Source organism: Lachnotalea sp. AF33-28 (assembly GCF_003477885.1).
Classification (GTDB): Bacteria; Bacillota; Clostridia; order Lachnospirales; family Lachnospiraceae; genus AF33-28.
In genome coordinates this window covers 230,686-337,244 of record NZ_QUEE01000004.1, presented here as the reverse complement: position 1 = coordinate 337,244, position 106,559 = coordinate 230,686, and the positions used below count along the sequence as shown (strand labels likewise).

General features: G+C 49.8%; 106 protein-coding genes and 3 pseudogenes (1 of these 109 running past the window's edge). 27 read left to right on the top strand and 82 right to left on the bottom strand.

Annotated elements, in window-relative coordinates; all coding sequences use genetic code 11:
- Nucleotides 1-295 precede the first annotated feature (295 nt).
- The 13 genes from topA to DWZ56_RS08095 form a co-directional block, all read right to left on the bottom strand.
- On the bottom strand, nt 296-2,353 hold the full coding sequence (gene topA, locus DWZ56_RS08155) for a type I DNA topoisomerase (protein WP_118555851.1): 2,058 nt from the start codon (nt 2,351-2,353) through the stop codon (nt 296-298).
- Nucleotides 2,354-2,364: 11 nt separating this feature from the next.
- The gene (dprA, locus tag DWZ56_RS08150; protein ID WP_118555850.1) at nt 2,365-3,456 is read right to left on the bottom strand and encodes a DNA-processing protein DprA; all 1,092 of its coding nucleotides are present in this window, start codon (nt 3,454-3,456) and stop codon (nt 2,365-2,367) included.
- A 19-nt stretch (nt 3,457-3,475) separates the two neighbouring features.
- Entirely contained in the window at nt 3,476-5,017 is a 1,542-nt protein-coding gene (locus tag DWZ56_RS08145) for a YifB family Mg chelatase-like AAA ATPase (protein WP_118555849.1), read from the bottom strand.
- A 277-nt stretch (nt 5,018-5,294) separates the two neighbouring features.
- On the bottom strand, nt 5,295-6,266 hold the full coding sequence (locus tag DWZ56_RS08140) for a tRNA dihydrouridine synthase (protein ID WP_118555848.1): 972 nt from the start codon (nt 6,264-6,266) through the stop codon (nt 5,295-5,297).
- Between the two features lie 11 nt (nt 6,267-6,277).
- The gene (locus DWZ56_RS08135; RefSeq protein WP_118555847.1) at nt 6,278-7,885 is read right to left on the bottom strand and encodes a xylulokinase; all 1,608 of its coding nucleotides are present in this window, start codon (nt 7,883-7,885) and stop codon (nt 6,278-6,280) included.
- A 113-nt stretch (nt 7,886-7,998) separates the two neighbouring features.
- A complete protein-coding gene (locus DWZ56_RS08130; protein ID WP_118555846.1) occupies nt 7,999-8,490 on the bottom strand; it encodes a CarD family transcriptional regulator in 492 nt (163 codons plus the stop codon).
- Between the two features lie 146 nt (nt 8,491-8,636).
- Nucleotides 8,637-9,269, bottom strand: a complete 633-nt coding sequence (locus tag DWZ56_RS08125; RefSeq protein WP_147369398.1) for a sce7726 family protein — start codon at nt 9,267-9,269, stop codon at nt 8,637-8,639.
- A 19-nt stretch (nt 9,270-9,288) separates the two neighbouring features.
- Nucleotides 9,289-10,686: a response regulator gene (locus tag DWZ56_RS08120; protein ID WP_118555845.1), complete on the bottom strand. Its 1,398-nt coding sequence runs from the start codon at nt 10,684-10,686 to the stop codon at nt 9,289-9,291.
- Between the two features lie 40 nt (nt 10,687-10,726).
- Nucleotides 10,727-12,757 carry a glycosyl hydrolase 115 family protein gene (locus DWZ56_RS08115; protein ID WP_158584497.1) on the bottom strand — a complete coding sequence of 677 codons (2,031 nt, stop codon included), beginning with the start codon at nt 12,755-12,757 and terminating at the stop codon, nt 10,727-10,729.
- Nucleotides 12,758-12,801: 44 nt separating this feature from the next.
- Nucleotides 12,802-14,583: a sensor histidine kinase gene (locus DWZ56_RS08110; protein WP_118555843.1), complete on the bottom strand. Its 1,782-nt coding sequence runs from the start codon at nt 14,581-14,583 to the stop codon at nt 12,802-12,804.
- 19 nt (nt 14,584-14,602) lie between these two features.
- Complete coding sequence (locus tag DWZ56_RS08105; RefSeq protein ID WP_118555842.1) at nt 14,603-15,487, bottom strand: carbohydrate ABC transporter permease; 885 nt, start codon at nt 15,485-15,487, stop codon at nt 14,603-14,605.
- A 19-nt stretch (nt 15,488-15,506) separates the two neighbouring features.
- Nucleotides 15,507-16,412, bottom strand: a complete 906-nt coding sequence (locus DWZ56_RS08100; protein ID WP_118555841.1) for an ABC transporter permease — start codon at nt 16,410-16,412, stop codon at nt 15,507-15,509.
- A gap of 103 nt (nt 16,413-16,515) precedes the next feature.
- Nucleotides 16,516-18,255: an extracellular solute-binding protein gene (locus tag DWZ56_RS08095; RefSeq protein ID WP_118555840.1), complete on the bottom strand. Its 1,740-nt coding sequence runs from the start codon at nt 18,253-18,255 to the stop codon at nt 16,516-16,518.
- A 285-nt stretch (nt 18,256-18,540) separates the two neighbouring features.
- On the opposite strand from DWZ56_RS08095, the gene DWZ56_RS08090 reads away from it, so the two are divergent.
- Nucleotides 18,541-19,401 carry a helix-turn-helix domain-containing protein gene (locus DWZ56_RS08090; protein ID WP_118555839.1) on the top strand — a complete coding sequence of 287 codons (861 nt, stop codon included), beginning with the start codon at nt 18,541-18,543 and terminating at the stop codon, nt 19,399-19,401.
- Nucleotides 19,402-19,563: 162 nt separating this feature from the next.
- On the opposite strand, the gene DWZ56_RS08085 is transcribed toward DWZ56_RS08090, so the two are convergent.
- The 4 genes from DWZ56_RS08085 to DWZ56_RS08070 all read right to left on the bottom strand — a co-directional run bounded on the left by DWZ56_RS08085 (nt 19,564) and on the right by DWZ56_RS08070 (nt 23,880).
- Nucleotides 19,564-20,457 (bottom strand): family 43 glycosylhydrolase, encoded by an 894-nt coding sequence (locus DWZ56_RS08085; protein ID WP_118555838.1) that lies wholly within the window; start codon nt 20,455-20,457, stop codon nt 19,564-19,566.
- Nucleotides 20,458-20,482: 25 nt separating this feature from the next.
- Nucleotides 20,483-21,973, bottom strand: coding sequence for a glycoside hydrolase family 43 protein (locus tag DWZ56_RS08080; protein WP_118555837.1), 1,491 nt, complete (start codon nt 21,971-21,973; stop codon nt 20,483-20,485).
- 111 nt (nt 21,974-22,084) lie between these two features.
- The gene (locus DWZ56_RS08075; protein WP_118555836.1) at nt 22,085-22,858 is read right to left on the bottom strand and encodes a nucleotidyltransferase domain-containing protein; all 774 of its coding nucleotides are present in this window, start codon (nt 22,856-22,858) and stop codon (nt 22,085-22,087) included.
- Entirely contained in the window at nt 22,858-23,880 is a 1,023-nt protein-coding gene (locus DWZ56_RS08070) for a DNA polymerase beta superfamily protein (RefSeq protein WP_118555835.1), read from the bottom strand. Before DWZ56_RS08070 ends, DWZ56_RS08075 begins: the two co-directional genes overlap by 1 nt.
- A 618-nt stretch (nt 23,881-24,498) precedes the next feature.
- Between DWZ56_RS08070 and DWZ56_RS08065 the strand changes: the two genes are divergently transcribed.
- The gene (locus tag DWZ56_RS08065) at nt 24,499-24,735 is read left to right on the top strand and encodes a hypothetical protein (RefSeq protein WP_158584496.1); all 237 of its coding nucleotides are present in this window, start codon (nt 24,499-24,501) and stop codon (nt 24,733-24,735) included.
- Here the strand turns inward: DWZ56_RS08065 and DWZ56_RS08060 are convergent.
- The 17 genes from DWZ56_RS08060 to DWZ56_RS07980 all read right to left on the bottom strand — a co-directional run bounded on the left by DWZ56_RS08060 (nt 24,732) and on the right by DWZ56_RS07980 (nt 38,797).
- Complete coding sequence (locus DWZ56_RS08060; RefSeq protein WP_118555833.1) at nt 24,732-25,247, bottom strand: metallophosphoesterase family protein; 516 nt, start codon at nt 25,245-25,247, stop codon at nt 24,732-24,734. The two genes, DWZ56_RS08065 and DWZ56_RS08060, sit on opposite strands and share 4 nt — an antisense overlap.
- A gap of 15 nt (nt 25,248-25,262) precedes the next feature.
- Nucleotides 25,263-26,111, bottom strand: a complete 849-nt coding sequence (gene mutM, locus DWZ56_RS08055) for a bifunctional DNA-formamidopyrimidine glycosylase/DNA-(apurinic or apyrimidinic site) lyase (RefSeq protein WP_118555832.1) — start codon at nt 26,109-26,111, stop codon at nt 25,263-25,265.
- Nucleotides 26,104-27,003 (bottom strand): radical SAM mobile pair protein B, encoded by a 900-nt coding sequence (locus tag DWZ56_RS08050; protein WP_118555831.1) that lies wholly within the window; start codon nt 27,001-27,003, stop codon nt 26,104-26,106. The genes mutM and DWZ56_RS08050 overlap by 8 nt, the downstream gene beginning before the upstream one ends.
- 65 nt (nt 27,004-27,068) lie before the next feature.
- On the bottom strand, nt 27,069-27,668 hold the full coding sequence (locus tag DWZ56_RS08045) for a nitroreductase family protein (protein WP_118555830.1): 600 nt from the start codon (nt 27,666-27,668) through the stop codon (nt 27,069-27,071).
- 3 nt (nt 27,669-27,671) lie between these two features.
- Nucleotides 27,672-28,124 (bottom strand): MarR family winged helix-turn-helix transcriptional regulator, encoded by a 453-nt coding sequence (locus DWZ56_RS08040; protein ID WP_118555829.1) that lies wholly within the window; start codon nt 28,122-28,124, stop codon nt 27,672-27,674.
- 312 nt (nt 28,125-28,436) lie between these two features.
- On the bottom strand, nt 28,437-29,717 hold the full coding sequence (gene purD / locus DWZ56_RS08030; protein ID WP_118555827.1) for a phosphoribosylamine--glycine ligase: 1,281 nt from the start codon (nt 29,715-29,717) through the stop codon (nt 28,437-28,439).
- A gap of 13 nt (nt 29,718-29,730) precedes the next feature.
- Entirely contained in the window at nt 29,731-30,327 is a 597-nt protein-coding gene (gene purN, locus DWZ56_RS08025; RefSeq protein WP_118555826.1) for a phosphoribosylglycinamide formyltransferase, read from the bottom strand.
- The gene (purM, locus tag DWZ56_RS08020; protein ID WP_118555825.1) at nt 30,321-31,346 is read right to left on the bottom strand and encodes a phosphoribosylformylglycinamidine cyclo-ligase; all 1,026 of its coding nucleotides are present in this window, start codon (nt 31,344-31,346) and stop codon (nt 30,321-30,323) included. Before purM ends, purN begins: the two co-directional genes overlap by 7 nt.
- 105 nt (nt 31,347-31,451) lie before the next feature.
- Nucleotides 31,452-31,973, bottom strand: a complete 522-nt coding sequence (gene purE / locus DWZ56_RS08015) for a 5-(carboxyamino)imidazole ribonucleotide mutase (protein ID WP_118555824.1) — start codon at nt 31,971-31,973, stop codon at nt 31,452-31,454.
- A gap of 19 nt (nt 31,974-31,992) precedes the next feature.
- Nucleotides 31,993-34,062, bottom strand: a complete 2,070-nt coding sequence (locus DWZ56_RS08010; RefSeq protein WP_118555823.1) for an aminopeptidase — start codon at nt 34,060-34,062, stop codon at nt 31,993-31,995.
- Between the two features lie 19 nt (nt 34,063-34,081).
- The gene (locus DWZ56_RS08005; RefSeq protein ID WP_118555822.1) at nt 34,082-34,405 is read right to left on the bottom strand and encodes a DUF6142 family protein; all 324 of its coding nucleotides are present in this window, start codon (nt 34,403-34,405) and stop codon (nt 34,082-34,084) included.
- Nucleotides 34,406-34,447: 42 nt separating this feature from the next.
- A complete protein-coding gene (locus DWZ56_RS08000; RefSeq protein ID WP_243095130.1) occupies nt 34,448-34,888 on the bottom strand; it encodes a VanZ family protein in 441 nt (146 codons plus the stop codon).
- 13 nt (nt 34,889-34,901) lie between these two features.
- Nucleotides 34,902-35,054, bottom strand: coding sequence for a hypothetical protein (locus DWZ56_RS22900; protein WP_176928192.1), 153 nt, complete (start codon nt 35,052-35,054; stop codon nt 34,902-34,904).
- 30 nt (nt 35,055-35,084) lie between these two features.
- A complete protein-coding gene (pyrE, locus tag DWZ56_RS07995; RefSeq protein ID WP_118555820.1) occupies nt 35,085-35,759 on the bottom strand; it encodes an orotate phosphoribosyltransferase in 675 nt (224 codons plus the stop codon).
- A 45-nt stretch (nt 35,760-35,804) separates the two neighbouring features.
- Nucleotides 35,805-36,710 (bottom strand): dihydroorotate dehydrogenase, encoded by a 906-nt coding sequence (locus tag DWZ56_RS07990; RefSeq protein WP_199679567.1) that lies wholly within the window; start codon nt 36,708-36,710, stop codon nt 35,805-35,807.
- Nucleotides 36,710-37,474: a dihydroorotate dehydrogenase electron transfer subunit gene (locus tag DWZ56_RS07985; protein WP_118555818.1), complete on the bottom strand. Its 765-nt coding sequence runs from the start codon at nt 37,472-37,474 to the stop codon at nt 36,710-36,712. The genes DWZ56_RS07990 and DWZ56_RS07985 overlap by 1 nt, the downstream gene beginning before the upstream one ends.
- A gap of 30 nt (nt 37,475-37,504) precedes the next feature.
- Complete coding sequence (locus tag DWZ56_RS07980) at nt 37,505-38,797, bottom strand: dihydroorotase (protein ID WP_118555944.1); 1,293 nt, start codon at nt 38,795-38,797, stop codon at nt 37,505-37,507.
- A gap of 380 nt (nt 38,798-39,177) precedes the next feature.
- On the opposite strand from DWZ56_RS07980, the gene DWZ56_RS07975 reads away from it, so the two are divergent.
- Nucleotides 39,178-40,764 (top strand): DEAD/DEAH box helicase, encoded by a 1,587-nt coding sequence (locus DWZ56_RS07975; protein ID WP_118555942.1) that lies wholly within the window; start codon nt 39,178-39,180, stop codon nt 40,762-40,764.
- Between the two features lie 120 nt (nt 40,765-40,884).
- Here the strand turns inward: DWZ56_RS07975 and DWZ56_RS07970 are convergent, their stop codons facing one another.
- From DWZ56_RS07970 to DWZ56_RS07955, 4 genes are all read right to left on the bottom strand, one after another.
- Nucleotides 40,885-42,741 (bottom strand): elongation factor G, encoded by a 1,857-nt coding sequence (locus DWZ56_RS07970; RefSeq protein ID WP_158584495.1) that lies wholly within the window; start codon nt 42,739-42,741, stop codon nt 40,885-40,887.
- Between the two features lie 311 nt (nt 42,742-43,052).
- Nucleotides 43,053-43,490 carry a hypothetical protein gene (locus DWZ56_RS07965; RefSeq protein WP_118555816.1) on the bottom strand — a complete coding sequence of 146 codons (438 nt, stop codon included), beginning with the start codon at nt 43,488-43,490 and terminating at the stop codon, nt 43,053-43,055.
- 325 nt (nt 43,491-43,815) lie between these two features.
- Entirely contained in the window at nt 43,816-44,658 is an 843-nt protein-coding gene (locus DWZ56_RS07960) for a tyrosine-type recombinase/integrase (RefSeq protein WP_176927938.1), read from the bottom strand.
- A 198-nt stretch (nt 44,659-44,856) separates the two neighbouring features.
- Nucleotides 44,857-46,401 (bottom strand): alkaline phosphatase family protein, encoded by a 1,545-nt coding sequence (locus DWZ56_RS07955; RefSeq protein ID WP_158584494.1) that lies wholly within the window; start codon nt 46,399-46,401, stop codon nt 44,857-44,859.
- Nucleotides 46,402-46,631: 230 nt separating this feature from the next.
- Here DWZ56_RS07955 and DWZ56_RS07950 point away from each other — a divergent pair, with 230 nt between their 5' ends.
- Nucleotides 46,632-47,258 carry a lysoplasmalogenase family protein gene (locus tag DWZ56_RS07950; protein ID WP_118555813.1) on the top strand — a complete coding sequence of 209 codons (627 nt, stop codon included), beginning with the start codon at nt 46,632-46,634 and terminating at the stop codon, nt 47,256-47,258.
- A gap of 14 nt (nt 47,259-47,272) precedes the next feature.
- Here the strand turns inward: DWZ56_RS07950 and DWZ56_RS07945 are convergent, their stop codons facing one another.
- Together DWZ56_RS07945 and DWZ56_RS07940 are read right to left on the bottom strand one after the other, a co-directional pair.
- A complete protein-coding gene (locus DWZ56_RS07945) occupies nt 47,273-47,722 on the bottom strand; it encodes a hypothetical protein (RefSeq protein ID WP_118555812.1) in 450 nt (149 codons plus the stop codon).
- Complete coding sequence (locus DWZ56_RS07940; RefSeq protein ID WP_118555811.1) at nt 47,706-47,939, bottom strand: helix-turn-helix transcriptional regulator; 234 nt, start codon at nt 47,937-47,939, stop codon at nt 47,706-47,708. The genes DWZ56_RS07945 and DWZ56_RS07940 overlap by 17 nt, the downstream gene beginning before the upstream one ends.
- 545 nt (nt 47,940-48,484) lie before the next feature.
- Here DWZ56_RS07940 and DWZ56_RS07935 point away from each other — a divergent pair.
- Nucleotides 48,485-48,682: a helix-turn-helix transcriptional regulator gene (locus tag DWZ56_RS07935; RefSeq protein WP_118555940.1), complete on the top strand. Its 198-nt coding sequence runs from the start codon at nt 48,485-48,487 to the stop codon at nt 48,680-48,682.
- Nucleotides 48,683-48,685: 3 nt separating this feature from the next.
- Nucleotides 48,686-49,117 carry a hypothetical protein gene (locus tag DWZ56_RS07930; protein WP_118555810.1) on the top strand — a complete coding sequence of 144 codons (432 nt, stop codon included), beginning with the start codon at nt 48,686-48,688 and terminating at the stop codon, nt 49,115-49,117.
- A gap of 189 nt (nt 49,118-49,306) precedes the next feature.
- Here the strand turns inward: DWZ56_RS07930 and DWZ56_RS07925 are convergent, their stop codons facing one another.
- The 11 genes from DWZ56_RS07925 to DWZ56_RS07875 all read right to left on the bottom strand — a co-directional run bounded on the left by DWZ56_RS07925 (nt 49,307) and on the right by DWZ56_RS07875 (nt 60,870).
- Nucleotides 49,307-50,194 carry a GNAT family N-acetyltransferase gene (locus tag DWZ56_RS07925; RefSeq protein WP_118555809.1) on the bottom strand — a complete coding sequence of 296 codons (888 nt, stop codon included), beginning with the start codon at nt 50,192-50,194 and terminating at the stop codon, nt 49,307-49,309.
- Nucleotides 50,195-50,433: 239 nt separating this feature from the next.
- Nucleotides 50,434-51,168 carry a M48 family metallopeptidase gene (locus DWZ56_RS07920; RefSeq protein WP_118555808.1) on the bottom strand — a complete coding sequence of 245 codons (735 nt, stop codon included), beginning with the start codon at nt 51,166-51,168 and terminating at the stop codon, nt 50,434-50,436.
- 2 nt (nt 51,169-51,170) lie between these two features.
- Nucleotides 51,171-54,272: a type I restriction endonuclease subunit R gene (locus DWZ56_RS07915; protein ID WP_118555807.1), complete on the bottom strand. Its 3,102-nt coding sequence runs from the start codon at nt 54,270-54,272 to the stop codon at nt 51,171-51,173.
- A 13-nt stretch (nt 54,273-54,285) separates the two neighbouring features.
- Nucleotides 54,286-55,290: an HAD family hydrolase gene (locus DWZ56_RS07910; protein ID WP_118555806.1), complete on the bottom strand. Its 1,005-nt coding sequence runs from the start codon at nt 55,288-55,290 to the stop codon at nt 54,286-54,288.
- A 73-nt stretch (nt 55,291-55,363) separates the two neighbouring features.
- Nucleotides 55,364-55,543 carry a hypothetical protein gene (locus DWZ56_RS07905; RefSeq protein WP_118555805.1) on the bottom strand — a complete coding sequence of 60 codons (180 nt, stop codon included), beginning with the start codon at nt 55,541-55,543 and terminating at the stop codon, nt 55,364-55,366.
- 13 nt (nt 55,544-55,556) lie between these two features.
- Nucleotides 55,557-55,916 carry a hypothetical protein gene (locus tag DWZ56_RS07900; RefSeq protein WP_147369397.1) on the bottom strand — a complete coding sequence of 120 codons (360 nt, stop codon included), beginning with the start codon at nt 55,914-55,916 and terminating at the stop codon, nt 55,557-55,559.
- Nucleotides 55,917-56,086: 170 nt separating this feature from the next.
- A complete protein-coding gene (locus tag DWZ56_RS07895; RefSeq protein WP_118555803.1) occupies nt 56,087-57,295 on the bottom strand; it encodes a restriction endonuclease subunit S in 1,209 nt (402 codons plus the stop codon).
- Nucleotides 57,292-57,822, bottom strand: coding sequence for a hypothetical protein (locus DWZ56_RS07890; RefSeq protein ID WP_118555802.1), 531 nt, complete (start codon nt 57,820-57,822; stop codon nt 57,292-57,294). The genes DWZ56_RS07895 and DWZ56_RS07890 overlap by 4 nt, the downstream gene beginning before the upstream one ends.
- Nucleotides 57,822-58,724 carry a hypothetical protein gene (locus DWZ56_RS07885; RefSeq protein ID WP_118555801.1) on the bottom strand — a complete coding sequence of 301 codons (903 nt, stop codon included), beginning with the start codon at nt 58,722-58,724 and terminating at the stop codon, nt 57,822-57,824. The genes DWZ56_RS07890 and DWZ56_RS07885 overlap by 1 nt, the downstream gene beginning before the upstream one ends.
- Nucleotides 58,725-58,739: 15 nt before the next feature.
- Entirely contained in the window at nt 58,740-60,275 is a 1,536-nt protein-coding gene (locus tag DWZ56_RS07880; protein WP_118555800.1) for a type I restriction-modification system subunit M, read from the bottom strand.
- The gene (locus DWZ56_RS07875) at nt 60,265-60,870 is read right to left on the bottom strand and encodes a restriction endonuclease subunit S (protein ID WP_243095128.1); all 606 of its coding nucleotides are present in this window, start codon (nt 60,868-60,870) and stop codon (nt 60,265-60,267) included. Before DWZ56_RS07875 ends, DWZ56_RS07880 begins: the two co-directional genes overlap by 11 nt.
- A gap of 207 nt (nt 60,871-61,077) precedes the next feature.
- Here DWZ56_RS07875 and DWZ56_RS23770 point away from each other — a divergent pair, with 207 nt between their 5' ends.
- Nucleotides 61,078-61,377, top strand: a complete 300-nt coding sequence (locus tag DWZ56_RS23770; protein ID WP_442911438.1) for a helix-turn-helix domain-containing protein — start codon at nt 61,078-61,080, stop codon at nt 61,375-61,377.
- A gap of 184 nt (nt 61,378-61,561) precedes the next feature.
- Nucleotides 61,562-62,419 (top strand): IS30 family transposase, encoded by an 858-nt coding sequence (locus DWZ56_RS23090; RefSeq protein WP_243095126.1) that lies wholly within the window; start codon nt 61,562-61,564, stop codon nt 62,417-62,419.
- A gap of 287 nt (nt 62,420-62,706) precedes the next feature.
- Here the strand turns inward: DWZ56_RS23090 and DWZ56_RS22700 are convergent, their stop codons facing one another.
- The 3 genes and pseudogenes from DWZ56_RS22700 to DWZ56_RS23085 all read right to left on the bottom strand — a co-directional run.
- Nucleotides 62,707-62,862: a hypothetical protein gene (locus DWZ56_RS22700; protein ID WP_158584493.1), complete on the bottom strand. Its 156-nt coding sequence runs from the start codon at nt 62,860-62,862 to the stop codon at nt 62,707-62,709.
- Nucleotides 62,852-63,184: a plasmid mobilization protein gene (locus DWZ56_RS07865; RefSeq protein ID WP_118555799.1), complete on the bottom strand. Its 333-nt coding sequence runs from the start codon at nt 63,182-63,184 to the stop codon at nt 62,852-62,854. The genes DWZ56_RS22700 and DWZ56_RS07865 overlap by 11 nt, the downstream gene beginning before the upstream one ends.
- Before the next feature lie 2 nt (nt 63,185-63,186).
- Nucleotides 63,187-63,348: pseudogene (locus tag DWZ56_RS23085) on the bottom strand (site-specific integrase); the annotation flags it as partial.
- A gap of 80 nt (nt 63,349-63,428) precedes the next feature.
- Here DWZ56_RS23085 and DWZ56_RS23080 point away from each other — a divergent pair.
- Nucleotides 63,429-63,590, top strand: a pseudogene (locus DWZ56_RS23080) (site-specific integrase); the annotation flags it as partial.
- A gap of 77 nt (nt 63,591-63,667) precedes the next feature.
- On the opposite strand, the gene guaA reads toward DWZ56_RS23080, so the two are convergent.
- The 26 genes from guaA to DWZ56_RS07725 form a co-directional block, all read right to left on the bottom strand.
- A complete protein-coding gene (gene guaA / locus DWZ56_RS07850; protein WP_118555798.1) occupies nt 63,668-64,969 on the bottom strand; it encodes a glutamine-hydrolyzing GMP synthase in 1,302 nt (433 codons plus the stop codon).
- Between the two features lie 95 nt (nt 64,970-65,064).
- Entirely contained in the window at nt 65,065-66,426 is a 1,362-nt protein-coding gene (locus tag DWZ56_RS07845; RefSeq protein ID WP_118555797.1) for a DUF4097 family beta strand repeat-containing protein, read from the bottom strand.
- The gene (locus DWZ56_RS07840) at nt 66,423-66,740 is read right to left on the bottom strand and encodes a PadR family transcriptional regulator (protein WP_118555796.1); all 318 of its coding nucleotides are present in this window, start codon (nt 66,738-66,740) and stop codon (nt 66,423-66,425) included. Before DWZ56_RS07840 ends, DWZ56_RS07845 begins: the two co-directional genes overlap by 4 nt.
- Nucleotides 66,741-67,166: 426 nt before the next feature.
- Nucleotides 67,167-67,907 carry a hypothetical protein gene (locus DWZ56_RS07835; RefSeq protein WP_147369396.1) on the bottom strand — a complete coding sequence of 247 codons (741 nt, stop codon included), beginning with the start codon at nt 67,905-67,907 and terminating at the stop codon, nt 67,167-67,169.
- 11 nt (nt 67,908-67,918) lie between these two features.
- Nucleotides 67,919-69,289, bottom strand: coding sequence for an MATE family efflux transporter (locus tag DWZ56_RS07830; RefSeq protein ID WP_118555794.1), 1,371 nt, complete (start codon nt 69,287-69,289; stop codon nt 67,919-67,921).
- 300 nt (nt 69,290-69,589) lie between these two features.
- Entirely contained in the window at nt 69,590-70,360 is a 771-nt protein-coding gene (locus DWZ56_RS07825) for a putative ABC transporter permease (RefSeq protein ID WP_158584492.1), read from the bottom strand.
- A gap of 235 nt (nt 70,361-70,595) precedes the next feature.
- Nucleotides 70,596-71,375, bottom strand: coding sequence for a DeoR/GlpR family DNA-binding transcription regulator (locus tag DWZ56_RS07820; protein ID WP_118555792.1), 780 nt, complete (start codon nt 71,373-71,375; stop codon nt 70,596-70,598).
- 45 nt (nt 71,376-71,420) lie between these two features.
- Nucleotides 71,421-71,969 (bottom strand): BMC domain-containing protein, encoded by a 549-nt coding sequence (locus tag DWZ56_RS07815; protein ID WP_118555791.1) that lies wholly within the window; start codon nt 71,967-71,969, stop codon nt 71,421-71,423.
- The gene (locus DWZ56_RS07810) at nt 71,966-73,333 is read right to left on the bottom strand and encodes a 4Fe-4S dicluster domain-containing protein (protein ID WP_118555790.1); all 1,368 of its coding nucleotides are present in this window, start codon (nt 73,331-73,333) and stop codon (nt 71,966-71,968) included. Before DWZ56_RS07810 ends, DWZ56_RS07815 begins: the two co-directional genes overlap by 4 nt.
- Before the next feature lie 12 nt (nt 73,334-73,345).
- Nucleotides 73,346-73,609, bottom strand: a complete 264-nt coding sequence (locus DWZ56_RS07805; protein WP_118555789.1) for a EutN/CcmL family microcompartment protein — start codon at nt 73,607-73,609, stop codon at nt 73,346-73,348.
- 128 nt (nt 73,610-73,737) lie between these two features.
- On the bottom strand, nt 73,738-74,352 hold the full coding sequence (gene pduL, locus DWZ56_RS07800; protein ID WP_442911441.1) for a phosphate propanoyltransferase: 615 nt from the start codon (nt 74,350-74,352) through the stop codon (nt 73,738-73,740).
- Nucleotides 74,353-74,533: 181 nt separating this feature from the next.
- Nucleotides 74,534-74,812 (bottom strand): BMC domain-containing protein, encoded by a 279-nt coding sequence (locus tag DWZ56_RS07795; protein WP_118555936.1) that lies wholly within the window; start codon nt 74,810-74,812, stop codon nt 74,534-74,536.
- Between the two features lie 141 nt (nt 74,813-74,953).
- Nucleotides 74,954-75,295 carry a BMC domain-containing protein gene (locus DWZ56_RS07790; protein WP_118555787.1) on the bottom strand — a complete coding sequence of 114 codons (342 nt, stop codon included), beginning with the start codon at nt 75,293-75,295 and terminating at the stop codon, nt 74,954-74,956.
- A 16-nt stretch (nt 75,296-75,311) separates the two neighbouring features.
- Nucleotides 75,312-75,587, bottom strand: coding sequence for a BMC domain-containing protein (locus DWZ56_RS07785; RefSeq protein WP_118555786.1), 276 nt, complete (start codon nt 75,585-75,587; stop codon nt 75,312-75,314).
- Nucleotides 75,588-75,632: 45 nt separating this feature from the next.
- On the bottom strand, nt 75,633-75,947 hold the full coding sequence (locus tag DWZ56_RS07780) for a BMC domain-containing protein (protein WP_118555785.1): 315 nt from the start codon (nt 75,945-75,947) through the stop codon (nt 75,633-75,635).
- 14 nt (nt 75,948-75,961) lie between these two features.
- Nucleotides 75,962-77,176: a zinc-dependent alcohol dehydrogenase gene (locus DWZ56_RS07775; protein ID WP_118555784.1), complete on the bottom strand. Its 1,215-nt coding sequence runs from the start codon at nt 77,174-77,176 to the stop codon at nt 75,962-75,964.
- 33 nt (nt 77,177-77,209) lie between these two features.
- On the bottom strand, nt 77,210-78,598 hold the full coding sequence (locus tag DWZ56_RS07770; RefSeq protein WP_118555783.1) for an aldehyde dehydrogenase family protein: 1,389 nt from the start codon (nt 78,596-78,598) through the stop codon (nt 77,210-77,212).
- 27 nt (nt 78,599-78,625) lie between these two features.
- Nucleotides 78,626-79,426, bottom strand: coding sequence for a class II aldolase/adducin family protein (locus DWZ56_RS07765; protein WP_118555782.1), 801 nt, complete (start codon nt 79,424-79,426; stop codon nt 78,626-78,628).
- A gap of 133 nt (nt 79,427-79,559) precedes the next feature.
- Entirely contained in the window at nt 79,560-80,045 is a 486-nt protein-coding gene (locus DWZ56_RS07760) for a EutP/PduV family microcompartment system protein (RefSeq protein WP_118555781.1), read from the bottom strand.
- A 2-nt stretch (nt 80,046-80,047) separates the two neighbouring features.
- On the bottom strand, nt 80,048-80,425 hold the full coding sequence (locus tag DWZ56_RS07755; protein WP_118555780.1) for a BMC domain-containing protein: 378 nt from the start codon (nt 80,423-80,425) through the stop codon (nt 80,048-80,050).
- Between the two features lie 20 nt (nt 80,426-80,445).
- The gene (locus tag DWZ56_RS07750; RefSeq protein WP_243095124.1) at nt 80,446-80,931 is read right to left on the bottom strand and encodes a GlcG/HbpS family heme-binding protein; all 486 of its coding nucleotides are present in this window, start codon (nt 80,929-80,931) and stop codon (nt 80,446-80,448) included.
- A gap of 14 nt (nt 80,932-80,945) precedes the next feature.
- Nucleotides 80,946-81,737, bottom strand: coding sequence for a glycyl-radical enzyme activating protein (locus DWZ56_RS07745; RefSeq protein WP_118555778.1), 792 nt, complete (start codon nt 81,735-81,737; stop codon nt 80,946-80,948).
- Between the two features lie 35 nt (nt 81,738-81,772).
- Entirely contained in the window at nt 81,773-84,304 is a 2,532-nt protein-coding gene (locus tag DWZ56_RS07740) for a glycyl radical protein (protein WP_118555777.1), read from the bottom strand.
- 601 nt (nt 84,305-84,905) lie between these two features.
- Entirely contained in the window at nt 84,906-88,106 is a 3,201-nt protein-coding gene (locus tag DWZ56_RS07735) for a copper homeostasis protein CutC (protein WP_118555776.1), read from the bottom strand.
- 12 nt (nt 88,107-88,118) lie between these two features.
- Nucleotides 88,119-88,979 carry a polysaccharide deacetylase family protein gene (locus tag DWZ56_RS07730; RefSeq protein WP_118555775.1) on the bottom strand — a complete coding sequence of 287 codons (861 nt, stop codon included), beginning with the start codon at nt 88,977-88,979 and terminating at the stop codon, nt 88,119-88,121.
- A 701-nt stretch (nt 88,980-89,680) separates the two neighbouring features.
- Nucleotides 89,681-90,214, bottom strand: a complete 534-nt coding sequence (locus tag DWZ56_RS07725; protein WP_118555774.1) for a TetR/AcrR family transcriptional regulator — start codon at nt 90,212-90,214, stop codon at nt 89,681-89,683.
- Nucleotides 90,215-90,328: 114 nt separating this feature from the next.
- Here DWZ56_RS07725 and DWZ56_RS07720 point away from each other — a divergent pair, with 114 nt between their 5' ends.
- The 8 genes from DWZ56_RS07720 (at nt 90,329) to DWZ56_RS07690 (ending at nt 94,928) form a co-directional block, all read left to right on the top strand.
- Nucleotides 90,329-91,312 (top strand): poly(ethylene terephthalate) hydrolase family protein, encoded by a 984-nt coding sequence (locus DWZ56_RS07720; protein ID WP_118555773.1) that lies wholly within the window; start codon nt 90,329-90,331, stop codon nt 91,310-91,312.
- Nucleotides 91,313-91,324: 12 nt separating this feature from the next.
- Entirely contained in the window at nt 91,325-91,459 is a 135-nt protein-coding gene (locus tag DWZ56_RS23315; protein ID WP_279220280.1) for a hypothetical protein, read from the top strand.
- A 29-nt stretch (nt 91,460-91,488) separates the two neighbouring features.
- The gene (locus DWZ56_RS07715) at nt 91,489-92,439 is read left to right on the top strand and encodes an alpha/beta hydrolase (protein WP_118555934.1); all 951 of its coding nucleotides are present in this window, start codon (nt 91,489-91,491) and stop codon (nt 92,437-92,439) included.
- 199 nt (nt 92,440-92,638) lie between these two features.
- Nucleotides 92,639-92,827, top strand: a complete 189-nt coding sequence (locus DWZ56_RS07710; RefSeq protein WP_330424843.1) for a recombinase family protein — start codon at nt 92,639-92,641, stop codon at nt 92,825-92,827.
- Nucleotides 92,754-93,008: an N-6 DNA methylase gene (locus tag DWZ56_RS23765; protein ID WP_118555931.1), complete on the top strand. Its 255-nt coding sequence runs from the start codon at nt 92,754-92,756 to the stop codon at nt 93,006-93,008. The genes DWZ56_RS07710 and DWZ56_RS23765 overlap by 74 nt, the downstream gene beginning before the upstream one ends.
- Complete coding sequence (locus DWZ56_RS07700) at nt 92,984-93,493, top strand: restriction endonuclease subunit S (RefSeq protein ID WP_118555772.1); 510 nt, start codon at nt 92,984-92,986, stop codon at nt 93,491-93,493. The genes DWZ56_RS23765 and DWZ56_RS07700 overlap by 25 nt, the downstream gene beginning before the upstream one ends.
- 261 nt (nt 93,494-93,754) lie before the next feature.
- Complete coding sequence (gene yfcE, locus DWZ56_RS07695) at nt 93,755-94,318, top strand: phosphodiesterase (RefSeq protein WP_118555771.1); 564 nt, start codon at nt 93,755-93,757, stop codon at nt 94,316-94,318.
- Nucleotides 94,319-94,415: 97 nt separating this feature from the next.
- The gene (locus DWZ56_RS07690; RefSeq protein WP_118555770.1) at nt 94,416-94,928 is read left to right on the top strand and encodes a phosphohydrolase; all 513 of its coding nucleotides are present in this window, start codon (nt 94,416-94,418) and stop codon (nt 94,926-94,928) included.
- Nucleotides 94,929-95,067: 139 nt separating this feature from the next.
- On the opposite strand, the gene DWZ56_RS07685 is transcribed toward DWZ56_RS07690, so the two are convergent.
- Complete coding sequence (locus DWZ56_RS07685; protein ID WP_118555769.1) at nt 95,068-96,498, bottom strand: DUF2079 domain-containing protein; 1,431 nt, start codon at nt 96,496-96,498, stop codon at nt 95,068-95,070.
- 107 nt (nt 96,499-96,605) lie between these two features.
- Complete coding sequence (locus tag DWZ56_RS22880) at nt 96,606-96,947, bottom strand: hypothetical protein (protein WP_199679560.1); 342 nt, start codon at nt 96,945-96,947, stop codon at nt 96,606-96,608.
- Nucleotides 96,948-97,018: 71 nt separating this feature from the next.
- On the opposite strand from DWZ56_RS22880, the gene DWZ56_RS07675 reads away from it, so the two are divergent.
- From DWZ56_RS07675 to DWZ56_RS07625, 10 genes and pseudogenes are all read left to right on the top strand, one after another.
- Complete coding sequence (locus tag DWZ56_RS07675; protein ID WP_118555767.1) at nt 97,019-97,963, top strand: DUF6017 domain-containing protein; 945 nt, start codon at nt 97,019-97,021, stop codon at nt 97,961-97,963.
- Between the two features lie 36 nt (nt 97,964-97,999).
- On the top strand, nt 98,000-98,473 hold the full coding sequence (locus DWZ56_RS07670) for a PcfB family protein (RefSeq protein ID WP_118555766.1): 474 nt from the start codon (nt 98,000-98,002) through the stop codon (nt 98,471-98,473).
- Nucleotides 98,470-99,490, top strand: a pseudogene (locus DWZ56_RS23760) (recombinase family protein); the annotation flags it as partial. The gene DWZ56_RS07670 and the pseudogene DWZ56_RS23760, both read left to right, overlap by 4 nt.
- Before the next feature lie 21 nt (nt 99,491-99,511).
- On the top strand, nt 99,512-101,413 hold the full coding sequence (locus DWZ56_RS07660; RefSeq protein ID WP_442911440.1) for a recombinase family protein: 1,902 nt from the start codon (nt 99,512-99,514) through the stop codon (nt 101,411-101,413).
- A complete protein-coding gene (locus DWZ56_RS07655) occupies nt 101,410-101,736 on the top strand; it encodes a TnpV protein (RefSeq protein ID WP_087385888.1) in 327 nt (108 codons plus the stop codon). Before DWZ56_RS07660 ends, DWZ56_RS07655 begins: the two co-directional genes overlap by 4 nt.
- Before the next feature lie 171 nt (nt 101,737-101,907).
- Nucleotides 101,908-102,204 carry a hypothetical protein gene (locus tag DWZ56_RS07650; RefSeq protein WP_118077997.1) on the top strand — a complete coding sequence of 99 codons (297 nt, stop codon included), beginning with the start codon at nt 101,908-101,910 and terminating at the stop codon, nt 102,202-102,204.
- Between the two features lie 77 nt (nt 102,205-102,281).
- Nucleotides 102,282-102,851, top strand: coding sequence for a hypothetical protein (locus tag DWZ56_RS07645; RefSeq protein ID WP_118077999.1), 570 nt, complete (start codon nt 102,282-102,284; stop codon nt 102,849-102,851).
- An 83-nt stretch (nt 102,852-102,934) separates the two neighbouring features.
- A complete protein-coding gene (locus DWZ56_RS07640) occupies nt 102,935-103,231 on the top strand; it encodes a DUF3847 domain-containing protein (protein WP_118555764.1) in 297 nt (98 codons plus the stop codon).
- 131 nt (nt 103,232-103,362) lie between these two features.
- Complete coding sequence (gene mobQ / locus DWZ56_RS07635) at nt 103,363-104,970, top strand: MobQ family relaxase (RefSeq protein ID WP_270192025.1); 1,608 nt, start codon at nt 103,363-103,365, stop codon at nt 104,968-104,970.
- A gap of 246 nt (nt 104,971-105,216) precedes the next feature.
- Nucleotides 105,217-106,559 carry the 5' portion of an AAA family ATPase gene (locus tag DWZ56_RS07625; RefSeq protein WP_243095120.1) on the top strand. The gene runs 550 nt beyond the window's last position, so only the first 1,343 of its 1,893 coding nucleotides appear in the window; it begins with the start codon at nt 105,217-105,219; its stop codon lies off the right edge, out of view.

Sequence of the window (106,559 nt, the reverse complement as noted above, 5' to 3'; positions counted from 1 at the left end):
CTGCGGCGGGTCGCCTTGGCGACATAATACCTTCCCGCCGCAGTGCGTTCCTACGCGGAGCGTTTTTTGTTCAATAGGTCGTATTTTCCTATTGAACAAAAAAGAATCCCGCTCGCGGGATTCTCCGCCTGCGGCGGGTCGCTTCAGCGACATCATTCCATTCCGCCACAGTGCGTTCCTGCCCGGAGGGCTTTTAATTACATAGGAGAGTTCGGAGAACTTTCCTATGTAATTAAAAAGGGCTGCAGCAAATATGAATACACTCATATTTTACCGCAGCCCGTACACGAAACTATCAGGCTTCTTTTTTAATGCTGGCGCTGTACCCGCAATTTTCATTGGAGCAGGTCACTTTGTTGCCTCTCTCCACCATATAGCTTCCGCAGTTGGGGCATTTTTCTGCGGACGGCTTCTGCCAGGACATGAAGTCGCATTCCGGATTGTTGGCGCAGCCGTAGTAGCGCCTGCCCTTCTTGGTCTTCTTGATCAGCACATCCCCCCCGCATTTCGGGCAGGGAACATCGGTCTTTTCGAAGTATGGCTTTGTATTCTTGCAGTCAGGAAAGCCCGGGCAGGCCAGGAATTTACCGTGAGGGCCATATTTAAACACCATATTCCGGCCGCAGTTCTCGCAGATCACATCGGATACCTCGTCCGCGATCTTTACGCTTTCCAGATCCTTTTCCGCCTGTTTTACGGCTTCATCCAGGTCCGGATAGAAATTGCGCACTACCGTTTTCCACTGTACCAGCCCTTCCTCCACCATATCCAGCAGAGACTCCATATTGGCGGTAAATGTCACATCCACGATGCTGGGGAAGGATTTTTTCATCATATCGTTCACCACTTCGCCCAACTCGGTCACATACAGATTTTTATTTTCCTTAACCACATATCTTCTGGCCAGAATCGTGGTGATCGTCGGCGCATAGGTGCTGGGACGCCCGATCCCGTCCTCCTCCAGCGTCTTTACGAGCGCAGCCTCGGTAAAATGCGCGGGGGGCTGGGTAAAATGCTGTTTGCTTTCGTACTCGATCAAAGAGAGAACCGTATCCTTATCCAGACTGCGGACCAGAACATTATTTTCTTTTTTCTCTTCATCTTCTATATATACGGAAAGGAATCCTTCAAAGCTTAATTTGGAAGTGCTGGCGCCGAAAATATGCTTCTCTCCCGCATTTATTCTGACAGTCGTGGTCTCATATACAGCCGGCTGCATCCTGCTGGCCGTAAAGCGTCTCCAGATCAGCTGATATAAACGGAACTGATCCCGGCTCAAAGACTCCTTCAGAACCACCGGCGTCAGGCTGATATCCGTAGGACGGATCGCTTCATGGGCGTCCTGTATCTTCCCGCCGCTCTTTTTGGATTCTTCTCCGGAAGCCACATATTTCTCTCCGTACTGCTTGTGAATGTACTCTCTGGCGGCCTTATCCGCCTCTTCGGAGATGCGGACGGAATCCGTACGCAGGTAGGTGATCACACCGATGCTGCCCTGTCCCTTTACATCCACACCTTCATACAGCTGCTGTGCCAGCCGCATGGTTTTCTGCGTGGAGAAGTTCAGCTGTTTGGAAGCTTCCTGCTGCAGCGTGCTGGTGGTAAAGGGCAGGGGCGCCTTTTTGGTCCGCTCACCCTTCTTGATATCCTTTATTACAAACTTCGCGCCCTCAAGATCCTTGAGGATCACATCCAATTCCTCTTTACTGGCGATATCCCCCTGATATTTCACCTCCAGCGGCTTTTTCTCACCTTTCACATCCAGCAGCGCTTCCAGGGACCAATACTCCTCCGGCACAAAGGCGTTGATCTCCTCCTCCCTGTCACAGATCAGACGGAGAGCGGCGGACTGCACGCGCCCAGCGCTTAATCCGCGCTTCACCTTAGCCCAGAGCAGAGGGCTGATGCTGTAGCCCACCATCCGGTCCAGGATTCTTCTGGCCTGCTGAGCATCCACCAGGTTCATATTGATATCCCTCGGCTCTTTGAGGGAATTTTTCACCGCATTCTTAGTAATCTCGTTAAATGTGATTCTCTGGACTTTTTTATTCTCCAGCTTTAATGCGTAATACAAATGCCAGCTGATGGCCTCCCCCTCGCGGTCCGGGTCGGTCGCGAGATAAACTTTATCTGCTTTTTTTACTTTCTTGCGTAAATTGGCAAGGACATCTCCCTTTCCTCTGATTGTGATATACTTCGGTTCATAGTCATTGTCTATATCAACGCCCATCTGACTCTTGGGCAGATCTCTTACATGTCCGTTGGATGCTTCCACATCATAGTTGGCACCCAGAAATTTTTTGATTGTCTTCACCTTGGCCGGTGACTCCACGATTACTAAATACTTTGCCATTTTACTCTCCCTTAGCCTCGTAGTGCATAATAGTTCTTTACCGGCTGCGCTATGAGTCCGTCCAGTTCAAGCTTCAACAATACCGCAGCGGTTTCATGTATGGAAAGCCCGCATAGCTGCGAGATTTCCTCCAGATGTTTCGGTTGTAAATCCAGACCACTATACACCTTTTCCTCATTTATGGCAAGACCTATTTTTCCGGAAGCGCCGTTTTTGCCCGGTTCACTCCCTTCCAGATGAAAGAACTCCAGCACATCTTTCACATCTGTCAAAACCTCCGCGCCCTCCTTTATCAGGCGGTTGCAGCCCTGGCTTAAGGTATCCGATATCCTTCCCGGAAGCGCAAAAACCTGTTTTCCCTGTTCCAGGGCCTGATCCACCGTGATCAGAGAACCGCTGTGTTCTTTCGCTTCCACAACGATCACCGCGTCCGACAGTCCGCTGATTATGCGGTTTCTCATCGGGAAATGGGCTGCCAGAGGCTTGGTGCCCGGAGCAAACTCTGAAATCACGCCCCCCTTTACCTGCATTTTAAGATACATCTCCCAGTTTTGCAGCGGATAACAGATATCCACCCCACAGCCCAGCACCCCATAGGTGTCGCCGCCCGCGTCCAGAGCGCCTTTATGGCCGCAGCCGTCGATCCCATAGGCCAGTCCGCTCACAATCTGCACTCCCGCGCGGCTTAATTCCCTGGCAATCCTCTGGGCGGTCTCCCGGCCATAGTAGCTGCATTTTCTTGCTCCCACGATCGCGGCTGACGGGCGTCCGTCCTGCAAAATCCGCCCTTTTACAAACAGTGCAAACGGCCTGTCATAAAGCGGTTTCAGACGTTCGGGATACTCTTCGTCTTCCACCGTAATAAACCGTATGCCTTTTTCCTTCATACTATGATAACCTTCCAGGATTTTTTCTTTATTTTTCCTGCATTCCTCCCAGGCATCGATCTCTCTGCCCCGCAGTATCCCCAAATTTTCCAATTCCCTTCCTTCTATATTATATATGCCGGAAACGGTGCCGAAATATTCGCTCATGGCGCGGACCTTCACCGCGCCCACACCCGTTATATTGTTAAGCCAATAGTATGTTTCCGTTATTGTCATATTGCCCTCCCGCAATTTATTATCCCCAGAATTTCTGATCCACGCTGCGATAGCAGACGGCTTCACTCAAATGCCGCTCCAGGATTTTTTCTGATCCGTCCAGATCCGCTATGGTACGGGCCACCTTTACGATGCGGTGATATCCCCTGGCGCTTAGCTCCATCGTTTCAAACACCTTCTGCATCAATGCATTCTCCGCCTGATCCAGCCGGCAGTAGCGGTGCAGCTTTTTCCCTGTGATCTCTGAATTAAAGCGTATCGCATCTCCTTTAAAACGCTCTTCCTGTATCCGGCGCGCACGTTCCACCCGGGCGCGGATCTTGGCCGAAGTTTCATTCTGCCGGTTTGGAGCCTGCAGCTGCAATTCGCTGCACGGTATTTTAGGCGCCTCCATACAGATATCAATGCGGTCCAGCAAAGGACGGCTGATCCTCCCCAGATAGCGGTTAATCTCCCGTCTGCTGCACCGGCACAGATTCATATCCGGATAATAACCGCAGCTGCACGGATTCATTGCGGCAACCAGCATAAAATTCGACGGATAGGTATAGGAGCCGTGCACCCGCGCAATCGTGATGCAGCGGTCCTCCAGCGGCTGTCTTAAAATCTCCAGCGAATTCTTCTGAAACTCAGGCAGTTCATCCAAAAACAGCACTCCATGGGTTGCCAGTGTCACCTCTCCCGGCTTTGGCACCAGACCTCCGCCGGTGAGCGCGCTGGAGGAGACCGTGTGATGCGGGGAGCGAAACGGCCGTTTCAGTATAAGAGGACTGTCTTTGGGGAGCAGGCCGCAGATGCTGTATATCCTGGTTATCTCGATGCTTTCCTCCAGGGTGACGGAGGGAAGTATGGTGGGGATTCTCCGTGCGAGCATGGTCTTGCCGGAACCTGGCGGTCCGATTAAAAGCAGGTTGTGCATGCCGGCGGCCGCGACCTCTGCCGCGCGTTTGAGCGCAGCCTGTCCGTTGATCTCCGAAAAGTCCACATCATATCCGTCCTCATGTCCCAAAAGCAGCCCCTGCGTATCCACCGTCACCGGCTGTGCCTCCTTGGGATGCTGAAGATAGCCGATCATTTGGCCGATGCTTTCCGTTCCTACCACTTCGATCCCTTCCACCACGGCCCCTTCCGCCGCGTTCGCCTTTGGAACATAGCACCGCCTGACCCCCGCTTTCCTGGCCCCATCCACGATGGATAGCACGCCGTTTATAGGACGGACTGTGCCGTCCAGACTCAGTTCTCCTACGATCATGACATCGGCAAGGGATGACTGCGGCAGCACTCCCAATGAGCTGATGATGCCCACCGCAATGGGCAGATCGAACCCCGTCCCTTCTTTTCTCACATCAGCCGGTGATAAATTAACCGTAATCCTGCGCGCAGGAATCAGATAGCCCGAGTTTTTCAGGGCAGTCCGCACCCGTTCCCTAGCCTCCCTCACCTCCGCTGCCAAAACGCCCACCATCTCCACCTGAGGCAGGCCTGTGGAAATATCTACCTCCACATTAACCATCATCCCTTCCAGGCCATGGAGACAGGCACTCATCACTTTACTGAACAATAACAGGTTCTCCTTTCTTACTGACCTTCACCTGCCCAGTCCGCACCGGTTTAAGGCCGATCATGCAGCGGCGCCGTCATAAACGACAGAATAAAGCCACGCAGCTATATCCGCAGGGGATGTGAATGTCCTTAATTAATATTGCTGGTTGTTTGGAAAAATTGGCTGAAATGCCATGACAGAAAAAATTATGTGAATATTCCAATACTATTATTATAACCTTTTTTCGCAATCTGACAAGCGGTTTTTGATAGGGGAAGAGCGGGTGGAAGGGGAGTTAAGCCGGCATTTCCCTGCCCGCAAAACCCGCTCCCTCCATGATGCGGCAGCTGCTAAACAGCTCTCTGACCGCATCCTCATACTCCGTAAAACTGCGTGCTTTTCTGATCCTTTTTACATATTTGCGGCAGTCCTCAAACAGGTATGCCATATATGCCCACAGTTCTTTCATTTTAAACAGCACATTATTGGCTTCGGGTATCTCACTGCGATACCCCATATAAACATCCTGATGCATCCGGAACAAATGATCCGCATCGACAGACGGCCCTCCGAGCATTTCGCGGGCCAGCCCCGGATTGGCGATGAGGCCTCTGCCGAGCATCAGCCTGTCCACCGAAGGGAATTCCTGCACAAACTCGCGGTAATCCGACGATGTAAACAGATCGCCGTTATAGCAGACAGGGCTCTTGCAAAGCCGGACTGCATCCTTAAATATCTCAAGATTCGGTGTGTTCCGGTAAAAATCAGTCCGGACTCTGGGATGGATGATCAGCTCTGAAAGCGGAAACCGGTTATAGATCTCCATCAGATCATAAAATTCTTCCGGCCGCTCCACTCCGATTCTGGTCTTTAATGAAATTTTCAGATCCAGAGCCATGAAAACCTCATCCAGAAAATGCTGCAGTTCTTCCTTCTTTGCAAGGAACCCGGCCCCCTTATATTTTGCCGCCACAGTCCCGGAAGGGCAGCCCAGATTGAGATTGATTTCTTCATATCCAAGCTGCCTTAATTCTCTCGCCGCCCAAATAAAATCTTCGGCCCGGTTTGTCAGAAGCTGCGGGACGATATGCATGTCCCGGTTATGCTCAGGCAGCACATCCCGCCGCTCCCTTACGGTAAACCGATGATGCTGGCTGGGTGATAAAAAGGGAGTGAAGTATGTATCCACGCCTCCGAAATGCGTATGCTGCGCATTTCGGTAAATATATCTTGTAATGCCCTCCATGGGCGCCATATAGATCCTCATGGCCCCGCAGACTATGCCAGATGCTCTACAGCCGCCCGCTCAATGGCGAGTCCTTCGCTGTAGCGCTCCATAAATTTCTCAAAGCCCTGTACGTCTGCAGGATCCGGCTCTATACGGCTGCCCTTCTCACCTGCAAATACTTTATCCGCCAGATAGCGGTCCAGAGTCTCTCCGTCCTCTTTATGTACCAGATAGGAAGCCAGAAGCGCGATGCCCCAGGCGCCGCCCTCACCGGCTGTCTCCATCACAGATACCGGCACATTCATCGCGCCTGCCATGATCTGCTGTCCGACCTGGGGAGTCTTGAAGAGTCCCCCGTGGCCCAGCAGCGCGTCCACCTTCACATTTTCCTTCTTAACCAGGATATCCATGCCGGTTTTCAGCGCGCCAAGCGCCGTAAACAGATGCACTCTCATAAAATTGGCCAGATTGAATCTGCTGTCCGGCGTTCTCACAAACAACGGTCTGCCCTCTTCGAAATGAGTGATATGTTCTCCGGAATAATAGCCGTAAGACAAAAGGCCGCCGCAGTCCGGATCTCCTTCAAGAGCCTTGCGGTACAGGGTTTTAAACAGCTGGTTCATATCCACCTTTATGCCCATCTCACAGGCGAACTCCTTAAACAGGGCTACCCATGCGTTTAAATCCGATGTGCAGTTATTGCAGTGTACCATGGCGACCGGGCTGCCTGCCGGGGTGGTGACCAGATCGATCTCAGGATAGACTTTACCCAGTTTCTTTTCCAGAACTACCATGGCAAATACGCTGGTTCCTGCCGATACATTGCCGGTGCGCTCCGCCACACTGTTGGTGGCCACCATGCCGGTTCCCGCGTCACCTTCCGGCGGACACATAGGGATGCCCGCACGCAGACTGCCCGATACATCCAAAAGCCTTGCGCCCTCTTCCGTCAGATACCCGGCATTCTCTCCGGCTGTCAGCGCATGAGGGAGGATGTCCCGAAGTTTCCAAGGAAGCTTTTGATCCGCCACCAGTTCATCAAACCGGTCAATCATATGCTGGTCAAAATCTCTTTTTTCAAAATCCACCGGAAACATGCCGGCCACATCGCCGATGCCAAGCACCTTCCTGCCGGTGAGTTTCCAATGCACATACCCTTCCAGCGTAATCATATAGTCGATATCTTTTACATGATCTTCCTTATTCAGAATCGCCTGGTAGAGGTGGGCGATGCTCCAGCGCTGCGGGATATTGTACTGAAAATACTCCGTCAGCTTCTCCGAGGCCGGCCCGGTGACCGTATTTCTCCAGGTACGGAAAGGAACAAGCAGCTTTTCATCCTTATCGAATACCATGTAGCCGTGCATCATCGCGCTGAATCCGATGGCTGCCAATCCGGTGACCGGCACGCCGTACCGGTCCATGACCTCTGCCGCCATGTTCCGATAGCTGTCCTGTATGCCTTCCCAGATATCCTCCAGCGTATAGGTCCATATATGGTCCACATAACGGTTCTCCCAGTCGTGGCTGCCGGATGCGATGGGCGCATGATCTTCTCCGATCAGCACGGCTTTGATGCGCGTGGAGCCCAGCTCAATGCCCAGCACCGCCTTCCCCTGTTTTATGACTTCTCTGATTTCGTCCGTATTTGAATACATGAATATACCTCCTCGGATATAATATCTGGCGATATTATATCAAATATAAACCGGCTTTGCCAGCACTATTTGCACAGTAAGCCCGGGCGGACCGGAGTTTCGTCCCATACGTATTATAACAGCTGCTCCAGCTTATTTCTGGCCTCTTCCTCCGGGATCCGCAATGCGAGGGACAGTTCCGACGCCAGGCAGTCCGTAACCTTATCCAGAAACCACTTATCATTGATATTCAGCCCATGTCCTGCCTTATCCTTATTTTTTTTCGCCCCACATAGCCCAAGAAACATGCCCATCCATTTCGCGCAGTCGCAGGAATAGAGAATATCCGTGTATTCTTTCATGCGGATTCTGCTGTCTCTGTTATAGATCGATGCGCCGCTCCCACTGTGTCTAAGAAGCTCCTCCGCTTTCCCCTCCCGAAGGATGCTGCGCATATTTTTTCTGATATTTGTAGTTTTCACATACAGCGTTGTGGTGGATGCTCCACCGACAGGGCGCAGGTAATAGTACTTGTCAACACCTCCCACAAACTCCGGGATACCGATTTTTTTGATTTCACAGATTTCACTGTACCCATAAACCACCATGTCATTTACCTGAAACATAAACTCACCATACTTTCTCGACAGCCACAAGTTACGGAAAATAAAAGGCGCTGTTTCGATCACATAATGTTATCGAAATAGCACCTGTACTTATAGTATAGCACATTTTGAGCAGTTTCGCCAGCAATGCCGCAAAAAAAATGCTGTTACCGTGACGTGCGGACGCGGATGCGCGCCCTTCTTCTCCTCCGGCGCGGACGTCTAAGGCTGCGGGCCTCCTCGATTTCTTTGAGCAGCAGGTCATAATCCCGCTCAAACAACAGATCCGTCATCTGCCGCTTCAGCACTTCTTCCGGCACCTTTTCCACGATCATCTCCCTGACAAACAACTTGCTTTTCTGCTTATAGGCGGGCAGACCGTTCCATTCCTGCAGCCGGCTAAGTTCGGGGCGCCACAACAGCTCAATCTGTTTTTTTAAGGAGGCGCCGGGATTTAAGGCAGGGGTGCGGATACATTCCACCGTTTCGCCTTCCCCTTCATCAAATATGCAGAGCAGCCCCCAGTGATCGGGGACATGGGAAGCGGCATGTTTTCTGTGCGACTTCCCCACCACCAGATAATTGTAATCGCAAAGCCTGTCATAATCGGCTGTCTGTGTCTTAAGTCTGGTATAGGAATCCCCGTCGCTCTTGATCTCAAACCCCAGAACATTTCCGTCGATGATGCCGATCACATCCGCCCTGGAGCCGCCCGTGATCTTCTCTTCAAATATGCGGATCTTTCCATAATACTCATCCAGATAGTCAAACAGCGGTTCCCGCATATCCTTATCCAGCATCCTTCGTTCCGTTTCCTTTCTATAAATCCGCCAGCCCGTTTCTCTGAACCCGTTTACGGTACTCTCCGGGGCTCATGCCGATGGCTTTTTTGAACACCCTGCTGAAATACTTCTCATCCTCATAGCCCACAGCCTCCGCAACGGCGGCAATGCTCTTCTGTGTGTATTCCAGATATTCCTTCGCCTTTCTCACGCGGACGCCCCGCAGATACTCATTGAAGGGAACGCCCACTACCCTTCCGAAACAGATGCTGAAGTAGCTGCGGCTGATGTTCAGTCGCTGGGCCAGTTCCTCCGAAACAATGTGCTCCGTATAATGTTCATCCGCATACCGCTTTGCCCGCAGTATCGCAGCCTTTATATCCCCTGACAGCTGGGAATTCGAGGATAGACCCGCGCCTTCGGCGTAAAGGGCTCCAAGCCACTGCTCCACATCCTGCCAGCTGTGAAATTCCGGCGGCATCGTGATCTGTTTATCCGCCACCGCGCCGTAGTTCTGGTTCCAGGCATTTTCCAGCGCCAGCATGATATGGTACAGCCTGGCCACGGTCAGGTTGCTTTTCTTTAAATCAAAACGGATTTTCTCAAAAAGAGACTCTTCCTGAATCCACTTAAACGACAGCCAGCGCTTTTTCAGCGTCTGAAATTCTTCCTCGTTCACTGGCTCCTGCTGCCTAAGAAGCTCCTGGTATGGATAGCTGATGATCTCTCGGTTTCCTGTATAATCCCAGAAGAATTTCTCACGTTTATATTTCAGCAGGGCTTTTTCCAGCTGATGCTTTGAAAGCCCCTGTGTCCGGCTGACTGAAAGGAGCATGCAGCCGTCAAACCGCTCGGGGAACAGAAATTCATCCGACTCCTGATTCCAGTACCAGATGCCGGACGCCATCTCATGAAAACCAGGTTTCGTCCATATATCGTTCTTGCTTAAAAATACTTCCGCGCAGTCCTCATCCCCGCTCATTTCCTCGATCAGCGCATAGACCGCATCCGCATGAATGCGCTCATCCTTCACGGCCGTTCCTTTGCGCTCCAGTTCTTTTTTCATGCGGTCCGATATCCGATTCAGGATCGCATCCAGATTTTCCTTATCGAACTGAACCTTGGCAATATAGTCGATCGCCCCCAGCCTTAGAGCCTGCTGGATATACTCAAAATCCGTATGTACGGTGAGCACTACAAACTGCAGACCGGGATAACGCGCTTTGGCCTGCTTCATGAATTCCAGGCCGGACATCAGCGGCATCTCCAGATCGCTTAAGACCAGGTCCACCTCATGTTTGTCCAAAAATTCCAGAGCCTGCACACCGTTGCTGCTCTCTCCGGCCACCTCCATGCCGTATTTATCCCATGGCATGACCGCAATGAGTCCCTTTCTCGTGAGCTTGTCATCATCCACTATCAGAACCTTCAGCATACCGATCCCCCTCTGATGTTTATGCGCTCTAAAAACTATATCATACTCTCCTCCATACAATCAACTCATTTTTAAGGGTCCCGCACCTGATAGCCTTCATTCTGCCAAACAGCTCAGCCTCGGTCTCATGGTTATCCCAATTGGAAAAAATCTCGCCCTTACCGCACAGCCTGCGAAGCTTCGCATCCCAGCGGTAATAGGAAGGGCCGTCATCATATATGCGGATATAACTCATGAGGCAGCGCAGCGTATGCGCGGCAAATTTGTAATCCGCAAACCGCTCGAACTGATAAAATCCCTTCCAGATCCCTGTTTCAGCCCTTAAAAGCGCCTCATGGCCTTCTGAAAAGTGCTCCGCCGCCAGCCCGCATTCATAGAAAGCTTCCATAAAGTCGTGCTGCTCCCATAAATGCCATGCTTCACAGAAATGTCCGACTCCCGCACATCCCTCCCGATGAAGGATCACCTGAAGCGTCAGCACTCCGTACAGCCGTTCTCCTTCCGCTTCACAGCGCTCTGCGTAATCAAAAAATTCCCGTTCCTTCCCCGCGCATTTTTCCTGAAGCCATGCGACCTGTGAGGCCAGGCTATCCGTCTTCACCGCCCAGTCAAGAGCTTGCGCCGGCCTTTTGCAATCCTGCATCCACTCTCCGGCAAGGATCCGCACGCAGTGCGTATAAAACTGTTCTCCCGCCGTCTCATCCTCCTGAAAGCCGTAACGGATACAGCGCATCGGATACTCTTCATACAGTTTCGCAATCCTTAGAGAGCCGTTTTTAAAATACCGGCCGGCAAAATCCGAATAAAAGCCGGCGGAATCAATGTGCTCTCCGTTCCAGATCCTGCTGATCATATCCAGCGTGCACACATGCTGGCGGACGCTGGAGCAGTTTACGATCAGATACTCGGTCAGGCCGTTTTCAAACGCTTCCCAAAGCTGCCTGTCGAAATATTCAGGGGGCTGGGGCAGCATCGTGGTATGGCTGGCGGCCTGCAGGTCATAAAAAGAGGCGTGATAATAGATTCCGTGTTTTCCTTTCCGCTCATCGGCTCCGGCAGGCAGAGCGGGCGTACGGGGATTGTGATTGTCCCTTCTGCGTGCCACCATCCGGCCGTAGCCGTTATCCGCCCAGATTTTTATGATGTCCTCCGGTATGTCCAGGCAGCCTTCCCGGTACAGCTCCATCAGTTCTCCGTACAGGTTGGTGCAGAGCACCGCATCCTTTACATATTTGCGGACAAGGGCGGCTTGTTTCCTGATTATTCCGCTGATAAAGGCCCCCTTCTCCTGATCCGTCATATCAGCGCCCGCGCCTTCAGACTCCCAGAACGCGCAGTCCCCCTGCCCGCGAAACCCCACCGCATAGACGGTCCGCTCTCCCGCCTGTTCTCTGACCGCGTCCTCCCACAGCTTTTCAAACAAAGCGCCGTTTTCACGGTAGGAGGGATTCTCTTCAGGATAAACATTCAGAAACATCGGCGCGCCCAGTATCTCCACATGATGGTGCGTCAGAATCAGTCCCATATCCGATGCCAGTTTCCGGTATTTTCTGAAATTATCCACATCGCCCGGAATCACCATGTTGCCGCCGCAGCGCAGGCATGCCTCAAAACCCATCTCCCAGGCCAGCGTTTCATCACCTCCCGGATTCCATCTGGACAAAAAGGTTTCATCATTAAAAAACCATCCGCGGTAACGGACGGCCGCTTTACGCGATACAATGCGCTGTTCCTCAATCCATATAACAGCTTTTCTTTCCGGCCTGCAGTCCATCCAGAACCAAAAAGGCAAAACCCCCAGAAAGCGGCGGCTGATCTCGGCAAATGCATAGACAATGCCCAGATCGTCTGCGGCCTTCACATCCATGCGGTCTTTATTTATTTCAATGATCCAGCTCTCCGCTTCCATATGGGGCAGTTTTTCAAAGCAGATCGAAGTATCACAGCCGTCATTATATGTGCAGCGTGGAAATACCATGTCCATATCCCGGTACAGCCTGTCTATGGACAGTTGTACGGTGCGGCTGTCTAATTTTCCGATTATACATGTTCTATTCGTAAAAGCAAACATAGTTTTCTCCCAAATTATTTTCTCTGCTGCGCAGACAGACCTCATCATTTTTCCTGTCCGCATGGATTTTCCGGTAAACGACCGGCCGTCTGCATCAAATTATCCGGATCATATCCGGAATCGATCTTCGGAATACGCATATGCACCGCAGTGCCGCCGTTTTTTCCAGTCATCAGTTCAAATCCTGCTTTCTTCCCTCTTTTTTCATAAAAAGCGGTCAGGGACTGTATGACATATTCAAGCCCAATCCCCATCGCGTTGGCCTCATAGTGAGCCGCATCCTCACAGATACTGGCGATTCTAACATCCAGTGACGCCAACTTGTCCTCCGGTATCCCCACCCCGTCATCTTCGATGCGGATACAGACCATATCTTCCTGATCCTCCACCGTAATTTCAATATGCATATTTTCCCGATAGCCGTGGCTTAACGAATTTTCTATGATGGGCTGCAGGATGAATTTAGGGGTCGCATAATGGAACACGGCGCCTTCCGGCCTGCGGGATACACGATAGGTGAAATCATAGCGCACTTTCTGCAGCAGCATATATTCTCCGATAGCGGACAGTTCGCGCTCGATATCGGTGTTGTCTCCGTCCTTATCCAGATTGTAGAGCAAAAGGCGGTTCAGCGCCTGTATCACGCGGTCAATCTCCTGTTCGGAATTGATCACGGCCATCCAGTGCACCGTATTGAGCGTATTCATCAAAAAATGCGGGTTGATCTGATACCGCAGCTTTTCCAGCTGCATGCGGTTTTTATCCTCCTCGTGGGAAATGATTTCCGCAATCATTTCCCTGATCTGGCCTTTCATCTCCCCCATCCGCTCCAGCAGGCGGTCATATTCCTCCATGCCGGTGCTGACCTTTGCTTTCTGCTGCCCATCCTCCATAAGAAAGCCGTCCAGCTGCTCATCAAACAGACGCAGCGGCTTATATACGGTGCGCCAGAGCAGCCAGGCAAGAACCGCAAGAACAGCGGCAAATACGCCGAGCACCACCAGAAGCATCAGATATGCCTGGCGCTGGGCCCCTTTGATCTCGTTTAGATCCACCAGCACGATCAGCGAAAATCCCCGGTCCGATGCGATCGGAAAGGCCTTATAGGAAGCGGAATTCTCCCACCTGCCGCCCGCTTTAGCGAGCTGCGGATCGCTGCTGTAAGTGATCACGCCCTCCCGGTCCGTAAATATCAGCGGATTCTCCTCCGGGAAGATCCGTTTCAGCGTATTAAAATTCGTCTCGATGGTCAGATAAAGCGGCGCATCCGCCGGCCCGCTGATCCTGCGCCTAAGCATCAGCACATCCTCACCGATAAATGCCGTCAGGCTCTTCCTGGGCCCGTAGCAGCTGATCTCCTTGCTCTGATACAAAAGCGGAGAGGGTTGGGTCAAATCTTTCAGATCGGTGACCGGGTAATTATCAAACAACACTTCTTCTCCGTCATCGTAGATCACAAGCCCCACATTGGAATTAGTAAAAGAAAGTACACGCACATCCTCCTGAAGCTGCTTCTGCAGCTCCACCCGGTCGTAGGCGGGAAGTTCCTGATTCACGGCATCCAGCAGCTTTTCGGACGTGACCACGCCGAACCCCAGCTGCTGTGAGAGCAGCTCCAGATTGTCCATCACGCTTTCACAGCCATTCAGAATAGAGGATGCCATGTCCTGATACGCGTTTTCCACATTGGAATTGATAAATCTGCTGATCGTATGCTGCGCGATCACCGTCATGCAGACCGCGCACGCCGCGATGATGACCGTGAATATAATCAGGATGCGCTCTTTCAGAGAATACCGCTTTCTCCTTCTGCCTGCCCGGTCCATCCGCCACACCTCCCCGCCTTTATTCTTTCACACTCCCTAACATGATACCGCTTACAAAGTACTTTTGCAAGAAAGGATAGATGAGCAGGACCGGGATCATCGATATAAATATTTTCGCGGAGTTTAACGCGGTATTGGACAGATTATCCAGATGTTTCAGCTGGTCCTCCGTGACAGTGCTGTAATCGATCTGAACCACCATCTGCTTGATATAGGACTGCAGCGGATAATGGGACAGGTTGGTGGAAAGGATATATCCGTGAAAAAATTCATTCCACTGCGCCACTATGGTAAAGAGCGCGACGGTGGCAATGATGGGCTTTGACACCGGGACTATGATGGATACCAGTATCCTCCAGGGCCCCGCCCCGTCCACGATGGCCGCCTCCTCCAGCTCCTTTGAGATGGACTGGAAAAAGTTCACGAAAAGGATCAGGTTAAATACCGGCAGACCGCCGGAAACGGCCAGGCCAAAGATGTTGTTGATCAGGCCGTAACGTTTCATAGTCATATACCACGGAATCAGACCGCCGGAAAACATCATACAGAATATGCAGAGCCAGAGTATGATATTTCTCGCCGGAAACTGTCTGGCCGATTTCGCCAGCGGATAGGCCGCCATGATCAGAACCGTCAGGGAAATCGCGGTGGAAAGAACAACTCTTTTCACAGAGATCAGGAAAGAATTTAAGAACTGAGCGTCCTTCATGATTTCCTGATAATATTTAAAGGTAAATCCTACCGGTACAAAAGCTACCTTACCGGCCGCCACCGCGGACTTGCTGCTTAGGGATACCGCCAGCGTATAGAGCAGCGGGAGCAGGCAGGACAGGGCGCTGACCGTGATTACCGCCAGGATCAGGCCGTAGACCAGCCTGGATGAAAATGTCTTTTTCTCAATCATAAAATCATCCTTTCCGCCGTCAGAAAATACGGTATCCGGCAAATTTGTAGGCGATCAGATAGGAGACGGATATCGTGGTAAATCCTACAACCGACTTAAGAAGTCCCACCGCCGATGCCAGTGAAAACTGCATATCCACCAAACCCGCCCGGTAAACCCAGGTATCAATGATGTCCGCCGCACTGTAGACCGCCGGGTTATACAAGTTATAGATCTGGTCAAACCCGGCGTTTAATATATTTCCCAGGCCCAGCACGGTCATCAGTATAATGGTCCCTTTTATGCCCGGCAACGTGATATGCAGCATGCGCTGCCATTTGCCCGCGCCGTCTATGGCGGCCGCTTCATACAGATCCTGGCTGATGCCGGTGAGCGCCGCCAGGTATACGATCGCGTTGAAACCGAAGCCCTTCCAGATATCGCTTCCGATGATCAGGCCGCGAAACAGCCCTCCCTCCTGGAAGAACAGCATCCGGTCAAATCCCAGGCCGGACAGCAGCATATTGATCGGGCCGTAATAGCCGAAGATCTCCATCAGCATGCCGCCAAGCGCCACCCAGGAGAGAAAATGGGGCAGATAGACGATCGTCTGTGTGGTGCGCTTAAACACCATATTCTTCACTTCGTTGAGCAGCAGGGCAAACACCACCGGCACGATCAGATTTCCTATAATCTTACAGAAGGCGATCAGAAATGTGTTTCCCAATATCTGTCTCACATCTTTCAGCTGAAACATATATTTAAAATTCTCCAGGCCGATCCACGGCGATTTGAACAGTCCCAGCCCCGGATTAAAGTCTTCAAATGCCATGATTACGCCGCCGATCGGCGCGATATTAATACAAAACATCCAGAATAACGCCGGCAGAACCATGAGCCAGTAGTGCTTTTTATTACCCGCTGTCAGGCAGCTTAATTTCCGCATAACAATATCCTCCTAATGTTGCCGATCAAGCAGCTATGACAGACCAGAGTATGGTCTGTCATACGCGGGAAGTTCACGCCAGCTGTGAATAGCAACCCATTTCTTACTTATGTACCGCTTCTCTGACTTCCTTCGTGATATCCGCGCCGCCCTGGGATTCCCAGTCCGCCGCGAACTGATCGAACTCATCGATGGATACCGTTCCCAAAATCATCTTTAAGAACATCTCGTCTTCCAGTTTCTGAAGATTTGACCATTTTCTCTGCATGCTGTCGGTCTGCCAGTAAAGATCGCTGTAGGTCTCCTCGCACCCTGTTTCATAACCTTTATCGATTGCGCCGACTCCGACCAGGATCGAATAGAGTCTGGGGAAATTGGTATCCTCTATATTCCAATTTTCAATGCCGTAATCGTCATACGGCTCCAGCTTTGCACCCTTCACCGTATCCAGGTCATTCTGCATCAGATTATGTTCATCCTTGTCATAGTCCGGTACTGTATCCGTTTCCAGATACTTCTTTAATATTTCCGCATCGCTTTCTTTCTGCTTCGCAATGTTTAACAGCAAGCGGGCCGGAAGCAGTCCCAGATCCACTCCCATCGTATCTACTTTTGCCGCGTCGCGCTGATAATAATTATTCATCAGGATCAGAATCTCCGGATGCCCGTATCCTTTTCTGATGACGCAGAAGGTATCGGAAGGGTTCATCATGTGAGCAGACCATTTCCCATCCTCGGTCAGCGGATAAGGGTATGCCTGCCAGTCCGCCCCGGGGTCATTGGCCAGCGCATCTTTTAAGTTATAACCCACCCACCAGGGGCCGAAGAACATGCCGGCACGGCCGGATTTCCATGCTTCGTCGGCATCCTTTCTGGTACCCAGCTCCGGATCCAGCGTTCCTTCCTGATACATATCCGCCAGTATCTGCAGGGTTTCTTTGGTTTCCTGTGTCAGGGACCCATATACCGTTTCTCCGTTTTCATCCTTTATCCAATAGCCCGGAAAAGCCCGGTTGGCCTGAAAGATACCGCCCAAACCGCACATAACGGCTGACGATTTCAGGAAATTCGCATACAGGCTGCTTCCCGATGAAGGGCTTAACAATCCGATCGTCTTATCTCCGCCCATCTGGTGATCGATAAAGGATTTGGCTGTTGTCCGGATCTCATCGATCGTCTTAGGCACCTCCAGTCCCAGTTCCTCCAGCCAGTCCTGCCTGATCCACAGGAGGTCATAGCCGTCTTTCATCGCCTTGACATTCGGCAACGCCATCATGGCCCCGTCGTAGGAAACCGCCTCCATCGCCTTTCCTTCCGTTGAATCGATGGCCATCTTCACGCGGTCGCTGGCATAGATCTCATAGCTCTCTGTAATGTCCTCCAGCATCCCGGAAGCCATCAGCATCTTGAGCTGCGGCCCATCCACGCTGAACAGATCGGGAAGTTCTCCGCTGGATATCGCAAGGTTCAGCTTTTCATTATAATCATCCGCCGAACCGGCCTGCCACATTACCTCTACCTCAATGTTCATCGCCTCTTTCAGGTAATCAAAAAACGCATTGTCCGTAGCCGTCTGTCCCTCCGGGAAGGGGATGGTGGGATTGACCGTCTGTGCAATCTTAAGCGATACCGGTTCCTGATATCTCCCCAGCGGATCGGGATTCCCGGATTCATCCACCGGCAGGTTTTCTCCCTGGGCAGTTCCTGCTCCGGTTTTTACATCCGCGGTTATCCCCGCAGTGCCCTCTGTGCTGCCGCCCGGCTGGCCCGCGCATCCGGTAAGCATAGCTGCCGCAAGCACAAGCGCCCCAAGCCTGGCAAGGTATGTTCTGTTCCTCTTCATTATCTGCTTCCTCCTTTACTTTCCTCTTTTACTGTAACCCTATTATAAAGAAAGATTGCCCGCAGGGACACCCACTCTTTTTTCCATTTGGGTAACTTTTGTTTTCATTGCTGCGCTGTATTTAACAAAACTGCACCTGTATGTCAACACTTGTACACCCTGCTTAAGCTTCTTGATTTTGGAATATAGCTGCTGTATAATCGACTCTATAAAATTTTATCAAATCTTTGTACCCGGATTTCAGGTTAGAAGTTTAATTTATTGCGGTAATGGAGAAGAATATTTATGTTCACACCTCAAAGCGAGTATTATTCAGATGTTACTCATGATTTTAGCGCTGTATATAAAAACTGTTCCGTCGAATTTAATATGAAATCGTTTCATTTTCATAATGTTTATGAAATATATTATTTTATCACAGGAGAGAGGCGGCTGTTTTACAAAGACAGAATTTATCATATAAGCCCCGGTGATATTGCGCTCATAAATAAATACGAAATTCACAGCGTCGGCGACTGGGAAAAGCCGGGATATTCAATGATAATGATAGATTTTAAAGAGGAGTTTTTATCGGAGTTTCTGTTGGATTGTAATTTATTTGAATGCTTTAATCGGGGAATAATCGTTATTTCCCCAAGAGATACCGACGGTGAGCGTGCCTATGAAAAATTCAGTGACATACTTCAAGAATATAACGGCAGTTTAAACGGCCGGACCGCTGCACTTAAAATCAAAACCGCAGAGCTGCTAATAACGCTGTCGCGTCTGCAGGATATTTACGGGGAGAAAAAAGAAGCCGCGGAGTCCTCGCATCTCATGATCGAAGCTATTATGAAATATATAATTACTAATTATGAAAATACAATCACATTACAGGAGATAGCAGATTTTACAGGATACACTAAAAATTATATCTGTTCATATTTCAAGAAGTATTCGGGATTTTCCATTATAGAATATTTAAACAGCTACAGGGTTAAAAAATCACAGGAATATTTGAAAAATACGGATATGTCTATCACCGATATTTCATCTGTCTGCGGGTTTAAAAGCATTACGCATTTTGGACGTACCTTTAAACTCATCGTGGGGTGCTCTCCTTTGCAGTACAAAAACAGGCTGAAAGGGGCTGTCGTATCAAAATAAGCATATCCGGCAGATTTCCTTGCTTTTCAGCAAAGGATGTTCTGTGGGATATGCTTAAGGCTGTCTGTTTCCCGACTGCGGCTTTCACCGATACTCCTGCCGGCACTGCACCAACAATAAAATTGATATGAGAGCGGTCGCAAGACACATGAACTCTCGTTTCTAATCAAACGGATAAATCCGTTCCTGTTCCATATCAATGGCCACTTTCACAATCGCCGGCTTTTCACGGAAAGGCGCGCTGGGGTCATTACCAAAAAAAGTGCTCCACCACTGCCCGTCTTTATCCTGAAAATAGTTATTATGTCCTCCGCAGGTAACGGCCTCATGGCGGTTCCTGTATGGGCCGTAGAGACTGTCGGACACGGCAACTATGCTGCTGTACCTCCCATACCAGAAATCACCGCAGGACAGGAAATATTTCTTCTGAAATTTAAAAAGGAATGCGCCTTCAAATCCGATCTCGTCCATTCCCTTGTATCCTCTCGACGCATGGCGGTTCGGATCAGGATCCTTTCTATCACACAGCAGGCGTCTGGGTTCCTCTGCCAGCGCTGACATCGTCTCATCCATCCTTGCGATCATGCCGCCTCCATACAGGAAATACACCTGGCCGTCCTCATCCTCGAAAAGGGACGCGTCAATCCCGTCCGTCAGGGGCTTATCTTCCCGGAGCGCATTTACATAGGGGCCCTCCGGCCTTCCCGTCGTACTTTTCAAAATGCCGGTTCCTCCCGGAGAAGTGGAATAGGTGAGAAAGAAATTCCCTCTGATATAGTGAATCTCGGGCGCCCAGATCGAACGGATGGGCTTCTCATGATGCGTCCTCCAGGCTTTCTGCCAGGTTGCATCTTTTTCAAAGGTCCAAACCAGCCCCAGATCCGTCCAGTTTATCAGATCCTCCGATTTCCACAGCGGTATACCGTCATTATGATCCCAGATATCCTCTCCGATAGACCCGGTCATGTAATAGCAGCCGTCACCGGCCAGGCAAATACATGTATCTCTCAGCTTCGTTTGAAGCAAAGGAGCAATTCTGCTGATCGTATTATCCATAAATTTTTTCTCCTTTACCCTTTTTCTATATTTCCGTCTTAAAATCAAAAACCGTCATCTGCGCCTCTGTTCTGTTTTCGCACTGTGCAAATATACCGATCAGTGTTCCCGTAAAGCATTTGCCGGCGTCCGCCCTTGTCAAAACAGGCGCGCTTCCCGCATGAATATATTCGCCGCCGTTTACGGCATAATAAAAATCATAACTCTTCTTAGATGCTTCTATTTTCAGGGTGAGCCTTCCGTTTTCAACTTCCCTGCTGATCGGCGCAAAACCGCTGCCATTTTTAGCGATAACGATATAATCTTTTGTATTTCTGCGCAGTTTTGAGAAGGTATAATACCCCTTATTTGAGATATAAACCGCCACTCCTGCCTCATCACTGTCATTTTGGGGAACAAAGTCCGTTTCGGCAGTTACCGTACATTCTATATCCGGCTGACGGATCAGCATCATGGTCGGCGCGCCCGTTTCATCGGATATTTTTACAGCGGCAAGCTTCAAGCTCACATTTCCGCCGCTCACTATGTAATTTTCACTTACAGGCTTTCTTAAAAACAGCCATTTGGATTCGATTTTAGTAAAATCCGCCGTCCATATTTTTTTTGTACACTGTTTATTCCATAATAAAGGTGTATCGTATTCAATGTGTGATTTTCTGTCCGCTATAACAGGCCATTCGTCTTGCCATACAACAGGCAGTAAAAATGTTTCCCGCCCCATATGTGAATACCACTCATCATCCGGCCGCGTCGCAAGATGTACGCACCACCAGTTTCCGTTTTTATCCTCCACAAAATCTCCGTGACCGCTGCAGGCAACATCTTTTGTACTGTCATATCTGTTCGTAAGTATCGGATTATTCGGACAGTTTTCATAAGGTCCCCATATATTTTTGCTTCTCGCACAGGTAATCATGTGGTTCTGCCCGGTTCCTCCCTCTGCAGCAGTCAGATAATACCAGCCGTTTATATGATATATATGCGGAGATTCCAAATACTGCGGTTTGTCATTACAGTCACCGTGCCATATTTGTTTTATATCGCTAAGCATTTCGCCTGTATCAGCATTAATCTCGACTGCCGATATTGATTCCCGGGTATCTTCACCGCGCGCGTTTGTGCAGTAATACGCCCTGCCGCCGTCAAACAGTATAGACGGATCTATTCCTCCAATATTTACTGTAACCGGATCAGACCATCCTGACGCCGGATTGTTTGAGCTTACAATAAAATTACCGACACCCATAAATTTTGCCGTAACATAGAATTTTCCGTTAAGGTAGCGTATGGTTGGCGCCCATATTCCCTTATCAGGCTCCGCCATTTCAAACGGAAGCTGTTCAGGGCGTTCAATACAGTTGCCGATCTGTACCCAATTAACCAAATCCGTACTGTGATAAACCGGGATACCTGGAAAATATTCAAATGTACTTGTGACTAAATAATAATCGTCTCCTACGCGGCATATGCTCGGGTCGGGGTTGAAACCTTTTATAATCGGATTTGTATATTTCATACCTTGTCACTCCTTACATAAACTGTTTTGAGCATGATTATATCATTATTTTTATTGTAAGGGCAACTCGTATATTCTCATTTTGGCTGATTTTTCAACAAATATTACGATTTATTTTTCATTCAGTTCCAGCACATCTAAAAATATCCGGTTCAATGGCATCCAATCCGCTTTCCGGTCATCCGGAGCATTCTGCACCCACATTTTCTGATTTGCCAGCTCCTGTACGATGTACTCACGGATCACCGGGATCTGCGGATGTTCCTCCCCTTCCTTCGTCCCTGCCTTTCGCGCCATCAGTTCAGCGATGCCGTCAGCAAGAGCTGCGGGCAGATCCGCATCCAGAAGCTCCTCAAACAGCACAGGCGCAGGCCGGCCATGCGCCCTTATATATCTGCATGCCAGCAGCGGCCTTAACGCATAAAAATACTTCTTATACCGGACCGAATCCGCCTGCAGGTACTGGCAGAAGGTGCTGTTGGCCGTACCGTAATAGTGGTATACCGCCGCTTTCACAGAAAAGTATTCCACCGCTTTGCGAAAGATCTGCCCCCAGGTTTCTGTCGTCTTATATACGATGGGGGAGTTTGCCCATTCAAACAGAGATGCGTTTCCTCTATGAAATTGGATCAGCGCTTTTTTCAGATCCCAGCCGTTAATGTCCAGCACCTCGTCCAACTGCCATTCGATGACATCCCTGGGTGCATCCAGCCTCAAGTAATCCTCTTTTGTGCGCACATAAATGAACCGTACATCGTAATCGCTGTCAGGGGAAGCGAATCCCCAGGCCCGGCTGCCGGACTCCACGGCGTGGAGTATCCTGACCTGCTCCTTTTGCTCGATTTCCAGCAGCTTGTGCTCAATTTCCTTTCTGATCTCTTCCATCAAACATCCCCCTCTATCGCCCTACGGTTGATATATTCCACAAATTCCTCCACCTTCGCCATATCCGGGTTATCCGGAAGACAGCTTTCCTTTGCCGCCTTTTCAAGTCTCCTCTCATAATCCGCCAGAAGATCATAAAATGTCCCGTCAAAGGTTTTGTCCGCCCGCTGGAAGCCTCCGTTTCGGATTTTCATCAGAAGCTCCAGATCCTTCGGCCTGTGGGTACGGATTTCTCCCTCCAGGAGGATATCCTCCGCCATCATAAACAGGCGGATCAGGTGCATGGCATGCTTATTTAAATGATTATCGTCCTTTTTGCGGTTGCGTTTTCCGATCCTGTCATAATCCTTTACGACATTATGCATGATTTCCCACATGTTTTCATAATCCCGAAGGGGCAGATGGCGGTAGGAAGCGTCCACAAAGATCTCTGTTTCCAACTCCGGATTCTCCGCCCTGTCAATATACAGGCGGATGCTTCCTTTTTCAAACCCTCCATAGCGCCGGTTAAAATCCTCCAGCGCGCGGTTCACCGATGTCAGTATATGCTGCTCCCGCTCGGACTGCGGCATGGAATCCCTGGCTATGGCATTCTGCAGCCTTCTAAGCTGCGCTCCGGCATATCCCCCAAAGGACCTGACCGCCCTTTTGGAGAGGAATAACCGTTTCTGATCCAGCAGCATCTGCCCCAGTTCGGACCGGATCAGGTATTGATCCTCATCCAGCCCGAGTATTTCACAGGTATTAGGATTGCATTCCAGCAGCAGCTTCACCATCTTGTTAAAGGAATAAATCACGGTGTCGGTCCTGTCATCCTCGTACTGTTCAAACTCCGTCAGACCGATCAGGTCCGACGGCAGGTTCAGCGTAATGCCTCGGAAATCGATATCGCTGTTTTCAGTATTCGTCCCATATGCGTAGCTGCCACCCAGACCCAGGAGCATGATCCTGCTGCCCAGCCGTCTTTCCGTTCGTAAAAAATCATATTCTGATGAATGCATTAATTTTTTAAAATCCGGCATTTTATTCTCTCCTATATTTCTGCAGTTTTCACCCGAAAGCCTATACTGCAGTCTAATCTTGTTCCAACAGTTATGGCATAGTATCTGCCAAGTTACTTTTCACAGCTGTCGTAAACATCCCGCGCATAGCGGGGCAGAGTATAGTCCCCACTATGTGCTGCTTTATCGGCGTCCGTGAACAGTAACTCTGCCAACATTATAACATACCGTAACAAAAATGCTCATTGTCAAAGGCTTACAATTATGATATTATGCTTATAAAGCAGATTTTCTAATTATGTTTCTAATCCGTGATAACCTTCCGGATGTCTGATCAAATCTTTATATACAGGCATTTTAAACGCCTGTTTCTTCAGAAATCCCTGCTTTAATACCACTCATGATGCAGGAGATTTCTAAAGGCCTGTATATATAATACCTATTCAGCTGATCATTACCACCGAACTGTCTTCCTCGGAAAACCTATGGCTGAAAAATCTGACCAACCGCCTGTCGGATATGGCCGAAGCGGAAATACTGATCAAAGAGTATGAGAATCATAAAAATAACAAATTATATGAATCTGTTATGGACCTCATAGTGCGTGCTAACAAAAGCAAATTTCAGGAGGTGAAATCCATGTGTGTATGCGATGCATTAAAAGAACTGATGAAAGACGAATTGGATGCTAAAAGGGAGGAAGGACTTGAAGAAGGAAAAAAAGAACAGGCAGCTATGCTCATTAAAATTGTAGAATCCGCCATGAGAAACTTTCACGTAGACCTGGAAACAGCCTGCCGCGGTATCGGAACTACACTTGAAGAGTATAACGGAGCTAAACAGATGCTGGCAGAAACGCATAATGAAATAGCTTAACCGCGCCTTTTTCCGCTCCGGTCCACAATGCTGTTTGCACTAGCAGCCTTTACAGGCTGAATCTCGATTCTGTCCGCCCAGCATCGGCCGTCTTCCATATGCAGAACAGCCAGGGTCAGAGGAAGAGAAAAGCGCTGTTTTCCGCAGCTCCCCGGATTCAGCCACAGACGTCCTTCTTTTTCTTCCGCTGAATATTTATGCGAATGTCCATAAATCACGATCTGACTGCTGCCTAAGCTAACCGGGATATCCTTCCTGTCATGCACCGCAAAAATCCGAACGCCCCCTAGGCTAAATTGCAGATACTTCGGCAGTTCATTCGCCCACATTCCGTCATTGTTGCCCCTCACCGCATAGAACGGGGCATCCGCCTTTTTATTTTCTATGATCTGCTCCATAATTGTTCTCGCACAGAAATCCCCGGCGTGTATTACGGCGTCGCATTCGCGGATCCGGCTTAACGCCTCTTCCCTTAACAAATCATGTGTGTCAGACAATACAGCTGCTTTCATTCAATTCTCTCCCTATCACAGTTCTTTCCCAAACGTCAAATTGCTCTGACACTGAGGGCAAAATGTACTGCTCCGCCCGCCGATCACCGTGCGGCGAAGTACCGTTTTACAAATGGGACAAGGCTCTCCTTCATGTCCGTAAACCTGTAAAAATGGCGTATTGCGGTAATCTTGTCCCTTTGTTTCTAAATATTCTTCCGGGGTCATGTCATTTTTTTGAACAAAAAAGGTAAGACGCTCCGGGACGATTGCTGCAAGACGTTTCCATTCCTCCCCGGTCAAGCTGTTTGCTGGCCGCGCCGGATAAATCTTTGCCGCAAATAAAATCTCGTCGGAATAGATATTCCCAATTCCGGCAATCACGCTTTGTTCCATCAGGCACTCTTTGATTGCTTTCTTTCGTTTTCCACATTTGGCGGACAGATATTCCGCAGTAAAATCAGAAATGAGCGGCTCCTTGCCTAATTTCTCAATCCCGCTGTATGTATCTGTTTCATCTTTCCCCAGCAGCCAGAAGCGTCCAAAACGGCGAGTATCTGAAAACCGCAGTTCTTTGCCGTTATTCAGTCGGAAAACAATGTGCGTATGCTTTTCTTTTGGGAAATCTGCCGGTACCAGCAGTAAACATCCGGTCATTCTCAAATGAATGATAATCCGCGCTCCACTTTCAAGCCGGATAAGAAGGAATTTCCCCCGGCGTGTGATACAATCAAAAACCTGTCCTTCCAGACGGCGGCAAAATTGATCAACGGCAGGATGCGCGACCACTTCCGGGCGGCTGACGGCAGCCTGTTCAATCTCAAGCCCCCGTATCTGTGGCTCAAGTACCCGCCGTATGGCTTCTACTTCCGGCAATTCAGGCATGGCCGTCACCACCTTTCCTCGCTGATTTTTTTATCTGCTCGTGATAAAAGTAATTGACAATGACGGGCGGCGCGTGAAAGGGGCGTTTCATGCTGTCGTCATTCGTCACATAATCAAGGCCGATCTCTGCGGCGTAAGCTTTTAACTCGGCGTCCAGCAGTTCCCAATAGATGCGGCTTCCTTTCTGGTAAATCTCCCGATAAAGAGATAGCAGTTCCGGGCGCTTTTCCTGTATATACTCCATAATCACCGCTTTATAGCTGCCCCGCAGGTTCAGATTTTCCAGCCAAATCAAATTGCACTGTCCCTTTGCCCGGTCAATAATCGCTTTTACGTCTGTAATGCCGGGGAATATAGGGGAAACAAAACAGGTGGTGCGAATACCGGCCCGGTGAAAGGTTTCCATAGCCGCAAGCCGCCGCTTTATACTGACGGCACTGTCCATGCCGTTTTTGAAGTCCTCGTCCAGCGTATTGACAGACCATGAAACGCGGGCGTCCGGAAAAGTCTGGATTAAATCCAAATCACGCAAGATCAGATCGCTTTTTGTTGCAATGCTGATTTTTGCGCCGCTTCCTTTCAGTTGTTCCAGCAAAGCGCGTGTGCGCTCGTAGCATTCCTCCTGTGGGAGATAAGGGTCGGTAACAGAGCCGATAAACAGTTCCTTGCCTGCATATTTCTTCGGATTCTTAATTTCCGGCCATATTTTGACATCTAAAAAAGTTCCCCACGGCTCTGCATGGCCTGTAAAACGCTTCATAAAGGACGCATAGCAATATTGACAGCCATGTGTACAGCCTACATAGGGATTGACCGAGTATTCACATACGGGCAGATTTGACTTTGTGATAACACTTTTCACCTGAATCTCTCGAATAAGCGGATCGTTCATTTTTCCAGCCTCCCATATAAATATAACCGTTCGTAGTGCGGATTTCTCTTGCTTACCCCACCGGTTTACCATTTATTCCAGTGCACTTTATTATCCACCGTTGCTTTGACCTGAGACGGCAGAAGTGCATCCTTGGCTGGATAGCCGAGAACAACTAAAGCCGGCAGGCACCAGCTGTCGGGCACTTTCAGAAATTCCCTGATCTGCTCCGGCTCTTTTTTCACCGGAATATGGACAACAGACCCCAGCCCCTCCGCAGTTGCGGCAAGAAGCATGTTTTCCACCAGCGCCCAACTCGCGCCGTAATCCATAAGCCCATAGCCGTTTTTATCCTCACTCAAAGGATACTTCTGCTTGAAGAAGGGCAGAATTACACAAGCGGCTTCTTCAACCATGCTGCGCTGGCGGGGGTAGGCAATTTTGAACATCTCCTGCTGCGGCGTTTTCGGCTCCACGATACGGCAAGGATAGGGCCGGATGAATTTTGCCAAATCCATAATGATTGCCTTATCCGTCAACGTCACCAGTTCCCAACGCCTTTGATGATTGGAAGAAGGGGCTTTCAGCCCCGCATCCAAAATGCGCTCCAACACTTCTTTGGGAATTTCCCGGTTCTCAAACTGACGGATACTTCTTCTTTTGTTGATGACTTCATAAAATTCCATTTGCTAATCCTCCGTTTCCTGATTTACCAACATGGTAAGGTTTTTTGTAAATGTTCTTGAAAGGGCAATCAGTTGCTTTTGTTCCTCCGGCGTAAACATAGACATAGCCGTATCCTCTGCCCATGTGATATGGCGTACAATTTTTTCGCAGTATGCCCGCCCTGCGTCTGTCATTTGGACAATTTTATTCCGCTTATTTTCGGGAATCTCGGTAACAGTAACATAACTGTCACCCAGCAAATTTTTGACGATTAAATTCACGGTCTGCTTGGATTGAAAGGTTCGTCTGCATATCTCTGTCTGTGTCATTCCATCCTTTGCATAAAAAAGAGCGTTTACCACCAACAGCGTCTTCATCAGCATACCATGACGTTTTGCATATTCGTCGTACAGCGCAAATTGTTCATCTCTGAATTTGCAATACAAGTATGCGTTTTTCTTATCTTCTTTGGTCATATCCCACCGTCCTTGGTCTATTTCTTTACGGTCAATTTATTGACTTTATTATAGTGAAAATACACAGGTTTGTCAAGTTTTTTCCTCTGTCAGCCGTGAATCCATTGTTACTGTTCACGGCTGCCGTAAACGTCCCGCTATGCGCTGCTTGATCGGCATCCGTGAACAGTAACAATTCATTGCGGTACAACATGCAAAAAAGGAGCCAGAAACCTCTCTCCAGGTTTCCAGCTCCTTTATAAAATGTTTTGAGAACATCCAACATGCCCAAGGCTGTTTTAAAAGGTAACAATCCTTATATCGAATAGTTTCCTATATTTCGTCAATCGCCCTGCCAATATCGTTTCTCATATACTTATTCTCAAACCGCACCCACTGCGTCGCTTCATAGGCATTGGCCCTTGCCTGTTTCAGATCGGCTCCTTTGGCCACAATGCCCAGCACGCGGCCGCCGTTTGTCAGCACCGTGGCGCCGTCGTCCGCAAATTTCGTGCCCGCATGGAACACATAATATCCGTCTTTCCCATCAAATGACTCCAAACCGCTTATGGGCAGGCCCTTCTTATAGGATACAGGATAGCCGTCGGAGGCCAAAACCACGCAGACCGCCGCATTGTCTTCAAATTCCAGGTCGATCTGATCCAGCCGGCCGTCGATGCAGGCCTCAAATACCTCAACGATATCGTTCTTCATGCGCGGGATCACCACCTGAGCCTCCGGATCTCCGAAACGGGCGTTATATTCCAAAACCCGCGGACCCTTAGGAGTCAGCATCAGGCCAAAAAAGATAATGCCTTTGAACTCACGGCCTTCCGTCTTCATGGCGTCCACCGTGGCCTGATAGATGTATTGATGGCAGAACTCATCCACTTCCGGCGTATAGAAAGGGCTGGGAGAAAATGTGCCCATGCCGCCTGTGTTGAGGCCCTGATCGCCGTCTTTGGCTCTCTTATGGTCCTGGGCTGAGGTCATGATGCGGATGGTCTTACCGTCCACAAACGAAAGCACGGATACTTCCCGGCCCGTCATGAACTCTTCAATCACCATGCGGTTGCCCGCACTGCCAAACTGCTTATCCAGCATGATGGCCTTCACACCGTCCTTCGCCTCTTCCAGAGTGTTGCAGATCAGCACGCCCTTTCCCAAAGCCAGCCCATCCGCCTTAAGCACGATCGGAAACTCGGCCTCATTCTCAAGATAATGGATGGCGGCTTCGGGATCCTCAAAAGTTTCATAACCAGCTGTCGGAATGTTGTATTTCTTCATGAGATCCTTGGAAAACGCTTTGGAGCCTTCCAGGATCGCTGCGTTCTTTCTGGGGCCGAATACCCTTAAGCCCTTTGCCTCAAAGGCATCTACTACACCCGCCACCAGCGGATCGTCCATGCCGATCACGGTCAGATCGACCGCGTTTGAAGCGGCAAAATCCGCCAGTTTCTCTATCTCCATGGCGCCGATGGGAACACATTCGGCAAACTGCGCGATCCCCGCATTGCCGGGCGCGCAGTATATCTTGTCAACCAGCGGGCTTTGAGCCACCTTCCACGCGATGGTATGCTCTCTGCCGCCGCTGCCTACTATCAGAACTTTCATCCTTTGACCTCCTCTATTTCAGCTCGCCGCCGGCAATCATCTGGATCGCCCGGGGCAGGATTACCCACTCCGCTTCTTCCATCACCCGGCGCTGCAGAATCTCCGGCGTGTCACCGTCCTTTACTTCCACCGCTTTCTGCAGGATGATCGGGCCGGTATCCATGCCTTCATCCACAAAGTGGACCGTGGCGCCTGTCACCTTCACACCGCGCTTCAGCGCAGCCTCATGCACCTTGAGCCCGTAATATCCCTTTCCGCAGAAGGAGGGAATCAGGGACGGGTGGATGTTGATGATCCTTCCGGCATATTTTCTCACCATCTCCACCGGAATGGCCACCAGAAATCCTGCCAGCACGATCAAATCCAGATTATAGGAATCGATCCTGTCCAGAAAGGCCCGGTTGAAGGCCTCTCTGTCCTCAAAATCCTTCGGAGAAATGCATTCCGCAGGTATCCCCGCAGCTTTCGCGCGCTCAAGTGCATATGCATTCTGATTGTTGCTGATCACAGCTTCAATAGAAGTATCGGTTATTCTGCCGTCCGCAATGCTGTCGATGATCGCCTGCAGATTGGTTCCGCCGCCGCTGACCAGGACGCCTATCTTCAGCATAATACCACTCCTTTTTCACCTGCTGCGGTACGGCCCACCACATAAGCCTTTTCGCCTGCGGCTTCAATCGCCGCGATGGCGGTCTGTACGTCCTTCTCTTCCACTGCCAGCACCATGCCAAGGCCCATATTATAGGTATTGTACATGATTTTTTCCTCAATCTGGCCCTTCTTCTGCATCAGCCTGAAGATGGGGAGAACCGGATAGCTGTCCTTTTTCACCTCGGCACAGATGCCGTCAGGCAGCATGCGCGGGATATTTTCATAGAAGCCGCCTCCAGTAATATGGCTGCAGCCCTTGATGGTGACTCCCGCTTCCTTCACACCGCGCAGGGCTTTTACATAGATCTTGGTGGGCGCTAACAGCGCTTCTCCGAGAGTTGTGCCCAGCTCCTCATAGTAAGTGCCAAGGCCTTCTTCGGTAATGTCAAACACCTTGCGCACCAATGAGAATCCGTTGCTGTGCACGCCGGAGGATGCGATACCGATCAGCACATCGCCGGGTTTGATATCCTGGCCTGTGATCAGTTTCTTTTCATCCACGATGCCAACGGCAAAGCCGGCCAGATCGTATTCGTCCTCCGGGTAAAATCCGGGCATCTCCGCAGTCTCGCCGCCGATCAGCGCCGCGCCCGACTGCTTGCAGCCCTCCGCCACACCGCTCACGATCGTAGCGATCTTCTCCGGAAAATTTTTACCGCAGGCTATGTAATCCAGGAAAAACAGGGGCTCACCGCCGGCACAGGCGATATCGTTCACGCACATCGCCACGCAGTCTATGCCCACCGTATCATGCTTGTCCATCACAAAAGCCAGCTTCAGCTTCGTTCCCACGCCGTCCGTGCCGGATACCAGAGTGGGTTTTTCCATAGTTTTAAAGCTTTCCATAGAGAATGCGCCGGAAAATCCGCCCAGCCCTGTAAGCACCTCCGGCCTCATGGTTCCCTGCACATATTTCTTCATCAGTTCCACCGATTTGTAACCGGCTTCGATATCCACACCTGAATTCTTATAATCCATCTTTTCTCCTCATTTCTGCGCGCATGATGCACAATATTATTGTGTGTAATCCTTTGTAACCGTTCAGGCGGCGAAGTTACAATTCCTTAGATCCGCCCGCTGTTTTTATTTTTTCTGATCCGCCAGGTAAGCCTCATACTTTACCTCTTCCAGTTTCGCGGCCTTCTTCTCCACCGTCTCTCTCATCTGGTCGCTGTATGCGGCGATCTTCTCTGTCAGGCCGTCATCCTCGATTCCGAGCATGCGGATCGCCAGCAGGGCCGCGTTGGCCGCGCCGTCTATGGCGACTGTGGCTACCGGGACTCCCGGAGGCGTCATAACGGTGGAATACAGAGCGTCCTGTCCTCCAAAATACTTGGAATAGATCGGCACACCGATGACCGGCAGCGTGGTCATGGCCGCCACCATGCTTGGCAGCGCGGCCGCCCAGCCCGCTCCCGCGATGATCACTTTAATGCCTCTGGCTTTCGCGCCCTTCGCATATTCGCACATCTTATCCGCCGTCCTGTGAGCGGAAATCACGGACATTTCATAGGGTACGCCGAAGTCCTCCAGCATCTTGGCAGCTTTCGCCATCACCTGTAAATCAGAGTCACTTCCCATAATAATACTTACGATTGGATTCATGCTAATTCCTCACTTTCTCTCATTTATCTGTTAAAGTATTCAGAGCCTTATTGAGCTCCTCACAGCCCGGCAGCACAAATCTGCCGTTTCGGTATAATACGATTTCACTGCCGTCCTGCCGCACGCCTGTAATCTCCCCCAGCTCATCGTAGGGCAGCGTGACATCCGTATGGCATCCGTAATAGGCTTTCATCGGATCTTCTCTGCGCAGGATGCTGATCTCATTGTCCCTGGCGATAATTTCCTTTCCGTCGGGATTATAGACCTTCATATCCTCACTGTGTGAGTAGCAGGTATCCCCGAAAGCGAAATGCGGTCCTGTTTTCTCCGCAATGAGAATCTTCAGCTTATCAAAAATCTCATAGTCCTTTGCCATCTTATAAGCCACTGTGTTTGTGCCGATGGCAAATTCCCCTATGGGCAGTGTCTCGTAATTGTTCAGTATGGTTTCTCTGACAAAGGCTCGGTTCTGGGATGCTTCTTCGAAATTGGTACAGCCATAATCCGTCACCATGCCGTCCTTTAACGAAAATTCGAGATTCTCATAGCGCAGCTCATGGATATAGACCTCCTGTACATGCAGCACGCCGCAGGTTCCCTTAAGCACCGGAGAAGTGAACACCTCTCCCAGCGGGATATTTACGTCTGCCAGACAGTTTTCGAAATTGCTCTCCTTTTCCCCGTCCGTAAGCTCATGAAGCCGGACCGTCAGATCCGTCCGGTTGCCCGGCATCCCTTTGACTTTTACTTCGCAGCATCCGTCCAAAGCATCGATCAGTTTCGTCTGTATCTCTTTATAGATCTCATAATCCAGCGTGTTCAGCCGGATCGTCTCACGGAAGATTTTCTCAAAATGCGGGCCGATTTCCGGAATCGGATAAGAGATGATCGTAAAGCTCCTCTCCTCTCCCGGTATATACTCATTGACCATCACCGTGGTCTCTCCCTGCATCTGTGCCATGAGCTTCTGCTGCTTTTCGGACAGGCTGCAGACCTCCGGCTTGTTCACCGGATAAAACTGCTTTTCACCGAAGGTTTCCACAAACGCCGGCCCCGCCATGGCGGATGCCAGTTCCTTTCTCTTCTCATAGGACTGGCGCAGCACGGATACTTTCCGTTCCTTTAGCGCCCCATCAAAGAATAGCCCCAGGTCAAAGCGGTGGTCATACTCAAACTGCCGGTTCGCCGGTGTGCCGACACAGCCAGTCCTGTAGTTCTGGCGCTTGTTGATCAGGTGTACGGCCGGCCGGTACAGCACAGCCTGAAGGCCGAGCCGTTCAAACTGCAGGACGGTTTCCCGCACCACCCGTTCAAATCCCAGCGTATACCGGATCTCTATAGTCTTCTTGGCATCCAAAGGCTTGCCGGCCAGCTCAAAGCCCTTTTGAAAGCCGCCTACACAGGTGGCAGCCATGGAAGTGACGGTCTCCTTGGGCAGCGTATTTAAAAATGCTGCCGTATCCAGCTCGCTTTCACTGATATATTCTCCGAATCCGTACAGATAGCGCAGATCCTTAAGATCGCTCTCCATAACGGTCTGATAAAATACGCCTGTCCGGGGTGTAAGTACCTGTTCGGTCCTATAGTCCACCGTGATATCACAGTTGTCGCTGATATAGTAATAGAGGGTATCCTTCACTTCTCTGTACAGATCGGCGCTCTCCTCACGGTGCTCAAACAGGTTATAAACTTCTATAAATACTTCGGCCAGACTGACGAACTCCTCAGTCCTCCTGTCAAATGCCAGGCCGATCATCCCGCGTATTTCGGTATATAAAAAGGAAAGGATACGGCCAAATTCCTCTCCCAGCGCTGCCGACGCATAGGCCGGGTTGGCAAAACTGTGTTCATAGGCGTCTGCCAGCACATCGCCGTAGAGCTCCCGGTTCCGGGCTTTTAAGCCCTCCAGATCCAGACCGCTCAGCCGGTCCGGCTCCGTCTCCCTATACAGCGCAAACATCCTTGTTATAAAGCGGGATACCCGCTGAAAATAAACATCATAAGGCGCACCCACGCTGGTCTCTTCCGGTATCTGTCCGATCCGTTCCTCCGCCAGCGCCATGCGCTCTAAAAGAAAATCCAGTTCCATTCTTCGCCTCCTGTCTGCATCAAAGCAGTCCCATAATATACACCCATGCCATGAGTCCTGTAAATGCCAGGTTCAGCAGAAATCCGATGCACCCGGCCCATCTGCTCTTTTCCTTCCGGATCATCCAGCCGCGAAGCCCATAGATGAGACCGGCTGCAGTGATAAACACAAGCACGCAGCCCAGAAACGCATCCGTTAAAGATACGTTGCCGTTGGACATCATAGCCCGATAAAAACAGAGGCCGCCGATCCCGGCCGAGACCGCCGCCAGCAGCAGGGACAGTATGGAATTAGGAGATTTCAGCTTCCATTTTTTTATCCATTTACCTGTATCCTCAGCCATTTTCCCTCACTTCCATGCCGCTCGCATATCATAGTCCCGCCCTCATCCGCGTTTTCTCCGGATCAGCCCCCACGTAAAATACAGCAGATACCCCGCCGCACCGCCCAGCGTGTTTAAAATCAGGTCGTCCACATCAAAGCTGCCCACCCGGAAGATCAGCTGCACCGTTTCTATGGCCAGGCTGAAACACAGAGTGCACAGGACCACCGTGACAAAATGCCGGGTACGCTTCCACAGAAGCGGCAGAAACAGACCGAAAGGCAGGAAAGCCGCCACATTCCCAGCCAGATTGTACAGCGCGGCAAACCGGTAGCGGGGTACGGACCACATAGCCGCAAACCGCCCGATCTCCCGAAAAGGGATCAGATTATAGCTGTACTCCTGTCCGATCTGCGTCCGGCCAAAGTATTCCGCGAAGAATACCAGATCCAGCAGAAACAAAAGATAGGCGGCAAAAAGCAGCAAATATAATTTTCTTCTCACATCAATGCCCGCGTTAAAAGGTGATTTCCGACTTGCGCTTCATCAGAAACGCCGCGTTTATGATGCAGCCCACACCGACAACAATACCGGCAACCAGCGTAAGGATTCCCATGATAAGGCTCACCGTGCCGGTTCTCTTCATGGTGTTGTAAATTCTTTCATTCATAACTAATGCCTCCGTTTCACTGCCGGCCTGTTATTCGGCGCCGTACTGTGCATAATATGCATCAATGGCGGCTTTCAGCTGATCGTCAATGATCACCTTCCCGTTATAAGGCCGGTTGTATAAATGCTCAATCACATCCGCCATCGTCACGATGGCAGTGGTTTCAAAACCGTAGGTCTCTCTCATTTCCTGCAGTGCGGATTTGGTGCCTTTGCCCCTCTCCATGCGGTCAACGGAAACGACCAGTCCCAGCACATCCACATTGCCCTGGGCATTTAAAATCGGCAGAGTCTCGCCGATCGAAGTGCCGGCGGTGGTCACATCCTCAATGATCACGATCCTGTCGCCGTCCTCTATGGGGCTTCCCAGCAGGATTCCCTTATCCCCGTGGTCCTTTACTTCCTTGCGGTTGGAGCAGTAGCGGATGTCCGTTCCGTACAGCTCGCTGATCTCCATGGACGCGGCCACGCTTAACGGGATCCCCTTATACGCAGGCCCGAACAGCACGTCAAAGTCTGTGCCGAACTTATCCGCGATAGCCCTGGCGTAAAATCCTCCCAGCTTGCGCAGCTGCGCGCCGGTGCGGTAAAAACCGGTGTTGATGAAAAACGGGGTTTTCCTTCCGCTCTTGGTAACAAAATCTCCAAATTTCAATACCTGGCAGTCCACCATAAATTCGATAAATTCCTGTTTGTAGCTTTCCATAATGCTCCTCTTTTCTGTACAGTATGCTGAATCTGTGTTTTTAAATTATTCTTTTACGGCGCCTATCAGCTCATTCACATCTTCTATGCCGTTTTCCCGCATGTAGTTTTCTATGCCTTCCGCGATTTCCACCGTCGCATACGGATTGTAAAAGTTAGCGGTGCCCACCGATACGGCCGATGCCCCGGCCAGCAGAAACTCAATGGCATCCTCCGCCGTCGCGATGCCTCCCATGCCGATCACAGGACAGGAAACCGCATGGGCGGCCTGATATACCATGCGAAGCGCCACCGGTTTCACCGCGGGCCCGGACAGGCCGCCGGTTTTATTGGCGAGCACAAATTTTCTGGTCCGCACATCGATCTTCATCCCGGTCAGCGTATTGATCAGCGACAGGATGTCCGCGCCTCCGGCCTCGGCCGCTTTGGCCATCACCGTGATATCGGTCACGTTGGGGCTTAATTTCATAATCACAGGCTGCTTTGCCTTCGCCTTCACCGCTCTGGTGATCGCTTCCACCGCTTTCGGATCCTGGCCGAATGCGATGCCGCCCTCTTTGACGTTGGGACAGGAGATATTGATCTCCAGAAGATCCACCGGCTCATCGGCCAGCCGTTCCACCACCTCCAGATAGTCCTCAGTGGTTCTGCCGCATACGTTGACGACGATCTTCGTATCAAACTGCTTCAGAAACGGGATATCCCTTTTGCAGAACAGGTCTATGCCGGGGTTTTGCAGCCCGATGGCGTTGAGCATGCCGCCGGCAGTCTCGGCCACCCGGGGGGTGGGGTTTCCCGGCCAGGGCACATTGGCCACGCCTTTGGTCACCACAGCGCCCAGCCTGTTTAAATCCACCAGTTCACCATACTCCGCGCCCGAACCGAAAGTGCCCGATGCGGTCATCACCGGATTTTTCAGAAGTACACCCGCCAGACTGACTTTCGTATTCATCAAAGCGTCACCTCCTCTGCCCTGAAAACCGGACCGTCCTTGCAGATCCTCTTATTATTCACATTGGTATGTTCGTCTTTCTCCTTAGACTTGCACACGCAGGCCAGGCAGGCTCCCACGCCGCAGGCCATGCGCTCCTCCAGAGAGATCCATGCCTCTGTGCCGCTCTCTGCGGCATACGCCTGTATGGCCTTTAACATCGGTGTCGGACCGCACGCATAGATCACATCCGCCTGAAGCCCTTCTGTGCGGATCGCATCCAGCACATTTCCCTTTGTCCCGGCGCTGCCGTCCTCCGTCGCCACATGTACACTGCCATAGGCTTCAAACTCTTCCTTTAAAAACATATGGCTGTCGCGGTACCCCAGCACGATCTGCTTCTGACCTGTTAACTGTCTGGCCAGCTCCAGCATGGGAGGAATGCCGATGCCCCCGCCGATCAGAATCGCCCTGCCCTCTTTAAGAGGAAATCCGTTGCCCAGCGGCCCCATCACCGAAACGTTTTCTCCCGCTTTGTATGCCGAAAACTCCTCGGTTCCCTTACCGGCCACCCGGTAAACGATGCGCAGCGCTCCCTGTTCTTTTGCAATCTCACAAATGCTGATCGGGCGCGGCAGAAGCTTCGCGCCGTCCCTGCAGTAGAGGGATACAAACTGTCCGGGCCTCGCGCAGGAAACCATCTCTTCCGCCTTGATCCACATGCTGTAAATATCCGTGCCTATTTTCTCCTGTGATACTACTTCCGCATTTATCTTCTGCATCATATCCTCATTTCCGCGCAGACTGCCGCGCTATTATCCTATAAATCCTCTGGACGCGTCATAAACGACTTTGCCATCCACGATGGTCATGCAGATCCTGCCCTGCACCTTTCTTCCGCCAAAAGGCGTGTTCTTCCCCTTGGAGGCAAATTCCGACGCGTCGATCACATATTCCGCTTCAGGGTCAAACAGCACAAGATCCGCCGTCTTTCCCTCCGATATATCCCCCTTACCGATTCCCAGTATCTTGGCCGGCACGGTGCTCATGCGCTCAATAAGCTCCGGCAGTGTCAGGACGCCGCCTTTTACCAGATTGGTATAGGACAGGGAAAATGCGGTCTCAGACCCCACAATTCCAAAGGGCGCACTTTCCAGAGGTTTTTTCTTTTCCTCTGCGCTGTGCGGCGCATGGTCCGTAGATATGCAGTCGATCACGCCGTCATGCAGCCCTGCCTTTAACGCCTCCACATCCTCTTTGGCCCTTAGAGGCGGGTTCATCTTATAATTCGCATCGTTTCCGGGTATCTCGTCACAGGTCATGGAAAAGTGATGGGGGCAAACCTCTGCGGTCACCTTTACACCTTCCTCTTTTCCCCACCGGATAAACGATACGCTGTCTTTTGTGGAACAGTGGCACAGATGCAGAGAAGCTTTCGTCTCCTTAGCCAGAAGGATATCCCTCACCGTAATCACGTCCTCCACGGAATTGCTGATCCCCTTTACTCCCAGCCGCTCTGCCGCCGGACCCGCGTTGACGCAGCCGCCGTTTACCAGGTTGATGTCCTCACAGTGAGCCATCACAAGCAGCGAGTGTTCCTCTGCCAGCTTCATCGCGTCCCGATACAGGTTGGCGTTCATGACGGATTTACCGTCTTCACTGATCGCCACAGCTCCCGCTTCTGCCATGCCGGCGATATCCGCCAGTTCCTGGCCCTGCTGCCCCTTCGTCACGGCGCCCACGGGGAGCACATGCACGATCGCATCTTCCTTCGCCTTATTTATAATGAATTTCACCATATCCGCACTGTCAATAGCAGGCTTTGTGTTGGGCATGGGGCAGATGCTCGTATAGCCTCCCCTTGCTGCCGCCCTGGAACCGGTTTTAATCGTTTCCTTATATTCAAATCCGGGCTCACGCAGATGCACATGTAAATCAATAAAACCCGGTGCAACACACAGGCCTTTTGCATCGATTACCTGATCCGCTTCCTCGGGTATATTCTTTGCTGCCTTTACGACCCTGGTTCCTTCAATCAGGAGATCCATGATGCCGTCGGTGTCCGTCGCCGGGTTAATTACTCTTCCGTTTTTAATCAGTAAGCTCATGATAGATTCCTTTCCTTCCATCCATTTGCGCCGCTAATACTCTAACACAAATCGACTGCAGTTTCAAGGCAGTCTCTGTATTATCTTAGCATATTTCAACTATGTTCTCAATCACTTTTCAAACGTTAGTTACTATTCACGGCTGCCGATAAAGCAGCGCATGTCGGTACAGAGCGTGTCCCAATGAGGACCATACTCTGTACCGACATGCGCGGGAAGTTTATGGCAACTGTGAATAGTAACAAACGTTACTATCTTAACAGAATAAAACATTTGACATTCCCGCACAATGCATGTATAGTTAATTAGTTAGCCCTATTCCGCATATTGTGCGGGACTACTGTGATATGGGGCCCGATAGAAAGGAATATGTATCATTTATGGAAATTGTGAAATTTAATGAATTAGGTCTCTCCGAGAAAATTTTGAAAGCTGTGGCAGCCATGGGCTTTGAGGAGGCTTCTCCCATACAGGCCAAGGCGATTCCTGCCGCCATGCAGGGCATTGATCTGATCGGTCAGGCGCAGACCGGTACCGGCAAAACTGCGGCTTTCGGAATCCCGGTGTTGGAAAAGATAGACGTAAAATCCAAAGAGCTGCAGGTACTCGTGCTCTGCCCGACCAGGGAGCTAGCCATCCAGACTGCAGAAGAGATGCGCAACCTGGCCAAGTATATGAGCGCTGTCAAGATTCTGCCGATCTACGGTGGACAGGAAATCGTGAAGCAGATACGCTCACTGAAAGCCGGCGTACAGATCGTCATCGGCACTCCCGGCCGCGTGATGGACCATATGAGAAGAAAAACGCTGCGTTTGGACAGTGTGCATACCGTGGTGCTGGATGAAGCGGACGAAATGCTCAATATGGGATTTCGTGACGACATAGAAACCATATTAAAGGAAATGCCCGAAGAACGCCAGACTCTGCTGTTTTCGGCCACCATGCCCAAAGCGATCCTGGATATCGCGAAAACATATCAGAAAGACGCCGTTACCGTAAAGGTAGTGAAAAAAGATCTCACGGTTCCCAGCATCGACCAGTTCTATTATGAATGCAAGCCGAAGAATAAAGAAGAGGTGCTCTGCAGGCTTCTGGACATTCATGCGCCCAAGCGCTCCCTCGTCTTCTGTAATACAAAGCGTCAGGTAGATGAGCTGGTGACAGCTCTGGTTGGGCGCGGATATTTCGCCGCAGGTCTTCACGGAGACATGCAGCAGGCCCAGAGAGACCGCGTGATGAAGAGCTTCCGTGACGGCAGGACCGATATCCTGGTGGCCAGCGATGTGGCGGCCAGAGGAATCGATGTGGACGACGTAGAAGCGGTATTTAACTATGATCTGCCCCAGGACGATGAGTACTATGTGCACCGCATCGGCAGGACCGGAAGAGCAGGGCGCACCGGGAAGGCCTTTTCCTTTGTGTCCGGCAAAGAAGTCTATAAGCTGAAGGAGATCCAGCGCTACTGCAAGACCAAGATCTACGCGCAGAAAATCCCGTCCATGAACGATGTGGCCATGACTAAGATGGGCAATCTGCTGGAGCAGGCCGATACGGTTATCAAAAATGAGGATCTGACCACGCTGATCAACGCCATAGAGGAAAAGATCAACGATGAGGACTATACGGCCCTCGACATCGCCGCCGCTCTGCTCAAACTGGCCGTTAAGGACAATGACAGCAGCGTGGATGAAGATGAATATGATCTGGACAATACGGGCGCGGAAAACGGCATGGTGCGCCTCTTCATCAATATCGGCAAATCTCAGAAGGTGAGCCCCAAGGACATCCTGGGCGCCGTAGCCGGCGAAAGCGGTATCCCCGGCAGACTGGTGGGTGCCATCGATATCTACGATAAATATACCTTTATCGAGGTTCCCAGAGAATACGCCGAAGACGTGCTGACCTCCATGAACCAGGCAAAAATCAAAGGCAAGAATATCAACATGGAACCTGCCAACCGTAAATAAGCCGCCCCTCCCTTTAACGGGCCGGGATCTGCCGGGCATACTGTGCGCCGCCCGGCGCACTAAAAAAGAGCTCACGCATCAAGACACCATTGATGCCCGGCTCTTTTTTTGTTCTTCTAGCTATCTCTGCTCCCGATACTCCGACAGGCGCATCTCAAAGGAACCGTTTCCTTCGGTCATGGACATCAGCTTTGCATAAAAATCCCTGGCGGGTTCATACTCCACGCCCCCGCTTAGGATAATTTCGCTGCCCGCATAAGCAGACTCCGCTATTTCCGCTTTCATCCTGCCCAAAGCCTTCAGCACCTCCCTCTCGCAGACGGCCGGCGCGGTCAGATCAAACCGCATATACGGCTTAAGGATGCGGGTGCCGGACTTTACAAGTGCCTTCTTAAGCACCAGCGGGGCCAGCCTCCTGTATGCGGCAGGCGTCCCCATAACGCTGTCATAGTCGGCATCCGTAAAGACTATCCGCGTATCCGTGAGCTCATGTTCCAGAACATGAGCGGCGCCCATTTCCACACCTTCTCTCACAGCGTTCTGAAAGGGTTTCTCAATAAAGCCAAAAGAGACTCTCGTTTCATACTGTATGCCGCTGCCAGGCGGCAGCGGTTCGATCTGAAGCACAATACCGGCATAATAGGGATTGCCCCGGTCACCTTCACGGATGCCGGCCGAAGAAGGAGCCGCAGGTTTCTCCTTTTGCACGGTGGAGAGCTCATTAAAGAGAACTTCCAGATGATATTTGTCCTCCAGTATATTCTGAAGGATTTCGATCTGAAGCTTTCCAAAGAGCCTGAGCATAATCTCGCCGGTTCCTTCCCGTATTGAAAGCGCAAGGCTGGGGTTCTCACACATCAGCTCCTGCAGCGCGGACAGCAGCAGGCTGCGCTTTTTAGGATCCGCCGGACGGATGCAGACAGTAAGAAGGGGCTCCGCTATATTTCCATCGCCTTTTAGGGGCCGGCTGCAGCCGATAAAATCACCGCATCTTAGGCATTCCACATCATAGAGGATGCCGATATCATCCGTTTCCACCCTGACCGCCGGCTGCTCTTTTCCCTTCGACAGGCAGTACAGGCTGCCTACGGTAAACAGTTCACCCAGCCTGCAGTTTCGCTCTTTCTCACGCAGCCGCAGGCTGCCGGAAAACACACGCAGGTATGCTTTTTTATGATGCCGCTCATCCCATTCGATTTTATATACATAAGCAGATGTCGTTTCCTCTCTGCGCACTCTCCCCCCGCACGAAAACCAGAGGGAAACGGCATCCAGGAGTTCCCTGACACCCACATCTTTAAGCGCCGCGCCGAAATATACCGGGTAAAGCGAGGACTTTTGTATACGGAAACGCAGCCATCCCCGATACTCCTCCTGCCGGATCCTATCATTTTCCAGGTAACGTTCCATCAACGTTTCTGAACGCATCAGTATCTGTTCACAGAGCTTTTCCTCATCAAAGCCATAGCTTCGTACACGGCAGTCCTTTCCCGCCAAAGCCTCCTGCATGATCAGGCAGCGGTCCGTCAGAGTCTCTCTGATCCTGCGGCAGACCTCCTCCGGCTCCACTCCGGGCCGGTCAATCTTGTTCACAAAGAGGATGACCGGCAGCTTCATCCGGCGCAGCTGGCGGAATATCCTTCTGGTCTGAGACTGCACGCCCTCTCTGGCGGAGATCACCAGAATCACCCCATCCAACACCCTAAGGGAGTTTTCCACCTCGGCCAGAAAGTCCATATGCCCGGGCGTATCTATGAGATTGATCTTCATGCCGTTTAATTCAAAGGATACTGTAGAGGAGCGGATCGTCATCCCCCGCCTCTGCTCCAGCTCCATAGAATCCGTTACCGTATTTCCATGATCCACACGTCCCATCTGCTGTGTGGTGCCGCAGTGATAGAGGATGCTCTCGGTCACCGTTGTTTTACCGGCATCCACATGGGCCATAATTCCCAGATTCAATATTCTGTTTTCCATATATATGCACATCTTTCTTTCGCCAGCCGTAACATTCCCTTATGGGAAGCGGGACTGTCTGCCATGGCCGTGTGTGCATACTGTCCTTAACATGAAAAAGGACTCTAAAAGCACAAAAAAACCACAGTCTGAGACTGTGGTTAAAAAAGACATATCCAGGTCTTATTTAAACTCCAGGCAGGCTGACGCAATTATTATGAAATTCCCGTATACTCTTGTCTTACTCATAGAAAATCAGCCTCCTTATAAATGATTAACCTTATTCTAGCACATCCTGTTGTTTTGTCAAGCTGCTTATGATGTTTGCAGCGTTACAACCGCAGTTTATCATAGCAGATATAAATGCACAGCCTAAGGAGCAGGTTCAGCGTAAGGATGACAGCTGCCATCTGAAATGCTCCTCTGTCGGAAACAGCTGCTGTGCAGGTGAATATCAGCAGCATATAGGCGAAAAGATCGGCCTGTATACCTCCGCTTTTATCATACAGCCTCTGCCGGCGCCGTTCCTTCTCTCCGGGCCCGTCCAGCTGTTTTAAGAGAACATCTTTCAGAAGCTTTTTCTGATGCAGGATCTTATACAGGATGAAGAGCAGGCCGCAGCACAAAGCCGCCCGGCAGAACCAATCCCCACAGCGGATTCCCCCGCTGCCGTTTCCCATCTGTCCGACCGCCGCCGCGTATAGTAAAAGCGCTGCCCCTGCTGCGCTTAAGGCTGCTATCTTCGCTCTGATTCTGTCCGCGTACTTCACCTGATTTCCCCCTGACGTTTCGCTTAATCCGCCCTTTTATTACATAATCACGATTATGTTGTTAACTCTCTAAATGCTCTGGGCGCCGCGGCTATTTGTACCGGGCAGGACCGAAAATGCATAACAGTATGGACGAAAAAAAGACCGGCATTCAGCCTGGCAGGGCCTCCGGTCTGTTTTTCGTTTTCTTTTTTCTGTTCTTCTTAAAAAGTCTGCCGCCTGCCAGTTCTTATTTTTGACTTTTTTCGAAGTATGTATTGCCAAACACTGCTTTTATGCTATAATTTTAAAATAAAGGACGCATCCGCTGACGACATAATCGTGATTATGTTGCCAGCATTTTTTGTACCCGTTCCAGGCGGCTTAGATGATTCTCCCCTGTTTCTGCCGTATAAATCCGGGTGGTATTGACGGTGCTGTGTCCCAGCAGGTCCGCCAGGCGAACGATATCTTTCTCCAGCGAATAGAAGGTTCTGGCGAACAGATGCCGCAGATTATGAGGAAAGACTTTCGATGCGGGCACACCGGCCCTGCTGCACAAGGCCTTCATCTCCCTCCAGATATTGCTCCGGTTTAAGGGCTTTCCGCTTTTTGTAATGAACACAGGTCCTGTTTTGATGCCCGTTCTGCCTGCATATCCCTTCAAAAGTTTTTTCAGCCGGGAAGGGATGAAAATCACCCTGGTTTTGTTCTTGCAGTCCACCGAAGCTTTTCCGGCTTTGACCGACTCCACCGTAATATACTTAAGCTCGCTGACCCGGATGCCGGTCCCGCAGATCGTCTGGATCACCAGGGACAGCCTGGTGCTGTCGGCAGCCTTTACAAGCCGCTTGTATTCCGCATTTGTCAGCAGTTTATCCTCCTGACAGAACATCTGCCGCTGGATCTTTAAAAGCTTAACACAGCATCCCTCCGCTTTTATAAACCGCAGATAACAGTTGAGCGATACCAGCATGGAATTGACGCTGGCAGCGGCATACCGCTGGATCAGATTCCTCTTATATGCGATCACTTCCTCTTTGCAGAGAGGCCGGTCCTTCAGATATTCACAAAAAGCACTGGCATCCCTCACGTATTTTTCCACTGTAGCCGGACTCTTCTCTTCGCTCCAAAGATAATTTTTAAATTCTGTTACCGGTACATTTACTGTGTACTGCGTAATTTCCATCCCAGGTTCCTCCATTGTCCGATGATTGCCGGCCGGCTCCGCACAGAACAGATGTGCGTTTTGCGCACATTTGGGCGTATCCTGCCGCCATGCACAGCGCAGGGGGCCAATAGGAAATCACTCCGTAATTTCCTGTTGAATGAGAAGCCGGCCATCTTTATATTTCCCCATTTCAGACAATAGTATCATGAAGCCTGCTTATCTGTGATAATATTCTTTGAATCTCTTTATATCCGCACTGTCAAGCGCTTTTCTGCATATACAGAAATCATCCAGAACAGCTGCCAGGCAGCAGGATAAATCAGCCTCCTCCCAGCCTATAAACAGCCCTGCATCCTTTGGAAGCCGCATATCCCGCGGGAGATCCCATACGCTGACTCTGTCAAAATCAACCCATACGGTGAGTTTTCTGTTAGTTATGTCGACCGTCAGCGCCAGAAAAATCCACTTGCCCGCCGTATTTACCGGCACCGCCGCTTTCACAGGGCACGCAGGTTTTGCAGATATGCCCTTTTCTTCCAGCAAAACCGTATCCGATCCAACCGACAGACAGAATACCGGTTCGGGATCCTCATTCCGGACAGATGCTCCGATGCCGGCTATGATCCCACGTTTCAGGGATGCATCCGGCCGGACCCAGCAGATGAGAGAAAAACCATCCGTCAGGGAAGGACATGGCATGGACAGATATCCGTCTTCCAAACGTATCCCCTGTCCCCTGATACCGTCTACGAAATACAGCTTGCCATGCCTCTTTGTCCCCTCCGGAAAGGGCCCATCCGCTTCCATCGGCAGGTACAGCACAGGATCCAAATCTGCAAAAGCCGTCAGATATTTCCCGTTCTCTTCCATCGGCACATCGGCCGTGCGAGGGGGTATATCGCAGGATTTCTCCGTTTTGGGAATCTCATCCATACCGTCCGCAAACAATCCCTCCGGAACATGCCCGGTCCATCCGTCAGGCTGCCGTATCCCAAGCGCATGAAGAATTGCCGGAGACGTATCTCTGACCCGCATATTCGTAAGATGTGTTTTACATACATTGCTGCCGGCGGCATAGAAGCAGACATATTTCTCCGCATCCGTGGACCCGCCATGGCTTCCGCCCTCCCCGTTATTGGGCGTCCCGCCGTGATCCGCCTCCACCAGGATCAGAGTATCCGAAAGCCAGCCGCGCTTTTCAACCGCATCCACAATGCGGCCGATATAGCCGTCATTTACTGTGATCATCTCCAGATGTTCCGCTGATCCGTAGCCGAATCTGTGGCCTTTGCCATCCACGCTGTCAAACTGGAAGTACAGAAGCGTGAAATCATTTTCGTTAATATACTCTATGGCCGGTTCAATCAGATCGTAGTCCTTCGCGTTGTACTTATAAACGCCGAGTCCTTCCTCGATGATCCCCTTATTCACCGATCTCCAATCGCAGAAAGAAGCCAGCTTCGCATCTGGCATCGCCTCTCTGATTACCCGGAATACCGACGGATACGGCGAATCCGAAGGGTAAGGAACTGATCCGGCAATCGAATTTGTCAGACCGTGCATGGTGCAGTCCACTCCGTGCAGCATGGAGCCCCAGCACTCCGCGCTTATGGAGGGCAGCTCCGTCAGCGTACGGTTTGAAACGGCCCCTTCTTTAAAAATCCGGTCAATATTCGGTGTTTCCGCCTGTTCAAAAAAAGTGCCTGCGCCGTCAATTCCAAACAGAATGACTCTTTTTGTCTGTTTCTTTAACTTATCCATTCCTTTCCTATCCCCCTGACATTTTGATATCCATCCATGCGGCCGGTCCTCACCAGCGCTCTTATCATGGCCATGTACACCTTGTGACCGCATATTCGTCGTCATTATAGTCCATAATTGCACATTCGGCAATATATATTTGTAAATTTATTTTATCAATTGGATTGTACCGGTTGACAGGTAGGGAGGAAAGTCGCATAATAGGAACAAACAGGAGGGGAGAAAAAGATATGCAGAAATACTTCGAATGGTTTGGTCTGCCAGGATCGTTTGTGCTCTCAATGCTTTTATCGCTGTTCGCACTTGTGATGGCGCTCATTTTTCCCACCGGTGACCGTATGCTCTGCCTTGCGGCCATGGCGTTTTCGACCATGGGGGATATTGTGCTGATGAATTTTAAAAAGATCGGCGATCGGATGCCGGTACGGTATTTTTATGTGGGCGCAGCTCTTTTCATGCTCGCACATTTTCTATATTTCTGTGCGTTTTTAAATGTGATACTGGGCAGCGGCTTTCCATATTTCAATCCGGGATTTTTTGCCGCCGCAGCGCTCGTGCTCACAACAGGCTTAACGGTCGGCGCCGCGGCGTTTAAAAAGGGCAGTGCGGATAAAAAGATGTATCTTCTGGCCATAGTCTATATGGCTGTGATCGGAGCTAACTGCGAAACCATCTCCTCTTTCGCATATTCCGCCGGCGGGACTGCCTGGATCGCCGCAGTTGGAGCGCTGTCATTTTTTATATCGGATCTTCTCATCGGCATCCACAGGCTCCTGGGTATTACCTCGCCGCGGCTTCAGTCGGCGGTATGGTGGTTTTATCCTGTCGGGCAGATATTGATCCTGCTGCGCGGATAACGGCGGCCTGGCGGTCAGCCGCCGTAAAACCGGTCATAATAGATATAAACGCATAGCTTCACCAGTATGGAAAGGCCAAGGATCGATAAGGACAGCCCAAAGGCGTCCATATTGGACAGCGCCGCCGTACAGGTAAAGATGAGCAGGATATAGAGGATGATGTCAAACACGATGCCGCCGCTCTTGTCGTAGACCCACTGCCTGCGCTCATCCATTTCCCTGACAGCCTCCTGCTTCAGGGCAAGGCTGTTTTTCAGAAGTTTATGATTGCAGCGGATCTTATACAGAATCCAGATCATGCCGCCGAAAAAGATGATCCTGCTGATCGCCTCCGCCAGATGCGTCTGATATCTGCTGTCTCCCAATCCCAGTTCTCCTATCACCACCATATAAACCAGCATTGCCGCAAAAGCCGCCCAAAGAAACCCGATTCTTTTTTTAATTCTGTCAGCATAGCCCTTCATATTTCTCATCCTCCTTTTCTTTATTTTCCTTAAGACAGTACAGTTCTTCCACCGATGTCCCGAAAATCTCCGCAATGCGGTAAGCAAGCAGAAGGGACGGATTATACTGTTCCCGTTCCAATGAGATGATGGTCCGGGAGGATACGCGTACCAGATCCGCCAGCTGCTGCTGTGTCATGCCTGCGGCCATGCGCAGTTCTTTCACCCTGTTTTTCATGGCTCCGCTCCTTTTGTTCACTGTGTCTCTTTGCTTTTAGATCATGCAGAATTCATCCGGTTACTGTCTGCACGGCTGTCGTAAACCTACCGCGTATGACAGGCCAGAGTATGGTCCTCATTGGGACGCGCTCTCGCTCCGTGAAGCGCGCAGATCGTCACCAACCGCCAGGTTGATGACCTGCGCGCACATCAGTGCGCTTCCTTGTGCGGGTTTTGCGGGATCCCTATGAGGACCATACTCTGGCCTGTCATACGCTGCTTTATCGGCAGACGTGAACGACGTGAACAGTAACAAAATCCGTCGTGATCTGCGCATGAATATGATGTATGCCTTGTATGAAGCTCACTTCACATGAAGTATACTTCATATTATACGCGGATCCGACCGGATGTCAAGTATTTGGATAGACGAAATGATATGTTACGATTCGTAACAAAAATAGCTTTTCACAAATGGAAAGTTTGCTTTACATTTCGAAAACGCTGTGTTATACTATGATGGAAAGTTGACTTTCCATCGCAGTCTAGCGAGGAGGTGAAATGGTGAAAAACCGATTGGATGAACTGCGAAAAAGCAAGGGGATCAGCCAGGAAGAACTGGCGGCTGTTTTAGAAGTATCCAGACAAACCATAGGATCACTGGAAAACGGAAGGTATAATCCTTCCATTACATTAGCGTTCAAAATAGCGAAATATTTTGAACTGAGTATTGAGGATATTTTTATTTATGAGGAGGAATGAACATTGAAAAAAAATGCAGCGAATTATTTTTCTGCTATTGCCGGTTTAATATTATTAATTATTGGACTGATTTCGTTAAAAGTGATTGATAATCCGCAAGGTGTTATGCTTACTCTGCCCTATCTTTGTGTAGGAATTGGCTGCGGTATCTTTGGCGGAGGTATGGGAAATATCCTTGGTGAAAGGGCATTTAAAAAACATCCGGAACTTAAAAAGCAGAAAGAAATTGAAGAAAAAGACGAACGAAATGTAAGCATTGCAAATCAGTCAAAAGCTCGTGCATATGATATGATGGTATTTGTCTTCGGTGCCATAATGTGTTCTTTTGCACTGATGAATGTGGAATTAAGGGCTATACTTCTCTTGATTTGTGCGTATTTGTTTGTAATAGGTTACGGTGTTTTTTACCGTTTTAGGTTGGAAAAAGAATTGTAGATGCCGACAGATCTGTGCAGGCATTTACCATGTCCGCCATCCGCAGGGACAAGGATGACCAACCGGTGCACCGCCGAAAAGCCCTTAACTGCGTTATCCACAGTTAAGGGCTTTTCGGTTTCTTTCATGTTTCCCACACACTCCTGCCAGACCGGCCAGTCTTGTTTTCTGAATGTTCCGGCATCCTCTTTACCACGTTTTCTCCCAATCCTGTTTTACAAATTCCTGTACGAAACCAACCTTTTCATAAAAAGGCTGACCTCCTGCAATACAGGAAAGTGCTCCCATGCTTTGAGTCCGGCGCATAGCTTCGTATAGGGCGGCTTTTGCCAGACCTAGCCTCCGGTAGCTGGGATCCGTGCATAGGGGTTCAAGATATGCCTCCCTGCATTCCGGTTCATACCACATACCGCAATAGACAGCGTAATCACCGTTAGGGGCTTTGACAACCAGGTTCAGCTCCGGGCGGAAATGCGGACCTGACTGCATCACCCGCCGGGTATCAATATCGCATTGCGGCTCGCCGGGATGGTCAAATCCCCGCCACATGACGCGGTTGATCTTTTCAAGATCATTTTCTTCCTGAAGGCTTACGATCGTAAAGCCTTCAGGAAGCGCACATACAGGAATCTCGTTTGAAAGATCGAAGAAGCCATTCCACTCGCTGCCAACAAGATGATACCCTCTCTCCAACAGCAGCGCCTTCATCTCCGTATCGGTATCGTGCAGTCTGCTAAGCCTTAAGGTTCTTGTACCGTCCTCATTTATTTTCGATAAGTTTTCCTCCGCATAACTCAAAATCTCCGGCTTAAGAAAATTATAGTTCGGATTGATTTGCAGCATAAATTCACCGAGATACCACTCCATATTGGCGACAGCGACAATTTCGCCCTCATTTTCCCAAATACCAATCCGTGGAAACACCGTCCATGGAGCAAGACTATGGGTGTGCATATACTCCCACTCTGAGGGATAAAAGTTTCCGTCTGCATTATGGAAACGGTGATTGGCAATCAGAAACTGTCTGATTGGTTCAAAATCAGCCAACGGTCTGTAATTTCTTATTGTGATCTTCATACAAAAGTCTCCTTTGCTTTTGCGGCAGTGGAAATTAACGGTAACAGTTCAACCGACGCTTCTTTTTGACCGAAAAAGCAGGTCACTTATTCCCACTCGCTCCTGTTCAGCGTGTGCTAAACAGTTTTGCTTATGGGTTTTAGCTCAAAGTATTTACATTGTTTTCATTATCCTAATAGTTTGGGCTATCTGATTTTTTGTTGCCATGGTGTTGCCACGAAATTATAACAGTTAATAATTTACAGCCAAAATTCTGCACACTTATCAAGTACCACCTTACGTTCCTTCCAATCAGGCATCAGCATAGCAAGAAAACCGTAAAACTGCTTGGAATGGTTCGGGTGAATAAAGTGACAAAATTCATGCATCACCACATACTCAATACAGCTTCGGGGAGCTTCCAGCAACCGTTTATTTAATGTGATTATTCCTTTTTTCGATAGGCATGAACCCCATCGCGTATCCATATCACGAATGCGCAGTGTCGGCTGGGCTACACCGTATTTCTGAAACAGCGGATAAATTTCCGCCATAATCTCACCAAACTGATCTTTGCATTGTTGATCTAAAAATCGCACCACAATGCGCTCTTTATTTTTTACGTCTGTGGTGTCTTTTACCTGAAGAAAAATGTATACACCGTCTGAATGGATTGCATTTTTTGGGCCTTCTACAACCTTCAGCCGCAGCCCTCGGCCTAAAATGCAAAATGTCTCTCCACTGATATACTGTTTTGCTTGTGGACGATATTGAGCCAGTTCCTGAAATCGTTGCAAAGCGGATAGAATATAGGCTCCCTTGCTGACCACAAATTCGTCCACTTTATCAACTGGAACACTATCATTTGCTGATACATAGACGCTGCCGTCTTTTCTAATTCGAAGATTCAAATTTTTGACTGGCTTTTGCTCCAAATGATAGACGATCTCTTTTTCATCGAACATGACTTTGCGTGGGATTGAAATTGATGTCATCCTCAAAACCTCCGCAGAGCAACGGTTTTGACATTCTCTATGATCTTGTCGACCACATCAAATGAGAGCTTCATTCCGCGCGTTTTCTCGTACTCATAAAACAGGTCATCAATATCCTGTGAGATGCGATCATGAATGGTCTTGTTGTTTGTCCAGTCCACCTGGCTATGCTTTGCGATGATCTTCGTAATTTCCTCAGCTATTTCTGCGACAAAATCCGGCTCAACACTTACAGACTTATCATCATCAAGAATGGCAGAAAGCACACCGTAAAATGCCTGCGCATGAACATTATTCTTAATGGATTCCGGGTAACTTATAGAACTGCGTCCAGCGTGATAATCTTCCATAATGGTACGCATCTTGGCCAGATACTCAGCCTCTGTAATCACTTGTTCTTTATACTGATCCAATGCATCCTTTATTCTCTTGGAAAAGCTGCCATAGTAGGCGGGATTTTCATCATACTTCTCGCTGATGCTCTTTGTCATGCGGCTTGTGATTGCATCGGCTTTCGCACGAAGTGATCCAAGCTCGTCCAGTTCCTTTTCAAAATCATCTTTATTTAGAATGTTGATTGGGCTTGTAATCTGGCGGACACCGGCTACAGATAAGTGGGTATCTAAAAGATTTTGCATCAGTGGTTCATACTCGCTGTTGTCTATGGCATCGCAATAACGGATCTTTACGCTGCGTCGCACCTTTGCAAAAAAGATAAACGTACTTTGATATTTTTTCAGTTCGTCCTTCGGAACAGCAGCATAAGCTTGCTCAGAATTCAACACCAGATTGAGAGCCTTTCCAAAGGCGCACAAAAGATTATAGAAGTCCTCGCGAATCTTATTATCCGCAAGAAAAACTTCCACTTCCTCTGCGTCCGCTTTATTTCGAACAGCGACAAACAGTTCGACCAGTCGGGTATACGAATCACGCAAGGTTCCGACCGATGACATAACATCCACAACCGCACCCTTCAAGTCTCCGCTGTCGAAGTTCTCAAGGCCAGCGCCACTGTACATATCCATCGCAGTATCCAGCTTTTCAATCAGTCCACGATAATCAACGATCAGGCCATAGTCCTTACCTTCGTGAAGCCGATTAGTGCGGGCGATGGCCTGCAAAAGACCATGCTCTTTCAGTTCTTTGTCAATGTATAGCACTTGGCAAATGGGTGCGTCAAATCCCGTGAGGAGCTTGCTGCAAACGATGAGAATGTCGATTTCGCCATCGCAGAACTTGTTTTTTATAGCCTCTTCATAACGGTCTGCATCGCCGTACTGACGCATCATTTTGTTCCAGTACGCCACGACCTTATCGTCAGTGCCCTCATCCATGTCATCAACACTCTCGCGCATATCCGGCGGTGAGATAACCACAGCACACGTCAGGTCACCAAACTGCTCAAAGCATTCAAGATAGCGAACCGCATCTCTTTTATAGTTCGTGGCAAGCATAGCCTTAAATCCGGTATTTTTATAGCCCTCAATGAAATGAGTGTTAATATCAAGGGCAATACGCTTAATCCGTGCATCGGTGGATGTCAGGCGGCGGATACTGCTCCATTTTTTTGCCAGGTCTTCCTTCTGCGCATCTGTCAGCCGCTTAGTGGTCTGCTCAAACCAAAGGTCAATGTTTTCCTCATCAACATTCTGATCCACAAAACGCCCCTCGTAGATAAGTGGAACAATAGCTCCGTCGTCCACACCGTCTTTTATCGTGTACTTATGGATCAGCTTACCAAACGTGGACATGGTGTTCTTTTCTTTCTTCATCAAAGGCGTTCCGGTAAAGCCAATATAGCAAGCGTTCGGAAATACGCTGCGCATTTTAGTTGCCATAAGGCCGTAATTTGAACGGTGGCTCTCGTCCACCAGAATAAAGACATCTCTGGACTCGTTTTTAGTCGCCATACGCTCAGCGGTATTGAACTTGTTAATGATGCTCGTAATCACATCCGCTTTGCCGCTGTTTACAAGTTCAACAAGATGCCGTCCACTGGTAGCACGGGCAGGGTTCAACCGTGTGTGCGCAAATGTAGCTGCAATTTGCCCGTCCAGTTCCTTACGGTCAGTGACGATTACAACTCTGGGATGGCAGTCTGTTAGCTCCATGAGGATATACTTTGCCAGCATGACCATGGTCAAACTCTTGCCGCTGCCTTGCGTATGCCATATAACACCGCTCTGACGATTGCCACGCTCGTCGATTTCACCAATGGTTTTTACAATCTCCTTAATTGCAAAATACTGCTGATAGCGGCAGATTTTTTTGACATTGGCGTCATAGAGAATGAAATACCGCATAATCTCCATGACACGTTCTTTGCTAAACAGTGAAATAATGTTTTTATCTTGTTCTGTGGGCATACGGTCATCAAGCAGCCACACAAGCTGGCGACTCATAAATGCTTCGTTTTGCTCTTTCCAGACATTCCAGAACTTTTTCGGAGTTCCGGCTGTGGCGTATTTGACAGCATTCTTGTTGGTGGCCATAACGATCTGAGCGTACTTGAAGAGCTGAGGGATATAGTCCGCCTGCTGATTACGCACGGTCTGTTCTACCGCCTGATCGACGGAAATCTGCGGCACTTTGCATTCGATCACCGCAAAGGGAATACCATTGATAAACAGCACAATATCAGGGCGAGCATTATGCTGCTTGTCCTGACCTTCAACGACATATTCCCCCGTCACATGATAAAGATTGTTTTCGGGGTGTTCCCAGTCAATGTACCTAAGGTTAAAACTGAGCATTTTCCCGTCACCCACAGTTTCTGGATAGCTTTTACCCAGCAGCAGTGCGTCATAAATCTTCTCACTGGTACGAACAAGTCCATCTGTCAGAGGTTCGTCCAGATCCTCCATGGCACGTTCAATATTTGCGGCAGAAAACTCGTTTTCTGCGCCAGCGTAGATGTAGCGGTTGAGTCGACGCAACTGGCCACGCAGAATATCTCGGAGTAGCACATGGTAGCTGCTGCCACGCTGCATGGCGCAGTCCTCCGGAGATATGTAGATATAGCCCATGGCGCGCAGCAAATCAATGGCAGGCTGCTGGCTGGCGTTCTTTTCAAGATATAAATCTGGTCGAAGTATTTGATCCATATTTCTCACAACCTTAGTCAATATTGCCTTCAATCAAGCCTTTGAGTTCCTCAAGACCTTCATCCAGCTTTTTCTTTTCCCTTGCAGGCAATTTTTCGGGAACCAGTCCGATCATTTTCTGTGTATCAGTAAACATTTTGTATGCGCTTGCAGGTATGTTCATCACCGCTTGCTCAGTCTTAATTGCCTCTCGAGCCGAAATCTCATCAATGATCTGCTTCATGTATTGAGACATACTGCTTCGGGCAGAGTAATCTGCCGGAGCATAGAAGTTAATTCGGCCATCGTTGAAAAGCTGATACACCTTTTTTCGGTTGTCTTTTTGCGGATCAAACACCCCAATTGCGTATCCACCCTTGCTTTTCACCAAACGCATACAGGGAATGTCGGTAGCACTATCGCCAACATAAACGATGTTTTCATAAGGAACATAAAGCTGGTTTTCCGGCATACTGTCATTTACACGCTCGTCATACTCTTCAAAAATGCCTTTGGCAATTCTAAAGATATATTGCGTTTTGTTCGTGTAGTTAATTGCCTGCGTGGCCCAGACCGCTATGCCATCAGGGTCATACATATAGGAAGATGCGTAAATTCTCTTAAACTTAGAGGCGATCTTGCTACCCTCAATGATTTCCTTCAAGCCGGATGAAATAATGTAATGCTCCAGTACGATTCCTTTGCTGTCAGCATATTTGTTCATACGGTCGAACCATGTCTCAACGCCTTTATAAAGAGGCACATGTGTCCCCGCTTCATGAAAGTATTCGCGGCGCAGCGATTTACCCTTAAATTTTGAATATCGAATTAGCTCATACATCCACGCAAGATTGTTGTCCATCAGGTTGTCCACCGCTCGTTTGTTGGAATCCTTCCAGAAATCATCCTTATCAATTCCAAACGAGGGAATCAGCGTGAATGCCTGCATATCATCAGGTGAAAGCGTTTTATCAAAATCATAACAGATTGCCATTCTGGGCTTTTGGGCTCGGATTTCTTCAATTGCTTTTTCGTACATAAGTGCCTCCTTTCACGGCGCTATATAAAAGCCGGAATATCGGGGCGGGAAAATCCCGCCTCGCTTCCTGTGCTTAGTCTTGTTTCTCCTTGGTGACACCCTTAAACTTGCCGCCGGTCATCTTTACATCCATGAACCGTCCGGTTTTGGTATCACGCTTTGTGTAGAGTCCTGTTTTGGGATTGAAACTCTGCGTTCTGCCCTTGACTGCGCCATTTCTGTGGCCATCACCACTTGGGGGATTCGTTGCCATTGTGTCTCACCTCCTACACATGGAATTCTTTGTTCAATCGCAATTGATTTACAACTTTATTGATAGTAGCTTTTATTTGTGGTTGTAGTTTTTTGTAATCAGATATCTTTAGGTAAAACCAACTTTCTGGCGATATTATCTCTGATGTCAGATCATATTTAATTTGAGTAATAAGCAAAGAGTAAGAAGATATCATTTCCCATCCTGTTTCTGCATTTGTTCCATCAGCATTAGAATATGATAACTGTTGCATATGTATTGCAATTGCAACAGTGTCTTTACTTCCATACGAGAGCACCTTAGATAGTATTTCAGAATACTCATCTACTGATAGCAGTTTCTGCTTTCCTTTAGGAAGCATCCGATTCATCATTTGGCAAATCTCATAGGGCAATGATTTTATTGCTTCCGCATTAAGCGTAATTTTACCCTTTTTGACTTCATCCCGAAAATTCTTTCGAGTCATGAAATAGGTAATTATGAAACCTAATATCGTAATGAAAACCATCAGAATGGTGTCGAAGTGATTGAGGAAAAAATGTTTCACGCGTTAACCCTCACAATGCCTGTCAGCAGAAGCTGCATCAGGGACTTCTTCTTTTTCTCCTCTGCCTCAATATCTTTTTGCAGTAGTTCGATCTCATGGTCAGCAGCAGAGAGAACAGCCGCAATGGCAGATTGCTCTTCTAATGTCGGTAAACAAATTTTTTCTGTACCATAATCTTTGAAATAAACATGTGGTATTGTCGATCCGCTTGAATATTTTGAAAAATCGATGTTACACATAATGTAATACAAAAAAGCAATATGCACTGTTTCCTTTGGGAAAATGCATCCTATGGTTCCAATTGTTGAAGAATACGCTTGGCATTGGCGAACTCTTCCAGCTCCAGCGCCATCTTTTACTATCGAAATATATTCTTTGCTGTGTTCGTAAAAATCGACATATGCACAGATGCTATTTGCATCATAAACAGGATATGTATTCTGGCCCGTGTAATTTTCAAGTGCTCCTGCCGTTTGAGATGATGTTTTATACAAACTAACATCACTGATTCTACACTTTTTCCATTTGTCATTGAATTCCAACAAACGTTTTTTGCCAGTCAGGAGTTTCTGCATCAGATATTTTTTCTGACGTTGTTTTTCTACGAGCAACTGCTCTTTTAACTCAATTACCTTCTCCTGAGTGGAAAGGATGCTGGCAATTTTCTGCTGATCTTTCACTGGCGGCAGAGCAACTCGAATAGGGGTAAATGAATACCAATATAAACGTAGTCTAAAATCGGTTACACCATACGACTGCCGATGAATGGTGTGTACCATCCGATTTGTTTTCATGTAATAATCCATGAACATAGGGTCAACCATATCATTTGGCTCTGCAACAATATACGCAGGGCTGACCATTCCCTCAGTCCGAACGGTACCAATAGCTCCCTGCCACGCTCGCATCATATTAAAAACCAGATCCCCGGTCGCAGCCCGCTTGTACTGAGTTTTATCCTCGATCCGCTTTACCTTTTTGGGCAGATCCTCTTCATCGACCTCTCCATCAGAAACACCGGAATGAATCGACACCATCAGGAGAGGAAGGTTCTCATTTCCTGGTTCCTTGCGCTCAGTATAGACATCTCCAAGGCTGACTTCAGTCCAATCATCGGGGACAATTCCTGTTTTTGTTCTTTTATAGCCCTCCGGCACGTTTCCGTGCCGGAGCTGCTCAATTCGTGTTTTGACTTTTGCCGTCATTTTTGCTCACCGCTCTTCTCTTCGGTGGTTTTATCATCTTGCATAAGCGCCACAATTTTGGCTGCGTGCTTTCTACAGGAAAGATAATAGACTACTGCTATTGCGGCAAAAGCAATAGCCAACCGTTGTTTTGTAGCACTAATAGACATGGCAAACATCACCAAGAAGAGCACAATTCCTGTACGTGACAGAGCGTACTCTCTGGAAAACGTACTCATAATGGGATACTGCTTTTTCTTCTGGTTGAACAAAACATAGTTGTCGTTAAAGGAAATTAGCTTAACCCATTTGAGAAACGGCTCAACAACAACGGAACCAGTCCGATTGATAATCAAGCCAATTTCATACGTTGCGGCAAACGCACATACAGTTATCACTATCTCCGGTCCTGTCCCAATGTTCTTGACGATTTCATTATTAAGCACCGTTAAAGTCTGATCCGGATAAATAATTACACATCCACCAATGAAAATCAGGCCAGTCAGTAACATATTCAAAATATTATAAAAGGGTACTTTAATCTCCATCACACTGCTCCTTTCGGCATGAAAGAACCAAGATAGTTTCCGAGGACACTATTTTTTGCGCCTTCGTCACTGAGGAACGAGGTATCATATCCGTAGTCAGCTTTGGAAACATACACATGAACTTTATCTCCGCTACAGTCAAACACGATGTCACCAGCGCTATTTTGCGTAATCGTGTTATATCCAGAGTAGTAGTTCAGGTACTTGGAGGGTGCTTCGCCAATCACGATAACATGAGGATCAATTTTTTTGAGGATGTCATCGGGCACTTTTCCAGACTCTCGACCGTGGTGCGGTGCAAACAGCACATCCACTTTGGTCCAGTCTACTTGATCTTTGATTTTCTCGAGAAAGTCATGCTCCATGTCACCCATCCACATAACCACAATACCGTTTTCAACAGAGTAGGTAAAGATAGGCGAAATATTATTAAATCCCGTTCCCTCCGTGACGGCAGAAAGCGCTTCCTTAAACTCTGAATTTGTAATGATAGGCCATTTGAAATTGATTCCTGCGCATCCCCGCTCTTCATCGCCAATATTCATCCACTTCCGCGAGCACCCTTTGCTGACATAATACGCATGTTCTCCATCTCTCAGGGCGCAGTAGTGCTTAAAGTCATCGGTTTCATCGTCCTTGGTTGCTTCATTTTTAACGCAGTAGAAATTAACAATTCCCATCTGACCATCTAAGTATTTCAGTCCCTGCAAATGATCCTCGTCAGGATGTGTCGAAATAAAGCGGGTGATACCTTTGTTGTCACTCTTACTTTTAAGTTCCGATGTGATTTCTTTTTTGTTGTAGTCGTCCATATAGCAATCAATAATAGAAAAATTATCACTATTATGGTCGATGTAGAACATATCTCCGTCACCAACAGAAAACGATTTAATAATACTCATAAAAACCTCTTTTCATTATAAGCCAAACTCTTCCAGATACTTCTTCATCTGTGCCTGCACCTCGGCTAATTCAGCCTCAATGCTGGCAATATTCTGCTTCACTTCATCAATATCCACCAGTTCTTCTTCCTCAAAGGTATCCACATAGCGGGGAATATTCAGGTTGAAATCATTCTCCTTGATTTCATCGAAGGACGCAACATATGCATACTTGTCAACGCTCTGGCGTGCATCGTAGGTGCCGACAATTTTAGCTATATCCTCATCGCGCAGGATATTCTGGTTCTTGCCTTTTTCATAGTTTCCATCGCCGGAAGCGTCGATGAACAGCACATCCCGGCGGGTGCGGTTTTTCTTAAACACCAGAATGCAGGCAGGAATACCGGTACCATAGAACAGGTTTGCCGGCAGACCGATGACTGCATCAAGCAGATTGAATTCTACGATTTGCCTGCGAATTTTTCCCTCGCTGGCACCACGGAACAGCACACCATGTGGCAGAACGATCGCCATACGTCCATTCTCAGCATCAAGGCTTGCCAGCATATGAAGTACAAACGCATAGTCGCCTTTGGAGGACGGCGGCACACCCCAGTCAAAACGCTTCCATGGGTCAAGGGAAGCTGTCATTTTTTCCTGTCTTTTCCCCTTGGCATCCACCGGCGTATTGGATAGAAATCCACTGTCCCATTTATCCAGGCTGAACGGAGGATTCGCAACAACACACTGGAACTTCATGAGTTTGTCATCTTCAATGTTCTGCGGGTTCGCCAGTGTATCGCCCTGCCAGATGCGGGCATCGTCAACACCGTGAAGAAACATATTCATGGTGCAGAGCGCCCAGGTCTGAGCGTTCAATTCCTGACCGTAGATTGCCACCTTACCGCTGGATACCTTTTTATAGGCCTTGAGCAGAAGACCGCCACTTCCGCAGGTGGGGTCATATATACGATCATTCTCCCTTGGCTTTACAAGGGAGGCCACCAGCTCGGAAACCTGACTGGGTGTAAAAAATTCGCCACCTTTTTTACCTGCATCTGAGGCAAAGTTTGCGATCATATATTCATAGGCATCGCCGATGATATCGGCAGAACCAAGCTGACCGGGACGAAGGTCAATGCCACTGAAATCCTCCAGCAGATTACGCAAAGTCGCGTTCTTTTCCTTTACGTCGCCGAAGTCCACCTGAGAGTTAAAGTCAATAGCACGGAATACGTTTCGGAGCTTGCCACTGTTGTGTTCCTCAATGTGGGAGAGCGCAACATTGATTTTTTGACCGATCTCGGAATCGTTTCGGTTTTTATACAGATAGTCAAACGTGGAATCTTCGTCCAGGGTAAAACGCTCACGGCTCATAGCCCGTGCTACGCGGCGTTCATCACCTTCGTACTGCTTCATGTATTCGTCGTGCTTTTCCTTGGAAACATCGCTTAAATATTTTACGAAAAGCATAGAAAGGATATAGTCCTTATAGCGAGAGCTGTCAATTTTTCCTCGGAAGCTGTCGCAGGCGCTCCAGAGAACGCGCTCAATGTCACTTTTAGTCGTCATGGTCAATACCCCTTCTCATCTGTTTTTGTATCTCATTAATCATATTGAAATAGTACTTTTCTTTTTCTAACGCCAGCTTATTTAGAAGCTGATATTCTCGATGTGCCAACAGGTTCAACTCCGCAATTTTCTTCTGGTTTCCTATTGATAGAAGGCTCACTTCAAAATCAGCAAAATACCGTGGTTTGACAGCGCCAAGCATGTTGCTCGAAGTGTTTTCATATATCTGGCGTTTTACTTTAGGCGTATTCAAAAGCCAGTATAGGTACTCAGGCAAAATCCGGCTTGCATCCGTACGAATCACAACCATGTTCGATGAAATTACCATTCCCGATGTAGTGTCATCAATCAACACGGCAGTGTATGGTGCGGTCAGACGGATTACAACATCTCCTGTATGTGTCAGATACTCAGAACTCAGCGGTTCTATTGCATCATATAAATCGACATTCTCAGTTTCAATATATCCAACTTGATTAATCGATCGTAAATTAATAAGTTTATATCGATATTTCGTAGGCATTTTTGAAAGCTTCCGCGATAATACCAGACCGCTCCGAACAGAAGCAACATCTCCGAGTTTCAGTCTCGCCATCTCCTTTGTCATGAGCAAAAAATAACTTTAGCATTGCAAAAATATCCATTGGAAAATCTCAACCACATTATATACAAACCCACTGCAAAAGTCAAGAATTTTTTTTGTCATGTTCAATAAATAACTTTTTCCTGAAGTGAAAAGTTTATTTCCACTTTGAAGGGGGCAAAGTGGATTTTAGTCTTACACCTATTTCCACTTCCCTGAATGTGGCATTTAGTATTACACTTTAGATACCTGGCAGCCATTGGAAAGGCAGGTATCTTTATGAGTGAATCCAATTCTTTTTCCCATTTGACCTTACAGGAAAGACATATCATTCTTGCCAGCATTACCAATGGGTCTTCCAAAACCGCCATCGCTGGGACGATTGGGAAAGATAAATCTACCGTTGGTAAGGAAATTCGTCTCCACCGGTCCCTGACACACAAATGCAACATGCCTCTGGAGTGTAACAATTACCGTAAATGTGTCTTTGGCAGAAAATGCTCTCTGCAATTGCCCTGAGTATGTTCCTTTTAAATGTTCCAGAAGAGACCGGACCCCCGGCGCCTGTAACGGTTGCCCCAGCTGGTCTAAATGACGTTTTAACAAGTATCAGTACTCTCCGGAAGACGCCCAGCATGATTACCGCTTCACTCTTACCGATTCCAGGCAGGGGGTCAATCTGACTGTTTCACAGGCCAAAGCAATGGCTGAAATCATTTCCCCTCTGCTAAAGCAGGGGCTGTCTCCTTTCCAGATTTTGTCGGATCATCCGGATCTCAACATTTCTGAAAAGACACTCTACAATTACATTGAGAACGATGTCTTTCATGAAATAGCCGGTATCACAGTCTTGGATCTGCGAAGACAGATCTCCAGAAAGATTTCTAAAAAGAAATCTCTCAAATACAAAAAACGTGTTGACCGCAAATATCTTCTTGGGCGCACTTATAAGGATTACAAAGATTACCTTGCTCAAAATCCTGACGTTTTTGTGACCCAGATGGATACTGTCTATAATGATGAAACCAATGGTCCATTCATTCAGACTTTTAAATTTGTAAATACCGGAGTGCTCTTTGCTGTCCTACATACTTCCAAAACCGCGGATTCCATGAAAAAGGGCGTTGACTTACTGGAAGCCGTTCTTGGTACAGAATTATTCCGGAAATACGTACATGTCCTTCTGACTGACAGAGGCTCTGAGTTCACCGCTGCGGATGCCATGGAAATGAGTTCGGATGGCACAAGACGCACCCGTGTCTTTTATTGTGATCCCATGCAGTCCGGTCAGAAAGGCTCTCTTGAAAACAACCACATCCAGCTCAGATACATTTTGCCAAAAGGAACTGATTTACGGTCTCTGGGCCTTGTTGACCAGAATGCGCTTAATCTTGTCATCAGCCACGTTGATTCCGCTCCTGTAGAAAAACTTGGCGGCAGGAGTCCGCTTGATCTTGCTGACTTTATGTACCATGATTTATATGAAAAGCTTGAGGCTTTCGGAATCCATAAAATTGAGAAAGATAAGGTCGTGTTAAGACCTTACCTTCTCAAAAAATAAAACTTCACAGATGGCTGTCAGGATGAACTGCATAATACCGTTTTCAAGTGGAATTTAGTCCTGCATCGCACAAACGTTCGCCTAAAGTCCGCTCTTTTCGTATACTCAAAAATATGCATCAATTCTGATGACAGCTTCCTCTGATAGATAAAGTGTAACATTTATTGCTACCTGTTGGAATAGAAAAATGGCATCTACTCCTATTTTGTAAGAGTAAATGCCACTTATTTTTCATTCCTTTTCAAAGTGGAAATAAACTTTTCACTTCAGCTAAATAACTTTTCACTTCAGGCTTCCAGACTTTCTTCGGAATTTTCAATCTGGTCATTGATTTCCTGCTCAGAAGTGGGTATACTGTTTTCAGAATTTGTTTGAATCGACTGCCTTTCATCTGCGCCAACAGATGGTACAAGGGCAGTCTTTTCGTTTGCTTCAATCATCATAGGCACCGTCCTCCTTCATCCCATCCATAATTTCTGCCAGCGTTTGAATCGTGTCCAGCAATTCATCATCCATGCCGCCGACCTCAATACGCCGTAGCTCAGCCAGCACAGCAGCAAGCTGATCGCGCAGCGCCTTATATACTCTCGGATTCTCCTGTACCACCACATCCTTACATAACAGGCGGCGAATGATATAATCCTGCTTGGTCAAGCCTGTGAGCTTCAAGGCAATTTCAATTTGCGCGTCCTCCTCCGGCGATACCCGGAAAGCCACAGTTTTGTTTCTCCAGCGGTTGTGTTCATCTCGATTTTTCAGTGACATAATCAATTGCCCCTTTCCATATTCAGCTTTTCTGCCATCTCCGTCTGCTTGGATGGAAACAGGTATGCGTAGTTATAGGTGATGTCGATGCTTTCATGACCTCCCCTGTCAGCAATGGCAGTTGTGGAAAAGCCCATATCAATTAATAGCGAAACTGCGCTGTGCCCATACAGTATAATAAAGACAAATCGGAAGAACCCCGTAAAATCAAGGGTTTGAGCGGTTTGTCTTTATTATATTGTATAGGCATTCACATGCAAGCCTTTTGATAGAATTAGGGTTCTCACCTTTGTCCATAGCCGACCGGCTGGGCCATGAAAAGGTTGAAACTACATTGAACACTTACTCCCATCTGTTTCCGCACAAGCGGGATGAAATCGCCGATAAGCTTCAAAATTGCTTTTAGTTCCGTTTTAGTTCCATCAGCACAAAAAAGAAAGCCGATATCCCTTGTAAATACTGGGGATACCGGCTTTTTATTATTTATTCCCACTCAATCGTAGCCGTAGGTTTTGGCGACATATCATAGCATACGCGGTTCACGTTCTTTACTTCTTTCAGGATCCGGTCCGTAATCTTAAGAAGCAGCGGCCACTCCACCTGTTCCACTGTAGCGGTCATCGCATCCACCGTGTTGACGGCGCGGATGATCACCGGGTACTCGAAGCACCTGGCGTTGTCCTTTACGCCGACAGACTTGAAATCCGGAACAATGGTGAAATACTGCCATACCTTTTTGTCCAGGCCCGCATTGGCAAATTCTTCTCTTAAGATCGCATCGGATTCTCTGACCGCTTCCAGCCTCTCCCTCGTAATTGCTCCCAGACAGCGGACTCCCAGGCCCGGTCCGGGGAACGGCTGACGGAATACCATGCCGTAGGGAAGCCCCAGCTCCAGACCGCAGGCTCTGACTTCATCCTTAAAGAGCTGGCGGAGCGGCTCCACGAGGCCGAATTTCATGTCTTCCGGCAGGCCACCCACATTGTGGTGGGATTTTACCATCTTAGCGGTTTTGGTTCCGCTCTCCACGATATCCGGATAGATGGTGCCCTGTGCCAGGAAATCAATTCCCTCCAGCTTTCTGGCCTCTTCTTCAAATACGCGGATGAATTCCGCACCGATGATCTTTCTCTTCTGCTCCGGATCGGCCACGCCATCCAGCTTGCCTAAGAAACGTTCGGTTGCATCCACATAGATCAAATTAGCATCCAGCTGATTGCGGAATACTTCAACTACGCTCTCCGATTCTCCCTTTCTCATCAGGCCGTGGTTCACATGCACGCAGGTCAGCTGCTTACCGATCGCCTTGATCAGCAATGCCGCTACCACGGAGCTGTCCACACCGCCGGACAGCGCCAGCAGCACCTTTTTATCCCCTACCTGACGTCTGATAAGCTCCACCTGATCGGCGATAAAATTCTTCATATTCCAGTTAGCTTCCGCCTTGCAGGTATCAAACACGAAAGGACGCAGCGCTTCCCGGATCGCATCCTCTTCCTTTGGCCACACGATGCTGCCGCACTTCGCAGGGGCATGATCTGCTGCGATCATGGGGATGCCGGTCTCATAGATCTCCGGTCTTACATCGATTTCCACACCGTCCACGACACGGTTGGGTCCGCCGTTTATGATGATTCCCTTCACATTCGCAAGAGCCTTCAGTTCCTCCGCCGTAATATCATGCGGATAAATCTCACTGTAGACGCCCAGCGCGCGGACCGCCCGTGCGATCACCGTATTTTCCGTACTTCCAAGATCCAAGATCACTATCATATCCTGTTTCATTTTATTCCTCCTGTGTGAAACTTTGCTTTTTGCCTCTTACTATAGTATCATAACAAGTTCATCCACACAAGATATCAATGATTCATTTTAACGCTCTAACCGTTTATCTTTATGCTTCCGGACACGGTTTTCGCGCGGAGCACGATCTCTCCGTTTCCAAATGTATGGGTCCCTTTTCCGGATATCTTCACTTTCTCTTCTCCGTACTGCAGTGTCACAGAACCGCTCACTGTCCTGGACTCAGCCCGGTAGCCATCCGCCCCATTGTGCAGATCCACATTGATATTGCCGCTGATGGAATTTAGATCCGCTTCTCCGATCCCGGCTTCCACTTTCACGCTGCCGCTCTTGGCAGATGCGGACAGATAGCCTACTTTGGAACCTTCCACCTTCACATCGCCGCTGATCGAGCTAAGTTCCATTTCCTTGCCCGCCACGCCGGACAGCTTTACGTTGCCGCTGGTGCTTTTTCCCGTCATCTTTTCCGATTTTACGCCTTCCAATTTCACATTTCCGCTTAAGCTGCTGCCATGGATTTTATCGATATCACAATTTTCCAGCTTCAGGGTGCCGCTCTTGCTGGAAAACGAAATGTTCTCTCCCATAACGCTGTGGGCCTTTACATCTCCGCTTAAGGTCGAGAATGTCCCGTGACCCGTGCGCACTGTCTCCAGCCGGATGTCACCGCTGGCGCTTTTTCCGGTCACCTTATCCGCATCCGTTTCATAAAATTCCACATCTCCGCTGGCGGTAGTAACCGTTATCTCATCCATGCCATGAGGTGCAAACACTGTGATCCGTATCCTCGGAACGGATAAAAAGCGAAGGATTCCGCTGTAAAGATCCGATTTTTCGAGGCCTGCATACAATGTCCTGCCCTCTGTCCTTTTATAAAAATGATACAGCGACTGATCTCTTTCACTGCCGTTATTTTCGTAGATCACTTCCACACAGCCATCCGCCGATTTCTGGACCGTCACATCCGCAAAGATCCCATCAATCACGACTTTATTGATGGACAGGTCTCCTCCTGCGGCGGAATGATCCGTAAAATCCTGTTCTGATTTTGCTTCTTCCGTCCCCGGATTGACCGCCGCCGTTTTTTCCTCTTCCGGTTCTGTCTCCGCCTGTTTTATCTCTCTTTGCACAGTATCTTCCTCTTTATTTTCCAAACTCTGCGGTGCCGTATCCTTTTGTTCGCTTTCCTGCGGCTTTATGTCCTGCACCAGCGGAACCGCTCCGGCGAAGGTCTGTCCGGTATATCCCTGCAGCTCTTTGATCTCTTCGATCATCTCCGTCACATCGCCCAGTTCGTCGCAGATTAACTCCTCGCTCTTGCCTCTGCTCATCCCTACCCGGAAATGCTCCTCGTAATCTTCCATGATTTCACCGGACAGCTCCTCCGGAAAAATGCACAGCCTGCGCTTTAAGTCCTCCATATACTCCTGCTTATTCATTGCTCTTCCTCCTCGATCAGATGATTAACAGCGGCCACGAACTCTTTCCACTGTTCCTTTAACTCCTTATGATAGCTGCGCCCTTTCTCCGTCAGATGATAATACTTTCTGGCCGGTCCGCCGTCTGACTCCACCAGATAAGTTTCCACATAGGCCTCATCTTTCATTCGCTTTAAAATCAGGTACAGCGTGCCGGTAGCAATTTCCATCCTGCCTGAAATCGCCTCTGCCAACTCGTACCCGTATCGGTCCGCCGGCACCAGCTTTGACAGCACACAGAGTTCTAATGCCCCTTTTTTAAACTGTGCATTCATATATGCACCTCCTTCCTATGTCACCAGCCGCAGGCTGATGACCTGCGCACACGTCAGTGTGCATACTTTTTATGGCATTATCCTAAGCTTCAGTTTCGCTTTTCTATACTATATCACACGCTATTCAATTATGCAATATAGTAATTTAAAATATATAGGATGTTTTACTTTATACAAAGCTATACTGATTATTCATGTTCATGCAATCATACCGTTTTCGTACTATTTTATTGAGTGGTTACCCAAAAAGCGCTGCCGCACCTACGATTTTTCAATCAGTGTGCAACAGCCCCAGAAACAAGCAATAACTTAATCCTGATGCCATGCCCACAGAACTGGAATTACTATACTGTATATTTTCTTTTGTATAATATACTTTGATATTACTATATTGCTCAAGCCCATTTAAAGCAACAGAAGCGGACTTTATAGCATTAATATATTCCGTAACGATATCACTGTTTTACCTGGAAGGAATTCTCCATAAGAAGAATGATTCGATATTGAATCTACCTTTGCGAGATATCCGTCTTCAAAATATGGATTTAAATTGTGATAATATTCTATTCCCCCAACAGCAGCAGTTTCACCATTTAAAAAGAGGTAATTACCACCTGCACTGGCATCCATATACGGAATAAACGGTCCTTCAGAAAGATCTTCAGGCAACTCACACCTTAGATAATCCGCCATGCTAACTGTGCCGAAAACCACATGCTCTATGTTACCATTTCTTATATCGACCTCCATGTTGTTATCCATTCTGGTTAAAAATGTATGTATTAATGTACCATCATTTTTTCCTGAAATAATTCTTAGCCTAAAATTAATATTGCTCTGCGTAAACGGATAATACATAATATTTATTTCCGAAGAAGATGGGGTACGATCAATAACAGCTCCCTTAAAGTAATATAAATCTTTCAAGTTCAAATTTGTTTTTTTTGAGAGTTTGATCACTTCTTCTATCGACATTTCAGGCAAATTATTTTCTGTTGGAGTTTCCGCCTGGAGTGAAGATTCATTATCTGATAGCTCTTCCGCAGACATAGATTCGTTATTACTATTACTTTGGAAAGAAGATGTTTCCGCATTATCAATGCTGTATTTATTGGAGCATCCCGAAAGAATAAACAGAATAATTATTAAATGCATCAAAATTTTCATAAGTGCACCCTTCACTTTTGTATACTCTCGCCGTCCTCATACCCGCCAAATTTCCTCACGCGGACATAGTAGACAGCAATCAGCAGTATGGCGGCCCCGGTCCAGGCCCATATCTCAGCCAGGTAGATGCCCCATTCGTTGAGCAGCGCCGGCAAAAGCAGCGCTGCGCCCACGCGCATGACCAGTTCCACAATGCCGGAGATCATCGGCGTCACGGTATCGCCAAGTCCCTGCAGTGCGGATCGGTAAATATGGAGCAGGTACAGGATAAACAGCATACTGCCCATCACAAATAAATAATTGTAGGCAACGCTTAGCACCTGCGGTGCATTCGCTTCACCGGCGGACACGAACAGGGACAATATGTTTCTGCCCCAGAGTATCACAACAGCGGAGACTACCAGGGATGTGGCAATGGCCATCACTACAGCGCTGCGCATGCCCTGGCGGATGCGTTTATACCTGCCCGCGCCCAGATTCTGGCCCATATAGGTGGTCACCGAGTATCCGAAGGAAGTCGCAGCGATCTCCAAAAGGCCATACAGCTTATTGGTTGCAGTAAAGCCCGCCACAAACACTACCCCGAAACGGTTTACCACCGACTGCACCACCATGCCGCCCACCGCGATGATCCCATTCTGGAAGGAAACAGGCGCGCCCAGGCTGAGGAGACGGCGCATCACGGACTTGTCCGGCCTCCAGTCCTCTCCGGTCAGTTTCAGGATGTGCACCCTGCAGATCGCCCGGATGCAGAAAACACAGGAAAAAAGCTGTGCGGTCACCGTGGCAATGGCGGCTCCCGCCACCCCCCAGTGAAACACCATTACAAACAGCAGATCCAGCACCACATTCACAAAAGCAGCCACCACCATCGCATACAGCGGAGTCCTGCTATCCCCCAGCGCCCTTAAGATGGATGCCAGGATATTATATCCCATAATGATCACTATGCCGCCATAGGATATCCTTAGATAGGTGAGAGACATGTCAAAAATATGCTCTGCCGTATTCATCAGCCTTAAGGCCGGCGCTGCCACAGCCTCAAATATCACCGTGAACCCTACCGCGATCGCGGCGGATAGCAGGATGGACATGGCCACAGCCCTTCTCATCCCGTCCAGGTCGCCGGCGCCAAACCGCTGAGACACCAATATGGAAAATCCCTGCGCCAGTCCCACGCTTAAGCCCAGCGCCATCCAGTTCAGCCAGTCAGCGGCGCCCAGAGCCGCCAGGGCATCCACGCCGATCCCCCGTCCGACAACGGCCGTATCCACCATGGTATACAGCTGCTGAAATATATTTCCCAACATTAAAGGCAGGGCAAATGTAAAAATAAGCCCTGCCGGTTTTCCTGCTGTCATATCTTTAATTCGATCCGTCATACAGTTCCCTCACGCTTATACTATGTAATATCTTCCAGTACATTCTATCATGTATGGCGAGGGAACTCAAGTCCGCTGTCGTTACTGTTCACAGTTACCGAAAAATTCCCGTGTATGAGAGGGCAGGGTATGGTCCTCATTGGGACCCGCTCTCGCTCCGTGAAGCGCGCAGCGGTACTAATGCTGTAAAATACACAGCAATAAGTACCGGCGGGCTTCAAGGGATCCCTATGAGGACCATACCCTGCCTTCTCATACGCTGCTTGATCGGCAGCGTGTGAACAGTAACCCGCTGTACCCTCACTTTCTCGGCACCGGTTTGGCGGTGGTATAGATGCTGTCCAGACGCTCATCATCGAAATGCTCATCCAGAAATTCCCGCACAATATTATTGGCAGGGACCCCTTCGCGGCGTTCCATCTGCCGGTACAGGGCGGCGCTGGATAAAGACAGGTCAAAAATGAAGAAGACGAGCAGGCAGCGGGCCAGTATCACGCCGATCTTCTTCGGAATCTTTTCTAACTGCTCCATCATCCAGGGATAGGTATGCTTCATAAAGAGCATACCTGCGATGCCCCATATAAATGCCATGGACAGGCTGATCCTTCCGTTTAAATTCCAGGCCTGGTTGCTGTAGTTCCAGGATACGACTCCAAACACTTTTTCCTGAAAAACAGAGGCCAGATATTCAAATGACGAACCTAACACAGCGCTCCCCAGAAATGTATATGTACTGTTTTTACCCTGCAGCCAGTTCAGGCAGAGACAGATGATCACCGCGCCGAATCCGTAAATCTGGCTGAAAGGTCCGTAAACCATGCCCTGACGGTTCAGCCAGTAGCCCCTCTGCGAAAAATACCACAGAGTCTCCAGAATATATCCGAACAGACTGCCGATGGTGAATATCCAGATACATTTATTGAGATCGAGCGTGTACTTCTTCACAACCGCAGGCTCCTGCACCTTTTTAGCAGGCACGGCCTTTAACGCTATTACATCCGCCGCCGCAGTTTCCGCGGCCGCCGCCGCTTCCTGTGCAGCAATCTTGTTTTTCTTTTTAACCCATTTCATATTATCTGATCTCCTCTTTTTGGTGCTGATCATATGGGTACTATTCTATCATACTTTTTCGACAAATTTCTTAATTTTTTTATAAAGAATCATCACAATTTACAAAATAACCGCTCATAACACTGTATGCCGGCTGTATACCTATTTATACGTAGCAGTTTTGGAGACATAAGAAAACGGTGCCCCCATACAGGACACCGTTCTCCTCCTCAAATATTCAACTCAACCACTGTTCTTAAACCGCCGAATCATCTTCCGAATAAATACATTCAATGCCGGCAGCAGAAAACAACGCTTTCCAGTTTTCATCCGGTTCGCAATCGGTCACCACTTCCGTCAGATCTTCAAAGCGGCCGATTTCCTTAAATGAAATTTTACCGAACTTGGAGCTGTCCACAGCCAGGACTTTGTGTCTGGCCGCTTTCAGCATCTTTTTCTTTATCTCGGCATGCATTTCGCTGGAATCCGTAAATCCGGCCTCCAGATCCATACCTTTGCAGGACACCACGGAAACATCCACATGAAAGCCTGACAGCATCTCCTCAGCCTGACGGCCGATCAGAGCGAGACTGCCCTCCTTCACCATGCCTCCGGTGGAGAGCACCTGCCAGCCTGTTACATCCGCCAATTCCAGCAGTATCTCGATGGAATTGGTGATGACGGTCATATTTTTTTTCTCTTTTAAGTGTTTTGCCACAAATACCGCGGTGGAGCTGGCATCCAGCATCACACAGTCCCCATCCTTGATCAGACCGGCCGCCATGGAGGCAATTTTTTGTTTTGCCGTCACATTTTTGTTTTTGCGTACTATAAACGGAAGCTCTGTGTTATTATTCTCATTCAACACAGCTCCTCCATACGCTTTCACCGCATAGCCGTCGGATTCCAGCTTCTCCAGGTCACGGCGGATGGTTTCTTCCGAAACGCCGAATTCCTGGCTAAGCGCGGTCACAATTACTTTTCCTTCTTCCTGAAGTTTGCCCAATATCAGATTTCTGCGCTCAATTGCCAGCATTGTCCCGTCCCCCTTAGATGCTCACCTTCGCATAGAAAACAGACGCTATACGATCTTATTGCAAATCTTCTTATCCGGATTGGCAATAACGGAGGAATCCAGGAACATGCCGTTTTCACCGATCGCATTTTTCGCGTTGTCGATGGCAGCCTGTACGGCTGCTATGTCTCCGGTAATCAGCATAAAGGATTTTCCGCACATTCCCCTCGCCACACGGATCTCCACCAGATCCACCATAGCCGTCTTAGCTGCGGTATCCGCCGCCACAATGATGGACGCCGCTGAGTATGTCTCCAGTATGCCCAGAGCCTGCAGCTCACTGATCTCCGTCGCGCCGTAAAGTGCCGGAATGATCTTATCATGGGGATTTCCCAGTATAAAGCTGTCAATCAGATGTTTTTCATAGTTTGTTCTGGCGGTCTCCACAGCGGCGTTCACCGCGCTTAAATCGCCGGTAATCAGTATGATATATTTGCCAGGACAAACGGTCTGCGCTTCCACAATATCAATGTCCGCTGTTTTGACCATCGCATCCGCTGCCACGATACCTGCAGATACCGTCTTGTATTCAGCCATTCCTATCGCTTTACTCATCCGTTTGCTCTTCCTTTCCTTTTCTTATCCGCGTCCATCAGGGCTTTATCCACCATGATAAACTTATCATTTGCCTCCAGCACTTTTCCGCTGATGGATGCATGCACCGGCAGGCTTAATCCGTCTGCAGGCTCTGCGATCAGCTGGCCGGCCTCCACATAATCCCCTGCTTTTACAAGAGGCTTCGCGGGAGCGCCGATATGCTGGCGCATCATGATTTTTACACGGGCACACTCCACCAGTTCTTCATGGAGCGGCGCCGGTATATTATAATGGGTCAGGCACATTCTCTTCATCAGCCGTTCCACGGGCACACGCTTGATCTGCCGGTCTTCCACGATCGGCGCAGCTTCCCGTCTCTCCGGCTTAATGCCATTCGCCTTTAATCCGTTTTTATATTCCGCAATCAGCTTGGCCGGTGAAAGCCCCTGGCCGCAGGCATACATCTCACACAGTCCGCAGGAAGAACAGTACATGGTATCCAAAAAAATCTGGGGATCCTGTACATCCTTACAGGTTGCCGCCCTCATAAACAGATGCGGATGACTCGGATGTCCCAGCAGAAATCTGGGGCACATATTCGTGCACTGCTCGCACTGACAGCAGGCTGCAGCCGCACGCTTCATATTGATTTTATTGCTGCTGGTCTTTCTCTGCACCACATAATGCTCCCTCGGCAGCACTATGATCGCATTGCTCGTCTTGGTGATCACTTCATACTCCGGCACCAGGTTTCCCATCATCGGGCCGCCCATGATATAGACCGGATCCGGTGTGGTCACACCGCCTGCCAGCTCCACCACTTCTTTTACCGTCACGCCCAAAGGCACGCGGACGGTCTTAGGCTCCTTCACTTCCGCAACCACCGATACCAGTTTGCTGGTAACCGGCTGCTTGTGCTCCATCGCCATATAGAGATTATACACCGTCTCCACATTAAATACCGCCACACCGATATCGATCGGCAGTCCGCCGGGCTGCACAACCTTCTTTGTGGACTCATAGATCAGAACCACTTCATCGCCTGCCGGATATACCTCTCTTAGATATTTCAGACGCATATTCGGATAGGAACCGATATGAGCTTCCACTGCGGCCGTGGTCTTGGTATAGGATCTCTTTACAGCCACTATGCCTTCCTTCGCGCCCACTGCCTCCATGATCAGAGACAGGCCATGCAGAATTTCGTATGCATGCTCTCTCAATAGCTGTCTATGTAATTTTAATAACGGCTCGCATTCCGCACAGTTTAAGATCACCGTTTCCACACGTTCATCCAGCTTGGCATAGGTTGGAAATCCGGCTCCCCCGGCACCGCAGATGCCGTTTTCTTTCAATATTGCGCTCAGTTCATTCCGATTCATGCTATCTGATCACTACTCCAGTCCTGTTCCATCATCTATGATACCAACGATTGCCGCGTCCACCGGCACAAATTCCTGATCGCAGCCGACCCTGGCCGCGCTGCCCTGTACCACCAGGACAAACTCGCCGATGCCGGCGCCTATATTATCCACAGCTACAAGCCTTCCGGAGTGATTCATGCTGGGGACAGGCTCTACTATCATAAACTTATTTCCGATTAATTTCTCATCTTTTCTTGTGGAAACCACGCTTCCCACAACTTTGCCAACCAACATTGTCCTAACCCTCCGATATATCTGCTTCTTTTGCCGCCCAAAACTGCGGGAGCACCTCCGGGCGCGGTCAGCGTCCGGAGCAATTATGAAAATACGTACTTTCCGTTTGAATAAAAATACCGCTCTCATTAAGACGGCATAATCATAACAGTCTCGCCTGTCTTTATCTGAGCTGCATTCGCCTCGTCGGTATCGATATGCATCTCCAGAGTGAAGCTGTCATCCACGCGGATCTTCACATGGTTGAAAACAGTTCCTCTCTCATTATCCGCTTTCACGGAAACAATCTGTCCGTCGGATACGCCGGCAGCCATCGCATCGGCCGGAGACATATGGATATGCCTCTGCGCCACAATGCATCCTTCGTTCAGATAGAGGGCTCCTTTGGGCCCTACGATCGCAATCGGCGCTGAGCCGGCAACATTGCCGGACTCGCGGATCGGAGCCTTGATTCCCAGCTTTACCGCATCGGTAGCCGAAATCTCCACCTGGGATGCCTTGCGCACAGGTCCCAATACCCGCACGTTCTCTATCGCTCTAAGCTTCAGACCGACAATCGTCACCATCTCATTGGCTGCAAACTGTCCGCCCATCAGCTCTTTTTTCTTAGTCAGCTGATAACCTTTGCCGAACAGCTCTTCCACATGCTCCTGTGTCAGATGCACATGTCTGGCGGATACGCCGACCGGCACCAGAAAGCCATTCTTCTTTTCTTCCGAAGACTGAAGCGACTGTAAAACCATCCTTGTGATTATCTCTATGTTCTTCTCTTCCAAGGCATCTCACCTCAACTTTTCCATATAATAACATCTTTTAGTGCCACTCTGAATGACACGGCAGTATTACTGCGGGTATCTCATCTGCTCTTAAAGCAGTTACATCCGGCCTTGTGCAAGGCGCAGGGCCGGATTATAACCATGTTATTTATTTCAGCTGAGGTAAAATCTTCTCAACGTCATTGTGAGGTCTGGGGATTACATGAGTAGCTACTAATTCGCCCAGTTTGGATGCGTTAGCGGCGCCGCTCTCCACAGCAGCCTTAACAGCTCCAACATCTCCTCTTACCATAACGCTTACGAGACCGGAACCGATCTTCTCTGTTCCTACTAAAGTAACGTTTGCTGCCTTTAACATTGCATCTGCAGCTTCAATTGCAGCAACCAGACCTCTGGTTTCCACCATACCTAATGCTTCCTGTGCCATGATTCGTTCCTCCTTATGGATTGTTTTTTTAACAGTAGTTGATTTTTGAGTGGTTGTTTTTTTATTTTCAGCAGGCTTCGGAGCCTGTGAATTACTTGTTTTTTCAGCCATACTGTCCTCCGCATTGTGACCGGATCTGCTTTACTGCTGCATATCCGGCGGTGCTCCGTTTGGCGTACCCGTCATCAGTCTGTCCTCTTTCGTCAGACGGCTTGCGCTGAACTGAACCATTTTGACGGTCTCTTCATGGGGATTGGCAATCACCGTATAGGCCACCGGCTTTTTGATCGCGTTGTTTGCTGCTGTCTCCACTGCCTGTGTGACCGCAGCCACTTCCCCCTGCACGATGATCGTCACGAGGCGGCCGCCCTGTTTTCTCTCCCATGTGACAAATTCCACATCGGCTGTCTTGCACATGATATCCAGTGCAGAAATCGCAGCGGTTACGCCGCTTATTTCAATAAAACCGTATGATTTACCCATGTACTTTCCCCACCTGTCAGATTGTCGGAAGGATCTTCTCTACATCATTGTGCGGTCTCGGGATTACATGAACCGCTACCAGCTCGCCGAGTCTGGAAGCTGCTACGGAGCCCGCTTCAGTAGCTGCGTTCACCGCGCCTACATCCCCTCTTACCATAACAGTTACCAGTCCAGAACCGATTTTCTCCGTTCCTACCAGAGTAACCTCTGCCGCCTTGATCATTGCATCGGCAGCCTCAATCGCTGCTGTTAAGCCTCTGGTTTCTACCATTCCTAATGCCTGCTGTGCCATAACTAATATCCTCCTTGAACCGGGCCATACGCCCATAAAATAAATTTAGTCTTTATCAAATCCGCTAAGCTTTAACATCTTTTCCGTATCAGATGTGGGCGCTGCGATCTCGTGTACCGCCACCACGCCGGAGATTTTCTCCGCCGCTGCCTTACCCGCTTCCAGCGCAGCCTTCACATCTTCCACGCTGCCTCTGTACTTCACCGTGATAAGCAGCGGCACCGGTAAGGAATCCGCGTTGGCCGGCTTATTACGGTCAAATGTTTCCAATGTGACATTGGCTGCCTTGCATCCGGCATCAGCCGCCGCAAATGCGGCTACCAATCCGTATACCTCTAAGAATCCTACCGCCTGAGCCATACTCTACCTCACAACTATTTGTTAATGATTGCGATCTTAAGGCCTTCCATCTTCAGGTTTGTCTTAAGCGCCTCGTTGATCTCTTCCAGAGGATATCTGTGTGTGATCAGCTTGGACATCGGGATGCCGATGGCTTTTGCTCTCTTTAAGAAATCAAATGTTGTAGCGTAATCTCTTAATGTATACACCCAGGAACCCACCATTGTCAACTCTTTTGAACAGATATCGAAATGGGGATTGATGGTTGCGTCTCCGCCGTTTACGAAGAAGCCGAGCTCACACAGGCCGCCGCCGTTGCGGATGAATTTGTAGATGTTGGAATGTCCGCCCGGAGCTCCTGTACACTGGAATCCGAAATCCGCAGGATGACCGTCAAACTGCGCTTCCACAGCCTTGGTCAGCTCTTCCAGTCCCTTGTGATCCTTGAAGTTTACTGTGCCGGTTGCGCCCATCTCTTTGGCAAATCCCAGTCTCATCTCCTGGCCGTCCACAGCCACGATATTCTCAATGCCCATGGTGCGCAGCACCGCGATACAGATCAGGCCGATCGGTCCGCAGCCCTGTACCACTACTCTGCTGTTGAATCTTAAAATACCGGTGCTCTTCGCACGCTCCACCGCATGGATCAGAACCGCACTGGGCTCGATCAGCACTCTGGAATCCAGATCCAGATCGCTTACGTTAAAGATCGTGGAACCGCCTTTTACAAGTATGTAATCTGCAAACCAGCCTTTCAGATGGTTGTTCGGATCGTTGTCCGGAAGCAGTCCGTATACGTCGGCTCCGCCAACGTTCTGCTTATTTAAGTCATACATGGTGATGTCCGGGTTGTCCTTAAAGATCATGCAGGTAACCACCTTATCACCGATGGCAAGAGGCTTTCCGGCGCTGTCGGCCTTCACGTTCTTACCCATTTTAACGATCTCGCCGGTTCCCTCATGGCCAAGCGCCACAGGAATCAGTCCGAAGGGATCTCTCTTAAACTCATGGGCGTCGGTACCGCATACGCCGCAGCCCTCTACCTTTACCAGCACGTCGTCGTCTCCGACTTCCGGTATCGGGAACTCTTTTACCTCAAAATTCTCCAGCGATGTGAGCATAGCCACATGTGCTGTCTTCGGAATATCTCCGGCAGCGGCCTTGGAAACGGCCAGCTGTGAAGCGGAACCGGTCATCTCTGCCAGTACCTGCTTTACAATTTCTTCTATATTAGCAGAATTCATGTTCATGTTCTCTCCTATCCGGGAAGCATCTTCCCATTATTAGCGAATACACAGGCTGTCCGACATTACGCAGCGTCTTCTCTTCGTAAAGGTGCTGGCGCTGGTTAAGCCCTCGCCGGTACGGCTGGCAATGGTGAATGTGCAGTAGCCCTCTCCGCCGAATCCCAGCGCCGCATAGGACGGTGCGTTCTTAACAAGGATGGCAGTATCGATCGCCTTGGCATAGGTGGTGATATTGTCAATGTTCTTGGAATGGATATGGGCGGAATGCCTGTTGCCATGCTCCAGCCACACTGCCTTTTCCACAGCATCCTGGAAATCCTTCGCCCTTACCACACCTAAGATCGGCATCATAAGTTCTTCAGCGATTAACGGATGTTCCTTCTCGCCTTCAAAAACGATACAGCGGATGTTATCGGGAACCGTAACGCCAATCATGCTAAGCAGCGTCTTGGCATCGCGTCCCACGCACTTGCGGTTTAATCCCTTCGGGGTCAGAACGGTGGCGGTCAGCTTGTCCTGCTCTTCCTTGGAAGCCAGGTAGCATCCCTGCTCCGTTACCATATAGTGCATCAGCTCATCCACAACGGAGGATACCGCAACAATCTCTTTCTCTGCAATGCAGGGAAGGTTATTGTCAAAGGTACAGCCGTTTACAATGTCCTCAGCCGCTTTTCTGATATCAGCGGTTTCATCCACCAGGGCCGGAGGATTTCCCGCGCCCGCGCCAATGCCTCTCTTGCCGGAGGAAAGCACCGCGGTAACAACTCCCGGGCCGCCTGTAGCCGCGATTAACGGGATATCTTTGTGCTTCATCATGATGTCGCTGGTCTCCAATGTGGGTTTCTTTACAGTAACCGCAACATTTACCGGACCGCCGGCTTCCAGAGAAGCTTCATTGATTAAATTGATGGCAAATATGGATGTCTTAATCGCTGCCGGATGGGGATTAAACACCACCGTATTGCCGCCCGCGATCATGCCGATGCTGTTGCAGAGCACGGTCTCACTGGGGTTCGTACAGGGGGTGATCGCTCCGATCACGCCAAAAGGTCCCATCTCGATCAGGGTCAGGCCGCGGTCACCGGACCACGCAGTAGTGGTTATATCCTCGGTGCCGGGTGTTTTTTCGGCAACCAACACATGTTTTAATATTTTATGGCCCACATTGCCCATACCGGTCTCTTCCACGCCCATCCTGGCCATGACCTCAGCGTTTTCTTTGATCTTGGTACGGATATTGGAGATGATTTTCTCTCTCTGGTCCATGGACATGCGGCGAACCACTGCCTGCGCCTGTTTCGCCGCCGCAATGGCCTCATTCATATCGGTGAAAATGCCGAGCTGTTTTTCATCGTCAGAAGTGAGCGCAACCTTTGCCATGACCTCTTTTACAATATTTTCTACCAACTGCTCATTGACTGTCATGAGGAATGCCTCCTAATCTTTCTCTTATTATAATCCCAGCTGCTCCATAACCTTCTTTGTGATAGAAGCAACCAGATCAGAACTGTCTTCTGAAGAGGAAGAAGAGCTGCATCCGCCGCAGTTATGGCAGCTGGGCTTGCCCATCTTATTGTTTACACACAGATCAGCCGGATGTTTTCCCTTCAGGCCGAACTGTCTGCGGATTTCGTAGAGTCTCTGTACCTGTGCGTCGGATAATTCCTTCGGTCCGCCAAGAACTTTTGACTGATACAGAAGCTGTGCATAGAATTCTGTGGACTCCATCTTGAAGTATGCGTTCAGCAGAGTATCGGAGAAGCTCAATGCGCCGTGGTTGGCAAGCAGTACAGAATCAAAATGCTGCAGGTATTTGGATACCGCATCCGGAATTTCCTCTGTGGAAGGTGTGCCGTACTCAGCGATCGGTACACAGCCTAAGGAAATAACTGCTTCCGGCATGATCGGCTGGCTTAACGGAATGCCTGCAATGGCAAAGCTGGTAGCATACATGGGATGAGCATGTACAACTGCGTTTACGTCGGGTCTTTCTCTGTAAACACGCATATGCATCTTGATCTCGGATGAAGGCTTGTAGCTGCCGTTCGCCTGGATCACTTTGCCTTCCTTGTCCACCTTGCAGATGTATTCAGGCGTCATAAAGCCCTTGCTGACACCGGTAGGTGTGCACAGGAATTCATTCTCGCTGATCTTAACGGAGATGTTACCGTCATTTGCAGCAACCATGCCCTTGTTGTAGATTCTCTTGCCGATCTCGCAGATCTCTTTTTTGATTTCGTATTCGTTTACCATTACTCGTTCCTCCTGGAAATATGTAATATATTTAGTTTCTATAGCTTTCTGTCTCTCATTATACCATTTTTTATAACAAAGTCAACACAAAAACAACATATTTTTCTGCCCCAAATGTGGTTTTTGTGTGGTTTTATGCCAAATTTTTGTTTGTTTCTGCTTCTTTCTCATCCAGCCACGGAATTATGTCTCCGTCTTCCCTTAAATATTCGATCAATTCCGCAATTCCTTCCCCTGTTTTCGAACAAATGGGGAAGATTTTCCTGCAGCCGGTCAGTTCCAGCCAATGCCTGGCGCGGGCAATGTTGGCATGCGGCTCATCGATCTTGGTGATGATTCCGATCACTTCCCGGTTCGCCATGCAGGTGATGCAGGGCGGAAACAGGGAATAGGGCTCCGTTGCCGCGATCAGCAGTCCCACCACATCCGCCTCATAGCTGTACAGCGCAAGCGCATGTCCCAGCCCCTTGGTCTGCGCGTATTCCCCCGGGGTGTCGATCACCATGTCGAAATTATTGACATACTGTGTCTTGTGGTACCGGATTTTTTCACCCTTTAACGCCTGCTGAAGCGTTGTCTTGCCGCTCTCGCTGCGGCCCATCAACACAATCTTGCGCATGGTCAGGTCCTCGTCACCGGGCATACGGTAAATCCCAGGGTCTTTTCGGAATATGCCAGCACCGCCTCAAGAGAAGCCTCCACTTCGGACACGGTCCCCGTTACAATCAGGGTCCCGCTGAACCGGTCCACAAAACCCAGTTCGATGCCCGAAGCCTTCATGGCAATATCCGCTCCGATAATCGCCGTCTCCGCCGGGCTCATGGTGATGATTCCGATGGCCGACTTTGCATAATCGATGCTGGGATCGAGTCCCAGCTTCTGATAAAGAATGGCATCCGGCGCCGCGATCACATGGGCCAGCGTGATCTGCTTGCCGGGAACCAGTTCTTGGACGATTCTAAGTTTTTCTTCTGTTGAAAGTCTGTCTTGCAATGCCATGTTTTCTCCTCGCTTCTGTTTCAAAGGGACTCCTGCCAAATCTGTGCCAATGCGGCGGCTCCGTATCTGGCGGCCGCATCGTCCTGCTCTGCGGTGCCTCCGCTGATCCCCAGCGCACCCACAATCCGGTCCCCAGCCTTTAAAGGCACGCCTCCGCCCAGGATCACGATCCTTCCGCCGTCCGCCCGGTCGATCCCGTAAAAGGTTCCTCCCGGCTGTGCCAGAGCGTTCAGCTCCATCGTGGACATCTTTACCGCTGCCGCGGTATAAGCTTTTTTCACCGCCACGTCATAGCTTAAGAGGAACGCGCCGTCCATCACATGCACGGCGATGGGATTGCCCTTCGGGTTACAGACCGCGATCACGGCATTTAATCCCTGCTCTCTGCAGTACTGTTCAATTGTCGCTGTGAGCCGCTTTGCCACCGCAAGATCCACCCTGCAGATTTCTCTAAGGCGGCTGGCAACGGCGGCCGCTATCTGATCACTGATCTGCTTATCCTCCATGCTGTCTTCCTTCCTCATCCGCCGATCTGGCCCTTAAGTCCCGCCGCGTTAACCGCTGCGAGCAATTCTTCCATGTGTTCCTGTGAGGGCGGCTCTATATGGGCCATCTCATAGGTGCGACCAAGGCCCGTATACTTGTCCTGACCCAGCCGGTGATAGGGCAGGATATGCATCTGCCTGACGCCGGGCAGAGTCTTTGCAAATGCGGCGATCCCGGCAATCTCCTCCTTCGTATCATTAAATGTCGGAATCACCGGCGTGCGGATAATCAGCTCCGTATGGCTTTGCGCCACCTTTCTGGCATTTTCCAGTATGCGCTCGTTTGGCTGTCCGGTAAACGCCTTATGCTTTGCGCTGTCCATATGCTTGATATCCATAAGATATAAGTCGAGATATGGCAGCAGCTGTTCGACGGATTCCCATTTCGCACAGGCCGTGCTCTCTATCGCCGTATGCAGCCCATAATCCTGGCAGGCTCTAAGCAGCGCCGCCGCAAACTCCGGCTGCAGCAGACTCTCCCCTCCTGAGAGCGTCACGCCGCCTCCGGAACGCCTGTAATAGGGCATATCTTTTACGATCTCCTCCATCACCTCGTCCACGGTGACGTCACGTCCCACCACCTTAGGCTTCCCGTTCTCCATCATGGTCTGAATCCCGAATTCCTGGGATTCCGGATTGCAGCACCACCTGCATCTTAGGAGACAGCCTTTCAGGAAAACAATCGTCCGGATACCCGGCCCGTCATGAATGGAGAATTTTTGGATGTTGAAGATCCTGCCTTTTGTCTGTCTATAATTCTCTTCCATAATTCCCTTTCCGATCGCCGTTTGAAACGCGCCGTCTATCTGTCAAATCCCTGCTCCGTGCGGGAGATGATGTCATCCTGAAGCGATCTGGACAGCGAGGTGAACAAAGCGCTGTATCCTGCGACGCGCACCACCAGGTTTTTATAATTCTCCGGGTGCTGCTGCGCATCCAGAAGAGTCTCCCTGCTGACCACGTTAAACTGCATATGGCTGCCCTTCTGGTCAAAATAAGCGCGGATCAGAGAGGTGAAATTAATCAGCCCCCGTGTGCCGCTCAAAGCGGAAGGATGGAACTTCATATTATAGAGCGTACCGTTGCTGGCGATAAAATGATCCAGCCGTGATACGGAATTGGCCGCCGCAGTGGGACCGCTTTCGTCCCTTCCGGAAGCAGGCGACACACCGTCCGCCACAGGAGTGCCGGCCAGACGTCCGTCGGGCGTAGCCCCTGTCTGCGCTCCGAGGGGAACATTGGCCGAAACCGGATACAGCCCCGCCTGATACTGTCCTCCTCTGGGATTGCGGAATTTCTCCAGCGGCCTTGTGTAGGTATAGGCCACATCCCTGGCGAAATCATCCACCTCACGGATATCGTTTCCGTATTTCGGGACCTCTTCGATCCATTCCAGAATTTGGTCGTAACGCTTCTTCTGTTCATCCGTCACCGTGCCGCCAATCACTGTCCGGGAGATCTGTTCCACATCCTCTTTGGACACGGTCCTGCCCATCTTTATCAGGTTGTTGACCACATCCTTTGTGATCTCTTCCACGGTGTCGGACCACAGACCCTTGCCGAAATTATCCTTAAGCGCCTGTTTCAGCTCGGCCATGGAGAATTTCTTCTCTTCGAAAACAAGCTTCTTCACCGCATACAGCGCATCGGTCATGTTGGCAATGCCGAATCCCTGAGGCCCGGTAAAATTATATACGGCTCCGCCTTCCTGTACGCTCCTGCCTCTGCCGATACAGTCCTCGATCATGCCGGATAAAAACGGCAGCGGGCAGCGCTCGGCATGAGAAACGTCAATGGCATTATCCGCATTGACCAGCAGGCTGATCAGATATTCCATCTGCTTCTTATAGGCATCATAGAACTCCTCAAAGGTCTCCATCTTTGTCACATCGCCTGTCTGAAGCCCTACCTGCACGCCCTTGTCCATGCCGTTTGAAAATACCAGCTCCAGCGGCCTGCACATGTTGAAGAACGCGGCATCATGCCAGCCTTCGGTCTTGCCGGCTTTCTGCGGTTCCACGCATCCGATTATGTTATAATCCCTGGCATCCGCCTGGCTCAGCCCCCGGTTCATGAGTGCCGGGATGATCACCTCGTCATTGTAATAGGCCGGCAGACCCACGCCTGTCCTGGTAAGCTTTGCCGCCTTGATCAGGAATTCCTGCGGAGTCCCGTTCCAGACGCGCACCGACAGCGAAGGCTGGGGAAGCATCACATGCATGGAAGCTTCGATGCACATGAAGGACAGATCATTGGTAACATCGCGCCCTTCAGCGTCCTGCCCTCCCGCGATCAGATTCTGGAACAGGCTGTATCCGGCAAACCCCTCTGCGCTGGCCGCGTCTCTGACCTTATTCAGATCGTTGAGTTTCACCCAGATGCAGTCCATCAATTCCTGCGCAGATTCCCGTGTGATATTTCCGGCCTCCATATCCGCCTTATAATAAGGATACATATACTGGTCAAAGCGCCCGGGTGAGATGGAATGTCCGCTGGATTCCACCTGCAGGAGCATCTGTACAAACCAGAAGGACTGGCAGGCCTCATAGAAATTCGCCGCGCCCTTAGCCGGCACCCTCGCACAGTTTTTGGCGATCTGGAGCAGCTCCATCTTGCGGGTTTCATCCGTACATGCCGCGGCCTCATCCAGCGCCAGCTTCGCGTATCTCTGGGCGTACTCAATCACCGCTTCACAGCTGATGACCACCGCCTCCAGGAAATGATGGCGCTTTGCGTAATCCGCATCGCCCGGCCTGCATTGCTCCATGGCCGCTCTGGCTTCCGCTATGATGCCTTCATACCCGCATTCCAGGATCTTTCCGTAGCAGACCGTAACATGTCCCACACCGTTATAGAAATAATTGCCCGGAGTAAAGATATTGTGCTCCATGGCCGTAATCGTCTCCGGCGCCATATAGGAAAGCGCCAGCTCGCTGGTTGTCTTGCCCTTCCAGTACTTATACACCTCATGAAGCGTATTTTTCGTATCTTCGGCTATGTAAAACGGATCCGCGCTGCGGGTGCTCACAGTATCAAATTCCTTTTCCAGCCACTCAAATGAGAATTCCGGAAATACCTGGCAGCCTCTCGGGGCCTTGGTAGCGCTTCCCACAATCAGCTCCCTATCCCGGATGGTGATCGGGATATTCTTCAAAATATGGGAAAAAGCGAGGGCCCGGCGGATGATGACCGGTTCTGCTTCGGTCTGCCGGTAGCTCTCTGTCAGCAGGACAGCCCTGTCCGCCTCGATCACCGGCATATCCGCATACAGATCATCCACCAGTTTCTGTATGCGGGAGCTCTTGGCGATCGGCTCGTCATAATATTGCTTCATAACAGCTCCTCCTGTTTAAGGTATGGTTGTACATGTTGTTTTTCTTTATTTTACTTCCGATGTGTTGGAATGTCAACAGATGTGTGCAGATTATTGTGTGGTTTTTGAAGCCTTAGTTACTGTTCACAGTTACCGAAAAATTCCCGCGTAAGAGAGGGCAGGGTATGGTCCTCATTGGGACCCGCTCTCGCTCCGTGAAGCGCGCAGCGGTACTAATGCTGTAAAATACACAGCAATAAGTACCGGCGGGCTTCAAGGGATCCCTATGAGGACCATACGCTGCTTTATCGGCAGCGTGTGAACAGTAACAAGCCTTACCGCAGCTCACAGCGGCCGTAAGACTTTCTTAAATAAATAGATATGAAAATGTTTATGCAATTCATAAAGACTTCATGGATCATACAAACTTTTGACACAATTTTTGGCTATACTATGGGTGTACAACAAAGACGTACATAATATGGAGTCCCAAGTAAGCGCGCAAATTTGGCGGCTCCGCCAAACAACTATCATACTTTACATAGATACCTTCCTTACAACAGAAAAAGTCTCTCCGTCCGGAGAGACTTTTTCTGTTGCGGATTTTATTTATTTCAGGCATTCACAGCGCAGACTCTTTCAGGGCTTCTTTTATGCATGAAAGAGCGGTTTCCACGCTGCCCACACGATATCCGCTAACTGCGTATACCGTGTTCGGGCCGGCCTGGGCATAGAGCATCGGCAGCCTGCCGGGTTCCATATAGAGACTGCGGCACACCGGTTCGGCGTACTTTGAAAAATCGCAGAGGTAAAGCCCGCTCTTTGGAATCATTTCCAGCACCCGGCAGACGGACGGGTTATCTGCCGCGCCGGGGCTGCCAATCAGCAGGCGGATGCAGATGTCCGAACGGTTGATGCGCCCGGCACATGCGGCCAGCTCGTTTAATACATGTTCTGTGGGCTCTTTGCCTTCCTCCAGCCAGATCCACAGCGCTTCTGACAAACCGGGCAGGGCGGCGGACGCCGCAGGCTCTCTTAGCGCTGCCAGAGGGACGGGAGGCAGCGGAAGGCTCGTAAGCAGGTCTTTCAGATCCGCATGGGGCCAGTGGAGCTTAACCGTACCGTTCTCTCCGTCTGCGAGAAGGATTTCCTGTCTGGCGGCGCGGATGCTGCCGTTAGGCAGCCGGTTGGCGGTGATGAGGCAGTAACGTCCCGGCATCAGAGGAAGGGAAAGTCTGTCATGTTCCCACTGACTGCCGGACAGATTGAGAGGGATGTATTCTCCGCTCTCCAAGCGGGACAGCGACCAGTTGGACGGGCTGACCCATTCGGTGCCGCTGACATTATGCAGTGTGAGACATGACGTTTTTTTGCTGTCTTTCATCCTGTGGAAACTTCCGCCTTCATAATACTCAGGCTGCAGATCCGTTTCCGCCAGCCTTGCAGGTATGCCAAATGTCCTGCAGGCCGCGACAAAGAGGATTCTGCGGGACAGATCATTTCCCTGACCGGTACGCAGACAGGCCGCCGGCAGCGTGATCAGATTCTGATAGCCGGATCCGGCCGGATCCGCAATCCGGCTGCAAATATCGTTCCATAAAAGCTCCGGAGTGAAACGTTGCGCGGGAATGTTTATGCGCCCGCGGTCTCCGTCATTATAAAAATCCTCGATCTTTCTGCGGTAAGCGGTGAGCGTTTCCGTGTGCACGCGGGGATTTACCAGATATCCGGCGTTTATCTGCCGGGAATACTCCGTTTCTTTGTCCTTTAGCTCCTCAAAATGAGCGTTTAATATCTTAGCTTTTACATCCCGGTAATCCTTGGAGGACAGACAAAAAAGCATATTTTCCTTGAGTTCCTGCTCTTTTTGTACGCCCGCCGGCAGAAGGAATGCCATAAGCTCCTCCAGATTTCCGTAAGCCTCCTTAAGGATCGCGGTGATACTGTCTTTGTGTATGCAGAAAGATGCGATGCGATCTATCCGGGCATCCTGCCGGTATCGGGCCATTTTATCCTGCCAGTGCTTCTGTTCTGCGGCATATTTAACTTCCCAGCCCGGCTGCCCGCTCCCGGATTCAGAATCAGGCGGGGTTGAGATTCCCAAAGGAGCAGCGCATTCAAATTCCTCCCAGCGCCCGATGGGGGCATCCTGATCCAGTCGCAGTGTAAGCTCTGTGGATTGTGAGAGATTCAAGTCTGCCCAGGCGCATCTTCCGTCTAAAACCGCATGGACATGGATGTTTCCCCTGCCCAGCTTCATTCGCGCAATCCCGTTTTCATCTGCTGCCGCAGATGCGGCCGTATAAAATGCGGACTCATTCAGAATCTGAAACAGCACTTTTGCTCCGGCCGCAGGGCGGTCCCCATCCATAACCTGCACCACTGCCTCCACGGCGGATGCATAATGGGGCAGCCGGTTAATCAGGCGGACGCTGCCCTCTGTTTTGCACACCTCTCCGTCCGGAGGATCGGGGGAAAACCATCTGTAATGCACCATCATCGCCCTGGATGCCGCACTGGAAAACCACCCTCTGTCCAAAACGGGCTCCGGTTCACACGCGCCCAGGTAATGCCATTTTCCGCCGCACCAGGCTTCCACCCAGGCATGGTTATCATCACAGTGGGACCAGCGCGGCACATAGACCTGTCTGGCAGGTATGCCCACGCTTCTAAGGACGGAGGCCAGAAATACGGACTCCTCCCCGCACCGGCCCAAACCGCTTCGGTACACCGCAAGCGGCGACGCGGTCCGCGTATCCGATGCCCGGTAGGAAGCCTGTCCGGAACACCAGAGGTTGATTTCCAATATGGCCTGCTCCATGTCAAGCCCGCGGATGCGTTCTATCACCTGCTCATAGAAAAAGCGGCGGCAGTCCTCGATCTCCTCTTCATTGATCCTGTAATATGCCACATAGGGCAGGAAAAGCTCCGCCGGAACCTCTTTGCGAAAGGGGCCCTGCTCCATCAGAAAAACTGCGTGCCGCGCATAAGCTTCCCAGACAGTCTCCGGATAATTGGCCCGGTCTTCGGCCGGCATGGCCCGGTAATAGTACCGCATCACGGCGGATACAGAAAAATCTTCCGCCCGCATGAGCGCTTGCTTCGCGGCCCGTACCTTCCTAGCATCCGTCAAAAGCACCTCATACTCGGATAACCCGGGCAGCCCCATATGCACCCCATCCGTTCGGTAAAGCATACCGCTGTTTCGGATCACTTTTCCTGACATGTGAAACCGGGTGATCCCGGCCTTAGCCGAAAGTTCCGCTACAGCCGCCTCATCCACGCCGCCTGCTGCCAGAATACAGATTCTGTCCCTGCTTTTTTTAACCAGCTCGGCAAGCAGCTCTTCACCTTCCATACAGGAATTCTTCTGCCCGGATGTCAGCACGGTATCTATTCCCAGCTCCACTGCCGTTTCCAGCGCGGCAAAGGGGTCCCGGCACATATCAAAGGCGCGGTGCAGCGTCACCTTCATGCCTGCAGCCGCTTCCATCAGCAGCCGCATTCGTTCCTGGTCGAGGCTGCCGTCCGGGCGCAGGATCCCGATCACTGCGCCGTCGGCTCCCAGACCGCGGAACAGCTCCACATCCCGCAGGATCTGATCAAATTCACGGTCTGTATAGCAGAAATCTCCGAACCGCGGGCGGAGCAGCACATGTACCGGCAGCCCACACGCTTCTCTCACCTGCCGGTAGAGGCTCACCCCCGGCGTCAGGCCTCCTACGGCCAGTCCGGAGCACAGTTCCAGCCGGTCGGCGCCGCCGGCCGCCGCATTTATGGCAGATTCCACACTGTCCACACACACTTCCAGCAGATACTTCATCCCATTACCTCTTTACAGCTTCCAGGCCGGGGTGATCTCTGCAGTCCGGCCGGAAGGAATTTCGTAAACTTCATCCACCACCCTGATCCATATATCCAGTGCTGTGGGATTATAGATCAGGCTGCCATCCGATGAATAGCGCAGCTGCCGCCACGCGCTCACGTATTCCTCAATCTGTCCGTTCGTCGCATACCAGATATCCTCCCGCCCGGATATCAGCTGAAACAGCTCTTCTATGAGATTCCAGCAGTCGTCATTATCAAATTCATAGGCATGTCCCCATACATAGAATACCGGCAGCGGCCTGCGCTTATCCGATCCCAGCCCGATAAACTGTTCAGCCAGCTTTAAAAGTCCCGGATTGGAATGGTGGCAGGTGGGGTTCCACACAAGGAAGTCCTCCGGCAGCTCAAAGCTCTCAGTGCTCCTGATGGTGCGGGCATAGCGGATGCCGCAGCGGCGGGCCGTTTCCAGCGTTATTTTGCTGTATGTACCGTACGGATACGCCAGACCGGTCACAATCCTGCCGGTGATATTTTCCAGGTTTCTCTTGTCGCAGGCAATCTCATAGCTGATCATTTCTTCCGGGACAGAAGCCAGATCCGGATGTGTCACCGTGTGACAGGCCACCTCAAAATTCTGATAAAGTTCTCTGACCTGCTCCTTATTTACTTTTTCATGCTTTACCTTCAGATGGGAATACTGATCCACCTGCCCAAAGGTGCCCGAGTTCAGATTAAACGTAGCCTGCAGCCCGTATCTGCGCAGCAGACCTGCCAGGCGGATGTCCTGAACCACACCGTCATCGTAGCTCAATGTAAAAGCCTTCGTTTTTCCGCCCGGATACAGCGGAATATCCGTTCTAAGTACCATATCGTTCTCCCTTTCCGCACGGTTTCATCCGCGCTGCCCTCCTGTTGCAGCCGATGCCGGAACTTTCGTAAAACTGCCGGCTCTCCGGATACAGGAGTATTTTTCCATATCATTATAAAACCATGGGCTGGGAATTGCAACACAAGGGGGGGGCTGATATAATAAAGAAAAATGACTGCAATTTGATTATATTATTTCAAATCCTCCGTATAAGTAATCGGCACACTTCCATGATATAAAAATTAGTGAATAATAGGGTAGAATTTGTCAATAAAAATCCAAGAAACAAGAACGGTAATATATAGCGGCCAGGAAATACCTGTGAAAAAGCGTCTCTAAAAGCCATCTACAAATTTCGTTGGAAATCTGTTTTATGTAATACAAATGCCTGCATTGTTGTTATCATAAAGCGCAAAAATCACCGAATAAAGCAGGATTTTGGCGCACAAGTATGCTCTTTATTAGCATTTCGCCGCACGTGCCCTGTCAAGGCCCGCCAGTCCGCAGACTGGCGGTGAAGTTTAGCCTTGACGGGGTGTGGGCGGTGAAATACCATTGACGGATTTCAAACCGAATTTCACTGACTTTCCATCCCGAAGTCAGTATGAAAACACCAAATGGATGTCTCTGCTATGCAGCAATCAATTTTTGCGTTAGATTAAGGTAACGTAATAGCTGTAAACGAAACGAGTTAGAACCCATTAAAACCCCTGTGATTTGAAAAGCGCCGCAATCTCTTCTGCGGATTCCTGCATCCCCCGCTGGAACCAAACCTCAATCCAGCCATAGAGGACGTAGGCAGCGTAAGCCCTGGAATACGCCTCTACTTGGGAATGTTCCGGCTTCGGGCCGAAAATCCAAACGACCACATCCTTCAACAGCCAAAGCAGTCCCCGGTCATTCAGCAGAGTGTAGAAATCCCGGTATTTTTCAAAATGGGCAAACAGAGTCCGAAGCTGCTCGCTCAATGGCCGCTCCGGGCTTTTCTCATATTCGTCCACCCACTCATGGAAAATTTTGTTTAGATACGCTTTCAAAATATCTGCCTTGTCCTCAAAATTGCGGTAAAAGGACGCCCGGCCCACCCCTGCTTCTTCTATTAATTCGCTGATGGAAATCTCTCCCAACGGCTTATCCCGCAACAGTTTCAGCATAGCGTTGGTAAGGTGTTCAATCACATAGGCATTGCGGCCCTCGTTGCTCATCGGTGATACATTTTGCGGATTTTGTCTCATTTTTATTGCTCCTCTTGACAGCGGTTCACCTGTTGATATAATTGTATTGCCAAAACAAATATATCATCAAGTGACAGTATAGCGGCTCTCGCCGTATATGTCAAGGAGGAGACTATGAAAAAGGTCATGACAACATTGTTGAAAGTGATTCTGATCGTCCTTGCCCTGGTAGTGCTTGCCATCATTGCATTTGTCATGCTTGCGGGCAAGAGGGAGGCCGAGTATTACAAGTACACGGAGACCGGCGGGGAGATTGAGAAAAGGTATGCGGCGTTCGGGGACAAAGAGGTATCTTACAAAGAGTTTGACGCCGGGGACGAAGTCATCGGAAAGTATGCGGTGTGGTATCCCGGCGAGTTGGAAAGCGGAAACGGTACTTATCCGGTGGTGATTTTCGCCAACGGGACGGGGAGTACCTCCGCCACCTATAAGCCCTTCATGGAGCATCTGTCCTCCTGGGGATTTATTGCGGTGGGGAATGATGACCAGAACACCCGTACCGGGGCATCGCTGGAGGCAACGATCCAATTTCTGATGCGAGAAAATGAAAACAGCGGCAGCGTTTTTTACCATAGGATCGACTTGGACAACATCGGGATCGGCGGTCATTCCCAGGGCGGACCGGCCGTGTTTAACATGGTTGGAACACAGGAGCATGGCTATATGGTGAGAGCTGTGTATGCGGCCAGCGCCACATCCTCTTATCATACGAAAGTCTTGGGGACAGATTGGGAATACGATGTCTCCACAATATCTGTCCCGGTCTTTATGACGGCGGGCAGCGGCTTTTGGGACGCTGGAAATGCCACCAGTAAAGACCAGGTTCCTGATGATACGAACGGACTTGCACAGGGGATTTGTCCGTTATGGAGCCTTGAGGAAAACTACGTTACACTGTCCAACGGTATTCAAAAGGTGTACGCCATCAAAACCGGTGTTGACCATGGGGATTCCTATAAGCAATTTGACGGCTATATGACCGCCTGGTTTATGTACCAGCTAAAGGGTGACACGGAAACCGGAAAAGCCTTTGCCACTGGGGGGGAGCTGGAAAACAACAGTCTGTATCAGGACGTGAAAACAAATATCACAAAATAGGAGGGCAACCATATGACACTCACACAAAAACGATTTATCATTCTGCTTATCGTTGTCGTTGCCGGGGCCGTTCTGGGCCGTCTGGCAGTGCGGGCCGTGATGAACCTGCTGCTGGGCGGGACACTGTTTGGAGGTAATTTCCTGTGAAAAAAGAAAAGCAAAAGGGGACGCATAAAGTGCTTTGGGGATTCATCTATGTGGGGGCCTTTCTCGCTACGTTTGCCGTTTCAGCGGTGGTTAAGCTGACCGCCGATCCAACAGGTGGAAAGTTCAAGGCTGAGTGGAACGATTCGGTGGGAACCGTCTATACCGACCTTACCTACGGCGAGAAACCCGCCAATAAGTTCGACCTGTATGTCCCCGCCGACAGTTCCAAGGACAGCTACGGTCTGGTGGTCTATCTTCACCCTGGCGGGTTCACTACGGGCGACAAGTCCGGCGATGCGGAGATGCTCCAAGGGCTTTGCTCCAAGGGTTATGTGGCGGCGGGCATCAATTACACCTTGTTCACTGAGGAAAACCCGGATGCCAACGTTTACACCCAATCTATGGAAATCAAAGAGAGTATGCCCTATGTGGTTGCTGAAGCGGAAAAGCTGGGCTATCACATCGGTGAAATGGCGGTGGGCGGCGGTTCGGCGGGCCACTGTCTGGCCATGCTGTATGCCTACCGGGATGCGGACACATCCCCTGTGCCGGTTCGGATGGTGTTCGGAGCGGTGGGGCCGTCCAGCTTCTATCCGGAGGACTGGACGAATTACGGGTTTGACAAAGATACCGCGGAAGCGAGAGAAGGGGCCGCTGGGCTGTTCAGCGTCATGTGCGGCGCGGCACTCACCCCGGATATGTTTGGGACTCCGGAGTATGACGAGGCGGTGAAGCCCGTCTCTGCCCTGCTGTGGGTAGATGAAAATACGGTGCCCTCTCTTATGGCCTACGGAGCTTACGACACCATGCAGCCCTACTTGGCCTCGGTGCGGTTGGACAAGGCCCTGACGGAGTATGGTGTGCCGCATGATTATATAGTGTGCGAACATTCTGGTCATGGTCTGCAAAACGATAATGAGCAGTATATTGAGTACATGAGGAAACTTGTTGAATATCTGGACACTTATTTGCCGGTATAATGTCAAAATCCGTCTCAATTTGAGACGCATTAGCGAATATGGCTGAACCCTGTTGTCTGTCTGAAACAAGCGGGCAACAGGGTAATTTTTTGCCTTTTTCGTTGAAATATGAGATAATAATGGTGTAGATGGCACCTTGAAAAAACCATAGAGAACTGGCCGCCATATATGCACCGCACGTTCAGAAAGTGAGGTCTATATGGCGGAGCAAATCATCCAAATTCCCGAAAACATTTCCAGGCGCGTGGTCTGCCTGTACCGCGTTTCCACCGTGGGACAGGTAGAAAAGGACGACATCCCAATGCAAAAGCAGTATTGCCGGGAGTTCGCCCAACGTCAGCCCGGATGGGAGATCATCAAGGAGTTTTCCGAGAAAGGCGTTAATTAGTCATTTAAAAGAAAATGGGCGCGCAGTTGTCCTCTTACCAAATGGCTCTTTAACAACTCAGAATTCCGCGGAACTCGATATAAGGAAAAAAATTCTTTATGAAGGGTTGGTAGAAGTCGTTATTACGCTTCCAGCAGGACTTTTTACAACACTAAAATTCCGTGTTGTATATGGGTTATAAATAAATCTTTTCTTCACAATCCATTTCTGCCGGATTCATTCTCCGCATTTGTTGATGTGTCAAAGGATGAGATTCGAAAATACGATATAAAATGTGGTGATATTCTTTTAAATAGGACTAGCGAAACAATTAAGCAACTAGCATGCTGCAGCGTCGCATCTACAGATTGCTGTGCAGTTTACGGCAACTATGTAAAAAGACTACGCCCCAAAAAAGAAGGTGTAGTGAATCCTCTTTATATGGCAGGCTATTTTAGCAGTGCGATATACCGTCGAGAAGTTGAAAGAGTTTCACCAGTTTATACAACACGTGCAAATATGAATGTTGAAAGACTTTCAGTAATATCTATTTATTATCCTAATCTTGAAATGCAAAACAAAATCGGAAGTACTCTATTTTACGTGTATCAATTTCAGAAAAGGAGTCAGGATAAAGAACTGAATGAATTATTGGACGAATTTATAAAGATGCTTATAGTTTTATAATATGCCTATCCTCAGGACTTTTTTGTTATAGGCATGGAATGTAAATTGCAAAAAAATACAGCCTGAGTCCACCGTGATTTAGTGAAGATGTATTTTATCCAACAAAAATCATATAGCCGCTGGAAAAGCGTTCTTCCATGTAGTAAAATAGGTTATGCGCCGGCATGTCTGCCGCCGCATTCGAATAAATAGCAGCACTCGGAAGTGTGCTCAGGTCATCAACCTTCGGCTGGTGACATAAAATCTCCAGGAGGAACAGCTATGAAACTAATGTTTGCATCCGATATACACGGCTCCGCCTTCAGCTGCCGCAAGATGAAGGAAATCTATGTCCGTGAGAAGGCAGAGCGCCTCATACTTTTAGGTGACCTGCTCTATCATGGTCCGCGCAACGATCTTCCCCGGGAATATAATCCCAAAGAAGTGATGTCATTACTCAACGGGATGAAGGAAGAGCTGCTCTGCGTGCGGGGCAACTGTGACGCCGAGGTGGATCAGATGGTACTGGATTTTCCGATCATGGCGGACTATATGACCATGTTTGTGGACGGTCATATGTTTTTCATCACCCACGGTCACATACACAACACGGAAAATATGCCCCCGCTAAAAGCCGGTGACCTGTTGATTCACGGTCATACCCATGTCCTGAAAGCAGAGGCCGTGGGACCTTTCACTTATCTTAATCCCGGTTCGGTATCCATCCCCAAGGAGGGGAATCCGCCCAGCTATATGGTTTATGAAAAGAAGGACGGATGCGCCGGAGAGTTTCTGATTAAAAGCATGGACGGGGAGATCCTTCAGAAACATATCGTAGAAAATTAATATTTGTGTAAGGATTTTTTTCATCTGCGGTGCTAGAATATAATCAGAAATATACAAAAAGTGCCATCAGGCAGTTACCGGCAAAGGAATGAGGCAGATGAAAAGAGAGTATATCAATGATTTTATAGAACTGGCCCGGGATACCATCCAGGGCGGGCAGGTTAAAGAAATGGACCGCTATATACAGCACAGTTCCATTACCTGCCTGCAGCACTGTGTCATCGTTGCATATTACAGTTTTTACTGGAACAGGAAATATCATTTAGGCTGTGACGAAGCATCGCTGGTGAGAGGCGCTCTGCTCCACGATTATTTTTTGTATGACTGGCATGACGGCGATAAATCCCACAGGCTCCACGGTTTCTATCATCCCGGCCGGGCTCTCGCCAACGCGCAGCGTGACTTTCACTTAAATGATATTGAACGCGATATCATAAAGAAGCACATGTGGCCTCTCACGCCGGCACTTCCGCGATTCCGGGAGGCGTGGCTCGTATGCGCGGTGGATACGGTTTCCTGCGTGATTGAAGTGGTGACCGTGATCCGGTTTCTGCGCGCTTTGCGTAAAAAATGGCTTTTTGGCCTGATGCGTGTGCCTAAAGGCTGCTAAAACTCCATGTAACCGGTGCCCCGATGCTTAAAGTGTTCGACAGAACTTTATGCGCCGGGGCGTTCTCTATTAAAAAAAGAAACCCGCCTGCACCGAGTGCGGCCGCACAGCATATTATATCTTCGCACGAGTGCGATCCTTACGGAGCTGATTTACCGCTGTTCTGATTATCATCGGGGGCATACGCCAGTACCGCGATGCTTCCCTCTTCATATATCACACACCGATATCCCTTCTGTTCATACACCTCCACCGCCTTTGCATCCGTACCTCGCAGATCCAGCGCCACATAATCCGTTTTGATACCGGCTGTTTCCTCATAAAGCTCCTCATGCATGTACAGATGGGGCGTAAGGAAACCGGACGCGGCTACCGAAGCCTCCTTCGGTATGCGCTCAAGCGCTTCTTCCATGACCCTATACTGCTGCCTGTGATCCATCCAGCGCCCCACATAGGAGAGACGGTCCGTATGGGCGAAGAGAAACATGAGGCAGGAAAACGTCAGACTGATTTTCAGCAGTTTTCCCCGCACATCCTCTTTGCACTGTGAGAGCCTGCGTATGAACAGATAAAAAAGCAGCGCCAGCACTCCAAAATTATACTGAAAATCGATACTGTGCTGATATTCGTAATCCGGCATCAGATTCATCAGGACAAACGGCCCCAGCAGCAGATACTCCGAAGGTTTTCTTCCCATAAACGGCAGGCAGGCAAGCGGAAGCGCCATTATGAGAAGATACCCGATCCTGTCCGCCTGCAGGCATTGTGCCAGCGTATAGCCGGGATTCATAAATACAGTTTTCAGTATGGAACCAAAATTCTGCCCTCCGGCCAGGAAATTCTGATAACGGCCGATCATCACGCCTTCCCCGAAGCGGTCAAGCAGTGTGACCGCCAGCAGAAAATAGATCACCGAAGCCGCGGCCATCAGTGCTCCCGGCTTTTTTTCCCTGCCCGAAGCCAGCAGATAGAGACCCGTAAATGCGGTATAGACCGCCGCATCCTCCTTAACAAGCAGCACCAGAACTGTAAAAAGCCCCATTTTGGCATACTGCTTCTTCTCCGCGGATAAGAGCAGGCAGAGCAGAAACGGCGCCAAGAAAAAATTCTCATGCATATCATAAAAGCATCCTCCCGCCAGCGCCGGATGGAGCACATAACAGAAACAGACTTCTGTACAGGCCTTCTTAGACAGCTGATTGTGCCTGCACAGGCCATACAGCGGCAGTATTCCCAATGCCAGCGCTGCAGCCTGCATCAGCTGGAGCGCAATCGGATGCGGAAACAGCAGATAAAACGGAAGCATCAGATAAAATACCGGTGAAATATGGACAGCAAAATGGGACAGCTGCCTGTTTCTTTCACAGGTCGTTATGGGGAGGCCTGTCGTTTTCATGCGCTCAAACATCTGCGAAAAGATCCCAAAGTCAAAGTTGGGGGAAGCGAAGGTCATATAGCGAAGAGCCGTAACACCTCCCACAAAGATAAAAAACAGCAGGCCCGCCGCATAGACCAGCCGTTTGTCGCCATAAAAATCCCCTGTCTTAAGCGCGGTGAGATAAGAAAACAAGCAAAAACCCTTATATCATCGCGTTTTAAGGACAGCGGGCAAACAGGTTACAAGTGAATAACCAAGCAAAAGGGACGTTATCGAAAGATAGCGTCCCTTTCTGCATACTACGCCGCAGCTTCAAAGAAGTTGTGGCGTTTTTTTATGCCCGCAGGAAAGGAGGCGCAGCCGGAATGTATTTCACAAAGGGCAAGCAGCGGGCATTTGAACTGCTCATGCAGCAGAAGCCGGGATTTGACCGCTATCAATCCGGTTGTGCCGGAGATGATGAAGATTGCGGCACTTGCCGTTTCTACCGCCCACAATGGAAATATGAGTTTTGCGTTTTCAAAAAGTGTCCCTATTGCCCCGGCAAAAGGACGCGGAAAACGCCCGCCAGCATGGACAAATAGACGGGCAAAAGCCCTTGTGCCATGCGGCTTTGCAGACGCGAAAACGGCAAAGGGCATATTGCAATACCAAAACCGCCGAAAACGGCTTTCTAATTGTCCACGCAGATCAAGAGAGGAAGTGAGGAAAAATGGCAGTTTTCAGAGTGGAGCGAAATACGGGATATACCGTTATGAGCAACCACCACTTGCGCAACAAGGAATTGTCCTTAAAGGCAAAGGGCTTGTTGTCGCAAATGCTGTCTTTGCCGGAGGATTGGGATTATACCCTTGCGGGCTTATCCCATATCAACCGGGAGAAGATCGACGCAATCCGCGAAGCGGTAAAGGAACTCGAAAAAGCCGGATATATCGTGCGCAGCCGGGAACGCGACGAAAAGGGACGCTTGCGGGGCGCGGATTACGTCATATACGAGCAGCCGCAGCCGCGAGAGCCGGAAGCAGCTACCAGCGGCGGACAGCCGCCTATATTGGATTTACCTACATTGGAAAATCCAACATTGGATAATCCAACGTTGGAAAAACCTACGCAGGAAAAACCTACGTTGGAAAATCCAACGCAATTAAATAAAGATATATCAAGTAAAGAACAATCAATTACTGATTTATCAAGTACCCATTCCTTTCCATTCCATTCCCTAAATCCCTTGCCCTTCGAACAGGGCAAAGCGGCTACGCCGTCGGAAAGGAAAAGAACGGAAGCGAAAAGCAATAGCGCAGTAGAGATTTACAGGGAGATTATCAAGGACAATATCGAATACGACCATCTCATTCAAAACTGCAAAATTGACAAAGACCGCTTGGACGAGATTGTTGACCTTATGCTGGAAACCGTCTGCACAGCGCGAAAGACAATCCGTATTGCCGGGGACGACTACCCCGCCGAATTAGTGAAATCAAAGTTTTTGAAGCTGAACAGCAGCCATATTGAGTTCGTTTTGGATTGCATGAGGGAGAACACAACCAAAGTGCGCAACATCAAGCAGTATCTAAAAGCGGTGCTGTTCAACGCGCCGAGTACCATTGACAGCTACTATACCGCCCTTGTCAATCACGACTTATACGGCGGCGAATGAGCATAGCCGCACTTTACCGGGAAAGGAGTTGATACCTTGCAGGAAGAAGTAACCCAAAAAACGATTGCCCTATACGTCAAAGTGGGAAAAGGCGCGGCGCGGCTTACCGAACAGGCGTTGCAGAAAGCAATCCAAAAGTTTTTGGAGCAGAAAAGCAAGCCCGCACATGGGAAACAGACCATGCGGCAGCTTATGAAGCAGAACGCGGGCGTTTCCAACATCGAGATCACCGACAGCAATATTAAAGCCTTTGAGAGTACGGCGAAGAAATACAACATAGATTTTTCGCTGAAAAAGGTTAAGGGTGAACAGACCCGTTACCTTGTGTTTTTCAAAGGCCGGGACGCAGACGTTATGACCGCAGCGTTTCAAGAGTTTTCTGCAAAGAAGCTGAACCGGGATAAAAAGCCCTCTATCCGCAAAGCCCTTGCCGCTGCAAAGGACAAGGCGAAGCAGCTTAACGCCGCCCGCGACAAGGTAAAGAAAATGGACAGGGGGCGCGAGATATGAAGCAGATAAACTACAAAAAGCTGATACTTCCGAATATCCCCTATGTGTTCTTTGTCTATCTCTTTGATAAAGTCGGACAGGCGGTGCGGCTTGCCCCCGGCGCGGATATATCCGCAAAGATACTGAATATCACAAAAGGATTTTCCGCAGCCTTTGAAAACGCCTTGCCGAGCATTTACCCTCTGGATTTGCTTGTCGGCATTGTCGGCGCGGTGGTTATCCGCTTGATTGTCTATGTCAAAGGGAAAAACGCGAAGAAATACCGCAAGGGCGCGGAGTACGGCTCTGCCCGATGGGGCAACGCCGAAGATATAAAGCCCTACATAGACCCGGAGTTTCAAAACAACATCATTTTGACGCAGACGGAACGGCTTACCATGAACAGCCGCCCGAAGCAGCCGAAGTACGCGAGAAATAAGAACGTCGTCGTGATCGGCGGCAGCGGCAGCGGAAAAACAAGGTTTTTCGTCAAGCCTAATTTAATGCAGCTTCATTCCTCTTACGTCTTGACAGACCCGAATGGTAATTTACAATAAGGATAAAGGGAGCGCGAACCCTCAAGAAAGGAGGTTACACCCCATGAAGAAACAGCCGGACAAGGGAAAAATCACAGCCCTGTACGAGCGTCTTTCCCATGACGATGAGCGAGCCGGGGAAAGCGTGTCGATAGAAAACCAAAAGCGTATTTTGGAGGACTACGCCCAAAAGAACGGCTTTACGAATATCCGGCACTTCACCGATGACGGAGTGCGGGGAACTACTTTCAAGCGTCCGGGGCTGGACGCTATGCTGGAAGAAATCCGGGCGGGAAATGTGGCTACGGTCATTATCAAAGACCAAAGCAGGATTGGCCGTGATGTTGTCGAAGTGGGGCTTTTGAAGCGCACCTTTGATGAGTACCATGTACGCTTTATTGCGGCGAATGACAACCTTGATACCGCTAACGGCTTTGATATAATGTCAATTTTCCGAGATGTGATAAACGAGTGGTATGTTGCCGACACCAGCCGGAAAATCAAGACCGTTTTCAAGTCGAGAATGGAAAAGGGCTTGCGCTGCTCCGGCAGCGTCAGCTATGGCTACCTTGCGTCCAAAGAGAACAAGGGCGAATGGGTAATCGACGAGGAAGCCGCAGCCGTTGTGCGCCGTATCTTCCATAGCGTTGTTGCCGGGGAGAGTATCGCCAGTATAGCAAGGGCACTCCGCGCCGAGAAAATCCCTATCCCGTCCGAGCATTGGAAGCGGATAGGCGCACCCGTCCGGGCGGCGAAGTACACAGACCCCTACGCATGGTCAACGACAACTATCAGCTATATCCTCAAACGCCCGGAGTACACAGGGCGCAAGGTTTTAGGGAAAACCGTCTGCGAGAACTACAAGACCAAAAGTACCCGCAAGACCGCGCCGGAGGAACAGTATATTTTTGACGGGGAAATTCCCGCCATTGTGGACGAGGAAACATGGAACACCGTCCAGCGGCTTATGGGGACAAAACGCCGCGCTCCCAAGCGGCAGAACACCCCAAACCGCCTGACCGGGCTTCTCTACTGCGCCGACTGCGGCGCGAAGCTGACCCACCGCAGCAGCCTTGTGCAAGGCAAGTATCTGGACGACGCTTTTGTGTGTTCCAGCTACCGCCAGCTTACCCGCGACTGTACCATGCACTATATCCCCACCGCGAAAATGGAAGCCGCCATTCTTGCTGCAATCCAGCGCGTGAGCTGGTATGTGCGGCACAATGAAGCGGAGTTTATCGAGCGTGTGCGGGAAGCGTCCGACCAGCACCAAGAGAACGCCGTCAAGGAGTACCGGCAGAAAGTGAGCAAGGCACAGCGGCGGTGTAAGGAGCTGGACGGCCTTGTAAAGAAGCTATACGAGGGCAACGCCACAGGCAAGATACCCGATAAGCACTTTACCCGTCTGCTTGCCGAATACGACGAGGAACAGACAGGGCTGGAAGCCGCTATCGCACAATGGCAGGAAGCAATCGAGAGCTGGAACGCCGACAGGCTGAAAACAGATAAGTTTATCGAGCTTGTGAGCCGCTACACCGACTTTTCCGAGCTGACAACGCCCATGCTCAACGAGTTTATCGAGAAAGTCGTTGTCCATGAGGGCGAGGGGCGCGGGAACAGCCGCCGCCAGAGGATAGATATTTACCTCAACTTCATCGGCGCGTTTGAAGTCCCCGCCCATATCGTTACCCCAATGGAAGCCGAGGAACAACGCCGCCAGCAGGAGGAACAGGCGGCAAAGGAAGCCCATTCACAGGAGCTTGCCAAAGCGCGGGAGGAAAAGCGCAAGGCAGAGAAGCGGGAGTTTACCGCGAGGAAGAAAGCGGGCTTGCTGACCCCGGAGGAACAGGCGGCAGACGAAGCGCGGTTAGCCCATAACCGGGTATGGCAAAAGGAATGGCGGGAGAAACGGAAAGCCGCCGAGCCGCCCAAGCCCCCGAAGCCGAAATCCTTAAAGGAGCTTGCCGCGCTGCAAAAGGCCGGAGCCGACCTCACGCCGGAGGAAGCAGAGCGCCTTGCCGCCCACAGGGAGAAGAAAAACCGCCAGCACAAGGCATGGTATGAGCGACAGAAAGCGGCACAGCCGCCCAAGCCCCGGACGCTCAAAGAGCTTGCCGCCGCACTGGACGCAGGCCAGCCACTCACGCCGGAGGAAACGGAACGCCTTGAAGCCAGCCGGAACCGCAAGAAGAACGCCTACCAAGAACTGAAAACCCAAGCGGAAACCGACCCCGCAGCAGCAGCCGAGCTTGCGAGGCGGCGGGCATATCATAGTGAAGCTACCAAGAAATCCCGCCAGAAGATGTACGAGGAAGCCGCAGCCGGAAATCCCGAAGCCCAAGCCCGGTATGAAAACTTCCTTGCTGCAAGGCGGGAGAACTACCACAAAAAGAAGCAGGACGAGAAAGGAGAACAAATCGCATGAGAAGATTGATTGACAATGGGAACCGCCCTATTACCCCGAAGCCCCATATCGGCCACTATGGGCGGCTGCGGAAAGCCTATCTGGAACAATACCGCCACCGCCTTTATACCGCCCTTGTAGCCAGCGAGAAGCTATACCCCCACCTTGCGGAAACAGACCGGGCGGCGCGGGATATGCTGGACTACCTCATGCCCCGCCTTGCCAGAGAAGCGGGAGCCACCGAAGCCCTCAAAGCCGCCGACCCGATGAAATGGGTAGGTTTGATGAACAACTGCAAGGCGAGAGCCGAGGAAATCGTAATGCATGAGCTAATCTATGTTTAACGGTCAAGAGCCGGAAAAAACAGAAATCTTGCGATAACAGCCGCCCCGACGAACCATTCCCCGTCCGGGCGGTTTTTATCGTCAAAAACGCTGTTTTCTCCAAGTCAAGAGCCGGAGAAAACACCCGAAAAATGCCCCTATTGCGTAACAAGGGCGCAGAAAGGAGAGTTTATGAGAACAGGGCTTACCAAGCAGGAAAAGACCACCGATATTTGGTTTGACGAGAAAGACCCCCTTATCCATATCCGCACCCACAACACCGCCTTGAAAAAGCGTCTGCTTGCATACAGCCGCCGTTATCCGGCGATCTGCCAGCAGACCGACGCAGACCCGGAAACGGGCTGCATGGAGTTTGATATTGAGAAAGGCCGCTTCTCTTTCCGTCTGACCGCCCCATACAGTGAGGAACGGCGGGAAGCAGCGCGGCAGTTTGCCAAGGAAAACAATGCCGCCAGCAGACTGAAATGAGGTGGATTTGTTCATAATCCTGTGCTATACTTCTCTTGAAAAAAGAACAACAAATCGAAATTTTGAGGAGGTTTACTATGATATATAAGTTTACGGAAGTATTAAACGATCTTGTTAATTATTTTATTCTTGGTGACATTTTACTACTGGAAAGTTGGAAAAGAGCCAATAATCTTTCAGACGATTTGGCAACGGAATTTACCACAAATGAAAGTGGGGATAGGGCTTTTAGTGAAGGTATTGTTATCCCCATGAATGGCATTGAAAACTATCCTTATACCGTATTGTTTAATCTCTCTGGTGATAAACCGGAGTTGTGCAAAGGGGAAAGCCGATTGCAGTTTAGAAGGAGTGGTTATTCCCTCAAAGTGGATAATAATATGCTTATGCTTTTTACATGGCACATATTAAAACAGTTTACTCCCGAAAAAGTGAAAACTCTAATTTCTTATTACAGACAGAATAAAAAGCCAATTGTCGAACTTGCAAATGGCTGGTATCATATCGAGATTTTGGGTGGAGAAACCTTGCAGGACGGGGACTATGAGCCTACATTTGAATTTGTGATACAACCAATAGAAAATGAAGAAAAAGCCGCAAATGCTGATATGAATTTAAGCTTTGAAATTATAAGTTCTGCTTATTAAAACTAAATATATTATCCACAAGGGCAGCCGAGAAAATCGACTGCCCTTTTTCCATGCCTACGGGCAGAAAGGAGCGACCAGCCATGACGAAACCGAGAGAGAAAACCCGCGAAGAATTGACCGCCGAGATTGAGGAAGGCAAGAAGAAAATCCGGCAGTTTGAAAACCGGGAGAAAATGTTGCGGCAGAAGTTATCCGTTGAGGAACGCAAGGCGAGAAACCACAGGCTTTGCAAGCGCGGCGGCTTCATGGAGAGCCTTGTGCCGGAGCTGATTGCCATGCCGGACGAGGAAGCGAAAGCCTTTTTACGGCTTGCCTTGACGAGCGAGCCAGCACAGGAGTTTTTGAAAAGACGAGCCGGGGACGGGAACGCGGAATAATCCCTTTGGAACAAAGGGCGCACTTATACACCCTTGCGGGCGTGTGCGCTCTGCCGAGGGCTTATCTCCGCACAGGGAACTTTCCCCGCGCTCCGATATGGCGGCTTTGCCGCAACAAGGGGCTGCACCCCTTGCGCCGCTTACGCGGCTATCCCTGCACACCCACAAAAACAGTACACCCGCTTGCGCGTCTGTACTATTTTTGCGGGTTTTATTATCCTATCCGGGAGGTGATACCCATAGCCATTTACCACTGTAACATCGGCATTGTGAGCCGAGGAAAAGGCAAGTCAGCCGTTGCCGCAGCCGCCTATCGAAGCGGCGAGAAAATCACAAACGAGTGGGACGGAATGACCCATGACTACACCCGCAAGCGCGGCGTTGTCCATACGGAAATCCTACTGCCGCCCCATGCCCCGCCCTCTTTCTCTGACCGCGCTACCCTATGGAACAGTGTGGAGCTTTACGAGAAAGCCGGGAACGCCCAGCTTGCCAGAGAGATTGACGCAGCACTCCCCATAGAATTATCCAGAGAGGAACAGATCCGGCTTGTCCGTGAATACTGTTCCTCTCAATTTGTTTCCAGAGGAATGTGCGTTGATTTTGCCATTCACGACACCGACAGCGGCAACCCCCATTGTCATATCATGCTTACCATGCGCCCCCTTGACGAGCGCGGCGCATGGGCGGCGAAATCCCAAAAGGAATATGACCTTGACGAAAACGGCGAGCGCATACGCTTACCAAGCGGCAGATACAAAACACACAAAGTTGACCTCACAGGCTGGAACGACAAGGGCAACGCGCTTTTGTGGCGCAAGGCATGGGCGGATATTTCAAACGCCTACCTTGAACGCGCCGGAAGCCTGGAGCGTATCGACCACCGCAGCAACGCCGAGCGCGGCATTGACGAGCTGCCCACCGTCCACATGGGCGTGGCGGCCTGTCAAATGGAGAAGAAAGGCATAGCCACTGAGAAAGGCGAGCTGAACCGGAATATCCAAAAGGCAAACCGCCTTATCCGGGAAATCCGGGCGCAGATTGGAAAGCTCAAAGAATGGATTGGCGAACTGTTCAAAGCGCGGGAAACCGCCCCGGAGCAGACCCCGCAATCCCCCGGCCTTGCAAATCTGCTGATGAAATATTTAAGCGTTCAGAGAGAAAAGAGCCGGAAGTATTCGCAGAGTTGGCAAAGGCAGCACGCCGCCGATGAATTGAAAACCATAGCGGCGGCGGTCAACTATCTTTCCGAGCATGGTATCTCTAATCTTGACGAGCTGGACGCTTCTCTTTCCTCTGTCAGCGATAAAGCCTATTCAATCCGGGAGGGAATGAAAACCGCCGAGCAGCGCATGAAAGAGCTGCAAAAACTCATGGAGTACGGCAGAAATTATCAAACCTACAAGCCCATACAGGACGAGTATCGGCAAATCCGCTGGAAAGGAAAACAGGAGAAGTTTGCGGAAGCCCGCCGCGCCGAGCTTACCCTATGGGACGCGGCAAACCGCTATCTCCATGCCCATTTGCCGGAGGGCGTGAAAACCCTGCCGATCTCCGCGTGGGAGAAAGAATATACCGCCCTCAAAGCACAGCGGGAAGCGGAATATGAAACGCTGAAAGATACCCGCGCCGAAGTTGCCGAGCTTCAAAAAATCCGCAAATGCGTGGATATTGCACTCCGCGCCGACCAACCGGCACAGACGCAGAGCCGCACCAAGCGGCAGGAACAGGAGCGATAAAGGAAAGGACGGGCAAGCTGTTCGGCTTGTCCGCCCTCTGTACTATTGGATGGATAAAAGGCGACTCATTTCTTTTTGAATTTTGTTACAATCTTATTTACCCATATATCTACAATTATATCACCTATGGTTGCAAGGAAATCAACTATTAAATCAATCATAAGATCACCTCTTAAATCCAACTTGCTAACCCCATTATATTTGAAATCTGTGAACAATTCAACCACAGAAAGAGAGGTATCAACCATGTATTACACCCAAGAACAGATAGACCGGGCGAACCAAGCCGACCTTGTTTCTTTCCTACAATCACAGGGCGAGCAGCTTACCCGCGCCGGAAATGAATACCGCTGGAAACGGCACGACAGCTTGACCGTCCGGGGAAACAAATGGTACAGGCACAGCCAGAGCAAGGGCGGCGGCCCCGTCGATTTTGTCATGGAGTTTTTCGGCAAGAGCTTCACCGAAGCCGTGGAACTTCTCACAGGAGAAAAGGGAGCCGTACCGCCGCCGGACAGACCTTGCCCCGCGTCCCTATCCGACTTCCGGCTACCGCCCCCAAACACCGACAATCGAACAGCGAGGAACTACCTCACAGCCGCCCGCCGCATTGATGAAGATGTGACGGGCATTTTCTTTGCCCGCGGCGATATTTACGAGGACGCAGCCCACCACAACGCCGTATTTGTGGGGCGGGACGAGGACGGAATACCGCGTTACGCCCACAGCAAGGGGACGGCGGGAAACTTCCGGCTTGATGTGAAAGGCAGCGACAAAGCCTTTAATTTCTGCTACCGGGGCGAGGGCGACAGGCTTTTTGTCTTTGAAGCCCCCGTTGACCTGCTCTCTTTCCTCTGCCTGTTCAAAAAGGCATGGCAGAAGCAGAGCTATTTGTCATTGGGCGGCGTGGGAGAAAAAGCCCTGTTGCGTTTCCTCTCTGACCGCCCAAACATCAAGACCGTTTACCTCTGCCTTGACAGCGACCAAGTGGGAAACGACGCTTGCAGCCGCCTTGCGGAGCTTGTACCGGAGGGCTTGACCGTCCACCGCCTTGTGCCGCTGTTTAAGGACTGGAACGAGGTATTGCAGCACCGGGCAGAAATCACAGACGGGAAGTATATCCGGGAAGCTGTTTACGGCTTGAAAGAGCCGCCGCAAGAAGAAACCGTCGAGATTATCCGCATGAGCGAGGTTGACACACAAGCTGTTGAATGGCTATGGGAGCCGTATATCCCCTTTGGGAAAGTAACCATTGTGCAGGGCAATCCCGGCGAGGGCAAGACCACCTTTGCCCTACGCCTTGCCGCCGCCTGCACCACCGGGGGAACGCTGCCGGGCATGAAGCCCCTGCCGCCGTTTCAAGTGATTTACCAGACCGCCGAGGACGGGCTGGGTGATACCGTCAAGCCCCGCTTGATAGAAGCCGAAGCAGACCTTGCCCGCGTTCTTGTCATTGACGAAGCCAAGCAGGAGCTTACCCTTTCCGACGAGCGCATAGAAAAGGCAATCACACAGAACGGGGCGCGGCTGATAATCCTTGACCCCATACAGGCGTACATGGGCGAGAAAACCGACATGAACCGGGCAAA

What these genes read in the sequence shown, in the direction of transcription:
- topA (WP_118555851.1), bottom strand. Translation starts at nt 2,353, where the DNA reads ATGGCAAAGTATTTAGTAATCGTGGAGTCACCGGCCAAGGTGAAGACA.
- dprA (WP_118555850.1), bottom strand. Translation starts at nt 3,456, where the DNA reads ATGACAATAACGGAAACATACTATTGGCTTAACAATATAACGGGTGTG.
- DWZ56_RS08140 (WP_118555848.1), bottom strand. Translation starts at nt 6,266, where the DNA reads ATGAGGATCTATATGGCGCCCATGGAGGGCATTACAAGATATATTTAC.
- DWZ56_RS08135 (WP_118555847.1), bottom strand. Translation starts at nt 7,885, where the DNA reads ATGTATTCAAATACGGACGAAATCAGAGAAGTCATAAAACAGGGGAAG.
- DWZ56_RS08130 (WP_118555846.1), bottom strand. Translation starts at nt 8,490, where the DNA reads ATGTTTCAGGTAAATGACATGGTGGTTTATGGGTACAGTGAAATCTGT.
- DWZ56_RS08125 (WP_147369398.1), bottom strand. Translation starts at nt 9,269, where the DNA reads ATGCTGGATAAGGATATGCGGGAACCGCTGTTTGACTATCTGGATGAG.
- DWZ56_RS08120 (WP_118555845.1), bottom strand. Translation starts at nt 10,686, where the DNA reads ATGCTGAAGGTTCTGATAGTGGATGATGACAAGCTCACGAGAAAGGGA.
- DWZ56_RS08115 (WP_158584497.1), bottom strand. Translation starts at nt 12,757, where the DNA reads ATGTTTGCTTTTACGAATAGAACATGTATAATCGGAAAATTAGACAGC.
- DWZ56_RS08110 (WP_118555843.1), bottom strand. Translation starts at nt 14,583, where the DNA reads ATGGACCGGGCAGGCAGAAGGAGAAAGCGGTATTCTCTGAAAGAGCGC.
- DWZ56_RS08105 (WP_118555842.1), bottom strand. Translation starts at nt 15,487, where the DNA reads ATGATTGAGAAAAAGACATTTTCATCCAGGCTGGTCTACGGCCTGATC.
- DWZ56_RS08100 (WP_118555841.1), bottom strand. Translation starts at nt 16,412, where the DNA reads ATGCGGAAATTAAGCTGCCTGACAGCGGGTAATAAAAAGCACTACTGG.
- DWZ56_RS08095 (WP_118555840.1), bottom strand. Translation starts at nt 18,255, where the DNA reads ATGAAGAGGAACAGAACATACCTTGCCAGGCTTGGGGCGCTTGTGCTT.
- DWZ56_RS08090 (WP_118555839.1), top strand. Translation starts at nt 18,541, where the DNA reads ATGTTCACACCTCAAAGCGAGTATTATTCAGATGTTACTCATGATTTT.
- DWZ56_RS08085 (WP_118555838.1), bottom strand. Translation starts at nt 20,457, where the DNA reads ATGGATAATACGATCAGCAGAATTGCTCCTTTGCTTCAAACGAAGCTG.
- DWZ56_RS08080 (WP_118555837.1), bottom strand. Translation starts at nt 21,973, where the DNA reads ATGAAATATACAAATCCGATTATAAAAGGTTTCAACCCCGACCCGAGC.
- DWZ56_RS08075 (WP_118555836.1), bottom strand. Translation starts at nt 22,858, where the DNA reads ATGGAAGAGATCAGAAAGGAAATTGAGCACAAGCTGCTGGAAATCGAG.
- DWZ56_RS08070 (WP_118555835.1), bottom strand. Translation starts at nt 23,880, where the DNA reads ATGCCGGATTTTAAAAAATTAATGCATTCATCAGAATATGATTTTTTA.
- DWZ56_RS08065 (WP_158584496.1), top strand. Translation starts at nt 24,499, where the DNA reads ATGTGTGTATGCGATGCATTAAAAGAACTGATGAAAGACGAATTGGAT.
- DWZ56_RS08060 (WP_118555833.1), bottom strand. Translation starts at nt 25,247, where the DNA reads ATGAAAGCAGCTGTATTGTCTGACACACATGATTTGTTAAGGGAAGAG.
- mutM (WP_118555832.1), bottom strand. Translation starts at nt 26,111, where the DNA reads ATGCCTGAATTGCCGGAAGTAGAAGCCATACGGCGGGTACTTGAGCCA.
- DWZ56_RS08050 (WP_118555831.1), bottom strand. Translation starts at nt 27,003, where the DNA reads ATGAACGATCCGCTTATTCGAGAGATTCAGGTGAAAAGTGTTATCACA.
- DWZ56_RS08045 (WP_118555830.1), bottom strand. Translation starts at nt 27,668, where the DNA reads ATGGAATTTTATGAAGTCATCAACAAAAGAAGAAGTATCCGTCAGTTT.
- DWZ56_RS08040 (WP_118555829.1), bottom strand. Translation starts at nt 28,124, where the DNA reads ATGACCAAAGAAGATAAGAAAAACGCATACTTGTATTGCAAATTCAGA.
- purD (WP_118555827.1), bottom strand. Translation starts at nt 29,717, where the DNA reads ATGAAAGTTCTGATAGTAGGCAGCGGCGGCAGAGAGCATACCATCGCG.
- purN (WP_118555826.1), bottom strand. Translation starts at nt 30,327, where the DNA reads ATGCTGAAGATAGGCGTCCTGGTCAGCGGCGGCGGAACCAATCTGCAG.
- purM (WP_118555825.1), bottom strand. Translation starts at nt 31,346, where the DNA reads ATGGATTATAAGAATTCAGGTGTGGATATCGAAGCCGGTTACAAATCG.
- purE (WP_118555824.1), bottom strand. Translation starts at nt 31,973, where the DNA reads ATGAATCCAATCGTAAGTATTATTATGGGAAGTGACTCTGATTTACAG.
- DWZ56_RS08010 (WP_118555823.1), bottom strand. Translation starts at nt 34,062, where the DNA reads ATGGAACTGGATTTTCTTTTAGAGCGCATGGCGCTGGCGGAGGAACGG.
- DWZ56_RS08005 (WP_118555822.1), bottom strand. Translation starts at nt 34,405, where the DNA reads ATGGCTGAGGATACAGGTAAATGGATAAAAAAATGGAAGCTGAAATCT.
- DWZ56_RS22900 (WP_176928192.1), bottom strand. Translation starts at nt 35,054, where the DNA reads ATGAATGAAAGAATTTACAACACCATGAAGAGAACCGGCACGGTGAGC.
- pyrE (WP_118555820.1), bottom strand. Translation starts at nt 35,759, where the DNA reads ATGGAAAGCTACAAACAGGAATTTATCGAATTTATGGTGGACTGCCAG.
- DWZ56_RS07990 (WP_199679567.1), bottom strand. Translation starts at nt 36,710, where the DNA reads ATGAATACGAAAGTCAGTCTGGCGGGTGTACTTCTGAAAAATCCGGTG.
- DWZ56_RS07985 (WP_118555818.1), bottom strand. Translation starts at nt 37,474, where the DNA reads ATGATGCAGAAGATAAATGCGGAAGTAGTATCACAGGAGAAAATAGGC.
- DWZ56_RS07980 (WP_118555944.1), bottom strand. Translation starts at nt 38,797, where the DNA reads ATGAGCTTACTGATTAAAAACGGAAGAGTAATTAACCCGGCGACGGAC.
- DWZ56_RS07975 (WP_118555942.1), top strand. Translation starts at nt 39,178, where the DNA reads ATGGAAATTGTGAAATTTAATGAATTAGGTCTCTCCGAGAAAATTTTG.
- DWZ56_RS07970 (WP_158584495.1), bottom strand. Translation starts at nt 42,741, where the DNA reads ATGGAAAACAGAATATTGAATCTGGGAATTATGGCCCATGTGGATGCC.
- DWZ56_RS07960 (WP_176927938.1), bottom strand. Translation starts at nt 44,658, where the DNA reads ATGGAAATTACGCAGTACACAGTAAATGTACCGGTAACAGAATTTAAA.
- DWZ56_RS07955 (WP_158584494.1), bottom strand. Translation starts at nt 46,401, where the DNA reads ATGGATAAGTTAAAGAAACAGACAAAAAGAGTCATTCTGTTTGGAATT.
- DWZ56_RS07950 (WP_118555813.1), top strand. Translation starts at nt 46,632, where the DNA reads ATGCAGAAATACTTCGAATGGTTTGGTCTGCCAGGATCGTTTGTGCTC.
- DWZ56_RS07945 (WP_118555812.1), bottom strand. Translation starts at nt 47,722, where the DNA reads ATGAAGGGCTATGCTGACAGAATTAAAAAAAGAATCGGGTTTCTTTGG.
- DWZ56_RS07940 (WP_118555811.1), bottom strand. Translation starts at nt 47,939, where the DNA reads ATGAAAAACAGGGTGAAAGAACTGCGCATGGCCGCAGGCATGACACAG.
- DWZ56_RS07925 (WP_118555809.1), bottom strand. Translation starts at nt 50,194, where the DNA reads ATGAAGATCACAATAAGAAATTACAGACCGTTGGCTGATTTTGAACCA.
- DWZ56_RS07920 (WP_118555808.1), bottom strand. Translation starts at nt 51,168, where the DNA reads ATGACATCAATTTCAATCCCACGCAAAGTCATGTTCGATGAAAAAGAG.
- DWZ56_RS07915 (WP_118555807.1), bottom strand. Translation starts at nt 54,272, where the DNA reads ATGGATCAAATACTTCGACCAGATTTATATCTTGAAAAGAACGCCAGC.
- DWZ56_RS07910 (WP_118555806.1), bottom strand. Translation starts at nt 55,290, where the DNA reads ATGTACGAAAAAGCAATTGAAGAAATCCGAGCCCAAAAGCCCAGAATG.
- DWZ56_RS07905 (WP_118555805.1), bottom strand. Translation starts at nt 55,543, where the DNA reads ATGGCAACGAATCCCCCAAGTGGTGATGGCCACAGAAATGGCGCAGTC.
- DWZ56_RS07900 (WP_147369397.1), bottom strand. Translation starts at nt 55,916, where the DNA reads ATGATGAATCGGATGCTTCCTAAAGGAAAGCAGAAACTGCTATCAGTA.
- DWZ56_RS07895 (WP_118555803.1), bottom strand. Translation starts at nt 57,295, where the DNA reads ATGACGGCAAAAGTCAAAACACGAATTGAGCAGCTCCGGCACGGAAAC.
- DWZ56_RS07890 (WP_118555802.1), bottom strand. Translation starts at nt 57,822, where the DNA reads ATGGAGATTAAAGTACCCTTTTATAATATTTTGAATATGTTACTGACT.
- DWZ56_RS07885 (WP_118555801.1), bottom strand. Translation starts at nt 58,724, where the DNA reads ATGAGTATTATTAAATCGTTTTCTGTTGGTGACGGAGATATGTTCTAC.
- DWZ56_RS07880 (WP_118555800.1), bottom strand. Translation starts at nt 60,275, where the DNA reads ATGACGACTAAAAGTGACATTGAGCGCGTTCTCTGGAGCGCCTGCGAC.
- DWZ56_RS07875 (WP_243095128.1), bottom strand. Translation starts at nt 60,870, where the DNA reads ATGGCGAGACTGAAACTCGGAGATGTTGCTTCTGTTCGGAGCGGTCTG.
- DWZ56_RS23770 (WP_442911438.1), top strand. Translation starts at nt 61,078, where the DNA reads ATGTGGCATTTAGTATTACACTTTAGATACCTGGCAGCCATTGGAAAG.
- DWZ56_RS23090 (WP_243095126.1), top strand. Translation starts at nt 61,562, where the DNA reads ATGGCTGAAATCATTTCCCCTCTGCTAAAGCAGGGGCTGTCTCCTTTC.
- DWZ56_RS22700 (WP_158584493.1), bottom strand. Translation starts at nt 62,862, where the DNA reads ATGATGATTGAAGCAAACGAAAAGACTGCCCTTGTACCATCTGTTGGC.
- DWZ56_RS07865 (WP_118555799.1), bottom strand. Translation starts at nt 63,184, where the DNA reads ATGTCACTGAAAAATCGAGATGAACACAACCGCTGGAGAAACAAAACT.
- guaA (WP_118555798.1), bottom strand. Translation starts at nt 64,969, where the DNA reads ATGAAACAGGATATGATAGTGATCTTGGATCTTGGAAGTACGGAAAAT.
- DWZ56_RS07845 (WP_118555797.1), bottom strand. Translation starts at nt 66,426, where the DNA reads ATGAATAAGCAGGAGTATATGGAGGACTTAAAGCGCAGGCTGTGCATT.
- DWZ56_RS07840 (WP_118555796.1), bottom strand. Translation starts at nt 66,740, where the DNA reads ATGAATGCACAGTTTAAAAAAGGGGCATTAGAACTCTGTGTGCTGTCA.
- DWZ56_RS07835 (WP_147369396.1), bottom strand. Translation starts at nt 67,907, where the DNA reads ATGAAAATTTTGATGCATTTAATAATTATTCTGTTTATTCTTTCGGGA.
- DWZ56_RS07830 (WP_118555794.1), bottom strand. Translation starts at nt 69,289, where the DNA reads ATGACGGATCGAATTAAAGATATGACAGCAGGAAAACCGGCAGGGCTT.
- DWZ56_RS07825 (WP_158584492.1), bottom strand. Translation starts at nt 70,360, where the DNA reads ATGAAATGGGTTAAAAAGAAAAACAAGATTGCTGCACAGGAAGCGGCG.
- DWZ56_RS07820 (WP_118555792.1), bottom strand. Translation starts at nt 71,375, where the DNA reads ATGCTGGCAATTGAGCGCAGAAATCTGATATTGGGCAAACTTCAGGAA.
- DWZ56_RS07815 (WP_118555791.1), bottom strand. Translation starts at nt 71,969, where the DNA reads ATGAGTAAAGCGATAGGAATGGCTGAATACAAGACGGTATCTGCAGGT.
- DWZ56_RS07810 (WP_118555790.1), bottom strand. Translation starts at nt 73,333, where the DNA reads ATGAATCGGAATGAACTGAGCGCAATATTGAAAGAAAACGGCATCTGC.
- DWZ56_RS07805 (WP_118555789.1), bottom strand. Translation starts at nt 73,609, where the DNA reads ATGTTGGTTGGCAAAGTTGTGGGAAGCGTGGTTTCCACAAGAAAAGAT.
- pduL (WP_442911441.1), bottom strand. Translation starts at nt 74,352, where the DNA reads ATGGTTTTACAGTCGCTTCAGTCTTCGGAAGAAAAGAAGAATGGCTTT.
- DWZ56_RS07795 (WP_118555936.1), bottom strand. Translation starts at nt 74,812, where the DNA reads ATGGCACAGGAAGCATTAGGTATGGTGGAAACCAGAGGTCTGGTTGCT.
- DWZ56_RS07790 (WP_118555787.1), bottom strand. Translation starts at nt 75,295, where the DNA reads ATGGGTAAATCATACGGTTTTATTGAAATAAGCGGCGTAACCGCTGCG.
- DWZ56_RS07785 (WP_118555786.1), bottom strand. Translation starts at nt 75,587, where the DNA reads ATGGCACAGCAGGCATTAGGAATGGTAGAAACCAGAGGCTTAACAGCA.
- DWZ56_RS07780 (WP_118555785.1), bottom strand. Translation starts at nt 75,947, where the DNA reads ATGGCTCAGGCGGTAGGATTCTTAGAGGTATACGGATTGGTAGCCGCA.
- DWZ56_RS07775 (WP_118555784.1), bottom strand. Translation starts at nt 77,176, where the DNA reads ATGAACATGAATTCTGCTAATATAGAAGAAATTGTAAAGCAGGTACTG.
- DWZ56_RS07770 (WP_118555783.1), bottom strand. Translation starts at nt 78,598, where the DNA reads ATGACAGTCAATGAGCAGTTGGTAGAAAATATTGTAAAAGAGGTCATG.
- DWZ56_RS07765 (WP_118555782.1), bottom strand. Translation starts at nt 79,426, where the DNA reads ATGGTAAACGAATACGAAATCAAAAAAGAGATCTGCGAGATCGGCAAG.
- DWZ56_RS07760 (WP_118555781.1), bottom strand. Translation starts at nt 80,045, where the DNA reads ATGCGCAAGATTGTGTTGATGGGCCGCAGCGAGAGCGGCAAGACAACG.
- DWZ56_RS07755 (WP_118555780.1), bottom strand. Translation starts at nt 80,425, where the DNA reads ATGGCATTGCAAGACAGACTTTCAACAGAAGAAAAACTTAGAATCGTC.
- DWZ56_RS07750 (WP_243095124.1), bottom strand. Translation starts at nt 80,931, where the DNA reads ATGGAGGATAAGCAGATCAGTGATCAGATAGCGGCCGCCGTTGCCAGC.
- DWZ56_RS07745 (WP_118555778.1), bottom strand. Translation starts at nt 81,737, where the DNA reads ATGGAAGAGAATTATAGACAGACAAAAGGCAGGATCTTCAACATCCAA.
- DWZ56_RS07740 (WP_118555777.1), bottom strand. Translation starts at nt 84,304, where the DNA reads ATGAAGCAATATTATGACGAGCCGATCGCCAAGAGCTCCCGCATACAG.
- DWZ56_RS07735 (WP_118555776.1), bottom strand. Translation starts at nt 88,106, where the DNA reads ATGAAGTATCTGCTGGAAGTGTGTGTGGACAGTGTGGAATCTGCCATA.
- DWZ56_RS07730 (WP_118555775.1), bottom strand. Translation starts at nt 88,979, where the DNA reads ATGGTACTTAGAACGGATATTCCGCTGTATCCGGGCGGAAAAACGAAG.
- DWZ56_RS07725 (WP_118555774.1), bottom strand. Translation starts at nt 90,214, where the DNA reads ATGAGACAAAATCCGCAAAATGTATCACCGATGAGCAACGAGGGCCGC.
- DWZ56_RS07720 (WP_118555773.1), top strand. Translation starts at nt 90,329, where the DNA reads ATGAAAAAGGTCATGACAACATTGTTGAAAGTGATTCTGATCGTCCTT.
- DWZ56_RS23315 (WP_279220280.1), top strand. Translation starts at nt 91,325, where the DNA reads ATGACACTCACACAAAAACGATTTATCATTCTGCTTATCGTTGTCGTT.
- DWZ56_RS07710 (WP_330424843.1), top strand. Translation starts at nt 92,639, where the DNA reads ATGGCGGAGCAAATCATCCAAATTCCCGAAAACATTTCCAGGCGCGTG.
- yfcE (WP_118555771.1), top strand. Translation starts at nt 93,755, where the DNA reads ATGAAACTAATGTTTGCATCCGATATACACGGCTCCGCCTTCAGCTGC.
- DWZ56_RS07690 (WP_118555770.1), top strand. Translation starts at nt 94,416, where the DNA reads ATGAAAAGAGAGTATATCAATGATTTTATAGAACTGGCCCGGGATACC.
- DWZ56_RS22880 (WP_199679560.1), bottom strand. Translation starts at nt 96,947, where the DNA reads ATGCCCTTTGCCGTTTTCGCGTCTGCAAAGCCGCATGGCACAAGGGCT.
- DWZ56_RS07675 (WP_118555767.1), top strand. Translation starts at nt 97,019, where the DNA reads ATGGCAGTTTTCAGAGTGGAGCGAAATACGGGATATACCGTTATGAGC.
- DWZ56_RS07660 (WP_442911440.1), top strand. Translation starts at nt 99,512, where the DNA reads ATGGAAAAGGGCTTGCGCTGCTCCGGCAGCGTCAGCTATGGCTACCTT.
- DWZ56_RS07655 (WP_087385888.1), top strand. Translation starts at nt 101,410, where the DNA reads ATGAGAAGATTGATTGACAATGGGAACCGCCCTATTACCCCGAAGCCC.
- DWZ56_RS07650 (WP_118077997.1), top strand. Translation starts at nt 101,908, where the DNA reads ATGAGAACAGGGCTTACCAAGCAGGAAAAGACCACCGATATTTGGTTT.
- DWZ56_RS07645 (WP_118077999.1), top strand. Translation starts at nt 102,282, where the DNA reads ATGATATATAAGTTTACGGAAGTATTAAACGATCTTGTTAATTATTTT.
- DWZ56_RS07640 (WP_118555764.1), top strand. Translation starts at nt 102,935, where the DNA reads ATGACGAAACCGAGAGAGAAAACCCGCGAAGAATTGACCGCCGAGATT.